This window comes from Kitasatospora sp. NPDC004614, from assembly GCF_042873675.1.
GTDB lineage: Bacteria > Actinomycetota > Actinomycetes > Streptomycetales > Streptomycetaceae > Kitasatospora.
On the sequence record NZ_JBIALR010000011.1, the window covers coordinates 60,377 to 175,719 of the forward strand.

At 74.0% G+C, this 115,343-nt stretch carries 74 protein-coding genes and 1 pseudogene (1 of these 75 cut by a window edge); 24 read left to right on the forward strand and 51 right to left on the reverse strand.

Features of this window, described 5'->3' with window-relative positions; all coding sequences use genetic code 11:
• Positions 1-84: 84 nt before the first annotated feature.
• The 10 genes from ACFYST_RS22620 to hemA all read right to left on the reverse strand — a co-directional run bounded on the left by ACFYST_RS22620 (position 85) and on the right by hemA (position 62,663).
• On the reverse strand, positions 85-1,185 hold the full coding sequence (locus ACFYST_RS22620; protein ID WP_387641615.1) for an HAD-IIIC family phosphatase: 1,101 nt from the start codon (positions 1,183-1,185) through the stop codon (positions 85-87).
• A 35-nt stretch (positions 1,186-1,220) separates the two neighbouring features.
• Positions 1,221-2,336, reverse strand: coding sequence for an acyl-CoA dehydrogenase family protein (locus ACFYST_RS22625; protein WP_387864892.1), 1,116 nt, complete (start codon positions 2,334-2,336; stop codon positions 1,221-1,223).
• The gene (locus ACFYST_RS22630) at positions 2,329-2,610 is read right to left on the reverse strand and encodes an acyl carrier protein (protein WP_387641610.1); all 282 of its coding nucleotides are present in this window, start codon (positions 2,608-2,610) and stop codon (positions 2,329-2,331) included. The genes ACFYST_RS22625 and ACFYST_RS22630 overlap by 8 nt, the downstream gene beginning before the upstream one ends.
• 61 nt (positions 2,611-2,671) lie before the next feature.
• Positions 2,672-3,541, reverse strand: coding sequence for a 3-hydroxyacyl-CoA dehydrogenase family protein (locus ACFYST_RS22635; protein WP_387864894.1), 870 nt, complete (start codon positions 3,539-3,541; stop codon positions 2,672-2,674).
• Between the two features lie 17 nt (positions 3,542-3,558).
• Positions 3,559-9,828 carry a type I polyketide synthase gene (locus ACFYST_RS22640; RefSeq protein WP_387864896.1) on the reverse strand — a complete coding sequence of 2,090 codons (6,270 nt, stop codon included), beginning with the start codon at positions 9,826-9,828 and terminating at the stop codon, positions 3,559-3,561.
• A gap of 31 nt (positions 9,829-9,859) precedes the next feature.
• Entirely contained in the window at positions 9,860-20,059 is a 10,200-nt protein-coding gene (locus ACFYST_RS22645) for a type I polyketide synthase (RefSeq protein ID WP_387865127.1), read from the reverse strand.
• Between the two features lie 109 nt (positions 20,060-20,168).
• On the reverse strand, positions 20,169-31,937 hold the full coding sequence (locus ACFYST_RS22650) for an SDR family NAD(P)-dependent oxidoreductase (protein WP_387865128.1): 11,769 nt from the start codon (positions 31,935-31,937) through the stop codon (positions 20,169-20,171).
• Between the two features lie 40 nt (positions 31,938-31,977).
• Positions 31,978-46,920 (reverse strand): type I polyketide synthase, encoded by a 14,943-nt coding sequence (locus ACFYST_RS22655; RefSeq protein ID WP_387864899.1) that lies wholly within the window; start codon positions 46,918-46,920, stop codon positions 31,978-31,980.
• A 16-nt stretch (positions 46,921-46,936) separates the two neighbouring features.
• Positions 46,937-61,183: a type I polyketide synthase gene (locus ACFYST_RS22660; protein WP_387864902.1), complete on the reverse strand. Its 14,247-nt coding sequence runs from the start codon at positions 61,181-61,183 to the stop codon at positions 46,937-46,939.
• 268 nt (positions 61,184-61,451) lie between these two features.
• Positions 61,452-62,663 (reverse strand): 5-aminolevulinate synthase, encoded by a 1,212-nt coding sequence (gene hemA, locus ACFYST_RS22665; RefSeq protein ID WP_387864904.1) that lies wholly within the window; start codon positions 62,661-62,663, stop codon positions 61,452-61,454.
• 211 nt (positions 62,664-62,874) lie between these two features.
• Here hemA and ACFYST_RS22670 point away from each other — a divergent pair, with 211 nt between their 5' ends.
• Positions 62,875-64,419 (forward strand): AMP-binding protein, encoded by a 1,545-nt coding sequence (locus tag ACFYST_RS22670; protein ID WP_387864906.1) that lies wholly within the window; start codon positions 62,875-62,877, stop codon positions 64,417-64,419.
• A gap of 7 nt (positions 64,420-64,426) precedes the next feature.
• Positions 64,427-66,004 (forward strand): long-chain fatty acid--CoA ligase, encoded by a 1,578-nt coding sequence (locus ACFYST_RS22675; RefSeq protein ID WP_387864907.1) that lies wholly within the window; start codon positions 64,427-64,429, stop codon positions 66,002-66,004.
• A gap of 16 nt (positions 66,005-66,020) precedes the next feature.
• On the opposite strand, the gene ACFYST_RS22680 is transcribed toward ACFYST_RS22675, so the two are convergent.
• The 11 genes from ACFYST_RS22680 to ACFYST_RS22730 form a co-directional block, all read right to left on the reverse strand.
• Entirely contained in the window at positions 66,021-66,500 is a 480-nt protein-coding gene (locus tag ACFYST_RS22680; protein ID WP_387864909.1) for an MOSC domain-containing protein, read from the reverse strand.
• Positions 66,501-66,746: an acyl carrier protein gene (locus tag ACFYST_RS22685; RefSeq protein WP_387641581.1), complete on the reverse strand. Its 246-nt coding sequence runs from the start codon at positions 66,744-66,746 to the stop codon at positions 66,501-66,503. It lies immediately after the preceding gene.
• Positions 66,739-67,782, reverse strand: a complete 1,044-nt coding sequence (locus tag ACFYST_RS22690) for an NAD(P)H-dependent flavin oxidoreductase (protein WP_387864912.1) — start codon at positions 67,780-67,782, stop codon at positions 66,739-66,741. Before ACFYST_RS22690 ends, ACFYST_RS22685 begins: the two co-directional genes overlap by 8 nt.
• On the reverse strand, positions 67,779-68,657 hold the full coding sequence (locus ACFYST_RS22695; protein WP_387864914.1) for a hypothetical protein: 879 nt from the start codon (positions 68,655-68,657) through the stop codon (positions 67,779-67,781). Before ACFYST_RS22695 ends, ACFYST_RS22690 begins: the two co-directional genes overlap by 4 nt.
• Before the next feature lie 54 nt (positions 68,658-68,711).
• The gene (locus tag ACFYST_RS22700; RefSeq protein ID WP_387864916.1) at positions 68,712-69,575 is read right to left on the reverse strand and encodes a diiron oxygenase; all 864 of its coding nucleotides are present in this window, start codon (positions 69,573-69,575) and stop codon (positions 68,712-68,714) included.
• Positions 69,572-70,510, reverse strand: coding sequence for an inositol monophosphatase family protein (locus ACFYST_RS22705; RefSeq protein ID WP_387864919.1), 939 nt, complete (start codon positions 70,508-70,510; stop codon positions 69,572-69,574). Before ACFYST_RS22705 ends, ACFYST_RS22700 begins: the two co-directional genes overlap by 4 nt.
• Entirely contained in the window at positions 70,510-71,778 is a 1,269-nt protein-coding gene (locus ACFYST_RS22710) for an aspartate aminotransferase family protein (protein ID WP_387864921.1), read from the reverse strand. Before ACFYST_RS22710 ends, ACFYST_RS22705 begins: the two co-directional genes overlap by 1 nt.
• 26 nt (positions 71,779-71,804) lie before the next feature.
• Positions 71,805-72,329, reverse strand: a complete 525-nt coding sequence (locus ACFYST_RS22715) for a dioxygenase (RefSeq protein WP_387641565.1) — start codon at positions 72,327-72,329, stop codon at positions 71,805-71,807.
• Positions 72,330-72,486: 157 nt separating this feature from the next.
• A complete protein-coding gene (locus tag ACFYST_RS22720) occupies positions 72,487-73,500 on the reverse strand; it encodes a phosphotransferase family protein (RefSeq protein WP_387864924.1) in 1,014 nt (337 codons plus the stop codon).
• 80 nt (positions 73,501-73,580) lie between these two features.
• Complete coding sequence (locus tag ACFYST_RS22725; protein WP_387864926.1) at positions 73,581-74,498, reverse strand: ROK family protein; 918 nt, start codon at positions 74,496-74,498, stop codon at positions 73,581-73,583.
• Positions 74,495-75,523 (reverse strand): zinc-binding dehydrogenase, encoded by a 1,029-nt coding sequence (locus ACFYST_RS22730; protein WP_387864929.1) that lies wholly within the window; start codon positions 75,521-75,523, stop codon positions 74,495-74,497. The genes ACFYST_RS22725 and ACFYST_RS22730 overlap by 4 nt, the downstream gene beginning before the upstream one ends.
• Before the next feature lie 819 nt (positions 75,524-76,342).
• On the opposite strand from ACFYST_RS22730, the gene ACFYST_RS22735 reads away from it, so the two are divergent.
• Positions 76,343-77,098 (forward strand): alpha/beta fold hydrolase, encoded by a 756-nt coding sequence (locus tag ACFYST_RS22735; RefSeq protein ID WP_387864932.1) that lies wholly within the window; start codon positions 76,343-76,345, stop codon positions 77,096-77,098.
• Between the two features lie 92 nt (positions 77,099-77,190).
• On the opposite strand, the gene ACFYST_RS22740 is transcribed toward ACFYST_RS22735, so the two are convergent.
• From ACFYST_RS22740 to ACFYST_RS22750, 3 genes are all read right to left on the reverse strand, one after another.
• Positions 77,191-78,828, reverse strand: coding sequence for an alkaline phosphatase D family protein (locus ACFYST_RS22740; protein WP_387864935.1), 1,638 nt, complete (start codon positions 78,826-78,828; stop codon positions 77,191-77,193).
• 136 nt (positions 78,829-78,964) lie between these two features.
• Positions 78,965-79,456, reverse strand: coding sequence for a YfbM family protein (locus ACFYST_RS22745; RefSeq protein ID WP_387864937.1), 492 nt, complete (start codon positions 79,454-79,456; stop codon positions 78,965-78,967).
• 52 nt (positions 79,457-79,508) lie between these two features.
• A complete protein-coding gene (locus ACFYST_RS22750; RefSeq protein WP_387864939.1) occupies positions 79,509-80,471 on the reverse strand; it encodes an ArsR/SmtB family transcription factor in 963 nt (320 codons plus the stop codon).
• Positions 80,472-80,709: 238 nt separating this feature from the next.
• Here ACFYST_RS22750 and ACFYST_RS22755 point away from each other — a divergent pair, with 238 nt between their 5' ends.
• Entirely contained in the window at positions 80,710-81,072 is a 363-nt protein-coding gene (locus ACFYST_RS22755) for a hypothetical protein (RefSeq protein WP_387864941.1), read from the forward strand.
• A 103-nt stretch (positions 81,073-81,175) separates the two neighbouring features.
• Here ACFYST_RS22755 and ACFYST_RS22760 read toward each other — a convergent pair whose 3' ends face one another.
• The 3 genes from ACFYST_RS22760 to ACFYST_RS22770 form a co-directional block, all read right to left on the reverse strand.
• Positions 81,176-81,628, reverse strand: coding sequence for a DUF2199 domain-containing protein (locus tag ACFYST_RS22760; protein WP_387864944.1), 453 nt, complete (start codon positions 81,626-81,628; stop codon positions 81,176-81,178).
• A gap of 114 nt (positions 81,629-81,742) precedes the next feature.
• Positions 81,743-82,174, reverse strand: coding sequence for a DUF6228 family protein (locus ACFYST_RS22765; protein WP_387864947.1), 432 nt, complete (start codon positions 82,172-82,174; stop codon positions 81,743-81,745).
• Between the two features lie 128 nt (positions 82,175-82,302).
• Positions 82,303-83,166 carry a S1 family peptidase gene (locus ACFYST_RS22770; protein ID WP_387864948.1) on the reverse strand — a complete coding sequence of 288 codons (864 nt, stop codon included), beginning with the start codon at positions 83,164-83,166 and terminating at the stop codon, positions 82,303-82,305.
• Positions 83,167-83,416: 250 nt separating this feature from the next.
• Between ACFYST_RS22770 and ACFYST_RS22775 the strand changes: the two genes are divergently transcribed.
• Positions 83,417-83,935 carry an NUDIX domain-containing protein gene (locus ACFYST_RS22775; protein ID WP_387641537.1) on the forward strand — a complete coding sequence of 173 codons (519 nt, stop codon included), beginning with the start codon at positions 83,417-83,419 and terminating at the stop codon, positions 83,933-83,935.
• A 111-nt stretch (positions 83,936-84,046) separates the two neighbouring features.
• Positions 84,047-84,844: a GNAT family N-acetyltransferase gene (locus tag ACFYST_RS22780; RefSeq protein ID WP_387864950.1), complete on the forward strand. Its 798-nt coding sequence runs from the start codon at positions 84,047-84,049 to the stop codon at positions 84,842-84,844.
• A gap of 7 nt (positions 84,845-84,851) precedes the next feature.
• Here ACFYST_RS22780 and ACFYST_RS22785 read toward each other — a convergent pair whose 3' ends face one another.
• Positions 84,852-85,628: a class I SAM-dependent methyltransferase gene (locus tag ACFYST_RS22785; protein WP_387864952.1), complete on the reverse strand. Its 777-nt coding sequence runs from the start codon at positions 85,626-85,628 to the stop codon at positions 84,852-84,854.
• A complete protein-coding gene (locus tag ACFYST_RS22790; protein WP_387865130.1) occupies positions 85,625-85,990 on the reverse strand; it encodes a S26 family signal peptidase in 366 nt (121 codons plus the stop codon). Before ACFYST_RS22790 ends, ACFYST_RS22785 begins: the two co-directional genes overlap by 4 nt.
• A gap of 160 nt (positions 85,991-86,150) precedes the next feature.
• Between ACFYST_RS22790 and ACFYST_RS22795 the strand changes: the two genes are divergently transcribed.
• Together ACFYST_RS22795 and ACFYST_RS22800 are read left to right on the forward strand one after the other, a co-directional pair.
• Positions 86,151-86,750, forward strand: a complete 600-nt coding sequence (locus tag ACFYST_RS22795; RefSeq protein ID WP_387864955.1) for a hypothetical protein — start codon at positions 86,151-86,153, stop codon at positions 86,748-86,750.
• A gap of 28 nt (positions 86,751-86,778) precedes the next feature.
• Positions 86,779-87,057 (forward strand): hypothetical protein, encoded by a 279-nt coding sequence (locus tag ACFYST_RS22800; RefSeq protein WP_387641526.1) that lies wholly within the window; start codon positions 86,779-86,781, stop codon positions 87,055-87,057.
• A 38-nt stretch (positions 87,058-87,095) separates the two neighbouring features.
• Here ACFYST_RS22800 and ACFYST_RS22805 read toward each other — a convergent pair whose 3' ends face one another.
• Complete coding sequence (locus ACFYST_RS22805; protein ID WP_387865131.1) at positions 87,096-87,836, reverse strand: alpha/beta hydrolase; 741 nt, start codon at positions 87,834-87,836, stop codon at positions 87,096-87,098.
• 153 nt (positions 87,837-87,989) lie between these two features.
• On the opposite strand from ACFYST_RS22805, the gene ACFYST_RS22810 reads away from it, so the two are divergent.
• Positions 87,990-88,706, forward strand: a complete 717-nt coding sequence (locus ACFYST_RS22810) for a GNAT family N-acetyltransferase (RefSeq protein ID WP_387864957.1) — start codon at positions 87,990-87,992, stop codon at positions 88,704-88,706.
• Positions 88,707-88,710: 4 nt separating this feature from the next.
• Here ACFYST_RS22810 and ACFYST_RS22815 read toward each other — a convergent pair whose 3' ends face one another.
• Entirely contained in the window at positions 88,711-89,340 is a 630-nt protein-coding gene (locus tag ACFYST_RS22815) for an NAD(P)-dependent oxidoreductase (RefSeq protein WP_387864959.1), read from the reverse strand.
• 102 nt (positions 89,341-89,442) lie between these two features.
• Between ACFYST_RS22815 and ACFYST_RS22820 the strand changes: the two genes are divergently transcribed.
• Positions 89,443-89,814, forward strand: a complete 372-nt coding sequence (locus ACFYST_RS22820) for a winged helix-turn-helix transcriptional regulator (protein WP_387641519.1) — start codon at positions 89,443-89,445, stop codon at positions 89,812-89,814.
• Here the strand turns inward: ACFYST_RS22820 and ACFYST_RS22825 are convergent.
• Both ACFYST_RS22825 and ACFYST_RS22830 read right to left on the reverse strand, forming a co-directional pair.
• Positions 89,811-90,641 (reverse strand): class I SAM-dependent methyltransferase, encoded by an 831-nt coding sequence (locus tag ACFYST_RS22825; RefSeq protein WP_387864962.1) that lies wholly within the window; start codon positions 90,639-90,641, stop codon positions 89,811-89,813. The genes ACFYST_RS22820 and ACFYST_RS22825 overlap by 4 nt on opposite strands.
• A 267-nt stretch (positions 90,642-90,908) precedes the next feature.
• Positions 90,909-91,406: an FBP domain-containing protein gene (locus ACFYST_RS22830; protein WP_387641513.1), complete on the reverse strand. Its 498-nt coding sequence runs from the start codon at positions 91,404-91,406 to the stop codon at positions 90,909-90,911.
• A gap of 87 nt (positions 91,407-91,493) precedes the next feature.
• Here ACFYST_RS22830 and ACFYST_RS22835 point away from each other — a divergent pair, with 87 nt between their 5' ends.
• Complete coding sequence (locus ACFYST_RS22835; RefSeq protein WP_387864963.1) at positions 91,494-92,063, forward strand: TetR/AcrR family transcriptional regulator; 570 nt, start codon at positions 91,494-91,496, stop codon at positions 92,061-92,063.
• Between the two features lie 418 nt (positions 92,064-92,481).
• Here ACFYST_RS22835 and msrA read toward each other — a convergent pair whose 3' ends face one another.
• A complete protein-coding gene (gene msrA / locus ACFYST_RS22840; RefSeq protein WP_387864965.1) occupies positions 92,482-92,985 on the reverse strand; it encodes a peptide-methionine (S)-S-oxide reductase MsrA in 504 nt (167 codons plus the stop codon).
• A gap of 131 nt (positions 92,986-93,116) precedes the next feature.
• Entirely contained in the window at positions 93,117-93,695 is a 579-nt protein-coding gene (locus ACFYST_RS22845) for a YbaK/EbsC family protein (RefSeq protein WP_387864968.1), read from the reverse strand.
• Between the two features lie 148 nt (positions 93,696-93,843).
• Between ACFYST_RS22845 and ACFYST_RS22850 the strand changes: the two genes are divergently transcribed.
• Positions 93,844-95,124, forward strand: coding sequence for a YhgE/Pip domain-containing protein (locus tag ACFYST_RS22850; RefSeq protein ID WP_387864971.1), 1,281 nt, complete (start codon positions 93,844-93,846; stop codon positions 95,122-95,124).
• 89 nt (positions 95,125-95,213) lie between these two features.
• On the opposite strand, the gene ACFYST_RS22855 is transcribed toward ACFYST_RS22850, so the two are convergent.
• The gene (locus ACFYST_RS22855) at positions 95,214-95,789 is read right to left on the reverse strand and encodes a maleylpyruvate isomerase N-terminal domain-containing protein (RefSeq protein ID WP_387864973.1); all 576 of its coding nucleotides are present in this window, start codon (positions 95,787-95,789) and stop codon (positions 95,214-95,216) included.
• A 41-nt stretch (positions 95,790-95,830) separates the two neighbouring features.
• Complete coding sequence (locus ACFYST_RS22860; RefSeq protein WP_387864976.1) at positions 95,831-96,205, reverse strand: VOC family protein; 375 nt, start codon at positions 96,203-96,205, stop codon at positions 95,831-95,833.
• 285 nt (positions 96,206-96,490) lie between these two features.
• Here ACFYST_RS22860 and ACFYST_RS22865 point away from each other — a divergent pair, with 285 nt between their 5' ends.
• Entirely contained in the window at positions 96,491-97,216 is a 726-nt protein-coding gene (locus tag ACFYST_RS22865; RefSeq protein WP_387864978.1) for a class I SAM-dependent methyltransferase, read from the forward strand.
• 7 nt (positions 97,217-97,223) lie between these two features.
• Here ACFYST_RS22865 and ACFYST_RS22870 read toward each other — a convergent pair whose 3' ends face one another.
• From ACFYST_RS22870 to ACFYST_RS22895, 6 genes are all read right to left on the reverse strand, one after another.
• A complete protein-coding gene (locus tag ACFYST_RS22870) occupies positions 97,224-97,634 on the reverse strand; it encodes an Imm7 family immunity protein (protein ID WP_387864981.1) in 411 nt (136 codons plus the stop codon).
• Positions 97,635-97,644: 10 nt separating this feature from the next.
• Positions 97,645-98,052 carry a DUF6193 family natural product biosynthesis protein gene (locus ACFYST_RS22875; protein WP_387864982.1) on the reverse strand — a complete coding sequence of 136 codons (408 nt, stop codon included), beginning with the start codon at positions 98,050-98,052 and terminating at the stop codon, positions 97,645-97,647.
• Positions 98,053-98,076: 24 nt separating this feature from the next.
• Positions 98,077-98,847 carry a MerR family transcriptional regulator gene (locus tag ACFYST_RS22880; protein ID WP_387864984.1) on the reverse strand — a complete coding sequence of 257 codons (771 nt, stop codon included), beginning with the start codon at positions 98,845-98,847 and terminating at the stop codon, positions 98,077-98,079.
• 98 nt (positions 98,848-98,945) lie between these two features.
• Entirely contained in the window at positions 98,946-99,770 is an 825-nt protein-coding gene (locus ACFYST_RS22885) for an alpha/beta fold hydrolase (RefSeq protein ID WP_387864987.1), read from the reverse strand.
• Between the two features lie 49 nt (positions 99,771-99,819).
• On the reverse strand, positions 99,820-100,758 hold the full coding sequence (locus tag ACFYST_RS22890) for a sigma-70 family RNA polymerase sigma factor (RefSeq protein ID WP_387864990.1): 939 nt from the start codon (positions 100,756-100,758) through the stop codon (positions 99,820-99,822).
• A gap of 10 nt (positions 100,759-100,768) precedes the next feature.
• Positions 100,769-101,983: an NAD(P)/FAD-dependent oxidoreductase gene (locus tag ACFYST_RS22895; RefSeq protein WP_387864992.1), complete on the reverse strand. Its 1,215-nt coding sequence runs from the start codon at positions 101,981-101,983 to the stop codon at positions 100,769-100,771.
• A gap of 108 nt (positions 101,984-102,091) precedes the next feature.
• On the opposite strand from ACFYST_RS22895, the gene ACFYST_RS22900 reads away from it, so the two are divergent.
• Complete coding sequence (locus tag ACFYST_RS22900; RefSeq protein ID WP_387864994.1) at positions 102,092-102,538, forward strand: aldo/keto reductase; 447 nt, start codon at positions 102,092-102,094, stop codon at positions 102,536-102,538.
• Between the two features lie 13 nt (positions 102,539-102,551).
• On the opposite strand, the gene ACFYST_RS22905 is transcribed toward ACFYST_RS22900, so the two are convergent.
• Positions 102,552-103,160: a TetR/AcrR family transcriptional regulator gene (locus ACFYST_RS22905; protein ID WP_387864996.1), complete on the reverse strand. Its 609-nt coding sequence runs from the start codon at positions 103,158-103,160 to the stop codon at positions 102,552-102,554.
• A 91-nt stretch (positions 103,161-103,251) separates the two neighbouring features.
• Here ACFYST_RS22905 and ACFYST_RS22910 point away from each other — a divergent pair, with 91 nt between their 5' ends.
• Positions 103,252-103,635: a DUF4345 domain-containing protein gene (locus tag ACFYST_RS22910; RefSeq protein ID WP_387864999.1), complete on the forward strand. Its 384-nt coding sequence runs from the start codon at positions 103,252-103,254 to the stop codon at positions 103,633-103,635.
• A gap of 8 nt (positions 103,636-103,643) precedes the next feature.
• On the opposite strand, the gene ACFYST_RS22915 is transcribed toward ACFYST_RS22910, so the two are convergent.
• From ACFYST_RS22915 to ACFYST_RS22925, 3 genes are all read right to left on the reverse strand, one after another.
• Positions 103,644-103,787 carry a hypothetical protein gene (locus ACFYST_RS22915; protein ID WP_387865000.1) on the reverse strand — a complete coding sequence of 48 codons (144 nt, stop codon included), beginning with the start codon at positions 103,785-103,787 and terminating at the stop codon, positions 103,644-103,646.
• Between the two features lie 42 nt (positions 103,788-103,829).
• Positions 103,830-104,372, reverse strand: a complete 543-nt coding sequence (locus ACFYST_RS22920; RefSeq protein WP_387865002.1) for a HEAT repeat domain-containing protein — start codon at positions 104,370-104,372, stop codon at positions 103,830-103,832.
• A gap of 112 nt (positions 104,373-104,484) precedes the next feature.
• Positions 104,485-104,835 carry a 5-carboxymethyl-2-hydroxymuconate Delta-isomerase gene (locus tag ACFYST_RS22925; protein WP_387865005.1) on the reverse strand — a complete coding sequence of 117 codons (351 nt, stop codon included), beginning with the start codon at positions 104,833-104,835 and terminating at the stop codon, positions 104,485-104,487.
• A gap of 484 nt (positions 104,836-105,319) precedes the next feature.
• Between ACFYST_RS22925 and ACFYST_RS22930 the strand changes: the two genes are divergently transcribed.
• A complete protein-coding gene (locus ACFYST_RS22930) occupies positions 105,320-106,138 on the forward strand; it encodes an MBL fold metallo-hydrolase (protein WP_387865008.1) in 819 nt (272 codons plus the stop codon).
• A gap of 31 nt (positions 106,139-106,169) precedes the next feature.
• Here ACFYST_RS22930 and ACFYST_RS22935 read toward each other — a convergent pair whose 3' ends face one another.
• Positions 106,170-106,544, reverse strand: coding sequence for a nuclear transport factor 2 family protein (locus ACFYST_RS22935; protein ID WP_387641460.1), 375 nt, complete (start codon positions 106,542-106,544; stop codon positions 106,170-106,172).
• A gap of 310 nt (positions 106,545-106,854) precedes the next feature.
• On the opposite strand from ACFYST_RS22935, the gene ACFYST_RS22940 reads away from it, so the two are divergent.
• Positions 106,855-107,349 carry a cupin domain-containing protein gene (locus ACFYST_RS22940; RefSeq protein WP_387865011.1) on the forward strand — a complete coding sequence of 165 codons (495 nt, stop codon included), beginning with the start codon at positions 106,855-106,857 and terminating at the stop codon, positions 107,347-107,349.
• Between the two features lie 59 nt (positions 107,350-107,408).
• Positions 107,409-107,610, forward strand: a pseudogene (locus ACFYST_RS22945) (DoxX family protein); the annotation flags it as partial.
• Between the two features lie 140 nt (positions 107,611-107,750).
• Here the strand turns inward: ACFYST_RS22945 and ACFYST_RS22950 are convergent.
• Together ACFYST_RS22950 and ACFYST_RS22955 are read right to left on the reverse strand one after the other, a co-directional pair.
• Positions 107,751-108,209, reverse strand: coding sequence for an HAD family hydrolase (locus ACFYST_RS22950; RefSeq protein WP_387865013.1), 459 nt, complete (start codon positions 108,207-108,209; stop codon positions 107,751-107,753).
• A gap of 57 nt (positions 108,210-108,266) precedes the next feature.
• Positions 108,267-109,247, reverse strand: a complete 981-nt coding sequence (locus tag ACFYST_RS22955) for an NAD-dependent epimerase/dehydratase family protein (protein WP_387865015.1) — start codon at positions 109,245-109,247, stop codon at positions 108,267-108,269.
• A 329-nt stretch (positions 109,248-109,576) separates the two neighbouring features.
• Here ACFYST_RS22955 and ACFYST_RS22960 point away from each other — a divergent pair, with 329 nt between their 5' ends.
• From ACFYST_RS22960 to ACFYST_RS22980, 5 genes are all read left to right on the forward strand, one after another.
• Positions 109,577-110,314: a hypothetical protein gene (locus ACFYST_RS22960; protein ID WP_387865017.1), complete on the forward strand. Its 738-nt coding sequence runs from the start codon at positions 109,577-109,579 to the stop codon at positions 110,312-110,314.
• An 800-nt stretch (positions 110,315-111,114) separates the two neighbouring features.
• A complete protein-coding gene (locus ACFYST_RS22965; RefSeq protein WP_387641445.1) occupies positions 111,115-111,246 on the forward strand; it encodes a hypothetical protein in 132 nt (43 codons plus the stop codon).
• 53 nt (positions 111,247-111,299) lie between these two features.
• Positions 111,300-112,097, forward strand: coding sequence for a hypothetical protein (locus ACFYST_RS22970; RefSeq protein WP_387865019.1), 798 nt, complete (start codon positions 111,300-111,302; stop codon positions 112,095-112,097).
• Between the two features lie 928 nt (positions 112,098-113,025).
• Entirely contained in the window at positions 113,026-113,538 is a 513-nt protein-coding gene (locus ACFYST_RS22975) for a tetratricopeptide repeat protein (RefSeq protein WP_387865021.1), read from the forward strand.
• A gap of 420 nt (positions 113,539-113,958) precedes the next feature.
• The gene (locus ACFYST_RS22980) at positions 113,959-114,225 is read left to right on the forward strand and encodes a hypothetical protein (protein WP_387865023.1); all 267 of its coding nucleotides are present in this window, start codon (positions 113,959-113,961) and stop codon (positions 114,223-114,225) included.
• Between the two features lie 33 nt (positions 114,226-114,258).
• Here the strand turns inward: ACFYST_RS22980 and ACFYST_RS22985 are convergent, their stop codons facing one another.
• On the reverse strand, positions 114,259-114,687 hold the full coding sequence (locus ACFYST_RS22985) for a DUF6086 family protein (RefSeq protein WP_387865026.1): 429 nt from the start codon (positions 114,685-114,687) through the stop codon (positions 114,259-114,261).
• Positions 114,688-115,326: 639 nt separating this feature from the next.
• On the opposite strand from ACFYST_RS22985, the gene ACFYST_RS22990 reads away from it, so the two are divergent.
• Positions 115,327-115,343: the 5' portion of a hypothetical protein gene (locus ACFYST_RS22990; protein WP_387865028.1), read on the forward strand. 1,030 nt of this gene lie beyond the right edge of the window; only the first 17 of its 1,047 coding nucleotides appear in the window; its start codon is at positions 115,327-115,329; the stop codon falls past the right edge of the window.

A 115,343-nucleotide genomic window follows, 5' to 3' on the forward strand; every position in this document is an offset into this window, starting at 1 on the left:
CCCGGCGGAACCCCCCTCCCCCCCCCCGGACACCCGCCGGGGGGGGGGGCCGGGCGCCCGGGGGCGCCCGGCACCCCGCGGCCGTCACGGTGTTCCCGGGCCCCCTTCCGGCGTGGTCAGGTCGGGTGCGTCCACGCTGATGACGGTGGACACCACGCGCGGGCCGGGGACCAGGTGCAGGCGCTGGAGTCCGGTGTCCTCCGGGGCCGGTGCGAGGACGTCGGCGCACGGGCACGGGGCTTCGTCCAGGCCCTCGAAGCCCGCGAACCGGTAGGCGATCTCCATCATCCGGTTGCGTTCGGTCGCCCGGAAGTCCGCGACCAGGTGGACCCCGGCCCGGGCGGCGGCGTCGGCCAGCCAGTTCAGCAGGGTCGCGCCGGCGCCGTAGGCGACGACCCGGCAGGAGGTGGCGAGCAGCTTGAGGTGCCACAGGCCCGGGTGCCGCTCCAGCAGCAGGACGCCGACCGCGCCGTGCGGGCCGAACCGGTCGGTGAGGGTGACCACCAGGACCTCGTGCCGGGGGTCGGTGATCAGGCCGCGCAGCACCGCGTCCGGGTAGTGGACCCCGGTCGCGTTCATCTGGCTGGTGCGCAGGGTGAGTTCCTCGACCCGGGACAGTTCCTCGCCGGTGGCCCGGCCGATGCGCATCCGCAGGTCCAGGGAGCGCAGGAACTCCTCGTCGGGGCCGGGGGCGGCCGCCCGCTCGGCCTCGCGGCGGAAGCCCGCCTGGTACATCTGGCGCCGCCGCCGGGAGTCGACGGTGCTGGTCGCGGGGGTGAACTCGGCGAGTTCGGGGAGGTCGAGGACCTGCTCGGCCGGGTAGCAGCGGACGTCGGGCAGGTGGAAGGCCACTTCGGCGCGTTCGGCGGGCCGGTCGTCGACGAAGGCGATGGTCGTGTGCGCGAAGTTCAGCCGGTCGGCGATCCGGCGCACCGACTCGGACTTGGCGCCCCACCCGATCTCCGGCAGGACGAAGTACTCGGCCAGGCCGAACGCCTCCAGCCGGGCCCAGGCGTGCTCGTGGTCGTTGCGGCTGGCGACGGACTGCAGGATGCCGCGGGAGTCGAGCTCGATCACCACCTTGCGCACCTCGTCCGGCAGGTGCACCTCGCCGTCCTCCAGCAGGGTGCCCTGCCAGAGGGTGCCGTCCAGGTCCCAGACCAGGCACTTGACGGTCTCAGCCATGTCGTCCTTCCTCGTCTCCTCGGCCGCGGGACCGCTCACAGTGCCCCCGTAGCGGAGAGGGCGTGCTGCGCCAGCATCAGCCGGCACAGCTCGTTGCTGCCCTCGATGATCTCCATCATCTTGGCGTCCCGGTACGCCCGGGCCACCGTGTGCCCGTCCCGGGAGCCGGCCGAGGCCAGTACCTGGACAGCCGTCGCCGCGGCCTGAGCGGCCTGGGTCGCGCTGACGTGCTTGGCCAGCACGGTCGCCACCACCTGGTCCGGCGACCCTTCGTCCCAGCAGCGGCTGGCGTGCTCGCAGACCCGGGTGGCCACCTGCTCGGCCGTGTAGAGGTCGGCGAGGTGTCCGGCGACGAGCTGGTGCTCCGCGAGCGGTTTGCCGAACTGCTCCCGTCCGGCGGCGTGCGAGGTGGCCGCCTCCAGACAGGCCCGCAGGATGCCCACGCACCCCCAGGCGACGGACATCCGCCCGTAGGCCAGCGCCGTCGTCACCAGCAGGGCCGGCGGCAGTCCGTGACCGCCCAGGACGCTGTCGGCGGGCAGCCGCACCCCGTCGAGGTGCACGTCGGCGTGTCCGGCCGCGCGGCAGCCGAGCGGGTCGGCGATCCGCTCGATCCGGACGCCGGGCGCGTCGGCGGGCACCACGACGGCCACCGCGCCGTCCTCGTAGCGGCCGACGATGACCAGCAGGTCGGCGTAGTGGGCGGCGGTCACCCATTTCTTGTGTCCGTCGACGACGACCGTGTCGCCGTCGCGGCGGACGGTCGTCGTCATCGCCGAGAGGTCGCTGCCGGCGCCGGGCTCGCTGAAGCCGACCGCCGCCAGCTCGCCGCCGGTCAGCCGGGGGAGGTAAACGGCCGACTGCTCGGCGGTGCCCAGGCGCTGGATGGTCCACGCCGCCATGCCCTGGGAGGTCATCACGCTGCGCAGCGAGCTGCACAGGCCGCCCACGTGGGCGGTGTACGCGCCGCTGTGCGTGCTGCTGAGCCCCCAGCCGCCGTACTGCGACGGGACTTCGGCGCACAGCCGGCCCTCGGCACCCAGCTCGCGGAGCAGGTCCCGCGGGATGAGGCCGGTCCGGTCCCACTCCCCCGCCAGGTCGCCGACCCGCAGGGTGACGGCGGTCATGGCGCCGCTCAGGTCCTCACCCATGCTGGCCCCCGACGGCGGGCTCCTGGAGCCGGGCCACCAGCTCGGCCATCCGCCGCACGGTGCGGAAGTTGTCCAGCCGCAGGTCCGCGCCGCGGACGGCTATGGCGTAGGTCTTCTCCAGGTGCACCACCACCTGCATGGCGAAGAGGGACGACAGCCCACCGGCGTCGAACAGGTCGGTGTCGGCGTCCCAGGCGGTTCCGGTGCGTCCTTCCAGGAACTCCAGCAGTTCCTTCTCCAGGGCGTGGATGTCGGGCGTGTTCGTCGTGCTCATGGCCGTCTCCTTTTCGGGGTGGTCCGGGGTGATCCGGGGTGATCAGGTGCGGTCGGGGTGATCAGGTGTAGTCGTAGAAGCCGCGCCCGGACTTGCGGCCCAGCCGGCCCTCGCGGACCAGCCGGAGCAGCAGTTCGGTGGGGCGGCAGCCGTCGTCGCCGGTGCGTTCGTGGAGCACGGTGAGGGAGTCGACGAGGTTGTCGATGCCGATCAGGTCCGCGGTGCGCAGCGGGCCGGTGGGGTGTCCCAGGCAGCCCTGCATCAGGGCGTCGACGTCCTCGGCGGTCGCCGTGCCCTCCTGCACGACCCGGGCCGCGTCGTTGATCATCGGGTGCAGGATGCGGCTGGTCACGAAGCCGGGCGCGTCCCGGACGACCACCGCCTTCCGCCGCAGTGCCGTGAGCAGGGCCGCCACGGCGGCCATCGCGGAGTCCCCGGTCCTGGCGCCGCGGACCACTTCGGCGGTTCCGATCAGGTAGGGCGGGTTCATGAAGTGGGTGCCGACCAGTTCCTCCGGCCGCTCCAGGGCCCCGGCCAGTTCGTCGACGGGGATGGAGGAGGTGTTGGTGATCAGCAGGGTTCCGGGCCGGACCAGTCCGGAGACCTCGGACAGAACGGCGGCCTTGATCGCGGCGTTCTCGGTGACCGCCTCGATGACGGCGGTGGCTCCGGCGGCGGCCTTGAGCGAGGTGCCGGTGGCCAGGGTGCCGAGGGGCGTCCCGGCGGGCAGTGCGCCCATCAGCTCGGCCAGCCGGAGTTCGCCGCCGATCAGGTCCGCGGCCCGGTCGAGCCGTTCCCGGTCGACGTCGACCAGGTGGACCGGCAGGCCGTGCCCGAGGGCGAGGACGGTGATTCCGACGCCCATCACCCCGGCTCCCAGCACCGTGAGGGCGTGCCGCGGGGGGGAATCGTCATAGGGGGCGGTGGTCAACGGGTTCTCCTTCGTTCTCACTGGCCGTCGGGGGTACGGAAGGTGTCGGGGGTGCGCAGGGTCGCGTCGAGCCAGTCGGCGACGGCGTCGCCGGTGGTCGCGACGTGCTGCTCCATGAGCGAGAAGTGGTCTCCGGGAACGTCGACGACGGCGTCGGCGCCTTCCCAGGACGCGCGCCACTCACCGGCGTCGGCGGACGGGCTGCCGAGCGGGGTGGAGGCGCGGACCAGCAGCAGCGGGGCGCGGACCGCCGGGGGCTTCCAGTCGTCGAGCAGCCGGAAGTAGCCGCCCATCGCGGTCAGCCGGGTCCCGTCCATCGGGGCGGCCCGCTCCTCGCGGGCGAACATGCCGCCCAGCAGGACGTCGTTGAACTGCGTGATGCCCCGGTTGTCGGAGAGGTAGGTGTCCAGCAGCACCACGGCCGCCGGGCCCGCGCCGCGCCGCTCCAGCTCGGTGGCCACTCCGTGGGCGAGCGTGCCGCCGGAGGAGGAGCCGGCCAGGACGAGCGTCCGTCCGGGCAGTTCCCGGAGCAGGGTCGTCGCCTGGAAGTCCAGCAGGGCCGACATGTCGGCGGGCAGTTCCTCCTCGGGGGTGAACCCGGGGGCGTCCAGGGCGGCGACGGCGTAGCGGTCCCGGAAGCGGGAGGCGAAGCGGGCGTACTGGTGGGCGCCGCCGAGGGCGACGATGGAGCCGAAGCAGACGAGTACGGGGGCGTCGGCGCGCTCGTTCAAGTGCAGCAGCCGCGGGCCGGCGCCGGCGGCCGCGAGGTCGCTGCCGCTGTGGAAGGCCGGGCGCAGGGCGGAGGCGTTCTTGAGCAGCGCGATGCCCTCGTCGACCCGGCCGAGTGCGCAGGCCCGGCGGAACAGCACGCTCGCCGGGTCGGTGTCGGTGTCAACGGCATCGACCACGGGTGCCGCTTCGGGCCGGGGGGTGTCTTCCGTCCGGGCCTCGGCGGCGAGGCGTGCCGCGAGCGCGGCGGGGGTTCCGCTGTCGAAGACGGCGGAGGGCCGCAACCGCACTCCGGTGGCGGCGGCCAGCCGGTTGCGGAGTTCGACCGCGGTCAGCGAGTCGAAGCCGACGGAGAGGAAGGGCGCCGTCGCGGACAGTGCCCCCGAGTCGGTGTGGCCGAGGACTTCGGCGGCCTCGGTGAGGACGAGTTCACGCAGGATCAGCTCGCGTTCGCGCGCGTCGGCGGCGGTGTCGAGCCGGTGCCGCAGCGCCGCGGTGGCGCTCGGCGCCGCCTTCGCCCCGGTCGTCGCGGCCGGGCCGCGCCGGACCAGGGAGCGCAGCATCGGGTGGACCGGGCCGTCGCCGCTCACGGTGAGGTCGAGGTGGGCCAGGACGACGGGGCTCCCGTCTCCCGGCGGGGCGGCGTCCGCGGCGCACACGGTGTCCAGCAGGGCCATGGCCTCCTCGTCGGAGAGGCCGCGGGCGCCGCGCCGGTCGATCCGCCGCCGGTCGGGGCCGGCGAGTTCCGCCGTCATCCCGCTCACCCGCTCCCAGGGCCCCCAGGCCAGGGACAGGCCGGGGAGCCCGAGCCGTCGGCGTTCCGCGACGAGCGCGTCGAGTGCGGCGTTGGCGGCCGAGTAGGACGCCTGGCCGGGGCTGCCCAGCACGCTGGCAGCGGAGGAGAAGACGACGAACGCGGCGAGGTCCGCTCCGCGCGTCAGCTGGTCGAGGTGGCGGGCGGCATCGAACTTGGGCCGCAGGACGGCGGCCATCCGCTCCGCCGTCAGCCCGTCCAGCAGGCCGTCGTCGAGCACTCCGGCGGTGTGCACGACGGCGCACAGCGGACGGCTCTCGGGGATGGCGGCCAGGGCGGCGGCCAGGGCCCGGCGGTCGGACACGTCGCAGGCGAGGGCGGTCACCTCGGCTCCGGCCCCGGCCAGCTCCGCCGCCAGCTCCGGCAGGCCGGGGGCGTCGGCGCCGCGGCGGCTCAGCACGAGGAGGTGGCGTACCCCGTGCGCGGCGACCAGGTGCCGCGCCAGGACGGCCGCGAGGGCGCCACCGCCGCTCAGCAGCACCGTCCCCTCGGACGGCCCGAACGCGCCGGCCGACCGGATCGCGGGGGCGGGGACGGAGGCGGGGGCGGAGGCCGTGGGCCGTACCAGTCGCGGGGCGTACAAGACGCCGCCGCGCAGCGCCGCCTGCGGTTCGCCCGTGGCGAGGAGGTCGGCGAGCGCGTTGCCGAGACCGTCCTGGTCCGGCCCTTCGGTGTCCAGCAGCACGAACCGGTCGGGGTGTTCGAGCTGAGCGGCCCTGAGCATGCCCCAGACGGCCGCCGCGCCGGGGTCCGCCGGCCGCGCGCCGAGCGGGCCGGTCGCTCCCCGGGTGAGCACCACCAGGGGCGTCCGGGCGGTGCTGTCGTCGGCCAGGTGGGCCTGCACGCGGTCCAGCACCCCGGCCGCGACCGCGTGCACCGCCGCGGGGTCCGCGTCCAAGGCGGGGGCGTCGACGGACGGCGGGCAGGTCAGCAGCACCGCGTCGGGTGTCGCGGACCGGGGTTCGACGGGGAAGGCGTCCGGCAGCAGCCGCTCGTCCCGCGGGCCGAGGAGGCCCCAGCGGGTGACCGGGCGCGGACCGGGCCCGGCGGTGACCGGCGTCCAGCCGACGTGGAAGACGGAGCCGGAGGACGCCCGCAGCGCGGCGGTGGACGCCGTCCGCAGGGTGAGCGAGCCGACCGTCGCCACGGTGCGCCCCGAGGGATCGGTGATCCGCGCGGTGACGGCGTCGGGGCCGTCGGGGCGCAGCCGGACACGCAGGACCGGCGCGTCGGAGGCTTCGATCGCGACGCGCTGCCAGGAGAACGGCAGGGGGACGCCGTCGGCGGGCTCCGCGGTCGCGGCGCCTTCGCGCAGACCGGTCGTTTGGAGGGCCGCGTCCAGGAGCGCCGGGTGCACGCCGAAGCCGTCCGCCCCGGTGCCGGGGAGGCCGTCGGGCCGGGCCACTTCGGCGTGGATCGCGTCCGCGGTGCGCCAGGCGGCGCGCAGGCCCCGGAACGCCGGGCCGTAGGCGACGCCACGGGCCTCGAGCAGCCCGTACAGCTCCTCCACGTCCAGCGGGACCGCGCCGGGCGGGGGCCACGCGCCGGCCGGTCCGACCATGTCGTCCGGATCGGCCGAGGAGTCCCGGGGACCGACCGTGCCGGTCGCGTGCCGGGTCCAGGGCCGGTCGGCGGCGCCGGGGGCGGCCTCGGGCCGGGAGTGGAACTCCACCGGGCGCCGGCCCGTGCCGTCTTCGGCACCCACTCGTACGCGCAGTTGTACGGCGTGGTCGTCGGGCAGCAGCAGCGGGGCGGCGAGGGTCAGTTCCTCCACGAGGGCGCAGCCGTGGTGGCGGCCCGCGTACGCGGCCAGCTCCACGAGGGCCGCGCCGGGCAGGATGACGGCTCCGGCCACGGCGTGGTCGACGAGCCAGGGGTGGGTGGCCGGAGAGAGCCGGCCGGTGAAGAGGGTGCCCGCGTCGTCGGGCAGTTCGATCGCGGCGCCGAGCAGCGGGTGGTCCGCGGCGGATTGGCCGGTGGCCGCCTGGTCCCGGTCGGCCGGCAGGGCGTCGAGCCAGTAGCGGCGGCGCTGGAAGGCGTAGGTGGGCAGGTCCACCCGCTGGGCGCCGGTTCCCGCGAACAGCCGTTCCCAGTCGACGCGCAGGCCCCGGACGTGTGCCCCGGCGAGGGCGAGCTGGAGCCGGCGGAGCCCTCCGGCTCCGCGCCGCAGGGTGTCGAGCACCACCGTCTCCGGGGCGCCCTCGTCGGCGGCCGTGTCCTCGATCCCGTACATCAGGGCCGGCTGGGGGCTGGACTCGATGAAGACGCGGTGGCCGGCCGCGAGGAGCGCGCGGGTGGCCTGCTCGAACTCGACGGTCTGCCGGAGGTTGCGGTACCAGTACTCGGCGTCCAGGGCCTTGGTGTCCAGCAGGCCGCCGGTCACGCTGGAGTAGTACGGCACCGCGCCGGACAGCGGCACGATGCCGTCCAGGTCGGCGAGCAGGCGCTCGCGGATCTCCTCCACGTGTGCGGAGTGCGACGCGTAGTCGGCTTCGATCCGAGTCGCCCACACCCCTTCTTCCAGGAGCTCCTCCACCAGCGCGGTGACCGCGTCCGCGTCGCCCGACACCGCTGTCGACGACGGGCCGTTGACCGCGGCCACCGACAGCCGGCCCGCGATGCGCTCGCGCACCACGTCCACCGGCAGGGGCACCGAGGCCATACCGCCCCGGCCCGCCAGCGTCCCCACCGCGCGGGAACGCAGCGCGACCACCCGCGCCCCGTCCTCCAGACTCAGACCACCCGCCACCACGGCGGCCGCGATCTCACCCTGCGAGTGGCCGACCACGGCGTCCGGAACGACGCCGAACGCGCGCCACACCTCCGCGAGCGACACCATCACCGCCCACAGCACCGGCTGCACCACATCCACCCGCGCCAGCAGGGACTCCGAACCCAGCGCCTCCGCCAACGACCAGTCCACGTAAGGCGCCAGAGCCCGCTCGCACTCGGCCATCCGCCCGGCGAACACCTCCGACTCGCCCAGCAGCTCGACAGCCATTCCGACCCACTGCGAACCCTGGCCCGGGAACACCAGCGCCGAACGGCCGGGGAGCGGCCCGCCGCCGACCGGCACGGCCGCCGAGCCCTTGCCCCGCGACAGGGCGGCGAGACCGGCCAGCAGCTCGTCCCGGTCCGCCCCCACCACCACCGCACGCTCCGCGAACCGCGAGCGGCCCGCCAGCAGCGAACGGCCCACGTCCAGCACGCTCAGGCCCGGTTCCGCCGTCACCCGTTCGTGCAGCGCCGTCGCCTGGGCGCGCAGCGCCTCCGGGGTGCGCGCCGACAGGATCCAGGGGACGGCGGCAGGCTGGTCAACCGGCTTGTCGGTGGCGGCCGTTGCGTCGTCCGGTTCGGCCGGGGCCTGTTCGAGGATGACGTGCGCGTTGGTCCCGCTGGCGCCGAAGGAGGACACCCCGGCCCGGCGCGGCCGTCCCGTCTCCGGCCAGGGGGTGGCCTCGGTGAGCAGGGAGACGGCTCCCTCGGTCCAGTCGATGCGGGGCGAGGGGCGGTCGACGTGCAGGGTGCGCGGCATCACGCCGTGCCGGATCGCGAGCACCGACTTGATCACCCCGCCGACGCCCGCGGCGGCCTGGGTGTGGGACAGGTTGGACTTCAGCGATCCCAGCCGCAGCGGCCGCCCGGCGGGCCGGTCCTGCCCGTAGGTGGCCATCAGCGCCTGGGCCTCGATGGGGTCGCCGAGGACGGTGCCGGTGCCGTGCGCCTCCACCATGTCCACCTCGGACGGGGCGAGTCCGGCGTGGGCGAGCGCCCCGTTGATGACGCGCTGCTGCGCGGGCCCGTTCGGGGCGGTCAGCCCGTTGCTGGCGCCGTCCTGGTTGACGGCCGAGCCGCGGATGACGGCCAGCACCGGGTGCCCGTTGCGGCGGGCGTCCGAGAGCCGTTCCAGCAGGAGCAGGCCCAGGCCCTCCCCGAACCCGGCGCCGTCCGCCGCGGACGAGAAGGACTTGCTGCGCCCGTCGGGTGCCAGGCCGCGCTGGCGGCTGAATCCGACGTACAGGCCGGGGGTGGACATCACGGTCACCCCGCCGGCCAGGGCGAGGGTGGTGTCGCCGGAGCGCAGTCCCTGGCAGGCGAGGTGCACGGCGACCAGGGAGGACGAGCAGGCGGTGTCCAGAGTGACCGCCGGGCCTTCCAGGCCCAGCGTGTAGGCGATCCGGCCCGAGGCGACGCTGGGGATGGTGCCGGTGCCGAGGAAGCCCTCCACTTCGTCGGGCACCCGGCCGAGGCGGGACCCGTACTCGCTGTAGATCACTCCGGTGTAGACGCCGGTGCGGCTGCCGCGCAGGGTCGCCGGGTCGATGCCCGCGCGCTCGATCGCCTCCCAGGACGCTTCCAGCAGCAGCCGCTGCTGCGGGTCCATGGCGAGGGCCTCGCGCGGGGAGATGCCGAAGAAGCCGGCGTCGAAGCCGGTCGCGTCGTGCAGGAAGCCGCCTTCGCGGACGTAGAAGGTGCCCGGGGCGTCGGGGTCGGCGTCGAAGCCGCCCTCGACGTCCCAGCCCCGGTCGGCGGGGAACGGCGAGACCGCGTCGCGCTCCTTGACCAGCAGGTCCCACAGGTCTTCCGGGGTGCGCACGCCACCGGGGTAGCGGCAGCTCATCGCCACGATGGCGATGGGCTCGGCGGAGTCGTCGCGGAGCCGCCGGTTCTCCTGCCGCAGGCGCTGGTTGTCCAGCAGCGAGGCGCGCAGGGCGGCGACCACCTGGTCCGTGTCGGTGGGCATGGGGTTGGGCTTCTCCTTCTGCGGCTGTCGGTCAGTCACGTTCGCCGCCCAGGGCCATCCGGACGAGGTCGTCGACGGCCATGCCACTGATGTCGTCGGCGGCGGGAGCCGGCGTCTCCGGTGCGTCCGGTCGGTCGGCGAGGTCCAGCAGCGCGTCGAGCAGGCCCGCCCGGCGCAGGGCGGCGGGTGGGATCGCGGCGAGCAGGGAGCTGATCTCGTTGTCCGCGCGGTCCGTCCGGCCCGGCGTCCCGGTGGCCTTCCCGGTGGCGCCCGGCCCGTCGGGGACCAGGCGCCCGGCGAGATAGGCGGCGACGGCGGCCGGGGTGGGGTGGTCGAAGACCAGGGTCGCGGGCAGCCGGCGGCCGGTGGCGGCGCCGAGCCGGTTGCGGAGTTCGACGGAGGTGAGCGAGTCGAAGCCGAGGTCCTTGAACGCCTGGTCCGGGTCGACGGCCCCCGCTCCGCCGTGGCCGAGGACGTCGGCGGCCCGGCTCCGCACCAGGTCGAGCAGGGTGGCGAGGCGCTCCTCCGGGGTGAGGTCGGTCAGCCGGCGGCGCAGCGAGTCCGCTTCGGCGGCGTCCGCCCCGGAGGCGGGGCGGCGTGCGGCCCCGGGGACCAGCGCGGAGAGCAGGGCGGGGACGGGCCCGGTCCGGGCCGCCGTCCGGAGCCGGCCGAGATCGATCTTGACCGGGACGAGCAGCGGTTCGTCCAGGGCGAGCGCCGCGTCGAACAGGGCCAGGCCCTCTTCGCTGCCGATGGCCGCGGTGCCGCCCCGGGACATCCGCCGCAGGTCGGTGGCGCTGAGCGTGCCGGTCATGGTGCTGCGCTGCGCCCACAGGCCCCAGGCGAGCGACTGGGCGGGCAGGTGCAGGGCACGCCGGTGCTGGGCGAGCGCGTCGAGGAAGGCGTTGGCGGCCGCGTAGTTGCCCTGCCCCGCGTTGCCGACCGTGGCGGACGCGGAGGAGAAGAGGACGAAGGCCGACAGCGGCAGCTCACGGGTGAGGGCGTGCAGGTTGAGGGCCGCGTCGACCTTGGGCCGCAGGACGTGGCGCATCCGGTCGGGGGTCAGCGACTCGACCGTCCCGTCGTCCAGGACGCCGGCCGCGTGGACGACCGCACTCAGCGGACGGTCGGCGGGGATGCCGGCAAGCAGGGCGGCGAGCGCGTCCCGGTCGGCGACGTCACAGGCCTCCACGTCCACCCGGGCGCCGTGTCCGCGCAGTTCGGCGGCGAGGTCGGCCAGGCCCGGGGCGTCCGCGCCGCGCCTGCCGACGAGCAGCAGGTTCCGTACGCCGTGCGCGGTCACGAGGTGCTGGGCCACCAGGCCGCCGAGCGCGCCGCCGGCCCCGGTGACGAGGACGGTTCCGCCGGCCGCGCCGATACCGGACGGTGCGTCCGGGTCCGTGGCTACGGCGGCCCTGGTGAGGCGGGCGGCGAGGAGCCGTCCGGCGCGGATCGCCAGCTGGGGTTCCGTTCCGGCCAGTGCCTGGGGCAGCAGGCCGGTCACGGCGGCCGGGTCGTCGGTGTCGATCAGCAGGAAGCGGTCCGGGTGCTCGGACTGGGCGGAGCGGACGAGGCCGCGGACCGCAGCGGCGGTGAGGTCGGTGACCTCCTCACCGGCCTCCGTGGAGACCGCGCCCCGGGTGACGAGCACCAGGCGCGAGTCGGCGAAGCGGTCGTCGGCGAGCCAGTCCTGGACGAGCCGCAGGGCGTCGTCCAGCGCGGTGTGCACGGAGGCGGCGTCGGGCGGGGACTGCAGGCGCGGGGCGTGGTCGCACCAGGCCAGCACCGCGGCGGGCGACGGCGCTCCCCCGTCCAGCGCGGCACCGAGCGCGGCCAGGTCCGGATGGCTGTCCGGGAAGAGTTCCCGGCCACCGAGGACGGCCCAGCCTCCGAGGAGGTCGGCGGGTGCGGTGGCGGGCGCCGCCGACCACTGCAGCCGGTAGAGGGACTCCGGGCCGCCGCCGGGGCGGAGGGCGTCCAGGTCGATCGGGCGGACGGCGAGCGCCTCGACCGACACGACCGGGAGGGCGTGCGGGTCGGTCGCGTCGATCGACACCGATCCGTCCGGCCGGAAGCCGAGCCGCACCCTGAGCGCGGTGGCTCCGGAGGCGTGCAGCCTGACCCCGCTCCAGGAGAACGGCAGTCCGGCGGAGGGCCGGTCCGGGCCCGGCCCGGTCTCCGGCTGGGCGCTCAGGAACAGCCCCTGGAGGGCGGCGTCCAGGAGCGCGGGGTGCACGCCGAACGCGGAGGCGGACCGGTCCCGGTCCCCGGGCAGACGCACCTCGGTGAAGATCTCGTCGCCCCGGCTCCAGGCGGTGGTGAGCCCGCGGAAGGCGGGTCCGTAGCCGTAACCGGAGGCGTCGAACCGCTCGTACAGGTCATCGACGGGGACCGGGACGGCGCCGGGCGGCGGCCAAGCACCGGCGTCGGTCGGTACGGGTGCGGGCGACGGTTCGCGGGTCGTGGCGTCGGCGGTGAGCCGGCCGGTCGCGTGCGCGGTCCAGTGCGGGGTTGCCGCGTCCTCCCGGCAGGAGAACAGGTCCAGCGAACGGCTGCCGTCCGCGTCTGCGGCGCCGACCCGTACTTGCACGCGGACGGCGGTGTCGGCGGATATCAACAGCGGCTGCTGGAGCGTCAGTTCCTCCACCGCGCGGCATCCGGCCTCGTCCGCGGCACGTACGGCGAGTTCCGCGAAGGCCGCGCCGGGCAGCAGGACCGCACCGGCCACGGCGTGGTCGGCGAGCCAAGGGTGGGTGCGCAGCGAGATCCGGCCGCTGAGCAGCAGCTCACCCGTGTCGGCCAGCTCGATGGCCGCCCCGAGAATGGGGTGGTCGGCCGGGTCGAGCCCCGCCGAACCCACATCGGCCGCCGTGGCGGGCGCCGGCTCGGGCCAGTAGCGGGTGCGCTGGAAGGCGTACGTCGGCAGTTCGACGCGCCGCGCCCCCGGGAACGCCCCCGACCAGTCCACCCCCAGCCCGCGCTCCCACGCACGGCCCACCGCGCGCAGCACCTGCGCCGGGCCGCCCTCCCCGCGACGCAACGTCCCCAGCACCACGGCATCCGCACCTGCGGCCTCCACCGACTCCCCCACCGCCACGCCCAGCACCGCGTGCGGACTGGACTCGACGAAGAACCGGAAACCCTCCCCCAGCAGCACCTCGGTGGCCTTGCCGAACTCGACGGTCTCCCGCAGGTTCCGGTACCAGTACTCGGCGTCCAGCAACTTCGTGTCCAACCAGCCACCCGTCACCGTCGAGAAGAACGGCACCGCACCCGAGGCAGGAGCGATCCCCTCCAGATCGGCCAGCAGACGCTCGCGGACCTCCTCCACATGCGCGGAGTGCGACGCGTAATCGACCTCGATCAACCGCGCCCGCACCCCCTCCCCCACCAGCTCCTCCACCAGCGCCGCGACCGCGTCAGCATCGCCCGACACCACCGTCGACGACGGACCGTTCACCGCCGCCACCGACAACCGGCCCGGAGCGATGCGCTCCCGCACCACGTCCACCGGCAGCGGCAGCGACGCCATCCCGCCCCGGCCCGCCAGCGCGCGGATCGCCAGGGAACGCAGCGCGACCACCCGCGCCCCGTCCTCCAGACTCAGACCACCCGCCACACACGCCGCGGCGATCTCGCCCTGCGAGTGGCCCACCACCGCGTCCGGAACGACACCGAACGCACGCCACACCTCCGCCAGCGACACCATCACCGCCCACAGCACCGGCTGCACCACATCCACCCGCGCCAGCAAAGCTTCCGAGCCCAGCGCCTCCGCCAACGACCAGTCGACATACGGCGCCAGCGCCCGCTCACACTCCGCCATCCGCCCGGCGAACACCTCCGACCCGGCCAGCAGCTCCACCGCCATCCCGACCCACTGCGAACCCTGACCCGGGAACACCAACGCCACCCGACCGTCGACCGGGCGACCGCCGTCCCACGCTCCCGAGTCGTCGTCGGCCATCCGGCCCAGCAGGGTGTGGAGCTGGTCCCGGTCCCCGACCAGTGCCTTCCGGTACTCGAAGGCGGTGCGCCCGTACAGGGCGAAGCCGATGTCGCGCGGGTCGGAGCCGGGGCTGCCGTCCAGGTGGCGGCGCAGCCGGTCGGCCTGGGCGCGCAGTGCCTGCGGGCTCTTCGCCGACAGCAGCCAGGGCACCGCCGAGGCGGGGGTGCGCTCGGCCGGCGGCGGGCCGTCGTCGTCCAGCGGGGCGTGTTCGAGGATGGTGTGGACGTTGGTGCCGCTCAGGCCGAAGGAGGACACTCCGGCCCGGAAGGGGCGGCCGTGGAGAGGCCAGGGCTGCTGCTCGGTCGCGAGGGCCAGCGCTCCGCGCGTCCAGTCGACGTGGCCGGAGGGCCTGCCGACGTGCAGGGTGCGGGGCACCTGCCCGTGCTGCATGGACAGCACCGTCTTGATGACCCCCGACACACCCGATGCCGCCTGGGCGTGGCCGAGGTTGGACTTGAGGGAGCCGACCAGCAGGGGCCGGTCGGCGGGCCGGTCCTGGCCGTAGGTGGCCAGCAGGGCCTGGGCTTCGATGGGGTCGCCGAGGGTGGTGCCGGTGCCGTGCGCCTCCACCACGTCCACGTCGGACGCGGTCAGCCCGGCGTCCGCCAGCGCCGCCCGGATCACCCGCTGCTGCGAGGGGCCGTTGGGGGCGGAGAGTCCGTTGCTGGCACCGTCCTGGTTGATGGCGGAGCCGCGTACCACCGCCAGTACCGGGTGTCCGTTGCGGCGGGCGTCCGACAGCCGCTCCAGCAGCAGGACGCCGACCCCTTCGCCCATGCCCATGCCGTCCGCGTCGTCCGAGAAGGCCTTGCAGCGGCCGTCCTCGGCGAGTCCCCGCTGACGGGAGAAGCTGATCAGGGCACCGGGGGTGGCCATCACGGCGACGCCGCCGACCAGGGCGAGCGAGCAGTCGCCGCCGCGCAGCGCACGGCCGGCGTAGTGCATGGCGACCAGGGAGGAGGAGCAGGCCGTGTCGACGGTCACCGCGGGGCCTTCGAGGCCCAGGGTGTAGGCGACCCGGCCGGAGACCACGCTGGGCGCGCTGCCGGTGAGCAGATGGCCGTCTCCTTCCTCGGACTGGGCGACGACGGCCGCGTAGTCGGCGTAGTTGACGCCGGTGAACACTCCGGTGCGGCTGCCGCGCAGGGTGGCCGGGTCGATGGCGGCGCGTTCGATCGCCTCCCAGGTGGTCTCCAGCAGCAGCCGCTGCTGCGGGTCCATGGCGAGGGCCTCGCGCGGCGAGATACCGAAGAACTCGGCGTCGAAGTCGGCGGCGTCGTGCAGGAAGCCGCCGCGCCGGGTGGTCGAGGTGCCGGGGCGGTCGGGGTCGGGGTCGTAGAGGGCCTCGAGGTCCCAGCCGCGGTCGGTGGGGAAGTCCGAGACGGCGTCGCCGCCGTCGGCGAGCAGGCGCCACAGGTCTTCGGGGGTGCCGATGCCGCCAGGGAAGCGGCAGGCCATGGACACGATCGCGATCGGCTCGTCGTCGGGCGCGGCCGGGTGCGCGGCGGTGTCCGCGGGGGCCGGGCCGGCGGTCTGCTGGCCGAGCAGTTCGGCGCGGATCTCCCGGGCGAGCGCGGTGGACGACGGGTGGTCGAAGATCAGGGTGGACGGCAGCCGCAGTCCGGTGGCGGTGTTGAGCCGGTTGCGGAGTTCGACCGCGGTGAGCGAGGCGAAGCCCATGTCCTGGAAGGCCGTGCCGGGCCGGATGGCGTCCACCCCGGCATGGCCGAGGACGGCCGCCGCGTGGGTGCGGACCAGGTCGAGCAGCAGGCGGTGCTGCTCGGATTCGCCGAGGTCGGCGAGCCGTTCGCGCAGCTGTGCGGCGGCGGGTGCCACCGTGTCGCCGGTCGCGGTCTCCAGGGCGCGGCGGGCTTCGGGGACGCCGGTCAGCAGCGGGCTGCGGCGGGTGGAGGTGAAGACGGCGGCGAACCGCTCCCAGTCGACGTCGGCGACGGCGAGTACGGTCTCGTCGTCGTCCAGGGCCTGGCGCAGGGCGTGCAGCGCGAGGTCGGGGGCGATCCGGGGCAGACCGTGCGCCTCCAGTTTGAACAGGTCGGCGTCCTCTCCGGCGACGCGGTCCAGGTGGGGGTTCTCGGCCTGCCAGATGCCCCAGTCGACGCTGGTGGCGGTGAGGCCGCGGGCCCGGCGGTGCTGGGCCAGGGCGTCGAGGTAGGCGTTGGCCGCGGCGTAGGCGCCGTGGTCGCCGCTGCCCCAGACTCCGGCGATCGAGGAGAACAGGACGAAGGCGTCGAGTTCGCGGTCGAGCAGGGCGTCGAGGTGTTCGGCACCGGCGGCCTTGGCGGCGACGATCTGTTCGAACGCGGACATCGGCGTGCCGTCCAGGGGGGCGAGCGCGACGAAGGCGGCCGCGTGGACGACCGCGGTGACGGGGTCGCCCGCCGTCTCCAGGCCGGTGAGCAGTTCCGCCACGGCCTGACGGTCCGCCAGGTCGCAGACGGGCAGGGTCAGTCGTACGCCGAGGGCGGCCAGTTCCGCGGCGAGTTCGGCCGCGCCGGGTACCTGGGGGCCGCGGCGGCCGGGGAGGACGAGGTGGGTGGCGCCGCTGCGGGCCAGCCAGCGGGCGAGGTGCGGGCCGACTGCTCCGGTGCCGCCGGTCAGCAGGACGGTGCCGCGGGGCTTCCAGTGCTCCGTGCGGCCCTCGCTGCGGGGGGCGCGCCGGAGACGGCGGGCCAGCAGGCCGGTGGGGCGCAGCGCGAGCTGGTCCTCGCGACCGGCGCCGTCCGCACCGGGGGCCGTCAGTACGGCGGCGAGCCGGGTCCGGGCGCGGGCGTCGAGGTCCGGCGGCAGGTCGATGAGTCCGCCCCAGCGGGCGGACAGTTCGAGCGCGGCCACCAGTCCGGTGCCCCAGACCAGTGCCTGGCGAGGGTGGGTGACCGGGTCGTCCGGGCCCGTGGACACGGCCCCGGTGGTGGCGCACCAGAGGGGTGCCGTGAGGGCGAGGTCGCCGAGGGCCTGCACCAGGGCGACGGTGAGTGCCGTCCCGGTGGGCAGGGCCGGGTGGTCGGGGTGGGGCTGGTCGGCGGCGGCCAGCAGCGACAGCACGCCGGTCGGGACGCGGTCGCCGAGGGCGGTGGTGAGCGTGTCCGCGAGGTCCGTGCGGCGGACGGCGTCGGCGGTGAGCTCGGCCGTGACGACGGTGGCGCCCGCTTCGGTGAGGGCGAGCAGCGCTCCGCGTACCCGGGCGTCGTCGCGGTGTCCGGCGGGCAGGACGACGAGCCAGGTGCCGGCTGCGGCGCGGCCGGCGGCGGGGCCTGTGGCCGGCGGGTCGGGCAGGGGCTGCCAGCCGATGCGGTAGCGCCAGGAGTCGATGACGCTCTCGTCGCGCCGCTGTTTGCGCCAGCCGCGCAGGGCCGGCAGGACGGGGGCGAGGGCGTCCTCGTCGACGGCGAGGTGGGCGGCGATCTCGGCCGGGGCCTCGTGGTCGACCATGTGCCAGAAGGCCGTGTCGTGCGGGTCGGCGGCCGGTCCGGCGTCGGGCAGCGCCTCCGGCTCCAGCCAGTAGCGCCGCAGCTGGAAGGGGTATCCGGGCAGGGCGGTCGGGCGGGCGCCGGTGCCGGCGTACACCGCGGACCAGTCGACGGCCGCGCCCGCCACCCACAGTTCGGCGGCCGAGCGCAGGGCCCGGCGCAGTCCGCCGTCGTCGCGGCGCAGGGTGCCGACGACCACGGGCTGCTCCGCGGCGCCGGTGGCCTCGACGGTGTCCTGGATGGCCATGGTCAGCACCGGGTGCGGCGACACCTCGACGAAGACCTCGTGGCCCTGCTCGACCAGGGAGCGGACGGCCGCGTCGAAGCGGACGGTCCCGCGGAGGTTGCGGTACCAGTAGTCGGCGTCCATGGCCGTGGTGTCGAGCCGGTCGCCGGTGACGGTGGAGAACAGCGGGATCCGGGCCGGGAGCGGGCGTACGCCGGCCAGTGCGGCCAGCACCTCGGACCTGATCCGTTCGACCTGGGCCGAGTGCGAGGCGTAGTCCACGGGCACGGACCGGGCCCGTACGCCCTGTGCGTCGCAGTGGGCGAGCAGTTCGGCCAGGGCCCCGGTCTCCCCCGAGACCACCACGGCGGCGGGCCCGTTGACGGCGGCCACCGACAGCTTCTCGGCCCAGGGGGCGATTTCGGCGCGGACCCGGTCCTCGGGCAGGGACACCGCGACCATGCCGCCGAGTCCGGCCAGCGCCCGGATGGCCCGGCTGCGCAGGGCGACGACCTTCGCCCCGTCCTCCAGGCTCAGCGCTCCCGCCACCACGGCGGCGGCGATCTCTCCCTGGCTGTGTCCGACGACGGCGTCGGGCCGGACGCCCCAGGACTCCCAGTGCGCGGCCAGTGCCACCATCACCGCCCACAGCACCGGCTGCACCACGTCCACCCGCTCCAGGGAGGGTGCGCCGGGGGCGCCCGCCAGGACGTCGGGGAGACACCACCCGACGTGGGTGGAGAGGGCGGCGTCGCAGGCGGCGAGGCGGTCCCGGAAGGCGGGGCTGGTGGCGAGCAGGTCCCGGGCCATGCCGTCCCACTGGGAGCCCTGGCCGGGGAACACCAGGGCGGTCCGGCCCTCGACGACCCGACCGGTGCCCGCGACGACGTCGGCGGACGCGGCCGGAGCCGGGCCGGACAGGGCGGCGAGGCCGTCGAGCAGTGCGTGCTGCCCGTCGCCGATCACCACGGCCCGGTGTTCGAAGGCGGACCGGGTGGTCGCCAGCGAGAACCCGATGTCGGCCGGCCGTGCGGGCGCGTCCGCGGCGAGCCGGGCACGCAGCCGGGCCGCCTGCTCCCCGAGCGCGGCCGCGGTACGGCCGGACAGCACCCAGGGCAGCACCGTCCCGGGCGCCGCTTCCGACGCGTCGGCCGGTTCCGGCTCCGGTGCCTGTTCGAGGACGACGTGCGCGTTGGTGCCGCTCATGCCGAACGAGGACACCCCGGCCCGGCGCGGCCGGTCGACGGCGGGCCAGTCGCGGGCCTCGGTGAGGAGTTCGACGGCGCCCGAGGACCAGTCGGCGTGCGGGGTGGGCGCGTCCACGTGCAGGGTGCGCGGCAGGACGCCGTGCCGCAGCGCGAGGACGGTCTTGATGACCCCGGCCACCCCGGCGGCGGCCTGGGTGTGCCCGATGTTCGACTTCAGCGACCCCAGCCACAGCGGACGCCCGGCGGGCCGGTCCTGACCGTACGTGGCCAGCAGCGCGTCGGCCTCGATCGGGTCGCCGAGAGTGGTGCCGGTGCCGTGCGCCTCCACCGCGTCCACGTCGGCGGCCGTCAGCCCCGCGTCCGCCAGCGCCGCCCGGATCACCCGCTGCTGCGAGGGGCCGTTCGGCGCCGTCAGGCCGTTGCTGGCGCCGTCCTGGTTGATCGCCGAACCGCGCAGCACGGCCAGCACCGTACGGCCGTTGCGGCGGGCGTCCGACAGTCGCTCCAGCAGCAGCATGCCCACGCCCTCGCCCCAGCCGGTGCCGTCCGCGGCCGCCGCGAACGGCTTGCAGCGGCCGTCGGGGGACATCGCGCCCTGCCGGCTGAACTCGACGAACACCGCCGGCAGCGCCATCACGCTGACGCCGCCGGCGAGGGCGAGCGAGCACTCGCCGGCCCGCAGCGCCCGCGCCGCGAGGTGCAGGGCCACCAGCGAGGACGAGCAGGCGGTGTCCACGGTGACGGCGGGGCCCTCGAGGCCGAGCGCGTAGGACACCCGCCCGGACATCACGCTCATCGAGTTCCCCGTCATCAGGAACCCCTGGACGGCTTCGGCGGCGGCGGAGCCCAGCGTCGCGTACCCCTGGTCGATGGCCGCGGCGTACACCCCGGTGCGGCTGCCCCGCAGGGTGAGCGGGTCGATGCCGGCCTGCTCGACGGCCTCCCAGGACGTCATCAGCAGCATCCGCTGCTGCGGGTCCATGGCGACCGCCTCACGGGGCGAGATGCCGAAGAACTCCGGGTCGAAGTCGGCCGCGCCGTCCAGGAACGCCCCCCGCCCGGGGACGGTGCCGCCGGACGGCCAGGCGCGCTCCCAGCCCCGGTCGCCGGGGACGGGCGCGCTGGTGTCGCGGCCCTCGGCGAGCAGCTCCCACAGCTCCTCCGGGGTGCGGACCCCGCCGGGGAAGCGGCAGCTCATCGCCACGATCGCGATCGGCTCGCTGGTGCGGGCCTCGGCCTCCCGGAGCCGCTGCCGGGTGTCGCGCAGGTCGATGGTCACCCGGTTGAGGTAGTCGCGCATCCTCTGGTCGCTCACTGGACACCGCTGCTTTCGTCTCGGGCTGCTCGGGTCTCGTCCCGAAGGACGCGGGGGATGCGGGGGAAGCTGGGCGCGCGGGCCGGTGCCCTGGTCATGCGGACCCCAGCTGCCGGTCGAGGTACTCGAACATCTCGTCGTCGCTGGCCGCCTCGATCAGGTCAGGAGCCAGATCGTCCAGGTCGTCCAGGTCGTCCGGGTCGCCCGCGGGGCGGGCGGCGGCCGGTGCCCCGCCGGGCAGCGGGCGGGACAGCACGTCCCGGATCCGGGCGGCGAGTTCCTCGCTGACGCCGTCCGGCGGCAGGGCGTCGAGCAGGGTCTCCAAGGCGTCGAGGCCGGCCCGGACCGCCGCGTCGCCGGTCGGACGGGCGGCGCCGGCCCGCTCGGCGAGGTGGCGGGCGAGTGCCTCCGGGGTGGGGTGGTCGAAGACGAGCGCGGCCGGCAGCCGCAGCCCGGTCGAGGACGCCAGCCGGTTGCGCAGTTCGACGCCGGTGAGGGAGTCGAAGCCGACGTCCTTGAACGGGCGGGCCGGGCGGATCAGGTTCGGCGAACTGTGGCCGAGCACCGCGGCGGCGGTGCCGCGCACCAGGTCGAGCAGGGTCCGGTGCAGCTCGGCCTCGGGCAGCTCGGCGAGCTGCGCCGCCATCGAGCGGGTCGGCGCCTGCGCCGGGGCGGCGCCGCTCCGGGCGGGGCGGACCAGGCCGCGGAGCACGGCGGGCAGCCGGTCGTCCGCCCGCAGCACGGACGGGGCGATCCTGGCCGCGAGCCGGTAGGCGTACGGGGAGTGCAGCGCCGCGTCGAACAGGGCGAGGCCCTCCGCCGAGGTCAGCGCGCCCGCCCCGGTACCCCGGCCCGAGGTGACCGCCGCGGTCATCTCGCTGCGTTCCTCCCACAGGCCCCAGCCGATGGACAGGCCGGGCAGCCCCTCGACCCGGCGTTCGGCGGCGAGGGCGTCGAGGACGGCGTTGGCGGCGGCGTAGTTCGCCTGCCCGGCCGCGCCGAACTGGGCGGCGCCCGAGGAGAAGAGCACGAAGTGCGTGAGGTCGAGGTCCTGGGTGAGTTCGTGCAGGGCCAGCGCCGCGTCCGCCTTGGGCCGCAGGACGCGGTCGAGCCGGTCCGGGGTCAGCCCGGCGATCGTGGCGTCGTCCAGGACGCCGGCCGCGTGGACGACGGCGGTCAGCGGATGCGCGGCGGGCACCGACCCGAGCAGGGCGGCGAGCGCGTCCCGGTCGGCGACGTCGCAGGCCGCGACGGTCACCGACGCGCCGAGCCCGGTCAACTCCCGCACCAGCTCCGGCATTCCGTCGGCGGACCCGCCCCGGCGGCCCGCCAGCAGCAGGTGCCGGGTGCCGTGCGCGACGACCAGGTGCCGGGCCAGCAGCCGTCCCAGGGTGCCGGTGGCCCCGGTGACCAGAACGGTCCCCTCGGGGTCCGGCGCAGCGGGCAGCAACAGGACGTTCTTGCCGACGCCCCGGGCCTGGCTGAGCGAGCGCAGCGCGGCCGGGGCCTGCCGGACGTCCCAGCCGGTGACGGGCAGGGGACGCAGCACCCCCCGCGCGAACAGGTCCAGGATCTCGGCGAGCATCTCGCCGATGCGCTGCGGACCGGCCTCCATCAGGTCGAACGCCCGGTAGCGCACCCCGGGGTGCTGCCGGGCGACCGCCTCGGGGTCGCGGACGTCGGTCTTGCCCATCTCCACGAACCGGCCGCCGTTCGGCAGCAGCCGCAGACCGGCGTCGACGAACTCCCGCGCCAGGCTGTCGAGCACGAGGTCGACGCCGCGCCCGCCGGTGGCCGTCAGGAAGGTCTCGGCGAAGTCGGTGGTGCGGGACGAGGCGATGTGCCCGTCGTCCAGTCCGCCGGCCCGCAGGGCGTCCCACTTGGCGGGGGAGGCCGTCGCGAACACCCGCGCACCGGCGTGCCGGGCGAGTTGCACCGCCGCCATGCCCACGCCGCCGGCCGCGGCATGGACCAGGACCGACTCCCCTCGCCGCAGTTTGCCGAGGTCGAACAGGCCGTAGTACGCGGTAAGGAACACCACCGGCACGGATGCGGCGCGGGCGAAGGACCAGCCCGCCGGTATCCGGGCGACGGTGCGGCGGTCGGCGACGGCGGTCGGGCCGAACGCGCCCCCGAAGATCCCCATCACCCGGTCCCCGGGCGCCAGGTCGTCCACGCCCGGGCCCACCTCGATGACGGTGCCGGCGCCCTCGCTGCCCAGGCCCTGGTGTTCGGGGTCGGGGTCCAGGCCGAGCGCGGCGATGACGTCGTGGAAGTTCAGCCCGGCGGCGCGCACCGCGATCCGCACCTCGCCCCGGCCCAGCGGGGCGAGGGCCGCGGGAGCGGGCTCCGCCACGATGTCCTCCGGCGAGCCCTGGCCGTCGCTGGTGAGCCGCCAGGCGGCGCCGTCCGGCAGGGACAGCGTGCCGTCCGGCCGTCCGCCGCGGACCAGCCGCGGCAGCAGCGGCGGGCCGGTCCGCAACGCCAGCTCGGGTTCCCCGGCGGCGAGCGCCCCGGGCAGGGCGTCCGCCGGCTCGACGGCCTTGGCCGCGTCGACGAGGACGAAGCGCCCGGGGTGTTCGGCCCGCGCGCTGCGCACCAGGCCCCACAGCGCGGCCTGGGCGGGATCGACGGGACGGTCGACCGGTCCGGTGCGGACCGCGTCCCTGGTGAGCAGGGCCAGCCTGGCCGCGGCGAACCGCTCGTCGGCCAGCCACTGCCGCACGAGCGCGAGGCCCTGGTGCGCGGTGGCGCGGACCCGGTCGGCGGGGTCGGGCAGCTCGGCGGTGGCGACGGCCGCCACGATCACCTCGGGGAGTGCGGCGCCCGCTTCGAGGGCGGCGCCCAGGGTGTCGAGGTCCGGCCAGGACACGGCGGCACCGGGGACGGCGCCGCCGAGGGCGGCCCAGGTCGGCACGGCGCCGTCGGCCGGGTCGGTCGCCGGGGTCCAGTCGAGGCGGTACAGCAGGTCGGCATGAGCACTCCCGGCGAGCGGCCCGCCCGCGGCCGGCGGCCGCAGCAGCAGGCCCTCGACGCCGATCACCTGGCGCCCGGACAGGTCGTGGGCGTGCAGGCTCACCGAGTCCGGCGCGTCGGCGGCGAGCCGCACGCGCAGCATGGTGGCCCCGGTGATCCCGCTGGTCACACCGGTCCAGCTGAAGGGCAGCCGGGCCCCGCCGTCCTGGTCGGGCAGCAACGCGGCGGTTTGCAGGGCCGCGTCCAGCAGCGCGGGGTGCAGCACGCATCCGGCGGCGTCGGCGTGCTGCTGCTCCGGCAGCACCACCTCGGCGAACACCTCGCCGCCGCGGAGCCAAGCGGCCCGGATGCCGCGGAAGGCGGGCCCGTAGTGGTAGCCGGCCTCGGCGAAGCGCTCGTAGAGGTCGCCGGTGTCCACGGGTTCGGCACCGGACGGCGGCCAGCTCAGCAGGCCGGCCGCGGTTCCGGCCGGGTCCCCGGGTGCCAGGGTGCCGGTGGCGTGCTCGGTCCAGGACGCGTCGGCGTCCCGTGCCGTCCGAGCGAACACGCTGAGCCTCCGCCGGCCGTCGCCGTCGGGCCCGGCGACCCGGAGCTGCAGATGGGTGGCCTCCTCGTCCGGGAGCACCAGAGCCGATCCGAGGGTGAGCTCCTCGACCACCGGGCAGCCCGCCTCCGCCCCTGCGCGCAGCGCGAGTTCGAGGAAGGCCGTACCGGGGAGGAGCACGACGCCCGACACGGCGTGGTCGGCGAGCCAGGGGTGGGTGCGCAGCGAGATCCGGCCGCTGAGCAGCAGCTCACCGGAGTCCGCGACCTGCACCGCCGCACCGAGCAGCGGGTGCCCGGTCGTGGCGAGACCGGCCGAGGCGACGTCCTGGCTCGTGGTCGGCACGTCGAGCCAGTAGCGGGTGCGCTGGAAGGCGTACGTCGGCAGTTCGACGCGGCGCGCTCCCGGGAACGCCCCCGACCAGTCCACCTCCAGCCCGCGCTCCCAGCCGCGTCCGACCGCGCGCAGCACCTGCGCCGGGCCGCCCTCCCCGCGACGCAAGGTCCCCAGCACCACGGCATCCGCGCCCGCGGCCTCGACCGACTCCCCCACCGCCACGCCCAGCACCGCGTGCGGACTGGACTCGACGAAGAACCGGAAACCCTCCCCCAGCAGCACCTCGGTGGCCTTGCCGAACTCGACGGTCTCCCGCAGGTTCCGGTACCAGTACTCGGCGTCCAGCGACTTCGTGTCCAACCAGCCGCCCGTCACCGTCGAGAAGAACGGCACCCCACCCGAAACCGGCGCGATCCCGTCCAGGTCGGCCAGCAGACGCTCGCGGACCTCCTCCACATGCGCGGAGTGCGACGCGTAATCGACCTCGATCAAACGCGCCCGCACCCCCTCCCCCACCAGCTCATCCACCAGCGCGCCAACCGCGTCAGCATCGCCCGAGACCACCGTCGACGACGGACCGTTCACCGCCGCCACCGACAACCGGCCCATCCGTTCGCGCACCACGTCCACCGGCAGCGGCAACGAAGCCATACCGCCACGCCCCGCCAGCGCGCGGATCGCCAGGGAACGCAGCGCGACCACCCGCGCGCCGTCCTCCAGGCTCAGACCACCAGCCACGCACGCAGCGGCGATCTCACCCTGCGAGTGGCCGACCACCGCGTCCGGAACGACGCCGAACGCACGCCAGACCTCCGCCAGCGACACCATTACGGCCCATAGCACCGGCTGCACCACATCGACCCGCGCCAGCAGAGCCTCCGAGCCCAGCGCCTCCGCCAACGACCAGTCGACGTACGGCGCCAGCGCCCGCTCACACTCCGCCATCCGCCCGGCGAACACCTCCGACCCGGCCAGCAGCTCCACCGCCATCCCGACCCACTGCGAACCCTGACCCGGGAACACCAACGCCACCCGACCGGAAACCAGCCCGCCGCCCGCCCCTGCGGCGCCCTGCGCCAGCGCGGTCAGGTGCTCGGCGAGGTTGTCCTCCGTGCCCACCAGCACCGCGCGGTGTCCCAGCGCGCTGCGGCCGGTGGCGAGGGAGAAGGCCACGTCCGCGGCGCGGACGCCCGACCCGTCTGCGATCCGGGCCGCCAGCGCTGCGGCCTGGGCGTGCAGCGCCTCGGGGGTGCGCGCCGAGAGGAGCAGGGGGACGGTCTCCGGTGTCCCGGGCTCGCCGACGAGCGTGTCAGCGGAAGCCGTCGGGTCGGCCGGGGCCTGTTCGAGGATGACGTGGGCGTTGGTACCACTGACGCCGAAGGAGGACACGCCCGCCCGGCGCGGGCGTCCCGTGTCGTCCCACTCCCGGGCCTCCGTCAGCAACCGTCCGGCACCCGCCGACCAGTCCACCTCGGGCGTCGGACCGTCCACGTGCAGGGTCTTGGGCATCACGCCGTGCCGCAGCGCCAGCACCGACTTGATGACGCCCGCGACACCGGCGGCTGCCGAGGCGTGGCCGATGTTGGACTTCAGCGAGCCGATCCACACCGGCCGGTCCGCCGGCCGCCCCTGCCCGTAGGTGGCCAGCAGCGCCTGCGCCTCGATCGGGTCGCCCAACCGCGTCCCCGTACCGTGCGCCTCCACCACGTCCACGTCCGAGGCCGTCAGCCCAGCGTCCGCCAGCGCCGCCCGGATCACCCGCTGCTGCGACGGACCGTTCGGCGCCGTCAGACCATTGCTCGCACCGTCCTGGTTCACCGCCGAACCGCGCACCACCGCCAGCACCGGATGCCCGAGACGCCGCGCGTCCGACAACCGCTCCAGCAGCAGCATGCCGGTGCCTTCGCCGAAGGCGGTCCCGTCGGCGGCCGCAGCGAAGGACTTGCAGCGGCCGTCGGGGGCGAGTCCGCCCTGCCGGCTGAACTCGACGAACAGTTCGGGGCTGCACATCACGTTGACGCCGCCGGCCAGGGCCAGCGAGCACTCACCGGAGCGCAGCGCCCGGACCGCGAGGTGCAGGGCCACCAGCGAGGACGAGCAGGCCGTGTCGATGGTGACCGCGGGGCCTTCCAGGCCGAAGTAGTAGGCCAGGCGTCCGGAGACGATGCTTCCCGAGTTTCCGGTGCCGAGGAATCCCTCGACGTCCTCGGGGATGTAGGGCAGCAGCCGGGCGGCGTAGTCCTGCTGCATCAGGCCGACGTACGTGCCGACGGCGGCGCCGCGCAGGGTGGACGGGTCGATGGCCGCGCGCTCGAAGAGCTCCCAGGTGGTCTCCAGCAGCAGCCGCTGCTGCGGGTCCATGGCGAGGGCCTCGCGCGGCGAGATGCCGAAGAACTCGGCGTCGAAGTCGGCGGCGTCGTGCAGGAAGCCGCCGTGCCGGGTGATGGAGGTGCCGACGCGGTCGGGGTCGGGGTCGTAGAGCGCGTCGGGGTTCCAGCCCCGGTCGGTGGGGAATTCGGAGATGCCGTCGCGGCCCTCGGCCAGCATCCGCCACAGCTCCTCGGGAGAGCTGACGCCGCCGGGGAGGCGGCAGGCCGCGGAGACGATCGCGATCAGGTCGTCGTCCGCGTCCCGGTCCCGGCCGGCGGGCACAGCGGGTACGGCGGGCGTGGCGGCCGGGGCCGTGTCGGTGAGTCCGGCGCGCAGGAAGGCCGCGAGCGCGGCCGGGGTGGGGTGGTCGAACACCAGGCTGGCGGGGAGCCGCAGGCCGGTGGCGGCGTTCAGGCGGTTGCGCAGTTGCACCGAGGCGAGCGAGTCGAATCCCAGTTCACGGAACGCTCGTCCGGCGTCGAGGGTGTCCGGGGTGGCGTGGCCGAGGACGGCCGCCGCGTGGGTGCGGACGAGTTCGACGAGCAGCCGGGTCCGTCCGGTGCCGTCGAGGGCCGCGAGGCGCAGGCGCAGGGCGTTGTCGTCGGCCTCCGCCGCGGTGGCCGCGGCGGCCTTGCGCGGCGGTGTGCGCACCAGGCCGCGCAGCAGCGGCGGCAGGGTGCCGTCCGCCGCCGCGGAGCGCAGAGCAGCGGCGTCGAGGCGCATCGGGACCAGGGCGGCCCGGTCCACGGTGAGGGCGGTGTCGAAGAGTGCGAGTCCCCGCTCGGTGGAGAGCGGCGGCATCCCGGACCGGGCGAGGCGTCGTACCTCGTCCTCGCCCAGGTGTCCGGTGAGGGCGCTGGGCTGCTCCCACAGGGTCCAGGCCAGGGACTGGCCGGCCAGCCCCGCCGCCCGGCGCCGGACGGCCAGGGCGTCGAGGAAGGCGTTGGCGGCGGCGTAGTTGGCCTGTCCGGGGCCGCCGAAGGTGCCCGCGGCCGAGGAGAAGAGCACGAAGTGCGCGAGGTCGAGGTCGCGGGTCAGTTCGTGCAGGTGGAGGGCGGCGTCGACCTTGGGGCGCAGCACGGCGTCCACCCGCTCGGGGGTGAGTGCGGTGACGACGCCGTCGTCGAGGGCGCCGGCGGTGTGGACCACGGCGGTCAGCGGGTGTGCGGGCGGCAGGTCCGCGAGGACGGCGGCCAGGGCGGCCCGGTCGGCGGCGTCGCAGGCGACGATGGCGGCCTCGGCGCCCAGCGCGGCGAGTTCGGCCCGCAGTTCCTGGGCCCCGGCGGCGGCCGGGCCGCTGCGGGAGAGCAGCAGCAGGTGCCGGACGCCGTGCCCGGTGACCAGGCGGCGGGCGACGTGGGAGCCGAGCAGGCCGGTGCCGCCGGTGACGAGGACCGTGCCGTCCGGGTCGAAGGCCCGGTGCGGCCCGGCCGCACCGTCCGAGGGGACCCGGGCCAGTCGGGGGACGCGGACCTCGTCGCCGCGGACCGCGGCCTGCGGTTCTTCCGAGGCGAGGGCGGCGGCGACGGCCGCGGCGGTGCCGTGTTCGTCGTGGGCGTCGAGGTCGAGCAGGGCGAAGCGCCCGGGGTGTTCGGAGCCGGCCGAGCGGACCAGGCCCCAGAGCGCGCTGTGCGCGGGGTTGCGGACGTCCTCGCCCTCGCGGGCGGCGACCGCGCCGCGGGTGGCGAACACCAGGCGCGAGTCGGCGAAGCGGTCGTCGGCGAGCCAGGTCCGGACGTCGGCGAGGGCCTGGTGGACGGCCGCGCGGACCGCCGCGGCCGGGTCGGCCGCGGGCTCGGGCTCGGGCTCGGCGCGGACGAGCAGGACCGTTTCGGGCACCGGGGCTCCGGCGTCGACGGCGGCCAGCAGCGTGGCCAGGTCCGCGGTGCGGTGGACGGGTGCGCCGCTGCCGCGCGGGGGTGCGGTGACCCACTCCGTCGCGTAGAGGTCCTGGTGGTGGCGGCCGCGGGGGGCGGGGTCGGCGCCGAGGGCGGCGGTGCCGGCGGGTCGCAGGACCAGCGCGTCCACGGTCGCCACGGGGGCGCCGGTCGCGTCGGCGACGGCGAGCGCCACCGCGTCGGGTCCGGCGGGGGTGAGCCGGACCCGGATCGCCCCGGCGCCGGTGGCGTGCAGGGTCACGCCGTTCCAGGAGAACGGCAGCCGGCCCTCGGGGTGGGCGTCCGCGCCGGGGGTGCCGGGGACGCCGGTGGCGTGCAGGGCCGCGTCCAGCAGCGCCGGGTGCAGGCCGAAGCGGGCGGCGTCGGGGGCGGTCCCAACCGGCCCGGCGGGCACGACGGCTTCGGCGAACAGTTCGTCGCCGCGCCGCCAGGCCGCGCGCAGGCCCTGGAAGGCGGGGCCGTAGGCGAATCCGCCCGCCGCGAAGCGGTCGTACAGCCCGTCGAGGGCGAGGGGTTCGGCGCCGGGCGGCGGCCAGGGCATCGGCCCGGCGGCGTCGTCCGCCCCGTCCTCGGCCAGGAGGCCTTCGGCGTGCTTGGTCCACTCCTCGTCGAGGTCGCCGTCGGCGGGTGCGTCCGGCCGGGAGTGCAGGCTGAGCGGGCGGTGGCCCCGGGTGTCGGGGGCGCCGACGGTGAGGCGCAGCACGGTGCCGCCGTGTTCGGGCAGCACCAGGGGGGCCTGCAGGGTGAGTTCCTCGACCCGGGGGCAGCCGACGCGGGCTCCGGCCTGGAGCGCGAGTTCCAGGAAGGCGGTGCCCGGGAGCAGGGCCCGGCCGCCGACGGCGTGGTCGGCGAGCCACGGGTGGGTGCGGGCCGACAGGCGGCCGGTGAGGAGCAGGCCGTCGCTGTCGGCGAGGACCACGACGGCGCCCAGCAGCGGGTGGTCCGCGGGGGTCAGTCCGGCGGAGCCGACGTCGGCGGCGGGTGCGGCGCCGTCCTCGAGCCAGTACGGGTCGCGCTGGAAGGCGTAGGTGGGCAGTTCGACCCGGCCGGGGCGGCGGCCGGCGAAGACGGCGTCCCAGTCCGGGGAGACTCCGCGCAGGTGGAGTTCGGCCAGCGACTCGGTGAACCGGCGCGGGCCGCCGTCATCGCGGCGCAGGGTGCCCACGGCGGTGGCGTCGGCGCCCGCGTCCTCGGCGGTCTCCAGGACGCCGACGGTGAGGACGGGGTGCGGGCTGCTCTCCAGGAGGACCTGGTAGCCGTCGGCGAGCAGGGCGCGGGTCGCCTGCTCGAACAGGACGGTCCCGCGGAGGTTGCGGTACCAGTAGTCGGCGTCCAGGACGGTGGTGTCCTCGAGCAGGCCGCCGGTGAGGGTGGAGTAGAAGGGGACGGCGGCGGGGCGGGGGGTCAGTCCGTCGAGCCGGGCGAGCAGTTCGGTGCGGAGGTCCTCGACGTGGACGCTGTGCGAGGCGTAGTCGACGGGGATGCGCCGGCTGCGGACGCCCAGGGCCGCCGTCCGGTCGAGGAACGCGTCGAGCGCGTCGGTGTCGCCGGAGACCACGGTGGATTCGGGTCCGTTGACGGCGGCGACGGAGAGCCGGCCGTCCCAGGGGGCGAGGTGTCCGGCGACCTGTGCGGCGGGCAGGGCCACCGAGGCCATGCCACCGCGGCCGGACAGCGCGCGGATCGCCCGGCTGCGCAGGGCGACGACCTTCGCCCCGTCCTCCAGGCTCAGCGCTCCCGCCACCACGGCCGCCGCGATCTCGCCCTGGGAGTGGCCGATGACGGCGCCGGGGGTGATGCCGTGGGAGCGCCACAGTTCGGCCAGCGAGACCATGACGGCCCACAGCGCCGGCTGCACCACGTCGACGCGCTCGGCCGGCGGGGTGCCGGGGGCGCCGCGCAGGACGGCTTCCAGCGACCAGTCGACGAAGGGGGCCAGGGCGCGTTCGCAGTCCGCGATGCGGGCGGCGAAGGCGGGGGCGGAGTCGAGCAGTTCGACGGCCATGCCGGCCCACTGGGATCCCTGTCCGGGGAACACCAGGGCGACTTCGCCGCCGGTTCCGGCGGTGCCGAGGACCAGGCCGGGGGCGTCGAGGCCGGCTGCCAGGGCGTCGAGGCCGGCCCGGAACTCGTCGGGTCGGGTGCCGATCAGGACCGCCCGGTGCTCGTGCGCGGCGCGGGTCGTCGCGAGGGCGTGGCCGACCTCGGCCGGGCCGGGTCCGGGGTGGGCGTCGAGGTGGTCGCGGAGTCGTGCGGCCTGGGCGCGCAGCGCTTGGGCGGTGCGTCCGGAGAGCACCCAGGGGAGGACGGCGGGGGCGGCGGGGGCGGCGGGTTCGGCGGCCTGTTCCAGGACGGGCTCGTCCGCCTGTTCCAGGACGACGTGTCCGTTGGTGCCGCTGACGCCGAAGGAGGAGACCGCGGCCCGGCGCGGCCGTCCGGTCTCGGGCCAGGGGGTGTTCGCGGTGACCAGGCGTACCGCGCCCGCGGTCCAGTCGATCTGCGGGGACGGGTCCTGCGCGTGCAGGGTGGGCGGGACGGTGCCGTGCCGCATGGCGAGGACGGTCTTGATGACGCCGCCGACGCCGGCCGCCGCCTGGGTGTGCCCGATGTTCGACTTCAGCGAGCCGAGCAGCAGCGGTTGCCCGTCCGCGCGGTCCTGCCCGTACGTGGCCAGCAGGGCCTGGGCCTCGATCGGGTCGCCCAGCGGGGTGCCGGTGCCGTGCGCCTCGACCACGTCCACGTCGGCGGGGGTGAGTCCGGCGTTGGCGAGGGCGTGCCGGATGACGCGCTGCTGGGCGGGGCCGTTGGGGGCGGTGAGCCGGCTGCTGGCGCCGTCCTGGTTGACGGCGGTGCCGCGGATCAGGGCGAGCACCGGGTGGCCGCCCCGCCGGGCGTCGGAGAGACGCTCGAGCAGGAGCATGCCGACGCCCTCGCCCCAGCCGGTGCCGTCGGCGGCGGCGGAGAAGGACTTGCAGCGGCCGTCGCGGGCCAGGCCGCCCTGGCGGCTCATCTCGACGAACGGGACGGGTGTCGACATGACCATCGCGCCGCCGGCCAGGGCCAGGGTGCAGTCGCCGGCCCGCAGGGCCTGGGCGGCGAGGTGGATGGCGACCAGCGAGGAGGAGCAGGCGGTGTCGATGCTGACCGCCGGGCCCTCCAGGCCGAAGGTGTAGGCGACGCGGCCCGAGGCCACGCTGTCGGAGCTGCCGTTGCCGATGTAGCCGGCCACGTCGTCGGGGACGTGGCGCAGCCGTACCGCGTAGTCCTGGTACATCACTCCGGCGAAGACGCCGGTCCTGCTGCCCCGCAGGGTCGCGGGGTCGATGCCGGCCCGTTCGAACGCCTCCCAGGTGGTCTCCAGGAGGAGCCGCTGCTGCGGGTCCATGGCGAGCGCTTCACGTGGGGAGATCCCGAAGAAGCCGGGGTCGAAGTGCCCGACCTCGTCGAGGAAGCCGCCCAGGGAGGTGTGGCTGGTGCCTTCACGCAGCTGTTCCGGGTCGTCGAGGTGGTCGAGGTCCCAGCCCCGGTCGGCGGGGAAGCCGGTGATGGCGTCGGTGCCGTCGGTGACCAGGCGCCACAGGTCCTCGGGGGACCGTACGCCGCCGGGGTAGCGGCAGCTCATCGCGACGACCGCGATCGGTTCGCGGCTCGCTTCCTCGGCCTCGGTCAGGCGTCGGCGGGTGTGGTGCAGGTCCGCCGTCACGCGCTTGAGGTAGTCCCTCAGCTTGTCGTCGTTCACCATCGGGGGCCGCCGTCCTGGTTCGGGTGTCGGGTCGGTGTCATGACAGGCCGAGTTCGTTGTCGATGAGGTCGAAGAGTTCGTCGTCGCTGGCGCCGTCCATCCGGTCCTCGATGGAGGCGGTGGCCGTGCCGTCGCCGTCGGCCGGGGTGGCGGCCGGGTCGAGGCGGCGCAGGAACTCCCGGAGCCGGTCGGCGAGCCGTTCGCGGTCGGCCGGGTCGTCGGGGACGCCGTCGAGGGCGTCCGCCAGGCGGTCCAGTTCGGCCAGGCCGGGGAGTGGGCCGGGTCCGGCGTCGGGGAGCAGTTCGGCGGCGAGGAGTGCGGCGATCGCGGCCGGGGTGGGGTGGTCGAAGAGCAGCGTGGCCGGCAGGGGGTGGCCGGTGGCGGCGCGCAGCCGGTTGCGCAGTTCCACGGCGGTCAGCGAGTCGAAGCCGACCTCCAGCAGGCCGCGTCCGGGCTCGACCGCGGCCGGGCCGCTGTGGCCGAGCACCAGGGCGGCGTGCGAGCGGACCAGGTCGAGCAGGACCCGGCCGCGCTGGGTCTCGTTGAGGGAGCCGAGGCGCTGCTTCAGGGCCTCGGGCCCGTCGGGGCCGGTGCCGGCCGCGGGGCCCGCGGTGCCGCGCCGGGCGGCGGGGCGCACCAGGCCGCGCAGCAGGGCGGGGACGCCGCCGGTGCCGGCCTGGGCGCGGACGGCCGCGGTGTCGAGCCGCAGCGGGAGGACGACCGGCTCGTCGAGGGTGCCGGCCGTGTCGAAGAGCGCCAGTCCCTGGGCCGGGTCGAAGGCGACGATCCCGCCCCGGGCGATCCGTCGCAGGTCGGCCTCGGTGAGTCCGCCGGTCATCCCGGTGCTGTTGGCCCACAGGCCCCAGGCGAGGGAGCGGCCGGGCAGCCCGTCGGCGCGGCGCCGGTGGGCCAGGGCGTCGAGGAAGGCGTTGGCGGCGGCGTAGTTGCCCTGGCCCATGCCGCCGAAGATGCCGGCGATGGACGAGAACAGGACGAACTCGGTCAGCTCCAGGCCGGCGGTGAGTTCGTGCAGGTTGATCGCCGCGTCCACCTTGGGGCGCAGGACGACGTCCAGTTGCTCGGGCGTCATGGTGGCGACGACCCCGTCGGCCAGGACGCCCGCGGCGTGCACCACCCCGGTCAGCGGGTGCGCGGGGGGCAGGCCGGCCAGCAGGGCCGCGAGGGCTTCGCGGTCGGCGGCGTCGCAGGCGGCGATCTCGGCGTGCGCGCCGAGGGCGGCGAGTTCGGCAAGGAGTTCCGCCGCGCCGTCGGCGGCGGGGCCGCTGCGGCTGGTCAGCAGCAGGTGCCGGACGCCGTGTTCGGCAACCAGGTGGCGGGCGACGTGGGCGCCGATGGCGCCGGTGCCGCCGGTGATCAGGACGGTTCCTTCGCCGTCCCAGCCGGGGGTGCGCCCGGTGGCGGCCAGCGGTACCCGGGCCAGCCGGGCCACGTGGACGGCTCCGGCCCGGATCGCGAGCTGGGGTTCCCCGGACGCGAGGGCTTCGGCGAGCAGGGCGGGCGGGGTCTCCGGGTCGTCCAGGTCCAGCAGGACGAAGCGGTCGGGGTTCTCGGTCTGCGCCGAGCGGACCAGGCCCCAGAGCGCGGCCAGGGCCGGGTCGGGGACGTCGTCGCCGGTCACCGCGACGGCGCCCGAGGTGACCAGGACCAGCTTGGCGCCGGCCAGCCGCTCCTCGGCCAGCCAGTCACGCAGCAGCGCGAGGACCGTGCGGAGGCCGTCATGGACCGCGTCGCGGAGGGCGCCGGCCGGGGCGGGCGGGCAGGCCGCCAGGACCAGCCGGGGCGCCGGGGTGCCCGCGTCGAGCAGTGCGGACAGCGCGGCGAGGTCGGCGACCGGGCGGCCGGGGAGCGTGGGCGTCCCGGTGCCGAGCACGGTCCAGGACTCCGGGTCGAGGGCGGTGCCCGCGGCGCGCTCGGGCAGGGCCTGCCACTCGGGGCGGAACAGTTCCTCGTGGTGTCCGGCGCGGGTGGCCTTGAAGCGGTCGGGCGAGACGGGCCGCAGGACGAGGGAGCGGGCCGAGAGCACCGGCCAGCCGGTGGCGTCGGTCGCCCATACGGCGACGGCGTCGCGGCCGGTCGGGGTCAGCCGCAGCCGGAGTTCGGCGGCCCCGGAGGCGTGCAGGCGCACCCCGTTCCAGGAGAACGGCAGCCAGCCCTGCGCGGGCCCCTCCAGGACGTCGAACACCAGTGAGTGCAGGGCGGCGTCCAGCAGGGCCGGGTGCAGGCCGAACGCGGCGGCGTCCGGCCGCTGCTCCTCCGGCAGGCTCGCGAGGGCGTACACCTCGTCGCCGAGCCGCCAGGCCGCGCGCAGGCCCTGGAACGCGGGGCCGTAGGCGAACCCGCCGCCCGCGAAGCGGTCGTACAGGCCCTCCGTGTCGAGGGGGACGGCTCCGGCCGGCGGCCAGGCCTCGGGGTCCGCCGGGTCGGCCGGGTCCGCGGCTCCGGCGGCGCTGAGCAGGCCGCTCGCGTGCCGGGTCCAGGGGGCGTCGGGGCCGTCGTCGGCGGCCCGGGCGTGGACGCTCAGCGGGCGGGTGCCGGCGGCGTCCGGGCTGCCGACGGTGAGCTGGAGTGCGACGGCTCCGCCCGGCGGGAGCACCAGCGGTGCCTCCAGGGTCAGTTCCTCGACCTGGTCGCAGCCGACCTGGTCGCCCGCGCGGACCGCGAGTTCCAGGAACGCGGTGGCGGGGAACAGCACGCCCTCGTAGACGCCGTGGTCGGCCAGCCAGGGGTGGCTGCGGACCGAGAACCTGGCGGTGAAGAGGAAGCCGTCGGAGTCGGCGAGCTCCGTTCCGGCGCCGAGCAGCGGGTGGTCGACCGCCTGCAGTCCGGCGGCGGGCAGTCCGGCCGCGGCCGGGCCGGCCTGCAGCCAGTAGCTGCCGCGCTGGAAGGCGTAGGTCGGCAGGTCGACGGCGGAGCCGGCCGGGCCGCCGGACTGGACGGCGTGGACGGCGTCCCAGTCCACGGGGACGCCCGTGACGTGCAGCCGGGCCAGGGCGGCCGTCGCCGCGGGCGCTTCGGGCCGGTCCTTGCGCAGCAGGGGCACCAGCACCGGGCTGCCGGTGGCGCCGGTCAGGCAGTCCTGGCCCATCGCGGTGAGCGCGCCGTCGGGTCCGAGTTCGAGGAACGCGGTGACGCCGTCGCGTTCCAGGTGGCGCACGCCGTCCTGGAAGCGGACGGTGCCGCGCACGTGCTGTGCCCAGTAGTCCGGCGAGCCGAGCTGCTCGGCGGTGGCCGGCTCGCCCGTCAGGTCGGAGATCACCGGGATGGCGGCCTCCCCCGGGACGATCCGGGCGACGACCTCGCGGAACTCGGCGAGCATCGGCTCCATGAGGGGCGAGTGGAAGGCGTGGGAGACCCGCAGCCGCCGGGTCTTGCGGCCGCGCGCGGCGAGCTGGGCGGCGATCTCGTCCACCACCGCCGCGTCGCCGGAGACCACGGTCGAGGCCGGGCCGTTGACCGCGGCAAGGCCGACCTGGCCCTCGCGGCCGGCGAGCAGCGGCAGCACCTCCTCCTCCGCGGCGGCGAGGGCGACCATCGCGCCGCCCGCCGGGAGGGCCTGCATCAGCCGTCCCCGCGCGACCACCAGCGCCGCGGCGTCGGGCAGCGTGAACACCCCGGCGACGTGGGCGGCGGCCAGCTCTCCCACGGAGTGGCCGAGCAGCCGGTCGGGGCGCACACCCCAGTGCTCGACGAGCCGGAACAGGGCGACGCCGAGGGCGAACAGGGCGGGCTGGGCGTACTCGGTGCGGTCCAGCAGGCCGTGGCCGGGGTCGCCGGGGGCCGCGTCGATCACCTCCCGCAGCGGGCGGTCGAGCAGCGGGTCGATTTCCGCGCAGACCGCGTCGAAGGCGTCGGCGAAGACCGGGAACCGCGCGTACAGTCCGGCGCCCATGCCGGTGCGCTGGCTGCCCTGGCCGGGGAACAGGAAGGCGGTCTTCGCGGCCGGGCCGGTGACCCCGCGCACCAGGTCCGCGGACGGCTCGCCGGCGGCGAGGGCGGCGAGCGCCTGGAGCAGGGCCTGCCGGTCCGTGCCGGTGAGGGCCGCCCGGTGTTCGAAGGCGCTGCGGTGCAGCGCCAGGGAGCGGCCCAGGTCCGCGACGGCGAGGTCCGGGTCCTGCTCGACGTGCCGGAGCAGCCGGGCCGCCTGCTCGCGCAACGCGTCCGCGCTGCGGCCGGAGAGCAGCCAGGGCAGGGCGGGGGCGGCAGCCACGTCAGCGGTGGACGCCGGGGCCGGTTCGGTGGGCTGTTCGAGGATGGTGTGGGCGTTGGTGCCGCTGACCCCGAACGAGGACACCGCGGCCCGCCGGGGGCGGCCGGTCTCCGGCCACGGGGTGTCGTCGGTGAGCAGCCGGACCGCGCCGGCCGACCAGTCGACGTGCGGGGTCGGCTCGTCGACGTGCAGGGTGCGCGGCAGTGTCCCGTGCCGCATGGCCTGCACCATCTTGATGATGCCGGCGACTCCGGCGGCGGCCTGGCTGTGCCCGATGTTCGACTTCAGCGACCCGAGCCACAGCGGCTCCCGCTCGCCGCGTTCCCGGCCGTACGTGGCCAGCAGCGCCTGCGCCTCGATCGGGTCGCCGAGCTTGGTTCCGGTGCCGTGCGCCTCCACCGCGTCGACCTCGGCGGCGGTCAGTCCGGCGTCGGCGAGGGCCGCCCGGATGACCCGCTGCTGGGAGGGCCCGTTGGGGGCGGTCAGGCCGTTGCTGGCGCCGTCCTGGTTGACGGCGGAGCCGCGGACGATGGCGAGCACGGGGTGGCCGTTGCGCCGGGCGTCCGAGAGGCGTTCCAGGACGAGCAGTCCGGCGCCCTCGGCCCAGGAGGTGCCGTCGGCGGCGGCGGCGAACGGCTTGCAGCGGCCGTCCTCGGCGAGCACCCGCTGCCGGCTGAACTCCACGAACGCGCCCGGGGTCGACATCACGGTCACGCCGCCGGCCAGCGCCAGCGAGCATTCGCCGGCCCGCAGCGACCGGGCCGCGAGGTGGACCGCGACCAGCGAGGAGGAGCACGCCGTGTCGACGGTCACCGCGGGCCCTTCGAGGCCGAGGCTGTAGGAGATCCGCCCGGACGCCACGCTGCCCGCGCTGCCGATGCCGAGGTAGCCCTCGAACTCCTCGGAGGGCTCGGTGACGCGCGACCCGTAGTCGTGGTGGCTGCAGCCGACGAAGACGCCGCTCGCGCTGCCCTTGAGGGAGAGCGGGTCGATGCCGGCCCGCTCGAACGCCTCCCAGGAGAGTTCGAGCAGCAGCCGCTGCTGGGGATCGATGGTCAGCGCCTCGCGCGGGGAAATCCCGAAGAAGGCCGGGTCGAAGCGGTCCGCGTCGTGCAGGAAGCCGCCCTCCCGCGCGTAGGTGCTGCCGACCCGGTCCGGGTCCGGGTCGTAGAGGCCGTCCAGGTCCCAGCCCCGTCCGGTGGGGAAGCCGGTGATCGCGTCCCCTCCGGACGCGACGAGCTCCCACAGCTCCTCGGGGGTGCTGACCCCGCCGGGGTAGCGGCAGCTCATGCCGACCACGGCGATCGCCTCGTCCTCGGGCACCGCGGCGGCCGCGGGCGGCTGCCCGGCGGCGTCGGGCGCCTCGGTGGCGGGCGCCCCCGGCAGTTCGGCGCGCAGGTGTCCGGCCAGGGTGGTGGCCGTGGGGTAGTCGAAGGCCAGGGTCACCGACAGGCGCAGGCCGGTGGCCGCGGCGAGCCGGTTGCGCAGTTCGACGGCGGTCAGCGAGTCGAAGCCGATGTCCTTGAACGCCTGGTCGGGTCCGACCGCCTCGGGCCCGGGGTGGCCGAGCACGGCGGCGACCTCGCGGCGGACCAGGTCCAGCAGGGCCCGGTCGCGTTCCGCCGGGAGCAGGGCGGCCAGCCGCAGGGCCGGCGCCTCGGCGCCGTCGGCCGTGCCCCGGGCCCCGGCCGCGGCGGCGAGCGCGTCCCGAACCTCGGGCAGGTCCCCGAGGGCGGCGCTGGGCCGGAGCGCGGTGAACGCCCGGGTGAAGCGGTCCCACGCGAAGTCGGCGACGAGGACGGCCGTGTCGTCGTGGTCGAGGGCCTGGCGCAGCGCGGTGGTGGCGGTGGCGGGGTCCATGGCGGGCAGGCCGTCGCGGATCAGCCGTTCGGCGACCGCTCCGGAGGCGAGGCTCTCGCCGCCCCACAGGCCCCAGGCCACCGAGGTGCCGGGCAGTCCGAGGTCGCGGCGCTGCCGGGCCAGGGCGTCGAGGTAGGCGTTGGCGGCGGCGTAGCTGCCCTGGCCGGTGCCGCCGAGGGTGCCGGCCAGCGAGGAGAACAGCACGAAGGCGGTCAGGTCTTGTCCGCGGGTGAGCGCGTCGAGGTTGCGTGCGCCGTCGAGCTTGGGGCGCAGGACGCCGGCGGCGCGTTCGGGGGTGATCGAGTCGATGACCCCGTCGTCGAGGACGCCCGCGGTGTGCAGGACGGCGCGCAGCGGGCGCTCGGCCGGAATGCCGGCGAGGAGTTCCGCCAGTGCGTCGTGGTCGGCGACGTCGCAGGCCACGGCGGTGGCGTCGGCGCCGAGTCCGCGCAGTTCGGCGAGCAGGGCGTCGGCTCCCGGGGCCTGGGCGCCGCGCCGGCTGGTGAGCAGCAGGTGCGCGGTGCCGGTGCGGGCGAGCCAGCGGGCGATCTGCGCGCCGAGGCCGCCGGTGCCGCCGGTGATCAGGACCGTGCCCTCGGGTGTCCAGTCGCGTGCGGGGGCGGTGTCGCCGAGTCCGGCGTGGACGACCCTGCGGGCGTAGAGGCCGGTGGCGCGCACCGCCAGCTGGTCCTCGCCGTCGGGGTTGGTCAGGGCTTCGGCGAGCCGGGTCGCGGCCCGGTCGTCGAGCCGTCGCGGCAGGTCGATCAGGCCGGCCCAGCGCTGCGGGTATTCGACACCGGCGACCCCGCCGAGGCCCCAGGCGAGGGCCTGGAGGGTGCTGTCGATCCGGTCGGAGCGGCCGACCGAGACCGCGCCCCGGGTGGCGCTCCAGAGCGGGGCGTCGGTGCCGAGGTCGCCGAGGGCCTGGAGGAGCGCGACGGTCAGGGTGAGGCCGAGGGGGAGCGCCGATCCGTCGCCGTGCGGTTCCTCGTCCAGGGCGAGCAGCGACAGGATTCCGGCGGGCGGCCCGTCGGCGCGGTCGTGGGCGTCGCGGAGCAGTGCGGCGAACCGGGTCCGGTCGGTCGCGTCGGGGCCCGCCTCGACCAGGACGGGGGTGGCGCCGTGTCCGCGCAGGGCGTCCGCGGCGAACGCGACGGCCGGGTCGGCGGCGGCGCCGGCCGGGGCGACGAGGAGCCAGCTGCCGGTGAGCCGGGGCGGCTCGGGTGCGGGCAGGGGCTTCCAGGTGACCCGGTAGCGCCAGCTGTCGGCGGTCCGGTCGTCGGCCCGGCCGCGCGCCCACTCGGCGAGGGTGGGCACCAGGGAGGCGAGGGAGGCCCGCAGTTCCCCGTCCTCGACCCGCAGGGTGGTGGCGAGGGCGTCCAGGTCGCCGTGGTCGACGGCCGCCCAGAAGCCGGAGTCGGCCGGGCCGGTGCCGGTCGCGGCGACAGTGCCGGTCGTGGCGTCGGCGGGACGGCCGGGGATGGCCTCCAGCCAGTAGCGCTGCTGCTGGAAGGCGTAGGTGGGCAGGAGCCGCCTGCGCGCGCCAGTTCCGGCGAACACCGCGTCCCAGTCCACCGGCAGTCCGCGGACCTGGACCTCGGCGAGCGCGGCGAGGAAGCGGCCGGGGCCGCCCTCGGTGCGGCGCAGGGTGCCGACGACGGCGCCGTCGCCGACCCCGGCGGCCTCGACGGCCTCCTGGATCCAGACGGTCAGCGCCGGGTGGGTGCTGCACTCGACGAAGGTGTGGTGCCCGTCCGCGACAAGCGCGTCGAGCGCCCGGCCGAACTCCACCGGCCGGCGCAGGTTCTCGTACCAGTACGCGGCGTCCAGGCCGAGGGTGTCCACGGGGCCGCCGCTGACCGTCGAGTAGAACGGGACGGCGGAGGTCCGCGGCGCGGTGCCGTCGAGGAGGGCGAGCAGTTCCTCGCGGAGCTCCTCCACCTGGGGCGAGTGTCCGGCGAAGTCCACGCCGGGGACCGGCCAGGCCAGGACGCCCGCCTCGGCGTACTGCTCACGGAGGCGTTCCAGGGCCGCCGGGTCGCCGGAGACCGTCACCGACGTCGGCCCGTTGACCGCAGCGACGTCGAGTGCCCCGTCGTGGGCGGACAGTGCCTCGCGCACGGCTTCGACCGGCTGCGGCACGAACAGCATGCCGCCGCGTCCGGTCAGGGCCAGCAGGGCCCGGCTGCGCAGGGCGACGATCCGGGCCCCGTCCTCCAGGCTCAGACCGCCCGCCACGCAGGCGGCGGCGATCTCGCCCTGGGAGTGGCCGACCACGGCGTCGGGGACGATCCCGTGCGCCCGCCACAGCTCGGCCAGCGACACCATCACCGCCCACAGCACCGGCTGCACCACGTCCACCCGGTCCAGCGGGGGCGCGTCCGGCTCGTCGCGCAGGACGGCGAGCAGCGACCAGTCCAGGTACGGGGCGAGGGCGCGTTCGCAGGCCGCGACGCGGTCGGCGAAGGCCGGGGCGTGGTCGAGCAGTTCCCGGGCCATGCCGGCCCACTGGGATCCCTGGCCGGGGAAGACGAAGACGGTCCTGGCCGACCGGGCGACGGTGCCCCGGACCAGGCCGGGTGCGCGCTCTCCCGCGGCCAGCGCGGCCAGGCCGCCCAGCAGGGTCTCCCGGTCTCCGCCGACGACGGCCGCGCGGTGCTCGAAGGCGGTCCTGGTGGTGGCCAGGGAGTAGCCGACGTCGGCGGACGGCAGCTCCGGCCGCCCCGTCAGGTACGCGTGCAGCCGCTCCGCCTGGTCCTTCACCGCCTCGGCGGTCCGCCCGGACAGGACCCACGGGACAGCGGACGACGAGGGCACGGGCTCGGCGGACGCGGGCTCGGCGGGCGGCTGTTCGATGACGACGTGGGCGTTGGTGCCGCTCAGGCCGAACGAGGACACTCCGGCGCGGCGCGGCCGGCCGGTCTCCGGCCAGGGGGTGGCCTCGGTCAGCAGGGCGACGGCGCCCGCCGTCCAGTCGACGTTCGGGGTCGGCGCGTCGATGTGCAGGGTGCGCGGCAGTTCGCCGTGCCCCATGGCCAGCACCATCTTGATGATGCCGCCGACGCCGGCGGCGGCCTGGGTGTGCCCGATGTTCGACTTCAGCGACCCGAGCCACACCGGCCGGTCGGCCGGCCGGTCCTGGCCGTAGGTGGCGAGCAGCGCGTCGGCCTCGATCGGGTCGCCCAGCCGGGTGCCGGTGCCGTGCGCCTCGACGGCGTCCACGTCGGCGGCCGTCAGCCGGGCGTTCGCCAGCGCGTCGCGGATCACCCGCTGCTGGGCCAGGCCACTGGGTGCGGTCAGGCCGTTGCTCGCGCCGTCCTGGTTGATCGCGGAGCCGCGCAGCACCGCGAGGACCGGGTGGCCGTTGCGGCGGGCGTCGGAGAGGCGTTCCAGGAGCAGCAGGCCCACGCCCTCGGCCATGCCGAAGCCGTCCGCCGAGGCGGCGAAGGACTTGCAGCGCCCGTCCTCGGCGAGGCCGCGCTGCCGGCTGAAGCCGGTGAACGACAGCGGCGTGCCCATCACCGTGGCGCCGCCCGCCAGGGCCAGCGCGCACTCGCCCGAGCGCAGCGACTGCGCGGCGAGGTGGACCGCCACCAGTGACGAGGAGCAGGCCGTGTCCACGGTCACGGCGGGCCCTTGGAGGCCGAGTTGGTAGGCGACCCGCCCGGACAGGACGCTGGTGGAGATGCCCGCGATGAACAGGCCCTCGAGTTCCTCGGGGATGTCGCGCAGGTTGCCGCCGTAGCCCTGGTAGGAGGCGCCGGCGAAGACGCCGGTCGGGGTGCCGCGCAGGGTGGACGGGTCGATGCCGGCGCGCTCGATCGCCTCCCAGGAGGCTTCGAGCAGCAGGCGCTGCTGCGGGTCCATGGCGAGGGCCTCGCGCGGGGAGATCCCGAAGAACCCGGGGTCGAAGCGGTCCGCGTCCCTGACGAATCCGCCTGCGGCGGCGTAGCTCCGGCCGGGCCGGTCGGGGTCCGCGTCGTATAGCGCGTCGAGGTCCCAGCCCCGGTCGGACGGCAGCCCGGAGACGGCGTCGCGTCCGTCCGCGACCAGGCGCCACAGGTCCTCAGGGGTGCGGACGCCGCCGGGGTAGCGGCAGCTCATGGCGACGATCACGATGGGGTCGTCGTCGGCGGCGGGTGCCGCCGTCGGGGGCTGCCGGACGGTGTCGGGCTCCCCGGCGGCGCCCAGCAGTCCGGTCTCCAGGCGTCCGGCGAGGGCGGTCGCCGACGAGTAGTCGAAGACGACGGTGACCGGGAGCCGCAGGCCGGTGGCGGCGTTCAGCCGGTTGCGCATGTCCACGGCGGTCAGGGAGTCGAAGCCCAGCTCGCGGAAGGCGCGGCCGGGGGCGATCGCGTCCGGCGAGCCGTGGCCGAGGACGGCGGCCGCGTGGGTCCGGACCAGGTCGACCAGCACCCGGGTCCGCTCGGCCGCCGGGAGCGGCGCCAGCCGGTCGCGCAGCGCCGAGGGGGCCGCCCCGGCGCCGGCCTCGCCGGTCTCGGGTTCGGCGGCCAGCGCGGCGCGCACCTCGGGGAGTTCCCCGATCAGCGGGCTGGGGCGGGCCGAGGTGAAGACCGTCGCGAAGCGGTCCCAGTCGATGTCGGCGACCACGACCACCGTCTCGTCGTGGTCCAGGACCTGCTGGAGCCCGGTGATCGCGACCGCGGGCGGCATGAAGAGCACGCCGTGGCCGCGCAGGGTCTCCTCCGCCAGTTCGGCCGCCATCCCGCCGGCCCCGTCCTCGGGGCTCCAGATCCCCCACACCACGGAGGTCGCGGCGAGGCCGCGGCTCCGGCGGTCCTCGGCGAGGCCGTCGAGGTAGGCGTTGGCGGCGGCGTAGGCGCCGTGGACGGCGCTGCCCCACACCCCGGAGATGGAGGAGAACAGCACGAACGCGTCGAGGGTGTCCCGGTCGAAGAGCAGGTCCAGGTTCCGGGCCCCGCCGACCTTGGCGTGCAGGGTGTCGGCGAACTCGTCCGCGTCGGTGTCGGGCAGTGGCACCAGCAGCCCGGCCCCTGCGGCGTGGAAGACGGTGCTCAGCCGGTGGCCGTCCTGTTCGAGGCCGTCCTTCAGGGTGCGCAGGGCGTCCAGGTCGGCGACGTCGCACGAGGCCAGGGTGACCCGGGTGCCGAGCGCGGCCAGTTCCTCGGCGAGCTCCGGCGCACCCGGCGCGTCCGCGCCGCGCCGGCTGACCAGCACCAGGTGCCCGGCTCCCCGCCGGGCCAGCCAGCGCGCGATCTGCGCGCCGATCCCGCCGGTGCCGCCGGTGATCAGCACGGTGCCCCCGGGCCGCCAGCTCCGCCGCGGCGCGGCGTCGCCCAGGGCGGACCGGACCAGCCGCCGGCCGTGGCAGCCGTTGGCCCGGACGGCCACCTGGTCCTCGCCCCCGGCCCGGCCTGCCAGTACCCGGCACAGCCGCTGGGCGGTGTCCGGGTCCAGGGCCTCCGGGAGGTCGACCAGACCGCCCCAGCGCTGCGGGAACTCCAGCGCGGCGACCCGGCCCAGGCCCCACAGCAGGTTCTGCGCGGCGCTGACCCCGCTCCCGGTGTCCGTGCCCCCGACCGACACCGCGCCCCGGGTCGCCCACCACAGGGGCGCACCGATCCCGGCGTCGCCGAGGGCCTGCACCAGGGCCAGGTTGAGCGCGGTGCCCAGCGGGACGGCGGGGTGCGCCGGGTGCGGGCGCTCGTCGAGGCCCAGCAGCGACAGCACTCCCGCCACCGGTCCCGGCAGCGTGTCGAGGGCCTCGCGTATCCGGTCGGCCAGCACGGCGCGGTCGGCCGCCGCCTCGGTGATCCGTACGTGGACCACCGAGGCCCCGGCCTGCTCCATGGCGTGGACGGTCGCCTCCGACCGGTGCGCCCCGTCCTCGGACTGGCCGTCCGAGGACAGCACCAGCCAGCTGCCGTCCAGTGCGACCGCCGGGCCCTCGGGCAGGGCCCGCCAGGTCACCCGGTAGCGCCAGGAGTCGACCACCGAACGTTCGGTGCGCTCGGTGCGCCAGGTGGCGAGCGCGGGCAGCACCACGTTCAGCGGGTCCTCGGCCGCCACCCCGAGGGCAGTGGTGAACCGGTCCAGGTCACCACCGCCGAGGGCCTCCCAGAAGTCGTCGCCCGCCGCGGACGGACCGCCCGCCGCGGTGGCGGTGTCCTCCAGCCAGTACGGGCGGCGCTGGAAGGCGTAGGTGGGCAGTTCCACCCGGCCGGGACGGTGTCCGGCGAACACCCGCTCCCAGTCCGGCAGCAGGCCGCCCACGTGGGCCTCTCCCAGGGACGTCAGGAAGCGGTCGAGGCCGCTCTCGCCGCGCCGCAGCGTGCCCACGACCACGGCGGGGCCCTGCGCGGAGCCGGCGGTGTCGGCCGCGTCGGCGGTCTGCTGGACACCGAAGGTGAGCACGGGGTGCGGGCTGGACTCGACGAAGAACCGGAAGCCCTCCCCCAGCAGCACCTCGGTGGCCTTGCCGAACTCGACGGTCTCCCGCAGGTTCCGGTACCAGTACTCGGCGTCCAGCAACTTCGTGTCCAACCAACTGCCCGTCACCGTCGAGAAGAACGGCACCTCGCCCGAGGCAGGAGCGATCCCCTCCAGATCGGCCAGCAGACGCTCGCGGACCTCCTCCACATGCACGGAGTGCGACGCGTAATCGACCTCGATCAGACGCGCCCGCACCCCCTCCCCCACCAGGGTCTCGACCAATTCCGCGACCGCGTCCGCGTCACCCGACACCACCGTCGACGACGGACCGTTGACCGCCGCCACCGACAACCGGCCCATCCGTTCGCGCACCACGTCCGCCGGCAGCGGCACCGACGCCATACCGCCACGCCCCGCCAGCGCGCGGATCGCCAGGGAACGCAACGCGACCACCCGCGCCCCGTCCTCCAGACTCAGACCACCAGCCACCACCGCGGCCGCGATCTCACCCTGCGAGTGGCCCACCACCGCGTCCGGAACCACGCCGAACGCACGCCACACCTCAGCCAGCGACACCATCACGGCCCACAGCACCGGCTGCACCACATCCACCCGCGCCAGCAGCGCCTCCGAACCCAGCGCCTCCGCCAACGACCAGTCGACATAGGGCGCCAGAGCCCGCTCACACTCCGCCATCCGCCCGGCGAACACCTCCGACTCGCCCAGCAGCTCCACCGCCATCCCGACCCACTGCGAACCCTGACCCGGGAACACCAGCACCGAACGGCCGGAGGACACACCGTCGCCCCGCACCAGGCCCGGCACCGAGCGGTCCTCCACCAGCGCCTTCACGCCGTCGAGCAGCTGATCCGGGTCGGTGCCCACCACGACGGCCCGCCGTTCGAAGGCGGTGCGCGTGAGGGCGAGGGCGCGGCCGGTTTCGGCGGCCCGCAGGGGTCCGGGGGTGGCGCCCAGGTGGGCCAGCAGCCGGGCCGCCTGGGCGCGCAGCGCCTCGTCGGTGCGGCCCGACAGCACCCAGGGCAGCGGGTGCGGGTCGCCGTCGGCCACGGTTTCGGCCGCCGGTTCGGCTTCCTCCGCCGGGGCCTGTTCGAGGATCAGGTGGACGTTGGTGCCGCTGACGCCGAAGGCGGACACGCCGGCCCGGCGCGGGCGTTCCGTGTCGTCCCAGGCGCGGGCCTCGGAGAGGACTTCCACGGCGCCCGACGACCAGTCGACTATGGGGGTCGGCCGGTCCGCGTGCAGCGTCCTGGGCAGTTCGCCGTGCCCGATCGCCAGCACCATCTTGATGACGCCGCCCACGCCGGCCGCGGCCGAGGTGTGGCCGAGGTTGGACTTCAACGAGCCCAGCCGGAGCGGCCGTTCGGCGGGCCGCCCCTGGCCGTAGGTGGCCAGTAGGGCCTGCGCCTCGATCGGGTCGCCCAAGCGCGTCCCCGTACCGTGCGCCTCCACCACGTCCACCTCGGACGCCGTCAGCCCCGCGTCCGCCAGCGCCGCCCGGATCACCCGCTGCTGCGACGGGCCGCTGGGCGCCGTCAGGCCGTTGCTCGCGCCGTCCTGGTTCGCCGCCGAACCGCGCACCACGGCCAGCACCGGGTGCCCGTTGCGGCGGGCGTCCGACAGCCGCTCCAGCAGCAGAATGCCCGCTCCCTCGGACCAGCCGGTGCCGTCCGCGTCCGCCGAGAACGCCTTGCAGCGGCCGTCGGCCGACAGTGCGCGCTGGCGGCTGAACGCCACGAACGGGTCGGGGGTCGCCATCACCGACACACCGCCGGCCAGGGCGAGCGTGCAGTCGCCCGCCCGCAGGGCGCGGATCGCCAGGTGCAGGGCGACCAGCGAGGAGGAGCAGGCCGTGTCCACGGTCACCGCGGGGCCTTCCAGGCCCAGGGTGTAGGCGATCCGGCCGGAGACCACGCTGCTCGCGGTTCCGGTGTCCAGCAGGCCCTGGACCTCGGGGAGGTGGCGCGAGCCCGCGCCGTAGCCGTTGCCGATCGCCCCGAGGAAGACGCCGGTGCCGGTGCGCCGCAGCGCGCGGGGGTCGATCGCGGCCCGCTCGACCGCCTCCCAGGCGGTCTCCAGGGCCAGCCGCTGCTGCGGGTCCATCGACAGGGCCTCGCGCGGCGAGATGCCGAAGAACTCGGCGTCGAACTCGGCGGCGTCATGCAGGAAGCCGCCGTTGCGGGTGTAGGAGGTGCCGGGCCGCTCGGGGTCCGGGTCGTAGAGGCCCTCCAGGTCCCAGCCGCGGTTGACCGGCCAGGCGGAGATCGCGTCGGCGCCCCGGGCGACCAGGTCCCACAGCAGTTCGGGCGTGTCGGCGCCGCCGGGGTAGCGGCAGGCCATGGAGACGATGGCGATCGGTTCGTGGCGGGCCTGCTCGGCCTCGCGCAGCTGCCTCCGGGCGTCACCGAGGTCGGCGGTGGCGCGCCTGAGGTAGTCGAGCAGCTTCTTGTCGTCGGACATCAGTGCCAGCTCTCTCTCAGACGTTCCCGAAGTCGTTGTCGATCAGGGCGAACAGCTCGTCCGCTGTCGCCGTTTCGGTCACCGTGGCGGTGTCGTCCACCGCCCCGGGAGGTACTGCCCCGCCGCCCGGTGCCCTGCCGCCCGGTGCGCCGGCGCGCCTGCGCCAGCCGCGCAGCAGTTCGTCCAGCCGTTCGCCGACCCCGTCGCTGTCGGCCGTTCCGGGCGGGGCGGCCGTGAGGAGCGCGGCCAGCCGGTCGAGCTCGGCCAGCAGCGGCGAGGGCGGTTCGGGCGCGGCGGACAGCTCCGCGTCCAGGTAGGCGGCGAGCGCCTCGGGCGTCGGGTGGTCGAAGACGGCCGTCGGCGGGACGGCCAGCCCGGTGGCCTCGCACAGCGCGTTCCGGAACCGCACCGCGAGCATCGAGTCGAAGCCGACCTCGGCGAAGGTGCGTTCCGGGCGCACCGGGCCGGTTCCGGGATGGCCGAGGACCGCGGCCGAGTGCCGGACGACCAGGTCGAGCACCGCCTGCCGGCGGGCCCGCCGGTCCAGCGGGGCCAGCCGGGCGGCCAGCCGTTCGGCGGGGGTCCCGTCGTCGTCGCCCGCGGCCTCCGGTGCCTCCTCGGCCGGCACCGCCGTGGTGGCGGCGGCCGTCCGGCCCGGGGTGGCCAGCCAGTACCGGTCGCGCTGGAACGGGTACGTCGGCAGCAGGACGGGTGCCGGGCCGGGGGTCCCGGTCCAGGGCGACCAGTCCACCGGACCGCCGCCGGCCGCCCACGCCTCGGTCAGCGAGGCCAGCAGCCGGTCCCGGCCGCCGTCGCCGCGCCGCAGCGTGCCGACCGCCGACACCTCCCGCCCGGCCTCCGCGGCCACCGCCTCGATCCCGGCGAGCAGCACCGGGTGCGGGCTGACCTCGACGAGCAGGGTGTGGCCGGCGTCCAGCAGGGTGCGGGTCGCTCCGGCGAAGTCGACCGGTTCGCGCAGGTTGCGGTACCAGTAGGCGGCGTCGAGCGATTCTCCGGCGACGGGTTCGCCGGTCACCGTCGAGTAGAGCGGGACGGCCGAGGCGCGGGGGCGGATCCCGGCGAGGGCTTCGCGCAGTTCGTCCTCGATCTCGGCGACCTGGGCGGAGTGGGCCGCGTAGTCCACCGGGATCGCCTTGGCCCGGACGCCTTCCCGCTCGCAGGCCGCGAGCAGGGCGGCCAGTTCCTGGGGCTCCCCGGCGACGACCACGGCTTCGGGGCCGTTCACGGCGGCCACGCACGCGCGTCCGCCGGCGGGCAGCAGGCCCGTGGTCCGCTCGGCGGAGGCGGCGACCGACACCATGCCGCCGCGTCCCGCCAGCCTCAGCAGCGCCCGGCTGCGCAGCGCCACCACGAGGGCCGCGTCGTCGAGCGACAGCGCTCCGGCGACGCAGGCGGCGGCGATCTCGCCCTGGCTGTGCCCGACGACGGCGTCCGGGGTGACCCCGGTGTCGCGCCAGTGCGCGGCCAGCGCGACCATCACGGCGAAGAGCACCGGCTGGACGACGTCCACGCGCTCGAGCGTCGGCGCGCCGGGCGCGCCGCGCAGCACCTCGGTCAGGGACCAGTCGGTGTGCGGGGCGAGCGCCCGTTCGCAGTCGGCGATGGCGGCGGCGAACGGCGCGGAGGTGTCGAGCGCCGCCGCGGCCATGCCGGCCCACTGCGAGCCCTGGCCGGGGAAGACGAAGACCGTGCGGCCGCCGCGCGCCCGGTCCTGCACGGCGTCGGGGGCGGGTTCGCCCGCCGCGAGGGCGTCCAGCCAGCCGAGCAGCGCGGCGCGGTCGCGGCCGGTGGCGGCCGCCCGGAAGGGCAGGGCGGGGCGGGTGGTGGCGAGCGCCCGGGCGGTCGCGGCGGCGCCCGCGTCGGGGTCGGCCCGCAGGTGCTCGCCCAGTCGGCGCGCCTGGCGGCGCAGGGCCGCGGGGGTCATGGCGGAGAGCAGCCAGGGAACGGTGGTCCCGGGCTCCTCGGCCGGCGGGCGGTGGTCGGCGGCGGGTGCTTCCTCCAGGATGGCGTGGGCGTTGGTGCCGCTCATGCCGAACGCGGAGACGCCGGCCCGGCGCGGCCGGCCCCCGTCCGGGGCGTCCCAGGGGCGGGCGTCCGCGAGCAGCCGGACCGCGCCGGCCGACCAGTCCACCCGGCTGGACGCCTCATGGGCGTGCAGGGTGCCGGGGAGCACGCCGTTGCGCAGGGCGAGCACCGTCTTGATGACGCCGGCGACTCCGGCGGCGGCCTGGGTGTGCCCGATGTTGGACTTCAGCGAACCCAGCCACAGCGGGCGGTCGGCGGGCCGGTCCTGGCCGTAGGTGGCCAGCAGGGCCTGCGCCTCGATGGGGTCGCCGAGCACGGTGCCGGTGCCGTGTGCCTCGACCAGGTCGATCTCGGCGCCGGACAGTCCGGCCGTGGCCAGCGCGGCCCGGATCACCCGCTGCTGCGCGGGGCCGCTCGGGGCGGTGAGGCCGTTGCTGGCACCGTCCTGGTTCACCGCGGTGCTCCGTACCAGCGCGAGAACCGGGTGCCCGAGGCGGCGCGCGTCGGAGAGGCGTTCCACGAGCAGGACGCCCACCCCTTCGCCCCACCCCGTGCCGTTCGCCCCTTCGGCGAAGGAGCGGCAGCGGCCGTCGGGCGACAGGCCCTGCTGGCGGCTGAACTCGACGAAGACGTCCGGGCTCGCCATCACCGCGGCGCCGCCGACCAGGGCGAACGAACAGTCGCCGGCGCGCAGTGCCTGGCCGGCCAGGTGCAGTGCCACCAACGAGGACGAGCAGGCCGTCTCCACGGTCACGGCGGGGCCGCCGAGGCCAAGGGTGTAGGCGATCCGGCCGGAGGCGACGCTGGTGACCGTGCCGCTGAGCAGGTGCCCCTCGACCTGGTCGGACGGGTCCTGCGGGCCGGTGCCGTAGCCCTGGGAGGCGACGCCGACGTAGACGCCGCCCTCGCTGCCGCGTACCGACGCGGGGTCGAGTCCGGCCCGCTCCAGGACCTCCCAGCTGGTTTCGAGCAGCAGCCGCTGCTGCGGGTCCATGGCCAGGGCCTCGCGCGGCGAGATGCCGAAGAACTCCGCGTCGAACTCGGCCGCCCCGTCCAGGAATCCGCCGCCGGTGGTGTAGAAGGTGCCCGGGTGCAGGGGGTCCGGGTCGTAGAGGTCCTCCAGCGGCCAGCCGCGGTCGGCGGGCAGCTCGGCGACCGCGTCCACTCCGTCGGCCACCAGCCGCCACAGCTCCTCGGGCGAGCGGACGCCGCCCGGGAACCGGCAGGCCATCGAGACGATCGCCAGCGGTTCGTCGGCCGCCGCGGGATCCGCCGCGGTCGCGCTGGTCGTGCCGGTCGTGTCGTCGGCGCCCGGTTCCGTGCCGCTCAGCCCGGCGAACAGGTGCTCGGCGAGGGCGGCCGCCGTCGGGTGGTCGAAGACGGAGGTGAGCGCGAGCGGCAGGGCGGTGGCCGCGACCAGCCGGTTGCGGAGTTCGACGGCGGTGAGCGAGTCGAAGCCCGCCTCGCGGAACGGGCGGTCGGCGGCGAGGCCGACGGCCGACTCGTGGCCCAGCACGGCGGCCGCTTCGCTCCGGACCAGCTCGGTCAGCAGTTTGCGGCCCTCGGGCCCGGACAGCCGGTGCAGCCGGTGCGACCACGAAGGGTCGCCGCCCGTACCGGGTGCGGACCCGACAGAAGTGTCCGCGGGGCCGCCGTCCGCCGTCCGGTACTCCGCGGCGGCGGGCAGGCCGCGCAGCAGCGCGCTCTCCCGGACCGAACCGAAGGTGGGCGCGAAGCGGCTCCAGTCCAGCTCGGCGACGACCTCTTCGCCCTCGTCCAGGGCCAGCGCCAGGCCGAGCGCGGACAGCGCCGCCGCGGGGTCCATCGGCACCAGCCCGTGTCGGCGCAGGCCGTCGCCGACGGCGCCCTCGGCCATGCCCGCGCCGGCCCAGGGGCCCCAGGCCACCGAGGTCGCCGGCAGGCCCCGGCCGCGCCGCGCCGCGGCGAGGCCGTCCAGGTAGGCGTTGGCCGCCGCGTACGCGCCCTGGCCGCCGCTGCCCCAGGTGCCCGAGATCGAGGAGAACAGCACGAAGGCGTCCAGTTGGCGGCCTTCGAACAGGGCGTCGAGGTGGGCCGCGCCGCGCGTCTTGGCCGCCGTCAGCAGGGCCAGTTCCTCCGGCGTGCAGTCCATCAGCGCGGTGTCCGAGGTGAGTCCCGCGGTGTGCACCACGGCCCGTACGGTGTCGCCCTCGGCGTGCAGCCGCTCCAGGGCCTGTTCCAGCGCGGTGCGGTCGGCGACGTCGCAGGCCAGCACGGTGCTCCGGGCGCCGAGCGCCGCCAGGGCGTCGACCAGCGCGTCGGCTCCCGGGGCCTCGGGGCCCCGCCGGCCGAGCAGGACCAGGTGGTCCGCGCCGCGCTCCGCGAGCCAGCGCGCCACCTGGGCGCCGAGGCCGCCGGTGCCGCCAGTGACCAGGACCGTGCCGCGCGGCGTCCACGGTGCGGGTGCGGGTGTCGCGGGCTCCGGCGCGGGGACGAGCCGGCGGCCCAGCGGTGCCGGCACGCGCACGGCCACCTGGTCCTCGCCGTCCAGTCCGGCCAGCACCGCGCACAGCCCGTCCAGCGCGGGCCCGTCCAGCAGCTCCGGCAGGTCGACCAGGCCGCCCCAGCGCAGCGGGTGCTCGAGGGCCGCCACCCGGCCCAGGCCCCACACCTGGGCCTGCTCGGGGCGGACCTCCTCCGTGCCGTGGGCCGCCACCGCGCCGCGGGTGGCGCACCACAGGGGTGCGTCGATGCCGCTCTCGCCCAGGGCCTGGATCAGCAGCAGGGTCCCGGTCAGGCAGGCGTCGAGCGTCCGCAGGCCGGGGTGCGGCCCCTCGGCCAGGGCGAGCAGCGACAGGACGCCCTCCAGGGAGCCGAACTCCGGGAGCAGCGAGGCCAGTTCGGCGCGTTCGACGGCGGCCCCGACCCGGATCACGACCACGTCGGCGCCGTGTCCGGCGAGGGCCTGTTCGCAGGCGAGCGCGGTGTCCTCGGCGCCGGGTCCGTCCGGGACGACGAGCAGCCAGCGGCCGGAGAGGCGGGGCTCCGCGGGCGCGGTGAGCGGCTCCCATCCGATGCGGTAGCGGTGCGGGCCGGCGGGGGCCGCGGTCCCCCGGCGGCCGCGCCAGGCGGCGGGGGCCGGGTCCGGCGCGGCCACCGGCCAGAAGCGCCGGTGCTGGAAGGCGTAGGTGGGCAGGTCGACCCGCCGCACGTCGGTGCCGCTCCAGCCCGCCGACCAGTCCACCGCCACGCCGCGCAGGTGCAGCGAGGCGAGTGCGGTGCGGACCGCGTCCGACTCGCCGCGGTCACCGCGCAGCAGCGGCACCGCCCCGGGGCCGCCGGGGGCGGGAGCGGAGCCGCCGGGGGCGGAGTCGGAGCCGGCTTCGGGGAGGCAGGCGTGGAGCATGCCGGACAGCACGCCGCCCGGTCCGAGTTCGAGGTACGTGGTCGCGCCCGCGGCCCGCAGTTGGCGGGCCCCTTCCAGGAAGCGCACGGTGCCCCGGGCGTGCCGCACCCAGTGGTCGGGGGAGCGGAGTTCCGCGGCCGTGGCGGTGCGCCCGGTCAGGTTGGAGACGATCTCGATGCCGGGCGCGTGGTAGGTCAGCGACTCGGCCACGTCCCGGAACGCGTCGAGCATGCCGTTCATCCGGGCGGAGTGGAAGGCGTGGCTCACGCTCAGGCGCCGGGTGCGCCGGCCGCGGTCGCGGAACGTCCCGGCCAGGCGGCGTACCGCGTCCTCGTCACCGGACAGGACCACGGAGGCGGGCCCGTTGACGGCGGCGATGTCCACCGCGTCCCGGTCCTCGGCCGACAGGGCCTGGCGCACTTCCTCCTCGCCGGCCTCGACCGCCACCATCGCCCCGCCCTCGGGCAGTTCGTCCATCAGCCGGCCCCGGGCCGTCACCAGCGCGCAGGCGTCGGGCAGGTCCAGCACGCCCGCCGCGTGGGCGGCGGCGAGTTCGCCGATGGAGTGCCCCATCAGCAGGTCGGGCCGCACGCCCCAGTGCCGTACCAGCCGGAACAGCGCCGTCTCCAGGGCGAACAGCGCGGGCTGGGTGTACCGGGTGCGGTCGAGCAGTTCCGCGTCGGGGGTTCCGGGTTCGGCGAACAGGAGGTCGCGCAGGTTCAGGTCGAGGTGCGGGTCGAGGCCGGTCAGCACCTCGTCGAGGGCGTCGGCGAACACCGGGTCCTCGCCGTAGAGCTCCGCGCCGGCTCCGGCCCGCTGGCTGCCCTGTCCCGGGAACAGGAAGGCGGTCCGGCCGGGGCGCACGCCGCCGCCGGTGAGCAGTCGGCCCGCCGTCGTGCCGCGCGCGAGCGCGGTGAGCGAGCGCCGGACGGACGCCCGGTCCCGTCCCAGGACGGCGGCCCGGTGTTCGAGCGGGGCCCGCCCGGTGGCCAGCGAGTAGGCGACGTCGACCAGTTCGACGTCCGGGTCGGCGTCGAGCCGGCCCACCAGCCGGCCGGCCTGGGCCCGCAGGGCCTCCGGTGTCCTGGCCGAGAGCAGCAGCGGCACGGGCGGGCCGGTGCGGCGGGCGGTGGGGGTGGCGGTGTCCGCGGCGAGGGCCATCGTGGCGGCGGCGGGGGTGGCGGCCGGGGTGTCCGTGGTGGGGGCGGCCGGGGTGTCGGTCCGGTCCAGGGCGGGCACGGCCGCGATGGCGGGCGCCTGCTCGATGATCAGGTGCGCGTTGGTGCCGCTGATGCCGAACGAGGACACGCCCGCCCGGCGCGGGTTCCCGGTCTCCGGCCACGGGGTGTGCGCGGTGAGCAGGCGGATGCCGCCGTCGGACCAGTCGACGTGCGGGTTCGGCGTCCCGGCGTGCAGGGTTCCGGGCAGTTCTCCGTGGCGGATGGCCAGCACCATCTTCATCACCCCGGCCACCCCGGCGGCTGCCTGGGTGTGCCCGATGTTCGACTTCACCGAGCCGAGCCACAGCGGGCGGTCCGCCGGGCGCTCCGGTCCGTGGACGGCCTGGAGCGCCTGCGCCTCGATCGGGTCGCCGAGCCTGGTGCCGGTGCCGTGGGCCTCGATCGCGTCGATCTGCTCGGCGCGCAGCGCGGCGTCGGCCAGGGCGGCGCGGATGACCTGCTGCTGGGACGGGCCGTTGGGGGCGGTGAGCCCGTTGCTGGCGCCGTCCTGGTTCACGGCGGTACCGCTGATCAGCGCGAGGACGGGGTGGCCGTGGCGCAGGGCGTCGCTGTGGCGCTCGAGCAGCAGCACGCCGGCGCCCTCGCCCCAGCCCGTGCCGTCCGCGTCCGCCGAGAACGCCTTGCACCGTCCGTCGGCGGCGAGCCCGCGCTGACGGCTGAACTCCACGAACAGCCGCGGGGTGCTCATCACCGACACCCCGCCCGCGAGGGCCTGCTCGCAGTCGCCGCGCCGCAGTGCCTGCACGGCCAGGTGCAGCGCCACCAGTGACGAGGAGCACGCGGTGTCGACGGTGAGTGCGGGCCCCTGGAGGCCGAGGACGTAGGACAGCCGGCCCGACAGCACGCTGGCCGTGTTCCCGGTCAGCAGGTGGCCCTCGGACACTCCCTCGGCGCCCTCCAGCAGCGCGGAGTAGTCCTGTCCGTTGGTGCCGATGTAGACGCCGACCTGCCGGTCCTTCAGCGCGGTCGGATCCTGCCCGGCGCCCTCGACCGCCTCCCAGGCGGTCTCCAGGAGCAGCCGCTGCTGCGGGTCCATGGCCAGGGCCTCGCGCGGCGAGATGCCGAAGAACTCGGCGTCGAACTCGGCCGCGTCGTGCAGGAAGCCGCCCTGCCTGGTGTACGTGGTGCCGGGGTGGTCGGGGTCCGGGTCGTACAGCCCCTCGGTGTCCCAGCCCCGGTTCGACGGCCAGTCGCCGACGGCGTCGGTGCCCTGGGCGAGCAGGTGCCAGAAGTCCTCGGGCCGGGCGACCCCGCCGGGGAAGCGGCAGCCCATGCCGACGATCGCGATCGGCTCGTTGCCGACGGGGTCGGCGGTGTCGCTCGCCTCGTCCGGCAGACCCGGGTCGAGGGCCTGGTCCAGGTCCAGTTCCGCGAGCAGCCGGTCGGCCAGTGCCGACGGGGTGGGGTGGTCGAAGAGGACGGTGGCCGGCAGGGCCAGCCCGGTGACGGCGGCGAGCCGGTTGCGCAGCTCCACCGCCATCAGGGAGTCGAAGCCGAGCGCGGAGAACGCCTTTCCGGGCTGGACCGTGTCGACGCCGGGGTGGCGCAGGACCGTCGCCGCTTGGGTGCGGACCAGTTCGGTGAGGGCTCCGACCCGGTCCTCGTGGCGCGGCAGTGCGGCGATCCGCTGCCGCAGGGTGTCGGCGGCGCCGTCGCCCTCCCGGGCCGCCGACGGTGCGGCGGTGTCCTGGGTGGGCCGCGCGGCAGCCGGGTCCGGTATCCCGTCGAGCAGGGCGGTGGACCGCAGGCCGATGGCCGCGGTGAAGCGCTTCCAGTCGACGTCGGCGACCAGGACCAGCGCGTCGTCCGCCTCCAGTGCCCGGCCGATCGCGGTGACGGCCGTTTCGGGCTCCATCACCGGCATGCCGAAGTCACGCAGCCGGCCGGCGACCTCGTGCGCCAGCATGCCCGGTCCGGCCCAAGCGCCCCAGGCCACGGACGTGCCGGGCAGCCCGGCGGCCCGGCGGGCGGCGACGAGTGCGTCGACGGCCGCGTTGGCGGCCGCGTAGTTCCCCTGCCCGGCGTTGCCCACGACGCCCATCACCGACGAGAACACCACGAAGGCCGACAGGTCGAGGCCCGCGGTGGCCTCGTGCAGGTTCCGGGCGGCGGTCAGCTTGGCGCGCAGCACCACGGCGAGCCGCGCGGGGTCCAGCGCGTCGAGCACACCGTCGTCGAGGACGCCCGCCGCGTGGATGACGGCGGACAGCGGGTACCGCGCGGGGATGTCGGCGACCAGCGCCGCCAGGGCGGCCGGGTCGGCGACGTCGCACGCCGCGAAGGCCACTTCGGTGCCCAGCGCCGTCAGTTCCGCCCGCAGCGCGTCCGTGCCGGGGGCGTCGGCGCCGCGCCGGCTGACCAGCAGCAGCCGCTCCGCGCCCTGGCCCGCGAGCCAGCGCGCCGTGTGCGAGCCGACGCCGCCGGTGCCGCCCGTGACGAGGACCGTGCCCCGCCACCGGGCGTCCGGGCCGCCCGCACGGGCCTTCGGCGGCACGGACGGCGCGGGCCGGAGGCGGCGTCCGTGGACCCCGGTGGAGCGCACCGCCACCTGTTCCTCGTCGGCCGCGGCTCCCGCGAGCACCGCGCACAGGCGGCGGGCGGCCCGTGCGTCCAGCACCTCGGGCAGGTCGACCAGACCGCCCCGGCGGTGCGGGTGCTCCAGGGCCAGCGTCCGGCCCAGGGCGGCGGAGGCGGCCTGACCGACGTGTCCGGGCCGCTCCGCGCCGCCCAGGACAGCCAGTCCCTTGGTCAGTATCCAGAGCCTGGCCTGGATGCCCGCGTCCTCGAGTGCCTGGGCCAGCGCGAGGGTCAGCGCCGGACCACCGGGCAGGTCGGGGTGTTCGGGGTGGGGGCGTTCCTCCCAGGACAGCAGGGACAGCACGCCGGCGATCGGCTGCTCCCCGGCGGTCTCCGTGAGCAGGGCGGCCAGCTGTTCGCGGGTCGCGCCCGGATCGGCGACGACGCACGGGAGGAGGTCGGCCCCGGCCTCGCGGAGGGCGTCCAGGACGGCCGCCGCGTCGCCGTCCTCGGGACGCAGGGCGAGCCAGCGACCGGGGAGGCCGTCCGCCGGCGTGACCGGCAGGGGTGCCCAGGCGACGTGGTAGCGCCAGGATTCCGCCTTCCGCTCACGGCTCCTGGCGGAGCGCCAGGTCGCCAGCGCGGGCAGGACTTCGTCCAGGGCGGCGCGGCCGACCCCGAGGATTTCGGCGAGCCGGGCGGGGTCCTGCAGTTCCAGGTCGTCCCAGCGGTCCTCGGCGGGGGCGGCCGGGACGGCGGCGGGGGCCGTCAGCCAGTAGCGGGTGCGCTGGAAGGCGTACGTCGGCAGTTCGACGCGGCGCGCTCCCGGGAACGCCCCCGACCAGTCCACCCCCAGCCCGCGCTCCCAGCCGCGTCCGACCGCGCGCAGCACCTGCGCCGGGCCGCCCTCCCCGCGACGCAAGGTCCCCAGCACCACGGCGTCCGCACCCGCCGCCTCGACCGACTCCCCCACCGCGACGGACAGCACCGGGTGCGGGCTGGACTCGACGAAGAAGCGGTGCCCGGCCGCCAGGAGCGCGCGGGTCGCCTGCTCGAACTCGACGGTCTCCCGCAGGTTGCGGTACCAGTACTCGGCGTCCAGGGCCTTCGTGTCCAGCGGGCCGCCCGTGACGCTCGAGTAGAACGGCACCGCAGCGGACAGCGGCACGATGCCGTCCAGATCGGCGAGCAGCTGCTCGCGGACCTCCTCCACGTGCGCGGAGTGCGACGCGTAATCGACCTCGATCAAACGCGCCCGCACCCCCTCCCCCACGAGTTCTTCCACCAGCGCCGCGACCGCGTCCGCGTCACCCGACACCACCGTCGACGACGGGCCGTTCACCGCCGCCACCGAAAGCCGGTCCGCGATGCGCTCCCGCACCACGTCCACCGGCAGCGGCAGCGAGGCCATGCCGCCACGCCCCGCCAACGCACGGATCGCACGGGAGCGCAGCGCGACCACCCGCGCCCCGTCCTCCAGACTCAGACCGCCCGCCACGCACGCAGCGGCAACCTCGCCCTGCGAGTGGCCGACCACCGCGTCCGGAACGACGCCGAACGAGCGCCACACCTCGGCCAGCGACACCATCACGGCCCACAGCACCGGCTGCACCACATCGACCCGCGCCAGCAGGGCCTCCGAGCCGAGCGCCTCCGCCAACGACCAGTCGACGTACGGCGCCAGCGCCCGCTCGCACTCCGCCATCCGTTCCGCGAACACGGCCGATTCGGCCAGCAGTTCCGCGGCCATCCCGACCCACTGCGAGCCCTGGCCCGGGAACACCAGCGCCACCCGACCGGAAACCAGCCCGCCGCCGGACACCGCGGCACCCTGCGCCAGCGCCTTCACGCCGTCGAGCAGTTCGCTCCGGTCCCCGCCCACCACCACCGCACGGTGCTCGAAGGACGCGCGCCCCACCGCCAGCGAACAGCCCACGTCCGCCACGTCGAGCCCGGGCTCCGCCGCCACCCGCGCCGCCAGCGCCTCCGCCTGCGCGCGCAGTGCCTCGGCGCCGCGCGCCGACACCGGCCACACCACCGGCCCGGGACGCGGGGCGTCCTCCACCGCCTCGGCCGGCACGGACTCCAGGATCACGTGGGCGTTGGTCCCGCTGATGCCGAAGGAGGACACGCCCGCCCGGCGCGGGCGGCCCGTGTCGTCCCAGGCACGGGCCTCCGTCAGCAGCCGGCCGGCGCCCGCCGACCAGTCCACCTCGGGCGTCGGACCGTCCACGTGCAGCGTCCTGGGCATCACGCCGTGCCGCAGCGCCAGCACCGACTTGATGACGCCCGCGACACCGGCCGCGGCTTGGGCGTGGCCGATGTTCGACTTCAGCGACCCGATCCACACCGGCCGGTCCGCCGGCCGCCCCTGCCCGTAGGTGGCCAGCAGCGCCTGCGCCTCGATCGGGTCGCCCAACCGCGTCCCCGTGCCGTGCGCCTCCACCACGTCCACGTCCGAGGCCATCAGCCCCGCGTCCGCCAGCGCCGCCCGGATCACCCGCTGCTGCGACGGACCGTTCGGCGCCGTCAGGCCGTTGCTCGCACCGTCCTGGTTCACCGCCGAACCGCGCACCACCGCCAGCACCGGATGCCCGAGACGCCGCGCGTCCGACAACCGCTCCAGCAGCAGCATGCCCACGCCCTCGGCCAGGCCGAAGCCGTCGGCGGCCGCCGCGAACGCCTTGCAGCGGCCGTCGGGGGCCAGGCCGCCCTGCCGGCTGAACTCGACGAGCATGCCGACCGTGGACATCACGGTCGCGCCGCCGGCCAGCGCCAGCGAGCACTCGCCGGAGCGCAGCGCCCGGACCGCGAGGTGCAGGGCCACCAGCGAGGACGAGCATGCCGTGTCCACGGTGACGGCCGCCCCCTCGAGGCCGAGGGTGTAGGCCAGGCGGCCCGACGCGACGCTTCCGGTGTTGCCGGTCAGCAGGTGGCCGCCCTCGTCGGCGCCCTGTTCGAGGGAGGGGCCGTAGTCCATGGTCATCGCCCCGACGTAGACGCCCGTCGGGGTCCGCCGCAGGGTGGACGGGTCGATCCCGGCCCGCTCCAGCGCCTCCCAGGTGGTCTCCAGCAGCAGCCGCTGCTGCGGGTCCATGGCGAGGGCCTCGCGCGGCGAGATGCCGAAGAACTCGGCGTCGAAGTCGGCCGCGCCGGCGAGCGAACCCGCCTCCCGCTGGTAGTACCGGCCCGGTGTGCCCGGTGCGGGGTCGTACCGTCCGGCGGTGTCCCAGCCGCGGTCGTCGGGCAGCGCGGAGACGGCGTCGGCGCCCGCCGACACCAGCTCCCAGAGGTCGTCGGGGCTGCCGACGCCGCCGGGGTAGCGGCAGCCCATGCCGACGATCACCACGGGGTCGTCGTCCGCGGGCCGCCGCACCGGCTCGACCGCGTCCGTGCGCAGGTCGGGCCGGTCGCCGCCGATCCGGGCGCTGAGGTACGCGACCAGGGCCGCCGGGGTCGGGCAGTCGAAGACGGCCGTCGCCGGGATGCGCAGCGCGGTCGCCGCGCTCAGCCGGTTGCGCAGCTCCACGGCGGTGACGGAGTCGAATCCCAGGTCGAGGAAGGCCACGTCGGCGGGGACCGGTTCGGACCGCCCGGTCACCGCGGCGATCTCCTCGTCCACCAGCCGGGCCAGCGCGGCGCGCCGTTCCGGGGCGTCCATGCCGGCCAGCTCCGCGTGCAGCGCGCCGCCGGCGTCCCGGCCGCCGCCCGTGCCGCCCGCACCGTCCGGGTCCGCCGGGCCGGGCTCCGCGAGCGCCGCCAGGACGTCTGCCGGCAGCTCCCGTACCCCTGCGGACGGCGCCTCCGGTTCCCGTTCCGGGGTGACACCGTGCACGTACAGGTCGCCGAGCGAGGTCAGGAACCGGCCCGGACCGCCCTGGTCCCGGCGCAGCGTTCCGAGGACGGCGGCCCGCGCGCCGTGTTCCTCCGCGCAGTCCGTGAGGGCGGAGGTCAGCACGGTGTGCGGGCTGACCTCCAGCAGGACGCCGTACCCGTCCCGGAGCAGGGCGCCGGCCGCCTGGTGGAACCGGACAGGGTTGCGCAGATTGCGGCACCAGTAGTCGGCGTCCAGGACCGGGGCGTCCAGTCGTCCGCCGGTCAGTCCGGAGTAGTAGGGCAGCTGCGGTGTGCGGGGCCGGATCGGTGCGAGGTCGGCGTGCATCCGGGGGACGATCGCGTCGATGTGGGGGGAGTGGGCGGCCAGGCCGACCGCGATCCGCCGTGCGTGCACCCCCTCCGAGGCCAGGTCGGCGAGGAGTTCGGCCGCGGCGTCGCGGTCGCCGGAGACGATCACGGACCGCGGACCGTTGTGCGCGGCGACGACGAGGCGGCCGTCCCAGCGGCGCAGCCGCGGCTCGACCGCGTCGGCCGGGGCCATGACGGAGACCATGTCGCCCTGCCCGGCCAGGGTCGCCTGGGCCTGGCTCCACAGGGCGACCACCCGTGCGGAGTCGTCCAGGGACAGCGCGCCGCTGACCGCGGCGGCGGTGACCTCGCCGACGCTGTGCCCGAGCACGGCGGCCGGTTCCACGCCGTGGGAGCGCCACAGCTCGGCGAGCGACACCGTCACGGCGAACAGCAGGGGCTGCACCACGTCGGCCCGGTCCGCGGCGGGGGCGCCCGGCGCGTCCGGGTCGCGGAGCACGTCGATCGGCGCCCAGTCGGTGAACGGCTCCAGGGCCTGCGCGCACGCGTCCATCCGGTCGCGGAACACCGCGGAGGTGTCCAGCAGGTCCACGGCCATCCGGGGCCACTGCGCGCCCTGTCCGGGAAACACGAAGGCGACCCGGCGGCCCGCCGCGGCGGTGCCCTCGACCAGGCCGGGCATGCTCCTGCCGTCGGCGAGCGCGTCCAGCCGCCGCAGGAACCCGTCCCGGCCGTCGGCCACCAGTGCCGCCCGCCGGCTCCCCTCGGAGGCGGTGCGCGCGAGGGCGAGCGCGATGTCCTGGGGGCTCCAGTCGTCACGACCGGCCAGGTACCCGTGCAGGCCGCGCGCGCCGGCCGCCAGCGACTCCCTGCCGCTGCCGGCCAGTGTCCACAGCAGCGGTGCTTCCGTACCGTCGGGGTGCGCCATCGTGTCTTCGGACTCCTTCACGGCGAGCGGGACCACCGGTCGCCGAACCGTGGCGGGCGCCCGCTCTCGCGGGTCGCGCGCCGACCGGGACGCCTTCGTCAGGCCCGGCGCGTACCCCCACCGGACCTGCGACGTCGATCTTGCCCACTGCCGCATAGCAGCCCGATAGCGCGGGCCGCGACACGACGCGGGTACGGGGAGCGGGCGGGGCGCGGAGCGGCGGGAGGGCCGCGCGCGTACCCCGTGGAGCGGGTCGGCCGGACAGGCCCTAAGTACGCGGCACCCCAAGCTCGCGCCAGATCCCGTCCAGTGCCGCGACGAACGCCTCGACCTGCGCGGGCTGGTGGACGGCGCCGGGCGCGCTCCGGAGGATTTCCTGTCCCGCGCGCACGCTGGGCGCGTTGATCGCCTGCACGTAGATGCCGTGGCGCTCCAGCAGCAGGGCGGAGATCCGCCGGGCGAGCGCGTCGTCCCCGACGAAGATCGAGACGATGTGGGAGCCGTCGGAGACGAAGGGGATGCCGTGCTCCGTGAGCAGCCGGTGCGTCAGCCGCGCGTTCGCGTGGAGCCGGTCGCGCTCCTCGTCGGAAGTGCGCAGGTGCCGGACCGCGGCGAGCGCGCCCGCCACGACCGCCGGCGGCAGGGCGGTGGTGAAGATGAAGGAGCGGGACAGGCCGCGCACCGCGTCGACCAGTTCGGCGGGACCGGCGATGTACCCGCCGGTGGTGCCGAATCCCTTGGCGAGCGTTCCCATGATGACGGTGAACTCGTCCGCGATGCCCAGGCTCGCGGCGATACCGGCGCCCTGCGGCCCGTACATTCCGACCGCGTGGACCTCGTCGAGGAAGGTCATCGCGCCGTATTTCCGGGCGATCCGGGCGATCTCGGCGAGCGGGGCGACGTCGCCCGCCATCGAGTAGACCGATTCCATGACGATCATCTTCGGCCGGTCGGGATCGGCGGCGGATATCAGCTCTTCCAGGTGCGCCGTGTCGTTGTGCCGGAAAATGTGCTTCTCGGCGCCGCTGTGGCGGAGTCCGTCGATGATCGAGGCGTGGTTCATCTCGTCGGAGAAGACGACGCAGTCCCCCAGCCGGCCGGCGAGGACCGTGAGGGCTCCGTCATTGGCGGTGTACCCGGAGGTGAAGAGAAGGGCGTCCTCTTTTCCGTGCAGATCCGCCAGTTCGTTCTCCAGCAGCACGTGGCAGTGGTTGGTCCCGCCGATGTTCCGGGAGCCGCCCGAGCCCGCGCCGTACTCGTCGAGGGCTTCGCGGGTCGCCGCCAGGACCAGCGGGTGCTGGCCCATTCCCAGGTAGTCGTTGCTGCACCACACGCTGATCTCGGAGGTGACCCCGTCCCGCAGGCTCTTGGCCGCCGGGAATTTCCCGGCGAGCCGGCCGATCTCCAGGAACTCCCGTTTCGCCTTCGGCGATCCACCTTCCTTCATGCGCCGCGAGAAGAGCTCCAGGTATTGGTTCATGACGACCCTTTTCTCCGAAGACTACGCCGATGCGGGGCCCGGACCGGTAGAGGGAATTGTCTCAGGGCGAAATATCACTTCGATGGCGCGGGGTGCGACAATTGAGAACCCACCGCGCATCCGCTTTTCCGATTCACGCCCCCTGGTGGACCCGCTTTGCTCGTTGTAGGCTGTGCGGAAATTCCTCGAAACGGCACCACTGGAGTTTCCCATGCCGTCGGACGAAACATATGTCAGCCAGATCCTTGAGGTAATCTCCGCGGAACCGGAGAAAGTGGTCCTGTCCTGGCGCGACCGGACGCTGACCGCGGCGGAGCTGACCGCCCTGGTCCGGTCGGCCGCGCAGGCCCTGCACCGGCAGACCGGTGGGAACGGCGCCGGCGCCGTGGTCGCCGTCCTGACCGTCACCAACACCGCCCCGACCCTGGTCCTGCGGTACGCCGCGAACCTGGTCGGGGCCACGGTGGTCCACCTGCACACCACCAACGCGGTCGACCCGGCGGACCACCTGGCCGCCGGCGCCAAGCTCAAGATCCTCCGGGACACCGGCGCGACGCACCTGGCCGTCGACGAGGAGAACCTGGCGCCCGCCCGCGAACTGCGCGAGCGGCTGGGCACGCCGCTCACCCTGGTCGCCCTCGGCGACCTCGGCCCCGACGTCCTGGACCTGACGGCCGGGGACCCGGACGCGCTGGACCCGGCCGGCATCGAGATCGCCCCCGACCGGCCCGCGGTGGTGACGTACACGAGCGGGACGACCGGCGAGCCGAAGGGCATCGCCTTCGACTTCCGGGCCCGCAACGGCTTCATCTCCGCCGGGCTCCAGATGCGCTGGCGGTCCGTCTACCTGGCCTGCCTCCCGCTCAGCCACTCCAGCGGCGCCACGGCCGACGACTCGCTCGCGTCCGGCGGCTCGGTGGTCCTGCGGGACGGCTTCGAGCCGGGCGACGTGCTGCGCTCCGTCGCGCGGCACGGGATCACCCGGATGCTGCTCTCCCCTCCGCAGCTGTACCTGCTGATGGACCATCCGGAGCTGGGCTCGACCGACCTGTCCAGTCTCCAGATGGTCACCTACCTGGGCTCCCCCGCGTCCCCCGAGCGACTGGCCGAGGCGGTCAAGGTCTTCGGCGACGTGCTGCTCCAGGTGTACGCGACCAGCGAGGCGGGTTTCGTCAGCATGCTCTCGCCCGCCGAGCACCTCGACCCCCGGCTGCGGGCCACGGTCGGCCGCCCGATGCCCGACTGGGTCCGGATCACCGATCCGGACGACCACCACGACCTGCCGCCCGGCGAGATCGGCGAGGTCTGCGTCCGGTCGCCCTTCACGATGAGCGCGTACGTGGCCGAGCCCGAGCTCACCGCCCGGACCGTACGGGACGGCTGGGTGCACACCGGCGACCTCGGATTCGTCGACGGTGACGGCTACCTGCACCTGCGCGGCCGGATCGGCGAGGTGATCAAGACCAACGGCATCAAGATCCATCCGGTGACGGTGGAGAACGCCCTGCTGGCCCACCCCGACGTGGTGCAGGCCGCCGTCTTCTGCGTCCGGGACCGGGACCGGATCGAGTACCTGCACGCCGCCGTGGTGCTGCGCGACGCGGGCACGGCCGGCCCCGACGAGCTGGCCGAGCACGTCCGGGCCACCGTCTCGCCCAAGCACGTCCCCGCGCGGATCCGCGTCCGCTCCGAGCTGCCCCTCACCGGTGTCGGCAAACCGGACAAGGCGCGGCTGGCCGCGGAAGCGAGCGGGTGAGACCCCCGTGACCCTCTCCGTGGCGGCCATCCTCGCCGAGTCCGCGCTGCGCCGGCCGGAGCACCCGGCGATCGTGTCCGGCGCCCGGAAGATCACCTACCGCGAGCTGTGGGACGGGGCGCGCAGGTACGCGGCGGTGCTGCGCGCGCGGGGCATCGGCCCCGACGACAAGGTGGCGCTGCTGCTGCCCAGCACCCCGCACTTCCCGCTGGCCTACTTCGGCGTGCTCGCGCTCGGCGCGGTCGCGGTCCCGGTCCACGCCCTGCTCCGGGCGGACGAGATCGCGTACGTCCTGCGGGACTCCGGGGCGGCAGCGCTGATCTGCGCCGCCCCGCTGCTGGCCGAGGGCGGCAAGGCGGCGGAGACGGCCGGCACGCCCCTGCTCACCGTCATGGAGCGGGAGGGTGCCCCCGATCGGCAGCTGGATGTGCTCGCGGCGCGCAGCGCCCCGATCGACCGCCAGGTGCCGCGCGACCCCGGGGACATCGCGCTGGTCCTCTACACCTCCGGCACCACCGGCAGGCCCAAGGGCGCCCTGCTCACGCACCTCAACGTGGTGATGAACGTCGACACGACCATGCTGTCGCCGTTCGACTTCACCCCGGACGACGTCCTGCTCGGCTGCCTGCCGCTGTTCCACACCTTCGGCCAGATCTGCGGCATGAACACCTGCTTCCGGGCGGGGGCGACCATGGTCCTGATGCCGCGGTTCGACGGACCGGGCGCGCTGGAGCTCATGGTGCGGGAGGGCTGCACCGTGTTCATGGGCGTCCCGACGATGTACACGGCGCTCCTCGACGCGGCCCGCGCCGACTCGCGCAGGCCGGCGCTCGACCGCGCGTTCTCCGGCGGCGCCGCGCTGCCGGTGGCGGTCCTGGACGCGTTCCGCGAGGCGTTCGGCTGCCCGGTCCTCGAAGGGTACGGGCTGACCGAGACGTCCCCGGTGGTGGCCTACAACCAGAAGGCGTGGCCGCTCAGGCCCGGCACGGTGGGCCGGCCGATCTGGGGCGTCGAGGTCGAGATCGCCCGGGCGGAGGTCGCGGACAGGATCGAGCTGCTGCCCGCCGGCGAGACCGGGGAGATCGTCATCCGGGGGCACAACGTGATGGCCGGCTACCTGAACCGGCCGGAGGCGACCGCCGAGGCCGTCGTGGACGGCTGGTTCCGCTCGGGCGACCTCGGCGTCAAGGACGACGAGGGCTACCTGTCCATCGTCGACCGCAAGAAGGACGTGGTGCTGCGCGGCGGCTACAACGTCTACCCGCGCGAGGTCGAGGACGTCCTGGCCCGCCACCCGGCGATCGCCCAGGCGGCCGTCGTCGGGCTCCCCCACCCCGTCCACGGCGAGGAGGTCTGCGCGGTGGTGCGGGCCCACCCCGCCAGCACGCCGGGCCCCGCCCTCGGCGCCGAGATCGTCGCCTGGAGCAGGGAGCGGATGGCGCCGTACAAGTACCCGCGCCGGGTGGAGTTCGTGGACGCCTTCCCCCTCGGCCCCAGCGGCAAGGTGCTCAAACGCGAGCTGGTCGCCCGGTTGAGCACCGCGAACCCGGACCGGCCACCGGCCGGCCCGCCGCGCCCGCACTGAGCCCGGGGCCGTCGGTTCACGGATCTGCCGGGCGGATCGGGTCGCCGGTGCGCAGGGTGCCGCCTTCGAGGATCCGGGCGCGCAGGCCGCCGCGGTGGAGGAGGCCGCGCAGGACGCCGGGCCTGGTGAGTTGTTCGAGCCGGGCGCAGGGCTCGCTGAGGGCGATGCCGAGCAGGCGTACCTGGTCTCCGACGGTGAATTCCCGGCCGACCAGCTCGGTCAGCGGGACGCCGCGGCACACCACGTTCCGGCGCGCCTCGGAGAGGGTGAGGTGGATGCCGTGTTCACGTTCCAACGCGGTCAGGGCGTCGATGTCGATCAGGGAGATCTCGCAGACGCGGGAGGCCCGCCTGGGTGGTGTGTCGCCGGGATGGTCCTGGAAGTAGCGGTCGCCTTCCAGGCCGCGGCCGGTGACGGCGACGGCTTCCCGCACCTCGACGAGGGGTGCGCCGTGGGTCGGTGCGAGGTGGAGCGAGACCGCCGTGCCCTGCCACATTCAGCGGCCCCCTTCTCCCGCCAGGAAGTTCTCCTCGATGGCGTGCAGCGTGCGGAACTGGTCGGCGCTCAGCTCCGCGACGTCCAGTTCACGGCCGACGAGGTCCTCCAGGAACAGGATGAACTCCATGAAGGCGAGGGAGTCCACGATCCGGTTCTCGATCAGGTCGAGGTCGGCGGGGATCTCGCCGAGCGCCGGGTTGCGGGCGCGCAGCCAGTCGACCACCGGCTTGAGGGAGTCATTCACCCTGGCACTCTCCTTCGTGGCGGGCCGGGTCGGAGCGGGTGTGGCGCAGCGCGCGGCGGTACTCGGTGCGGATGCGCTCCACCAGGACCGTGACGGGTTCGGTGGCGGTGATCCGTTCGCAGGAGTCGCCGCAGTACATCGCCATGTCCTCGATCCGGCCCTCGGTGCGGATGGACGGTACGGCGGCGCTGTACCGGGGGACGGGCAGCCGCCGGCCGTCGGGTGCGGCGGTGGTGGCAACGAACCGGGCGGCCAGTCGGGGGCCAGGCACGGTCAGCGCGTTGCGCAGGACCCGGTGGGGTCGGTTCGCCCAGCCGATGTCGAAGACCGTCGTCACTACGGTGTCCGAGGCTCCGGCCGTGACGATCCGGCGTTTGAACAGCGGGTGCGCCTCGGATTCCCGGGCCGCGGCGAAGACGGTGCCGGCCATCGCCCCGTCGGCGCCCTCGGAGACGGCCCGGGCGAGGTCGGCTCCGGTGGCGATTCCGCCCGCGACGGCGAGGACGGCGTCGGGGTGGTCGCGGCGGGCGGCGCGCAGCAGTGGCAGGGCGGGCAGGGTGCCGAGGAGGTGCCCGCCTGCCTCGACGCCTTGGAGCACGACGACGTCGGCGCCCAGTTCGAGGGCCCGGCCGGCGGCGTGCGCGGTGCCGACCTGGACCACCACCGGCAGCCCGGACCGGACGGCCGCCGTCAGCAGGTCCGGTGCGGGCAGCCCGTAGAACGTCACGAACGCCCGCTCCGGCAGGACGCCGACCGCCGCGTCGAGTTGGGTCCGGCACTTCTCCGGGGCCAGTACCTCGGGCACCAGGTTGATCCCGAACGGCCGCTCCCCCGTCCGGGCGGCGGTGTCGGTGATCAGCCGGCGGATCCGCTCGGGGGGTTCCTTGTACAGGCCGAGGACGCCGCCGGCGCCCGCCCGGGAGACGGCGCCGCACAGCTCGGGCCCGGCGATGCCGCCCATGCCGGCCTGGAGCAGCGGCAGGGTCACCCCGAGGCGCTGCTCCAGCCGGGTCCGGCGCAGCGCCGGCCCGGTCACCGGGGAGCCCCGGCTTCGGCGACCGCGTCCCGGGCGGCGGCGAGGTCCCCGTCGAAGCGCAGGTCCAGGACGTGCAGCCAGCGTTCCAGTCCGAAGGCGACGCATCCGGTGAAGGCGGGCATGCCGTCGTGCCGGATCGCGCAGCGGTCCCCGAAGAAGTTGCGGTGGTTGTTGAGCGAGGCCACCGCGGTGCCGTCCGCGGCGAGGAACTCCTCCTTGACCGGTGCGAGGACCTGCAGCACGGCGCGTGGGCTGTCGCGCCGGAAGAAGGGGTCACTGGCCGGGGCGCGGCGCAGTTCGACGCCGAGGCGGTCGGCGAAGGCGGCCACCTCCGTCCGGTACTGGTCCAGGTGCGCGCGGACGGCGTCCTGGCTGCCCAGGCAGACGACTTCGCGCATGGTGAACCCCCAGAGCCGGCGCAGGCCGTCGTGGTGGTCCTCGTTGCGGTAGCAGTGGGCGACGGTGGTCACGAGGGAGGCGTCCCGGTCGAGCGAGCTGTCGGAGAGGTGCAGGAACGCTCCGTAGCAGGCGGCCGAGGGCAGCAGGTGGGTGGCGTCGGCGAGGTCGTGGGCAGGGACTGGGTCGGCCCCGACCTTGGCGCTGTCCTGGTCGAGCCGGTCGGGCCGGATCCGGCTGACCGTGCTGCCGAGGTGCGGGAAGTTCTGGAAGTAGTCCAGTTTCCGGAGTTCGGCGGCGGGCAGCAGGGGCGGCAGCGTCATCGGCTCGGCGCCGCGGGCGGTCGCCCAGCCCGTGAAGACGTCGTCGAGCGCGCACAGCAGAGCGGTGGCGGGGCCGGCGAGCGTCGCGAGGCCGTCCCGGACGGACCAGGCAGTGCGGGTGCCGGGCGGGGCCGCGGCACGGTGGGTGTGGGACATCGTCCTCCTCCGGACGGCGGTCGAAGATCAGGGTGTGGTCGGCGCGGAGCCGGTTCACGCCTCCGGGACGCCGATCCGCCGGAGGAAGTCCCTGGACTTGCGCAGCACCCGCTGGTGCTCGGTCCGGCGCGCCGGGTGGTCCAGCAGGCGCTTGCGGAGGGCGAGTCCGTCCGGAATCCCGGCGTCCCGGTAGACGGCCGGGTTGTAGAGGGAGCCGATGCTCGTGGACAGGTAGCCCTCGAGGTACTGGCCGATGGCCCGGCGGTCGTCCTCGCCCAGTCCGGCTTCCAGCAGCCGCTCCCAGAGCAGTTGGACCAGCCGGGCCCCGAAGGCGATGTGCCGGCTCTCGTCCTGGTGGTGGATCCGGTTCAGCTGCCGGATGGTCGGGTGCAGCCGCTCGTCCACGGCGAGCCGCACGTTGTAGTGGTCGACGATCTGCTCGAACAGCAGGATCCGGGCGAAGACCAGGAAGTTCTCCCGTGCCGGGTCGTCGGCGGGCACGGCCAGCTTCAGCCGCTTCTCCGGGTAGATCCGTCCGCCGTACCTGAGGCAGAACGTCGCGAAGAACCACATGTGTTCGTTCTCCTCACCGATGAAGTGGTGGAAGAACTCGGACGGGATCTCGAATCCGGGTGTGTGGATCCGCCGCATCACCTCGATGAGCAGTTCCCTGATGCCGTGGACGTTCAGGCTGTAGAAGTTGACGCTCTCCCCGCGGCCGAGTGCCCGCAGCTGGTCCGGGGTGAGCCGTTCGGCGTACTCGGTGCCGTGGACGGACAGCAGCTCGGGCGAGAACCAGGGCTCGTCCTCGGGGAGTTCGGCCGGCCAGTCGAAGGTGGTGTACGGGTTGTAGTAGTCGCTGCTGGCCCGGGCCGAGAGCCGCTCCAGCAGCTGCCGGAATTCGGTGTCGTCCGTCATGCCCGCTCCCCGGGGGTGCGCCAGGCGATGCCGTCCAGCAGTTTGCGGTGGAGTTCGGGGGTGGACGCCGCGATGCAGGACCGCTGGTTGGTGACGTCCAGTTCGGTGAGCGCGGTGTCGCCGAGCGGCTGCCCGTAGGCGTCGGTGATGACGAGGCCGGCCTGTTCGGCCAGCAGCACCGCGGCGGCGATGTCGTACGGGAACAGGTGCAGCACCCGCCCGTTGCCCACCCGCTGGAAGTCGCCCAGCAGCGCGGGGTCGTCGCGCAGCAGCCGGTTGCCGATGTCGACGTACGCGTCGAGCTGACCGGTGATCAGGCGCGAGATGGAGTAGGTGGCGCTGTTGAAGACGAACACGCCGCCGGTGTTGGCCGAGAGGTCGATGAGGTGCCCGTAGGCCTCGGTCATCAGCTGGGCGGGGTGGCCGTTGAACTCCAGGGACCAGAACATCCGGGAGAGGTCGGTGGTCCGGGTCGGCGCGGGCACGGGGTGGTCGTACCCGTGCGCCACCACCCCTGGGGTGCCGCGCTCGGCGTACAGGTGGGCGCCGGTCTTCCACTCCATCAGCAGGGCGTGTTCGACGTCCGCGATCCGGGGGCGGTCGCCGAGCCGGGCGACCGCGATGGACACGGTGGCGGACTCCAGGCCGGCGACGGCCGGCCGGGTGCCGTCGATGGGGTCGACCACCAGGAGGTGCTCGGGGTCGCGGCCGTGGGTGCGCAGGCCGCGGTCCTCGGAGAACACGGCGACCGGCAGGTCGTGGTCGACGACGTACTTCCAGACGGCCCGTTCGGCGACGTCGTCGATGCCGAACTGGGCGTCGCCGCCCGGCGAGTGGCCGCGGACGCCGCGGTTCTCGGACCGGGCCCAGCCGGCGGTGATCTCCTCGCGGACGAGCCGGGCGAGACCGAGCAGGTAGTCCAGCATGCCGGCCATCAGCTCGCCTCCGCGGCGAAGAGGGTCTCCAGCCGGTCGCAGAGCAGGTCCGCCTCCTCGGTGGTGATGATCAGCGGCGGCCGGATCTTCAGGACGTTCCCGCGCCCGTAGCGGGAGGTGCGCAGGATCAGGCCGTGGTCCATGCCGCGGTGAGCGAGGTGCAGGGTCAGCGGGGCGTCCGGCCGGCCGTCCCGGTCGACCATCTCCAGGCCGATCATCAGCCCGAGCCCGCGGACGTCGCCGATCCGGGGGTAGCGGGACGCCAGGTCGCGCAGCCGCTCCATCAGGTGGGCGCCGACGGCCCGGACGTGTGCCAGGAACTCCGGGCGGGAGACGAGTTCCAGGGTCTTGTCCGCGGCTGCGGCGGCCAGCACGTTGCCGCCGTAGGTGAACGAGTGGTATTCGCCGTCCAGGCCCGCGAGTTCCTCGGTGGTGAGGATCGCGGCGACCTGCGCACCGGAACCACCGAGGCCCTTGGCGGTGGTGATAATGTCCGGCCGCACGCCGAAGTGGTCGGCGGCGAACATGTGGCCGGTGCGGCCGATGCCGGTCTGCACCTCGTCGAAGACCAGCACGATGCCGCGTTCGTCGCAGATACGGCGGAGCGCGGCAAGGTAGCCGTCCGGCGGCACGATGTTTCCGCCCGAGCCGGACACCGGCTCCACGACGATGCAGGCCACACTGCCCGACGAGGCGTGGTCGATGAAGTCGTTGATCCGCTCCGCGCACAGCAGGCCGCAGCTGTCGGGGCTCTGCCGGTAGAAGCAGCGCAGGCAGTACGGGTCCGGGACGTGCGTGATGCCGGCGACCAGCGTCGGGAACGGCGCCCGGCGGAAGGCCTCCCCGGACATCGCCGTGGTCAGCACGGTCTGCCCGTGATGGCTGCGGAAGAGCGTGATCACGTCCCGGCGTCCGGTGCGCAGCTGGGCCATCTTCACCGCGCCCTCGTTGGCGGTCGCACCGCCCGAGACCTTCAGGTGGACCCGGGTGAGGTTCGGCGGCGACACCGCGACCAGCCGGCGCACCAGCCGGTCCACCGGCTCGGTCTGGAACGTCGAGGTGGCGTGGACCAGCAGGTCGGCCTGTTCACGCATGGCCTTGACGATCTCCGGGTGCCCGTAGCCGAGGCTGAGGTTGAACGTCCCCGAGGCGCAGTCGATGTACGCCCTGCCGTCGGCGTCGTAGAGGTGGATCCCCTCACCATGCCGCATCTTGTACTCGCTGACCTGGTAGTAGATCAGGTCCTCGATTTTCTGTGCGTCTTCCACAGTTCCTCCCGAGGTCTGGGAATCGATCAGGAGGGCAGAATGAAGGTGAAACTCGCCAGCCACCCCTCCGGGGTTTCCTGCACGTCCATCAAGCATTCGGGGCGGAAATACTTGTCCAGCCGGTTCCGGCGCTCGCCGGGGAAGTACAGCATGGTCGTCAGGACGCCGCCGCCGGGCGGCTGCACCTTCACGTGCAGGTGCCGCGTCCGGCCCGGGTACTCGGCCGGCAGAACGGTCTCCAGCCGCCAGTTCCCCTCGTCGTCGGCGAACTGGTGCCCACGGAGGGTGAACCCCTCCTCGTCGTACACGCCCTCGTCGCCGACCTGCCAGAAGTCCAGCAGGGCGCCCCCGATCGGCTTGCCGTCCGGGTCCACGACCCGGCCCGACAGCACCATGGGCGTCCCGGTCGGGACGTCGGACCGGAAGCTCGTCTTGAGCGGCGTGGCCGGCTTGTAGTACGGGCCCTCGGTCTGTGCCGGGGTCGGCGGTATGCCGTTGCACTTGACGTCGGGAGTGATGATCAGGACATCGTTCTCAGGATTCTCTGCCACTTTTTCCTGCCTTCCATCGGGCCGGTTTTCCACCGACCGCCGAAGAAGCCGACCGAAAAGCCCGGCGGGAAGTCCGCCGAAATTCGGCACCACGAATTCCTGTCGTTCAGACTGTCTTCCGGGGATGGCCGTGTCAATAATTCGGACGGGCCGGGAATCAGCGCGGAACGGAGCGGGGAGGGACATTCCCCGCGGCCGCGCGGCGCAGCATGACGGCGCGGACCCGGGCGAACACCCGGTGGTCCGGCGGATCGGTCAGGATGTCGGCCAGGGCGAACAGGTCCAGGGCCTCGCCGGTGCGGCGCCAGCCGTCGGGCAGGAGCCCGCCGCCGTCCCGGTACCCGTCCAGGAACGCCCGGGAGTAGTCCGGCGGGTAGTCGTCCTCGAAACGCAGCATGTTGCCGACGTCCGTCAGCGGCGGGCCGCTGAAGGCGAGTTCCCAGTCGAGGACGGCGGCGACCTCCCACCGTCCGTCGCGGCCCGCTCCGACCAGCATGTTCTTGGGGTTGAAATCGTTGTGGACGAGCCGGTGGTCGGCGGCGGCAGCGGCGCAGAGCGGTGCCGCCCGTTCGGCCAGCAGTCGCAGCGTCCGGGCGTCCGACGCGCTGAGCCGGGGCGCCGCTGGGGGGCGTCGCTCCGCGGCCGCCAGGCAGTGTTCCACGAAGTCCCGCAGGTCACTCCGACCGTCCGGCGGCTGCGGAACGAGCGACGCCTCCTCGAAGCGGCCGGGCCCGGACAGTTCCCATGCGGAGACCCGGGCCAGGACCGTGCCGACCGCCCGGCCCAGATCTGCGGCGGCCGGTCCGGAGACGTCCGCCAGCGCCTCGGTCAGCGGAACACCCCGGATGTAGCGGTAGAGCAGGGACGGACACCCCGTGGCCGCGCCGTCCGGGTCGGCAGCCACCAGCTCGGGCAGGGGAAGCCGCCCGTGCAGTCGCCGCAGCAGCGCGGCCTCGACCTCACACGTGTTGCGCGGGACCCCGCTGTCCCCGCCGGGCCGGAAGCGGCGCAGGACGTAGCGCTCGTCCGCCTCGGTCACCAGCAGGATCAGCTCGTTGTTGCAGCCGCCGAGGAGCCGGCCGGCGCGTTGGACGCGCTCCCCGGGCAGGGCCTCGTCGTGCAGCCAGGCGCGCGTGCCGGCGTCGAGCTCGATGGGGCCGGTCGTCGTCACTCGTTCATCCTTCCTGTCCTCCGCCTGCTGTCGGACGCGCCACACCGCGGCGTCCGGTGCCCGGACGCCGTGCGCCGCGGTCAGTGGAGGTCGTGCCGCGCCTCGGCCCGGAACGCCAGGACGAGGCCGCCGGCCGGGCCGGCCATCGCACCGAGCTCCGCCGGAACGACGAAGTCGTCGGCGCTCTGTTCGGGCAGCCCCGGATACCCGCCGAGCTGTTTGAGCAGTTCCGCCCGCACCGCGGGAAGCAGCCCGGGGAGCACCGACATGCCGCCGCCGATCACGATCCGCTCGGGAGCGGTGCAGTAGACGATGCTGCGCAGTCCCTCGGCCAGGTAGCCGGCTTCGAGCTCGACCGCCCGGTGCAGCTCGTCCCCGGTCAGCTGCTCCGCGGGCCGCCCCCACCGGTCCGCGACGGCGGTGCCTCCGGCCATGCCTTCCAGGCAGTCGCCGTGGAAGGGGCAGTTGCCCGGGAAGTCGTCGCCCGGCCGCCGGCTCACCGCCACGTGCCCCATCTCGGTGTGGACCAGGCCCCTGACGGTCCGTCCGCCGATGATCGCGCCGCCGCCGATGCCGGTCCCGACGGTGAGGTACAGGTAGGTGTCGAGCCCTCGCGCGGCACCCCACCGCCCCTCGCCGAGGGCGGCGCCGTTGACGTCCGTGTCGATGCCGATCGGTACGTTCAACTCCCGTGCCAACGGGCCGAGTACGTCGATGTCGGCCCAGCCCGGTTTCGGCGTGTCGGTGGTGAACCCGTACTTCGGGAGGTTCGGGCGCAGCTCCAGCGGGCCGAACGAGGCGACGCCGATGGCGGCCAGCGGTCCGTACTGCCGCGTCGCCCGGCCGAAGAAGTCGACGACGCGTGCCAGGGTCTCACCGGGCGCTCCGGTGGGAAACCTGGCCCGGTCCACCACGTCGTCGGGTGAAGTGCCCACCAGGCAGACCACTTTGGTGCCGCCGGACTCGACCGAGCCGTACAGCGCGTGACGCGGGCTCATCCGGCGACCTCCGGCCAGCCGTCCGGGCCCACCGGGCCGGCGTCGGACCGGATGACGACCTTCATCGCACCGTAACCGGCGCCGTGGCCGGTCCCGTCGGCGCCGCTGTCGCTGCCCGCGGAGAGCAGCGCGAAGGCGTCCTGGTAGCGGTCGAGCGGGAACTCGTGGGTGACCAGCGTCTCCAGCGGCAGGTCGCCGATCAGGTCGACCGCGATCGGGAAGGTGTCCGCCCGGTAGTCGCCGGCCCCGATCAGGCTGACGCCGTGGTTGGTCAGGTACAGCGGGCTGATCCGGGGCCGGTAGCCGTCGTCGAAGCCCATGGCGACGACCCGGCCGCCGTCGGCCACCAGTTGCAGCGCGTGCTCGACGGCGACCCCGGTGGTGTCGAACACGACGTCGGGCCGGCGTCCGTCCCCGGCCTTGGCCACCGCTTCGAGCGGGTTCGGCCCGCCGGTGTCGACGGTCCGGTCGACCAGCGATCCGGCGACGGCCAGCCGGTACGGGTCGGACTCCGCGATCACCACCCGGCGCGCACGGCGCGCGGCGACCAGCGCGGTGAGGAGGCCGATCGGTCCCGCCCCCAGCACGGCCACGGTGTCGCCGTAGCCCACGTCCGCGGCGAGCACGTTGTTCAGGACGCAGGCCAGCGGCTCCACCAGCACGGCGCGCCGGAACGCCAGGACGCCCGGCAGCCGCTCGGTGAAACGTTCCGGCAGCACCACGTGGTCGGCGTACGTGCCGTCGCGGTCGACACCGACCTCGGTGCCCCGCTTGTTCCGGCAGTGGTTGGTCGCGCCCCGCCGGCAGGGCGGGCAACTGCCGCAGTACAGCGTCGGATTGACCACGACCCGGTCGCCGGGACGGACCGACGTCACATCCGCTCCGACCGCCTCCACCACGCCGACCGACTCGTGCCCGAGGACCACGCCGGGCCGGGCCGGGAATCGGCCCAGCAGGATCTTGCGGTCCGTCCCGCAGATACCCGTCCCCACGACCCTCACCACGACGTCGTCACGTCCGGACACCTCCGGACGCGGATGGTCCCGCAACTCGACGGGATGCGGACCGGAATCGGAATGGAAACCGGAACCGAGAAATACCAGAGCTCGCACGGCGTCTCCTTGGGGGCCGGTGGGCCTACCGCTGCCAGGTGCCTGTCACCGATCTGGCTTGCAAGGGGTTCACTGTAGCCTGCACCCTCCTCCCCCGAACCGTCCGTATTTCAGTCATCGTCGGACACCCCCGACCCATAAGGGGGCGTACGCCCGGCGTGATTTCCGGATCGCGCGCCGAACGGAAATCGGCCCGCCCGGCCCGGACGAAAGAGACCGCGCAGCACAGCACCCCGTTCCACCGCCGCCCCGCGCCGGCCAACGCCCGCACGCTGGACCGGAGCCCGCCCCGTCCCGCAGCCGACACCGGGCGGGAGCGGCAGCCACTGGTGGTGCCACTGGGATCTCGGCGAGGCACAGTGGTGGCGAGAAATCCACTCCGGATCGGCCCGGCCGGAATCCGAGAAATATTTCCCCAGCGCCTGCTGCTGTCGGCGGTGGAATTGTGAATTGCGGTGTCCGCGAGTTCACTGAAGGGAAAGGGCAACAATGGTGGTGTCCGCGTGAAGCCAGCTCGCTCCAAAGGGTATTTTGCCGCCGTCATATGACGGCAGTCCAGCTCGCCGGCCGGACACGGGCTCCGCGTCCTCCGCCCATGCGGCCCGCCGCCACGGCGCCCAACGCTGTGCGGCATCCGGTGGCGCTCCGGGGTTCCGGTTCATCGGGCGGCGGCCGCCCGTTCCGGTTGAACTGCCTGTTCAGGCGGGCGGATCGTGGGGAACGACCGAGGGCATGACGATTCCGCACCGCTTGACCGGCACCGGCGACCACCACGTCCTGGTCCTCCACGACTGGTTCGGCACCAGCGCCGGCTGGGGCCCGTTCCTCGACTACCTCGACGGCGACGCCTTCAGCTACGCCTTCCTCGACTACCGCGGCTACGGCCAGCGCAAGGACGTTCCCGGCACGTACACGCTCGCCGAGATCGCCGCCGACGCGCTCGCCCTGGCCGACGAACTCGGCTGGGACCGTTTCTCCCTGGTCGGCCACTCGATGGGCGGGAAGGCGGCCCAGCAGGTACTCGCCGAGGCGCCGCTGCGGGTGCGCAAGCTGGTCGGCCTGGCGCCGGTGCCGGCCGGGGCGTACCCGCTGGACGAGGCGGGCGAGGCGCTGTTCTACGGCGCCGCCGAGGACCGGGAGAAGCGCCTCGCCATCCTCGACCTGGTCACCGGCCAACGGGCCGGCCGGGTCTGGCTGGACCGCATGGTCGACCAGTCCCTCCGCCTGTCCGCCCCCGAGGCCTTCGGCGGCTACGTCCGCGACTGGGCGACGGCCGACCTGGAGCACCGGATCAGCGGCAACCCGGTGCCGGTCAAGGTGATCGTCGGCGAGCACGACCTCGCCCTCACCGCCGACGTGATGCGCGGCACCTTCCTCACCCACTACCCCAACGCCGAACTCGAAGAGCTGGGCGGCAGCGGCCACTACCCGATGTACGAGACCCCGGTGGCCCTCGCGGCGTCCCTGGAGGGCTTCCTCCACGACTGACAGTGAAGATGTGTGATGGCTTCGCCGTCGGGTCTGACCGGCGGCCTGCGACGGCCCGGATCCTCACGAACCGTCGCAGGCCACCGCCCGCGTCAGGCCGGCCGGATGCCCGGGTTGCCGGCCTCGGTGACGAAGGAGGCGGCGGTGAGCAGGGTGCCGTCGGGGCGGGTGATGTGGGTGACGGCCCGGTAGTCGGCGCGGGCGTGCTGGCGGTCGAGGGTGACCACGGTGTAGCCGCGCCGGCCGTCGTAGAACTTCATGTGCGGGTTGGCGGCGGTCAGGGTGGCCCAGTTGGCGGGGTGGGCCTCGCCGTCGCCGTCGCTGCTGATCGAGGTGCCGACGAACTCGACGCCCACGGTGCGGGAGTTCGGGTCGTCGAAGTCGCGCTTGACGTCGAGCGCGTAGGCGACGTGCACGTCGCCGGTGAGCAGCACCAGGTTCTTGACGCCGGCCTGGTCGACGGCGGTCAGGAAGCGCTCGCGGGCGGCGGGGTAGCCGTCCCAGGCGTCCATGGACAGCTTGGAGCTGGCGGCGGTGGTGTTCTTGCGGCGGGAGAACACCACCTGCTGCGGGACGACGTTCCACAGCGCCTTGGAGCGGCGCAGCCCGTCCGCGAACCAGCGTTCCTGGGTGGCGCCCATCAGGGTGCGCTTCGGGTCCTGGGATTCGGGGGTGGGGTACTGCCAGCCGTCGCCGTTGGCCTGGTCGTCGCGGTACTGGCGGGTGTCGAGGATGTCGAACTGCGCCAACTGCCCGTACTGGAAGCGGCGGTAGAGGGTCAGGTCGGTGCCGTTGGGCTTGGGCATCCGCAGCGGCTGGTTCTCCCAGTAGGCGCGGTAGGCGGCCGCGCGGCGGGCGACGAACGGCGCCGGGTCCTGGTTCTTCTCGGGGATGCCGCTGGCGTAGTTGTTCTCCACCTCGTGGTCGTCCCAGGTGACGTACCAGGGGTGGGCGGCGTGCGCGGCCTGCAGGTCGGGGTCGGTCTTGTAGAGCGAGTACCGCAGCCGGTAGTCCTCGAGCGTGGTGGTCTCGTGGTTGAGGGCGGCCGGCAGGACGCGGTCGGTGTACTTGCGGTCGCCGCCGACGGAGTCGATGCCGTACTCGTAGATGTAGTCGCCGACGTGGAAGACGGCGTCCAGGTCCTCCTGGGCGAGGTGGCGGTAGGCGGTGAAGTAGCCGTCCTCGTATGCCTGGCAGGAGACCAGCCCGAGCTTGGTGCTGTCGAGCTTGCGGCCGTGCGAGGGCGCGGTGCGGGTGCGGCCGACGGGGCTGGTCCACTGCCCGACGGTGAACCGGTACCAGTACTCGCGGGCCGCCTCCAGGCCGGTCGCGTCCACGTGCACCGACCAGTTGAACTCGGCGTGCGCCTTCGCGCTGCCGCGCCGCTCGACACGGCGGAACCGCTCGTCCCGGGCGATCTCCCAGCCGACCTTGATGCTCCCCGCCCGCGGCAGCCCCACCCCGGGCTCCAGCGGACGCGGCGCGAGCCGGGTCCACAGCACCACCGCGTCCGGCAGCGGGTCACCGGAGGCCACGCCGAGGGTGAACGGGTTCTCGGTGAGGGTGCGCGGCGCGAGTTCGTTCTCCTCGGCGTGCGCGCCGGGCAGGTTGACGCCGAACGCGAGCGCGGCGGCGGCCGAGGTGACGGTCAGGAACCGCCGCCGGTCGAGCCGTCCGGCGGCGGCGAGCAACTGCTGGTCGGGCGTGGGACGGTCGGAAGTGCTGGACATCGGACGGGCGCCTTTCGCCGAATGGGTCGGTGTGCGAAGGGAATTCGACCCGTCCTGGTGGTCTGCCCGTAGTCATCGCCCTGGCAAACGAATGATCATTTGATGGCAAAGTCGTGAAGAGCCGCGACAGGCACGCTCACTGATCGACCGTGAACACCACCGCCCGGCCCTCCTTCGCGGCCCGCCGGTAGAACTCCCGCACGCCCGGCAGGAAGCACACCGTGTACTCCAGGTCCTCCTCGCCGCGCGCGCCCTCGTAGTCCTCGAACTCCAGCTCCGCGTACCGCCCCCGCAACCACTCCTCGTCGACCTCCTCCAACGCGGCCGCCACCGCCCGCACCTGCGCCGGATCCACGTAGCAGGCCACGTAGTCGTCGTCCTCCAGCAGCAGCCGCCCGCCCAGAACGACGTGGGACAGCGGGAACTCCCCGTTCTCGAACTCCAGCCGACCGTCCGTCAGACACCGGTGCAGCGCGTCCCACGCCTTGTCCAACTCGCACACCCGCGGCCCGTCCCAGGCCTCCTCCACCTCCCCGACCAGCGCCATGACCTCTTCGTCGCCCTCACACGCCAACAGCCGCGTCCGCTCGCTCTCGGTCAGCGCGAACAGCACTCCCAGAGACCCCATCCCGGTGCCCCCTTTCCGTCCCCGGAAAGTGAAGCGGACCGCACTGACACGCTCAGCTCCGACCACTCTCCCGCAGGCGCTCGACGAGCTGCCGGCCCGCCGAGGTCAGTGCGTGCCGAACGCACCGGCCTTCCCTGACCGTTGAGATCAGCCCGGCCTCGCGGAGAACGGCGGCCTGACGGCTTGCAGCGGAGGGCGACAGGTGGAGGGCGTCCGCGAGCTGGCCGGTCGACAGCGGGGACTCCAGGACGGCCAGCACCGCGCACCGACCGGGGCCGAGAAACCGGCCCAGCAGGTGCGAGCCGGCCGGGGCCGACCGGGGCGAGGCCGTGATCCAGGACACCCCCGGAGACAGCGGGTAGGCGAGCACGGGGGGAAGGCGCGGATCGGCGATCGCCATGGTGCGCGTCGCAAAGAACGACGGAAGGAGGGTCATGGGGCGGCCGTCGATGTGAAAGTCCGCATCCACCGGGCACGGGACCCGAAGAACCCCACCGCTCCACTCAAGGCCGTCCGGGCGGTAACTGGTCATCAGCCCTTCGGCCCCGCGGTCCAGTGCGGCCCGCGCCCGCACCGCCCGGTCGGCGGCGACAGCGGCGGTGATCTGCGAGGCAAACGGGGCGACGGCGACGGCGTGATAGCGGCGGACGAGCCCGCCCAGCCGCCGGACGTCCGGACGGTCGCCCTCGGCAAGTCTCCCGGCCCACACCGGAAGCTGCCGGGCCTGCCGCGCGAACAGCGTCATCTCCTCGCGCAGCGTGGCCCGCACGGCAGACATCAGCCGGTCCGGGCCCGCCTCCGGATCCGTCACCTCCTGGCCGCCGACGAAGCCCGGGGCGCTGCCACCGGCGGGGTTCAGCAACGTCAACTCCCGCAACGCCCCGGACAACCCAGCCCGCTCGACATGTCGCCGAACCACCCGCTGCCACGGCCGGAACGCGGCCGGGGGATCACTGGCGCCGAGCACCAGCAGGCTGCACGCGACGTCCCACAGCGGATGGGAGACCGGAGCCACCCGAATCCGTAACGCGTCCTCCCCCGAAAAATGGAAGCTCAACATTCCGCTCTCCCCCGCCCGAATTCAAGTCCGGCATCGACGCCAATGCATTGATCGACTTTGCCTGCGGCACCTTTGCAGTATTCCGCAATGGCCGCCGAAGCGGCGGGCAGTTCGGCAATGTGGACCTGGGCTGCTCGTGGACGATCGCACGGCAAAGCCCATGGAACGGTCAAATCCGATTCAAGGGGGAGACATGAAACTGAAGCGAACCGCCACCGCGACGGCCAGCTGCCTGCTGGCGTTCGGCGGCGTACTGACGGTCGGCATCGGGCCTGCGAGCGCAGCCGCCGTCTGTGGGCCGAATAAGCCCGTCACGATCCCGGGCGGGAAGTCCTCGTACTCCGTGGGCTGCGGCGCCACCGTCACGCACGTCTCGGGCTGGCTGGAAGACACCTCCGCCGACGGCAAGTGCGTGCAGATCAAGATCTGGTGGCCGGGCAACCAGGTGTACACCTACACCCCGAAGGCGTGCCCCTCCGGAACTCGGGTCTACTTCGATCACAACGGAATTTCGAACCCCACGCCGCCGACCGTTCTCACCTACACCATCGGCTGACAATAGCCACAACAGTTTCGGGGGATGGAATCCGGAAATCCGGATTCCATCCCCCGTCCACTCTCCGGCCCCAGACCCACCGCGCCCCGCACGCCGACTCGCGTCAGACCTCGGGGTGCAGCACCGCCTCGGCGAGCTCCCGAACCCGCTCCATCGTGATGCCCGTGCGCTGTTCGACCGCCAACGGGTGGTCGGTCGGCTCCAGTTCGATGATGGGGCGCCGGCCGACGGGGCGGGTGTGGAGCATCGCCTTCAGGTTGATCGTCGACGGCGTGTATGGGAACAGCTCGGTGGACAGCCAGCCGAAGTACGCCGGTTCCGACTCACGGCCCGGGGTCTCCCACAGCTCGCTCGCCCGCACGAAATTCTTTTCGCTGAGCGAGACCCACACGCCCCACGAGAACACCTCGTCCCCGCCGATGACGGGCAGCTCGATCAGCCCGCGCACGAAGAACGCCTCGCCGCCGATCACGCACTGGTCGGACGTCAGCTCGCAGTCCGGCGCCTGCTCCATGCCCGGCTCCCAGTAGTCGGGCGCGGGGCTGGAGAAGTTCATCGGAAGCTCTGCGTGACGCTCGCCGCAGCAGGTGCAGGTAGATCCAGGATCGGCCGACATGGCAGCAGACACTACCGGACCGTTTCCCGAGGTCGGCGGGCCTCCCCCAGGCACTCACCCCCCGTCGACGAACGCCCGCACATCCGCCGCCAGCGCGGCCAGTTGCTCCCCGCCCTCCACCCACGTCGTCACGGACGCCTCCCACCCGCGCTGCGCCGTGCGCCACGGCCGCACCGTCCAGGTCAACCCGACGTACCCGCCGGAGCGGAACACCGCGCGGACCGTCAAGTCCCGGTCGTACGTGGCCCAGACCCGCTCGCCGTCCCACCCGCGGAACTCCTCCGCCAGCCCCGCCAGGAACCCCGCGAGCCCGTCCGCCGCCCCCACCCAGCCGACCGCTTCCTCCACCCTCGCGGCCAGCCCGGGCGCCGACACCTCCGCGAACCGCACCGCCCCCGCCTCCGGCCCCGTCCGCTCGACCAACCGCACCCCGACGCCCGCCGAATCCGCGCACCGCACCGCCACCACGCCCTGCACCTCGCCCACTCCTCGCTCACCCGACCGTCCGCCGACGAACGACAATACGCCGGGCCCCACGGTGGCCGGTTCGCCGTCCCGGCACGGCGAACCGCCGGTGCGCAATCGCGCGCCGGCGTCCCGAACTGCGAACTCGCCTACTGGGCATCCTCGTTCGACCCGTTGCCGCCGGAGTTCTGACCGTAGCCGTTCGCGTCCTTCATGGTCTGCTTGATCCACCCCGCGTAGGCGGGTGCGCTGCTGTAGAGGCCCGGCCCGCCCGAGCACGGCACGCCGCGGGCGCCCGGGCCGGAGGTGACGCCGACCAGCTCCCACCGGCCGTTGCGGGCCTTCTGGAGCTGCGGGCCTCCGGAGTCGCCCATGCACGCCATGGCCTTGGCCTTCAGGCTGATCGTGCAGAGCCTGGTCGGGTCCGCGTAGCCGGGGTCGCATTCGGAGACGGCGCCCAGCCGGGTGTTCAGTTGCAGGAGGTCCTCGGAGAAGGCGAACTGGCCGTCCACGGTGCTGCCGAAGCCGAGCAGCCGGGTCGGGGTGCCGGGCTGCCCCGCCTCCTTCGCGATCTTGATGGGCTGCTGGGTAACCGGCCGGTCGAGGCGGATCAGCGCGACGTCGTCCTTGTTGGGGCCGAGGTTCTCACCGTTCACGTAGCCGGGGTGCACGAACGTCCGGTCGATGTTCCGGACCGTTCCCCCGGACTTCCGCTGGTCGGTACCCACCCGCACGGTGCCGTCCAGTTCGATGCCCTCGCCCGTCACGCAGTGGGCCGCCGTCAGGACCCACTGCTGGTCGATCAGCGAACCGCCGCAGCTGCCGTCGAGCAGACCGGCGTCCGGCGCCGCCATCGGGATCACCGCCATGAAGGGGTAGCTCTCGCTGGCCGCGTCACCGTTGACGATGGCCCCGGCGCTTCCCGCCATGACGGTGGTACAGGCGACTGCGGCGATGGCTCCGGCGGCGGCCACGCGGGCCGCGGCGCGGCGGGACGGCTTCAGGTTGAACACGGAGGATTCCTTCCGTTCGGGGAATTCGTATGCGTTCAGCCTGCCTTTCCAAGATCCAGTAGCCCATGGCGACAGCAGGTGGAAGCATCCTGGGGCCACCGACCCCACAGATGGTGGGGTTATCCCCCTCCCGCAGGGGCGCCCAGAGCAACCCTGGCCGCCCGCCCCGCTCATCTGGCGGCCGAACTCAACCAGCGGGAAGCACAGTTGCCCGGGCCCCGATGTCCGACCCGGACCATAGAGTGCGCCGATGCCCATCGCAGAGATCCGACGCCGCTCCCTCGCCGCCGCGGCCGCCGACGCCGCATCGGCCGCCGTCGAGTTCGACGATGCCCGCCGCTGGTTCGCCACCGCGCTGGGCACCGGGCGGGTCGAACCGCTGGGCGCCGAGGTCTGGGTCTTCGACCCGGCGCTGACCCGCGTGCTGCTGGTGCGCAACCGCCACCGGGGCTGGGTGCCGCCGGGCGGCAAGGTCGAGGACGACGAGACTCCGCGCGAGGCCGCCGCCCGCGAACTGCGCGAGGAGACCGGCCTCGTCGCACAGTTGCTGCCGCAGCCGGCGGCCGCCACCGTCCGCTCGTACCACCCGGACCTGCCGCCGACCCTCGGCCTGTCCTATGTCGCACTGGCCGACCCCGCCACCCCGCTCAGCCCCGAGGACGGGCAGCCGACAGCGTGGCTGCCGCTCGACCGCCCGTGGGCGAGCTGCTTCCCCGAGGACCGCCCCCGCATGCGCGACCACACCGGGCGCCTCGCACCCGGCCGCTGATCACCGAAGCCCCCGGCCTGCTCCGACCCCGGGCACCAGCCGCGTCACCGCCACGTCATGATCAGGTAACAGCCGCCGGGCTCTCCGATCCTGCCCCCTACGCTCCCCCGCATGAGCCTGACAGTTTCTGATGTCGCCGCCGCCGGTGCGGCCTGGGTGTGGATGCCGGACGACGCCGAGGTCGTCGAGGACCCGGAGTTCACCTTCCTCCGCCTGCCCGACTACTGCCCGTTCGACCTCTCGGTGGTCTCCTTCACGCCGACTCGCCCGCTGGACCAGGTCGTTGACGCCCTGATGGCGCGGGCCCGCGCTTTCGGGCCGCCGGTGCTGGACTGGCAGGTGCTGCTCGGCGCCCCGGAGGGGCTGGAGGCCGAACTGTCCGCGCGCGGCGGGAAGGTGAAGATCGAGCTGGAGATCCTGGCCGCCGATCTGAGTGACGGTGCGCCCGAACTCCGGCCCCCGACGGTGGACGTCGAGCTGCGCTGGGCCACCGACGTGACGACGGCCCTCGACGGGCTGACGATCGAGGCCGCCGGGTTTCGCGGCGAACTCCCGCCCGCCGAACGGATCGAGGCGGTCGCGGCGAAGAACGCGGAGACCGTCCCGGCCGGCCACGGCGGCCTGCTCGTCGCCTATGTGGACGGCGAGCCCGTCGGCACCGGCGGCGTCTCGGTGGTGGACGGCGTCGCCCGGCTCACCGGCGGCGTGACGGCCGAGCCGTGGCGGGGTCGCGGGGTGTACCGCGCCGTGCTGGGCGCCCGGCTGAACTACGGTGCGGCGCACGGCGCGACGATGGCACTGGTCAAGGCCAACCCGGCCACGTCCGGCCCGATCCTGCGCAAGTCCGGCTTCACCAGCTTCGGCCCGGAACCGGTGTACGCCATCCCTCTCCACGAGGACCGGCCCTGACCGCGGTTCACAGCCGACGGGCCCGCAGCACCCCCGTCAGCATCGGCAGGACGAACTCGCCGTCCGCCGTCTCCGGCCGACCCGCCAGGTAGTCCCGGGCCCGGGCCAGCCGCGCCTCCCGTTCGTGCTCCGGCATGACCAGCAGGCCCGCCTTGGTGGCGAGCGTCGCCACCAGCGAATCGGCGGTCCGGCGCTGGCCGTGCGGGAATTCGGCCTGCTCGGCGGCCCCGAACCGGGCGGGCCCGCCGGCCGGGGGCAGGTGCATCCGGGCCGTCCCGGTGCGCCAGCTCGCGGGGACGTCGCGCGGCCCGATCGCCGCGCTCCCGCCGGCCTCGGCGAGCCCGGCGACCCAGGCGACTCCGTCGTCGAACAGGTTCCACAGGCCGGCCAGCACTCCGCCGGGGGCGAGCACCCTGGCGATCTCGGGGCCGGCCGCGTCCATGTCGAACCAGTGCATCGCGTTGCCGGACAGCACGGCGTCAACGGACCCGTCCGGCAACGGAATCGACTCCGCACACCCCGTCAGCGCCCGCACCTCCGGCAGTTCCCGGCGCAGCTGGGACAGCATCGCGGGGTCGGGTTCGACGGCGACGACCTCGGCGCCCGCCGCGAGCAGGCACCCGGTGAGCTTGCCCGTCCCGGCCCCGAGGTCCAGCACCCGCCGCCCGGGCGCCGGTTCGAGCGCCCACCGGACGGCGGCCGGCGCGTAGTCCGGACGGTGCGCGGCGTACGCTCCGGCTGCGGCGCCGAACGACGAGCGGTGCCGCAGGTGTTCGTCCTTCACGCGGAATCACCCGACCCGACCGGCATCGTCCGGCTCGACGCACCGGGCCGCGCCACGCCGTCGACCGAGACGCAGATGCCGAAGACCCGGTCGTGGCCCGTCCAGCCGTTCACGCGGCCCCGGTTGTTGCTGATCTGCACGCGCCGCCGGGCCGGACCGAGGGCGGACACCAGGTGGAGGTACACGGTGCCGGCGACCCGGGCGAGCACGATGTCGCCGACCTTCAGCAGTGTCGGGTCCACCGGTGCGACGAGCACCGACTGCCGACTGCGAATCAGCGGCACCATCGACGAACCGCTCGGCCGGAACTCAACGGTGGCCCCGTCGGCGACTCTTGCCGCCACGCCGTCCAATGCTCCCATTCGACGATCATGGCGGCTCCTTCCCGGGAGTTCCAGCGAATTTCGGGCCTCGAACCTGAGCACGGATACTCTGTCGGACGATCCATCGCACACCGAAGGATCGCCTGCCTGGGGGACGGGCCGCCCGGGGCCCGCCACAGTCTTTTTTGGAGTACTCGCCGTGAAGCGTCCTGTCCTGGTCCTCGCCGCCGTCGTGTTCGCCACCGCCGGGGCCCTGACCGGCTGCGGCAGCAAGCACGTGACCGACTCCGGTCAGGCGGCCCCGGCCCCGCAGACCTCGGCCAGCGCCAACCAGGCCCAGCAGGAGGCGCAGGAGCGCTGGCAGCAGCAACTCGCCGAAGTGGACCGGAAGTTCCCCGACGTGGCGAAGCTCTGCGCGGACAAGGCCACCACGGCGCCCACTCCGCCGCCCGCCACCTCCGGGACCGACCCGGAGAACTCCAAGTACGCCGAGAACCACGCCTACTTGCAGATGGCCACCCTGACGGACAACCAGCGCTGCCGCGGCGAGGCCCACGCGGCCCGTATCACGGCCGCCGTCAAGTCCGCCCCCATCGACGTGAGCCAGGCCCGCACCCTGATGACCGGCCTCGGCTACCCCGACGCCAACTTCACCCCCTACGGCGACGGCATCCACTTCACCCTCTCCGTCCCCGGCCCGGGCGGCTGCCTCACCGGCAACCTCTCCTCGGCCGCCCGCATCGAGGTCCACGGCGCCTACCTCGAAGGCGGCTGCGAACGCCCCCGCGGCGGCCACTGACCGATCCGGAAGGTGGCGGCGTCTCACCGTGACAACTCACATCGAGGAAGGCGAAGTTGTGACTCGGGGGGACGAAGTCGTCAGGGCCCTGCTGGCGGCGATCGCGGCCTTGGACGACCTCGTCACGGTGGGCCATGACTCGCATATTGCGCTGAACGCCCTGGAAGAGATCGCCCACGAACTGGGCAGCATGGAGCCGGAGGAGCGCCGGCGGTTCATCGAGGGGCTGGACCGCGTTGCCGCACAGGAACCTGATCGAGCGGCTTGGATCGGGGGCATTCCCGACGCACTGGGGCTCGATCGCTGAACCCTTCGCTGCACTGCCGCCGCCTTCAGCGCGTCACCTCACAACCAACGGCCGGAGTTGCGCGCAGCGATGCCCGCCGCGCGCGCCAGCACCTCCGCGGTCCGCGTCCCCGCCCGCACGGCGTGGTCGGCGGTGCTGGGCAGGCAGCGGGCGTGTTCGGGGACGAACTCGGTCATGATGACGCCGGCGTGGTCGGTCACGTCCTCGTGGAGCAGCACCGGCCGGCCCCGTTCCGTGAGAGCCGTGAACAACTCGCGTGACCGCTCGACGTCCACCACCGCGTCGGCGGTGCCGTGCACCAGCCACACCGGTACCGGCGCCCCCTGGTCGCCGCCCACGCGCAGGTCGTCGAGCGGGACGGTACCGGTGGTCGGTGCCGCCGATCCGTACGCGCCGGCGATTCCCACCACGGCTTGCGGCCGCCAGTCGCCGAAGGCTCCGGGGTTCACGGCGACACCCACGGCGGCCTTGCCGCCCAGCGACCAGCCGGCGAGCGCGATCCGCTCGGGATCCCCGCCGAACTCGGCCACGTGCTGCCGCGCGAAGGCGGCCGACTCCCTCAGGTGCGTTCGCCCGCCGTCCGGGGCGTCGGGACGCCAGTCCGGCACCAGGACGACGACGCCCCGCTCCGCCGCGGCGCGGGCGACGGGCGCGAGGACGTCCCGTTCGTCGGGGCCCCGGCCGTGCCAGAGCAGCACCGCGGGCATCGGCTCCGGCGCGTCCGCGGGCCGGTGGACGTCCATGAGCTTGCCACTGGCCCCGTACCTGACGACAACCATGATGGTCACCGCGACACCCCCGACTCGTCGGACCACGAAAGACGTCACGCTACCAACCCCGGTCGACCGACCTGACGTCACCTCAACTCGCTGCCCCGGCCCCTCCCGGAAATCGAGGTGCCGGGCGCGCGGCAGGCCGGGCAGGATGCGGTGATGACGAACTCTTCGCTACCGCAATCCGCTTGGCGTCTCTGGGAAGGTCTGGCCGGGGCAGCCTTCCCGCCACCCGGCGGGGTGACCGTCGCCGTCGCGCCGCGCTCCGGCCTGTGCCCGCCCGGGTGGGTCGGGCTGATCGCACTCGGGGGTGCGGTGCTGGCGACGGCGCCGGACGAGCGGCGGGCGCGGCTGGTGCGGGCGGCGCTGCGGAAGGACCCGACGGCGGTGGCCGGGGATGCCGAGCGGCTGCGCGAACTCCTCCCGATCGGTGAGTTACTTGGCCCGGCCACGCTCGCCTACCTCGCCCCGGATGGGCTCCGACCCCAACCACCCACCACCCTCTCGACAGTCCAACTCCCGCCCACCGACTCCCGGTTGCGCGACCTGGAGCGCCGGGCCGGAGAGCAGGACGCCGACGAGGCCGGACTCGAAGACCTCACCTCCCCCGTCTTCACCGTGCTCGCCGACGACCGGGCGATCGCCGCCTGCGGCTACCGCGCCTGGCCGTTCGAAACGGCCCATCTCGGCGTGCTCACCGACCCGGCCCACCGCGGCCGCGGCCTCGCCGGTCACACCGCCGCCGCCTCCGCCCGGCACGCCCTCGCCGCCGGCCTCCTCCCCCAGTGGCGCGCCCGCGTCCCGGCCTCCCGCCGGGTCGCCGCCCGGCTCGGCTTCCGCGAACTCGGCACCCAGGTGTCCGCCGAGGTGCGCTGAGCGTTCAGACCCCGGCGATGCCGAGGTGGGTGCGGTGGTGGCGAGGGGTGTCGATCTCGTCGAGCAGGGCGCGGGCGAAGTCGGCGTGGGTGACGCGGGCGGCGAAGTCGCCGGTCGTGACGGTGTAGTGGCCGGTGGGTGCGGCGGTGTGGTCGAAGTCGCCGGCGGGGCTGACGATCAGCCAGTCCAGCACGGTATCGGCGGCGCGGTACACGGCGCTGCCGGCGGCGTGGGCGCGCGAGAACGGGCGGTACTCCTGCGGAAAGCCGGGGGCGTCCATCAGCGGTGTGCCGGGGGCGAGTTCGAGGGTGGCGGCCAGGCCGAGGGTGATCAGCCGTTCGACGCCTGCCCGTTCCAGTCCGTCGACCAGGGCGTGCGCGGCGGCGGCGAAGAACGCGTCCGGCCGGGCACCGGCGTCGTACGCGGCCATGACGGCGGCGTCGTGCCCGGCCGCCAGGTCGGCGACGACACCGGCATCGGTGACGTCACCGGTCACCACATGGAGGCCCGCCAGGTCCGGGTGGGCGTCGGGGTTCCGCACCACGGCGGTGACGTGGCGCCCTCGGCGGACGGCGTCCGCGACGGCCGCACGTCCGACGCGTCCGCCCGCACCGAAGATGATGATCCTGCGCATGAGTTGCTCCCTCGACCTGTCGCACTGCCAGTAGTGCCTCCGGACGGTAGCCACCCCCCTGGTTTCCGCCCGGATACCGGGGCGCGGCGCTACGGTGGGCCAATGCGCGAGCCCCTGGACCCGGAGATGTTCGATCCAGTGTGCCCGTCCGAGCTGGTGCCGATCCGGGTGGGCGGCGACAAGTGGGCGGGCATGATCGTCCAGTGCCTGGCGGACGGGCCCCGCCGCTTCTCCGAACTCCGGGTCCCGCTGCGCACCATCACGCCCAAGGTGCTCACCGCGTCGCTCCGGTCGCTGGAACGCGACGGCTTCGTCCTCCGCACCGTCCACCCCGGCCCCGCCCGCCGCGTCGACTACGAGCTGACGCCGCTCGGCCGCAGCCTCCTCGACCTGCTGGCCACCGCCCGCACCTGGGCCGAAACCCACCTGGACGAACTGCTGGACGCCCGCGAAGCGGCCGACCGCACTGCCTAACGCCGCGCAGCCACCAGCACCGCCGCATGCGGCAGCTCCAACCCGCCGTCCTCGCCCACGAATTCGGCCGCCAGCCGATCGAACTCGCGCCGCACCCCGGCCCGCACCTCCGGCGACTGGCGGCGCAACAGCTCCCCCAGGAACGCGACCCCGTCGGCCGGGCCGCCCCACCACGTCTCCACGGCCGTCCGGTGGTTCCACGCCACCACCCGGCCGTCCACCCCGCCGAAACCGGCTGCGGCAAGCAACGCGAGGAAGCCGTCGACCTCGGTGACGGCCCGCAGGGCGGCAGGTGGCGGGGGCAGGTCGGTGGGGCGGACGGCCCCGGCGGCTTCGAAGGCGCGGCCGAGCAGGGACTGTCCGGGCGGTGCGGGGGCGGCCCAGGTGGTGAGGGCGAGTCGTCCGCCGGGGCGCAGCACGCGGCGCAGTTCGGCGAGCGCCTCGGCGGGTCGTCCGACATGGTTGAGCACGAAGTTGCCGACCACCGCGTCGAACGTGCCGTCCGCGAACGGGAGTTCGGGCAGCGTGGCGGTGTGCAGCTCGGCCTCGGGCGCGGCGCGCCTCGCTTCGGCCAGCATGCTCGGTTCGGCGTCCACGGCGGTGACGCGGGCACCGCGCGCACAGGCCGCCGCGGCGGCGGTGCCCGTCCCGGTACCGACGTCCAGCACCGTGCTGCCGGGCCCGACGCCGGCGGCGTCGAGCAGTGCGGGCACGGGGTGGGCGCACAGCCGGGCGACGCTCGCGGCGTAGGCGGTGGCCCGGCCCGCCCAGATCCGGCGCTCCAGCGCGTCGAACGCGTCCACGTCCGCCTCGGCGATCCCGCTCATTCCTGCCCCCTCCGGCATGTCAACTCGCTTCTGTCCTGTCTCAGCGAAGCGAAGGTTGAACAGTCTCACCAAAGGTTAAGCACACCGCCGGGAGGTCCGAGCACCCAGGCCCTGTTGGCTACCGGTCAACTGGTCCATCGCCGGGGAGCATTGGTGACCGCCGCTGCAAACTTCGGCCTTCCCGGCGGGCCCTGGTCTGCCTACGCAAGCTGGCGGTCACCAGGGTTCAGCGAGAACGCGCAGCCTTCGTTGAGGCGGGGACACCTGTCAACTCGCTTCCGCGCCCTCCACCTTGGCGAGGAAGCCTGCCAGATTGTCCCGTACGCGATCGATCCGCTGTTCCACCGTCAGCGATTCGTGGATCCGGGTGCCGGTTTCGCGCAGGCCGCGGACGTACAGCGAGCAGGCGAGGTCACTGCACATGTACGCGCCGACGGAGTTGCCCTGGCGGCCGGCGGGGCCGGCGAGCGGGGCGACGAGGAGGGAGACGCCGCCGGTGTGGGTGGTGACGCAGAGGGAGCAGATGCTGCGCCGGGGCTGCCAACTGGCGGCGGCGGAGCTGCGCAGGACGACGGCTCGGGGGCGGTCGTCGTGGACGGTGACCAGGTAGGCGCGGTCGGGGGCCTGCGGGTCGCGCCAGCCGAGGAAGTCGAGGTCGGACCAGGGCAGGTCGGCCAGGTCGCGGGGCAGGTTGAGGCGTTTCGCCTCGCCCTTGGAGCAGTTCAGGAACGCGGCGCGGATCTCGGGGTCGGTCAGCTCTCTCACGAAACGCCACGCTAATTTGCCTAAGTCGTTTAGGCAAATGGATAATCGCTGGAGAAGGAACGATCGAGCAGCAGGAGGCGGGTCCAGTTGGCGCGTGCAGGTCTGTCGGCGGAGGTCCTGACCAGGACGGGTGCGGAGCTGGCCGACGAGGTGGGCTTCGAGCAGGTCACGGTGACGGAGCTGGCGCGGCGCTTCGACGTGAAGGTGGCCAGCCTGTACTCGCATGTGAAGAGCTCGCAGGACCTGAAGGTGCGGATCGCCCTGCTGGCGCTCACCGAACTCGCCGACCGGGCCGCCGACGCGGTCGCCGGACGGGCGGGCCGCGACGCGCTGGCCGCGTTCGCCGAGGCGTACCGCGGCTACGCCGTCGAGCACCCGGGGCGCTACCAGGCCACCCGCCTGCGGCTGGACCCGGAGACGGCGGCAAGCAGCGCGGCGCCCCGCCACGCCCAGCTGACCAGGGCGATCCTGCGCGGCTACCACCTGCCTGAGCCGGACCAGACCCACGCGGTCCGCCTGCTCGGCGGCGCGTTCCACGGCTACATCGAACTCGAGGCCGCCGGCGGCTTCGCCCACACACCGGTCGACCCGCAGGCGTCCTGGGACTGGATCGTCGACTCCCTGGACACCCTGCTGCGCGCCCGCGCCGAACACTGACCCGGCCCGGAACCACTCGCCCCGAAACCACCCGCCCCGAAACCGGCTGCGCGCCCGCGCCAAGCACTGACCCCACCCGGCTCGACCTGGCTCGACCCGAAAACACGCGACCGCCGACCGGGCATACCCGATCGGCGGCCAACCCCCGACTACGCGTCAGGCGCCGTCACGCACCGGCAGCTCTCACCCCGGCCGCAGCTGACACCACCCCGAACCACCGGCCGTCGACCGACCACGACCAACCGCACCCGGCCGACGATCACCCCCACACCACCCGCCGACCCGCCGTCAGACGTCACGCACCGGAAGCTTCCACCCCGGCCGCAGCTGACACCACCCCGAACCACCGGCCGTCGACCGACACACGATCAACCGCACCCGGCCGACGATCATCCCCACACCGCCCGCCGACCCGCCGTCAGGCGTCACGCACCGGCAGCTTCCACCCCGGCCGCGGGAAGTGGCAGGTGTAGCCGTTGGGGTAGTGCTGGAGGTAGTCCTGGTGCTCCGGCTCGGCCTCCCAGAAGTCGCCCACCGGCGTCACCTCGGTGACCACCTTTCCGGGCCAGAGGCCGCTCGCGTCGACGTCGGCGATGGTGTCGAGCGCGGTGGCGCGCTGCTGCTCGTCGCCGTAGAAGATCGCGGAGCGGTAGCTGCTGCCGATGTCGTTGCCCTGCCGGTCCACGGTGCTCGGGTCGTGGATCTGGAAGAAGTACTCGAGCAGCGTGCGGTAGCTGATCCGCGCCGGGTCGTAGACGATCTCCAGCGCCTCGGCGTGGCCGGGGTGGTTGCGGTAGGTGGCGTGCGCGTTCTCGCCGCCGGTGTAGCCGGTGCGGGTCGACTGGACGCCGGGGAGGTTGCGGATCAGCTCCTGCATTCCCCAGAAGCAGCCGCCGGCCAGGACAGCCCGGTCCGTGGTCATCTCGTTCTCACTCCTCGCGTGGGACGTCCGCACCCCTGGTGCGGTGCGTGGCCCGTCCGCCGGGACGCTGCCCGGCGGGACCATCCCCTCCAACCTCAGCCGCCCGCCCGGTGTTCCCGCTGCCGAAAGGTTCAGCCGGCCAGCCCGTCCAACACCTGCGCGCCGGGCAGCGCGGCCAGTGCCGCGCCGGGCAGGATCAGCTTGCCGCGGCGCCGTCCGCTGCCGATCAGCACCCACGGGGTGGCGGCGACGGCGGCGTCGATCAGCAGTGGCCAGTGCGCGGGCAGGCCGACGGGGGTGATGCCGCCGTACTCCATGCCGCTCTCGCCGACGGCGGTGTCCATGGGCGCGAACGAGGCCTTCCGGGCGCCGAGGTGACCGCGCACCGCCTTGTTGACGTCGAGTCGGGTGGTGGCCAGCACGAGCCCGGCGGACAGCGTGGTCTCGCCGCCGCGCTTGGCGGCGACCACCACGCAGTTCGCGGACGCCTCGGCGGGGACGTCGTACGCGGCGCAGAACACGGCGGTGTCGGCGAGTTCCGGGTCGGTGTCCACGTACCGCACGGCGCCGGCGAGTTCGGCGTCCCAGTGCTTCAGCGCGGCCGCCACCGGCCCGGCCAGTTCGGCGACGGCGTCCAGCGCCCGCCGCACGTCCGGAAAGTTCCCGAACGGCGCCGTCACCTGCTCGTCCAGGGAGTCCTGTTCGTCCATGGACCAACCCTAGCGAACGCCACCGCGCAACCCGGGCTGGCCCATTGGGGTGAGCCCGGCCGGTGTCGCGGCCATTCGGACGGCGCCCGGACCCTATCGTCATGGGGGTTTCGGGGGACCGCAGCTGGCGTCGACAGGGTGGAGTGGCATGGCGACCGAGGTTCCCCCGCAACAACCCGCCCGGCAGGCCCGCGCGTGGCAGGTGCTGCGCCGGTGGCGGATGTGGCTGGTCCCCGGCGTCCTGAGCGCGCTGGTCGCGCTGGTGCTGTCGCTGCTGTACATGGGCGGCATCCTGACCCCGACGGACCATCTGCACCGGATGCCGATCGCGCTGGTGGACGCGGACGCCGGACCGCCGTTGCCGGGCCAATCCGCGCCGCTGGGAGCGGAGTTGACGGACGCGGTGGCGGCGGGGACGCCGCCGGGGCAGGTGCAGTGGCAGCGGGTGTCGCGCGAGCGGGCGCAGGAGCTGCTGGCCTCGGGGCAGGTGTACGGGGCGCTGGTGGTGCCGGAGGACTTCTCCCGCACCGTGGCCGCGCTGACGACGAACCAGGCCTCGGCACGTCCGGTGCTGTTCGCACTGACCAATCCGGGCACCGGTTCGCTGGCGTCCTCGCTGGCGAGCCAGATCACCCAGCAGTCGGCGCACCGCTCCTCGCAGGCGCTCGGCAAGCAGCTGACGGCGGCCGTGCCGAACGCCTCGGCGACGGCGCGGCTGCTGCTGGCCGACCCGGTGGACGTCCGGGTGCAGCCGGGGCATCCGATCGGACGGCACAGCGGGCTCGGCCTGAGCGCCTTCTACTACACGCTGCTGCTGGTGCTGGCGGGGTTCCTGAGCGCCAACCTGGTGCACAACGGGGTGGACACGTCGCTCGGTTACGCAGACAGCGAGATCGGGCCGTGGCACTGGCGCCGGCCGACGGTGCCGATCAACCGGACCCAGACGCTGGTGGTGAAGATGGAGATGACCGCGGGGCTGTCCGTCGTCACCACCACGATGATCATGCTGGCGACGATCGGCATCCTCGGCATGGACGCCCCGCACCTGCCGCTGCTGTGGGTGTTCTCGTTCGCCGCCTGCGTCACGGTGGGCCTGGGCGTGCAGGCGATCAACGCGGCGTTCGGCACGCTCGGCCAGCTGGTCGCGATGTTCGTCTTCATCGCGCTCGCCCTGCCGTCCTCGGGCGCGACGATCCCGCTCGAGGCCACGCCGTCCTTCTACCACTTCCTCGGCGCGTTCGAACCGATGCGCCAGGTCGCGGGCGGGGTGCGGGCGATCCTGTACTTCGACGCGCAGGCCGACGCCGGGCTGACCCGGGCCTGGGTGATGATCGCGGTGGGCTTCGTGGTGGCGCTGGTCTTCGGCTTCGCGATGACCTTCTACTACGACCGCAAGGGCCTGCACCGGATGGTCCCGACGCCGTCCTGACCACCGCGCTCAGGACGCACCGGCTGCACGACTCGCGCCGTCCTGACCACCGCTCAGGACGACGGCACCGCTCAGGACGACGCCACCGCTCAGGACGACAGCGCCGCTCGCCACCCCCACGACTCACGCCGCGCCAGGCCCGGCAGTTCGCCGCGTCCGGTGCACCAGAGCAGCACCCGCACCGGGTCGCCGGCCGGCGCGTCGGGGAACAGCCGGGCCAGCACGGCGGCGCAGAGCGCCGGCGGCGGGGTGCGGTCGAGGCCGAGGCCGAGGCCGGTGGCGATGTCGTGGGTGTGCAGCAGGATTTCGGCGACGCCCATCGCGGCGAAGCCGGCCCGATCGGCCGGCCCCCAGTGCCAGGCCCGCAGGTCGGGCCCGGCGGCGGCCAGCGCGAGAGCCAGCAACTCGCCGCAGGCCAGCGCGATCTGCAAGGTGGTGGCGGGGTCGGTGCCCGGCCGGACCGTCAGGTCGAACGGCAGGTACCGGTCGTCGGGACGGGCCGCCAGCTGCCCGGCGTAGGCGAGCAGATCGTGGCCGATGTGCGCCAGCGTCTCCTGGCACGACCACTCCAGCCCGCCGGCCGGAACGCCCCAGTCGGCGTCCAGGTGCGGGGCGAGGGTGAGTTGCAGCTCCGCGAGGGCCGCGCGCAGATCCTGATCGTCCATCAGGTCATCCTCGCACCCGCACCGTGGAACGCCTACGGCGCCTACAGGTAGGGGCGGGTGATCAGCTCCAGGCCGTGACCGGCCGGGTCGAGCAGGTAGACGCCGCGCCCGCCGTGCTCGGTGTTGGTCTCGCCGAGGCGCTGCATCTGCGGGTCGGCCCAGTGCGGGATGTCGCGCTCGCGCAGCAGCGCGTAGGCGCGGTCGAAGTGCTCGTCGTCGAGCAGGAACGCGTAGTGGTGCATCTGGATCTCCACCGGCGGCTCGGCGAACTGGAGCAGCACACCGTCGGCGATCGTCAGGTTGCTGAACGGCCCCCAGGACGGGGCCTCTTCGGCTTCCAGCAGCTCGCGGTAGAAGAGCGCGGAGACCGCGCGATCCACGGCCGGGATGATGGTGTGGTTGAAAGCAGCAGGCATGGTGGTAGGTGAACCTCTTTTTTCCGGTGTCGGGGGGTTGGCGCAGGCATGGCCGGCCTGCTCGGTCTGGGCGGTTACGTGCTCCCAGGACCGGGCGGTCCCCTGACCGGTGGGCACCCCGAAGGCACCCGGGGCGGCCTCAGCCGCCCACCGGTTCACCAATCCGTGCGTGGCCCATGGCCGTTCCGGTGTTCACCCGAGCACCGTACGCAACATCCCGTCCCGGCGACAACCGGTTTCCACCGCCTCCCGAATCGGCAGGTGCCCGGGCGTACTCTCGCCCGCATGGCTGACGAGTGCTTCACCGACCCCCAACTGGCCGCGCTCTACGACGCGCTGGACCCGGACCGCTCCGACCTGCTCCCCTATCTCGCCCTGGCCGACGAGCTCGGCGCCCGCAGCGTCCTCGATCTCGGCTGCGGCACCGGCGTGTTCGCCCTGCTGCTGGCCGAGCGCGGCATCGAGGTGACGGGCGTGGACCCGGCGGCGGCCTCCGTCGAGGTGGCCCGGGCCAAGCCGGGCGGCGACGGCGTCCGCTGGATCTGCGGCGACGCGACGACGCTGCCGCCGCTGCGGGTCGCCCTGGTCACCATGACGGCCAACGTCGCCCAGGCGATCACCGACCCCGCCGACTGGCTCGCGACCCTGCGCGGCGCCCACGCGGCACTCCGCCCCGGCGGCCACCTCGTCTTCGAGACCCGCGACCCGTCCCGCCGCGCCTGGGAGGGCTGGACCCGGGAGGCCACCCACCAGCTCGACGACCTGCCGGAGGTCGGCCAGGTGGAGTCCTGGATCGACCTGCTGGACGTCAACGGGCCGCTGGTGACGTTCCGTTCGCACTACGTCTTCGCCTCGGACGGCCGGCACCTCACCTCCGACTCCACCCTGCGCTTCCGCGAACGCGCCGAGGTGACGGCCGACCTGCAAGCGGCGGGCTTCGGCCTCCACGAGGTCCGCGACGCACCCGACCGCCCGGGCCGCGAGTTCGTCTTCCTGGCCCGCCGCCCCTGACCTCGCGTCAGGAGACCCAGGGGTCCTCCAGCACCGGGATGCACGGCGACAGGCGGGTGTCCTCGTGCACGCTCACCTGCCCCCGCACCATCCGGTGCACCACGAACCCGTCGGCGTGCGCCCGGTCCTCCTCGTCGTGGACGTACAGCAGACCGTACGAGCCGGGCGCGCGGACGCCGACCTCCCGGTAGAAGGCCAGGATCGCCGGGTACGTGTGGTTGCTGAAACCGCCCAGGTGCAGGAACGGTTGGCCGTTGATCCACCGCACGTCGACCAGCCCGTGCCCGCCGAACTCCCGGGCCCGCTCCTCGATGGCCGCCACCAGCCGCCACAGGCGCGCCTGTTCCGCCGCGAAGTCCTCGTCGTCCTCCGCGTCGGCGCGTTCCCGGATGGTCACCCAGCCGTGGTACTCGAACATGCCCGGCAGCCTACCCGGCGCCCATCGGCCGCAGCGCCGAGCCGTGAATCACGGGCCCGATGTCGGACGGGAGTTCGCGCACGGCGCACGCGACCGCCTCCGCCGCGGTGGTGAAGCGTCCGAGGTCGGGCGCGAGAATCCCGGTGCCCACCCCGAAATCACCGTCGCCGTTCGCCGACACGACGGGGCCGACCGCCGCCATCAGGGGCCCGGTGGTGGTGGAGAAGCGCAGTCCCCAGTGGCTGGTGAAGGGATACAGGGCCCGCAGCACCGGCTCCGTGTAGGCGGCCTCGATCAACTGCCGGTACGAATCGGCCCAGGAGTACTCCATCGCGGCCGCCTCCGCGCGCTTGAACTGCCATTGGGACTCCACCACCTGGTCAACGGTGGCGTCGGCGGGGTTCGGTGAGTCGTTCACGTCCCTCATCGTCCCAGATCGCCGTCAGGGCAGTTCGGTGCCGGCCGCGCGCAGCTTCTGCTGGATCAGCGCGGTAAGCCGGCGCCACCCCGGCCGGTCGTCCTCGCCGTGGTGGGTGAGCAGGTCGTGGCGGGTGACGGCGTCGTCCTGGTGCTGAAGGCCGGTCAGGGTGGGCAGCAGGGACGGGTCGGCGAGGAAGTGCTGGGCCATCTCCTCGGCGAGGTCCTCGATCCGGGGGTCGTCGGCCGCCCAACTCCCGGCGCTCCAGGTGAGTTTGATCAGGGCGACGTGCCGGGGGTCGTCCAGGCCGTGCTCGATCTGCGCAAGGTAGTCCTCGAAACCCTCCGGCATCAGTGCCCGGACCAGGATCAGGCCCTCCCGCGCGATGGCCATGTCCTCGGCGGAGAAACCGAATCCAGGCATCCGGTCGAGAATGGCGCAGGCCCGGTCGGGCAGCAGCACCCGGTCGCCCGTGGCGAGGCGGCGCAGCGTGGCGCGGCGGGCGGTCAGCTCCTCGATCCGCCGGGTGAGGTTCTCCTCGACCTGGTCGAGCGCGGTCGCGAATTCCTCACCCTCGGCGTCCAGGATCGGCCCGATCTCGGCCAGTGGCACGCCCGCCCCGGCCAGGGTGCGGACCTGGACCAGGCGCAGCAGTTCGGCGGTGCCGTAGCGCCGGTAGCCGGAGCTGTCGCGGCGGGGTTCGGCGACGAGACCGGTGCGGTGGTAGACCCGGACGGCCTTCACCGTGATGCCGGCGAACGCGGCGGCCTGGCCGATGGTGATCCCGTCCGTCATCCCGCCTGCCGATCCGCCTACCGATCCGCCTGTCACTCCGCCTGCCAATCCGCCTGTCACTCCGCCTGCCGATCCGCCTGTCATCCCGTCAGAAAACCTCACTGCAAGCTGTCCTGTCCAACCTCCCGAACCGCGGTGGCGATGGCCCGGAAGTCCTTGCGCACGATGGTGGTGTGCTTGCTCGGGACGGTGGCGCTGACCTGCACGTGCGGGTTGCGGGCGAGGATCGGGTCGAGGGTGGCGCGCATCGCGGCGAGCCCTTCCGCGGTGCCGCCGAGGCTGGCGCCGGTGGCGACCAGGAAACGCATGGGGAAGGTCACTTGGTCGAACACCGGGTCACTGTCGGCGACGATCTCGTTCAGTTCGATGTTGATCTCGGCGTGCTGTTCGGCGGACATTCGCGCGGCCATCCCCAGCGGCCGGACCAGCGGCATGATCCAGCCGAACTTCCGGAACATGGTGCGGATCTGCTCGCGGCCGGCCTCCCGGCCGCCCTCGACGGTGGCAAGGTAGTCCCAGGGGTAGCCGCCGTCGACCATCACCACGCCGGCGGTCCGGTCCGGGTTGCGGGTGCTCCAGTGCAGGGCGAGCGCGGCGCCGTAGGACCAGCCGACCAGCAGCGGCCGCTGCACCCCGGTGGCGTCCAGGACGGCGTCGATGTCGCGCAGGCAGGCGGCGAACGAGTAGTCGGCCGACTGCTTCGAGCGGCCGCGGGCCCGTTCGTCGAAGGTGATGTGACGGTGGCCGTCGCCGAGTTCGGCGATGACGTGCCGCCAGTTCCGCTGCGTGGCGTAGGAGCCGTTGAGGTAGAGCACGGGCTGCCCGGGGCCGCCGGTGTCGGTGACGGCGAGCGCCGTGTCCTCCACCGGGACCAGCCCGGACCAGGCAGCGTTGCGAGTCTTCGTGTTCGCGTTCTTCGTCATGCCCTCCAGCGTGGGGCTTGACCTTGGGTCAAGGTCAAGCCGCTTCCGCTCACCACTCGGCGACGACCGGCTCCCCGGGTTCGTGCCGCTGCCAGGCGGTGTCGAGACGCGCCAGCCGGTCCGGGGCGGCGACGCCGCACAGGCCGGCGACCTTGCCGTCGCGCAGTTCCAGTACCACGGCGCCCTTGACCCGGCCGTCGACCACGGCGACGACCGCCGGGGCACCGTTGACCTGCGCGATGTGCAGCGCGGAGATGCCGCCCGCCAGCCGTCGTTTGGCGGGGGTGGACCGGAAGCCGGCCCGCACGCCGGCGGCGATCTGTTCGCGGCTGGTGAGCCGCAGCAGCCGCTTGGCCCGGCCCGCTCCGTCCGAGACCGCGGTGGCGTCGGCGGTGAGCATCGCCACCAACTGGTCGACCCGCCCGGAGGTGGCGGCGATCAGGAACTCCTCGGCCACCCGCTTCGCGGACGCCGGGTCCGTCTCGGGGCCGCCGCGCCGCTCGGCGGCCACCCGCCGGCGCGCCCGGTGGACGTGCTGCTGGCTCGCGGACTCGCTGATGTCGAGGATCCCGGCGATCTCGGCGTGCGGGTAGGCGAAGGCCTCGCGCAGCACGTACGCGGCGCGTTCGACGGGCGCGAGGCGCTGCATCACGGTCAGCACGGCCAGCGACACCGACTCGCGCTGCTCGAAGGTGTCGGCGGGGCCGAGCATCGGGTCGCCCTGGAGCAGCGGTTCGGGGAGCAGGTCGCCGGCGGCCCGCTCGTACCGGGCGTGGGCCGAACGGAGTTGGTCGAGGCAGAGGTTGGTGACGACTTTGGTCAGCCATGCCTCGGGCACCTCGATCCGGTCGCGGTCGGCGGCCTGCCAGCGCAGGAAGGCGTCCTGCACGGCGTCCTCCGCGTCGCCGGCCGAACCGAGCAGACGGTACGCGAGCGAGGCCAGCCGGCTCCGGCTGGCCTCGAAGCGGTCGATGGCGGCGCTGTCCATGCACAACAACTTAGGCGGCGCTCCGCGTGCGGGTCTGCTGGGGGCCCTGTGCGGGGCGCTTCACCGGAACTGCCGTCAGGTGGCGCCTGCGCTTGGGCATGCCGTAGGTCGGGTGCGCGATGGTCCACGCGGAGGCCCTGAGCACACTCGTCTTGAACCGCACGGCGGTCCGGCCGCCCAGGTACCAGGACTTGGAGCGTTCGGCGCCGTCCACCATCTGCACGAGCGCGTCCCGCTGCCCGAGGCTGATGTGGTTGCCGAAGTACTTCAGCGCGGAGACCGGATCCTCCCGGCCCGTCAGGCGGGCGATGATGGCGGCGGTGGCCTGGGTGGCGGTGAGGCCGGCCGAGGCACAGGACATCGGCAGCGGACGACCGTTGACGCCGATCGCGTGGGCGCTGTCCCCGGCGACGTAGACGTCCGGGTGCGAGACGGAGCGCATGCTTTGGTCGACCAGGATCCGGCCGTCCGCGGCGAGCTCCAGGCCGCTGGCGGCCGTCAGCGGGTTCACGGCGAACCCGGCGGCCCAGACCGTCACTTCGGCGGGCACGGCGCGGCCGTCGGCGGCGAGCGCCCGGCCCGGCTCGACGGCTTCGATGCCGGTGTGCTCGTGGACGGTGATGCCGAGCCGGGCGAAGGACGCCCGCAGGTAGCGGCGGGCCTTCGGGGAGAGCCAGGCGCCGAGTTCGCCCCGGGCGGCGAGCGCGACCGCCAGGTCGGGGCGGGCCTCGGCGATCTCGGCGGCGGTCTCGATGCCGGTCAGCCCCTCCCCTACCACCAGCACGGTGCCTCCCGCGCCCAGCTCGGCCAGCCGGTCGCGCAGCCGCAGCGCCGAGGGCAGGCCGGTGACGTCGAACGCATGCTCCGCCACGCCGGGGACGTCGTGCCGGTCCACCGCGCTGCCGAGCGCGAACAGCAGCGTGTCGTAGGCGAGTTCGGCGTCGCCGTCCGCGTCGCTGACGGCGACGGCCCGGCGCTCGGGGTCGAGCCCGGTGACGCGGGCCACCCGCACCCGCACCCCGGTGCCCGCGAACATGTCGGCGAGCGGGCGGAATTCGACCTTGTGCCCGCTGGCGAGCTGGTGCAGCCGCATCCGCTCGACGAAGTCGGGGGCGGCATTGACGACGGTGATCTCGATGTCCTCGGCGTTCAGCCGGCGGGCCAGGTTCCCGGCGGCGAAGGCTCCGGCGTAGCCGGCGCCGAGGACGACGATGCGGTGCCTCATGAGGGTGCTCCTGTCTGGTTCGCGTGCCCTCTGAACGGGACGGCGCACCGATTGCTGACAGCGCCCGGATGTGAGCTGGGTCACCGCGAACTCCGCTACCCCCGGCCGGTGTTGGTAACGGCCCAACTGGCCGGCAACGTCAGCGCCACCCACAGCCGGACCGTCCCCGCCGTCAACCAGCGCGAGGTCCACCCGTTCCTGCAGCAGAGCGCCGCGAAGGAACTCCAGGACCGGCACGGCACCGTCCTCCAGGCCTGGGGCCCGCTCGCCCAGGGCAACCCGGACCTGTACGCGCACCCCGTCCTGCGGCGCATCGCCGCCACCCATGGCAGGTCCGTCCCGCAGATCGCCCTGCGCCGGCTGCTCCAGCGCGGCATCCCGCTGGTCGCCAAGAGCACCGACCCCGGGCGGCTGCGCCGGAACATCGCCGTGTTCGACTTCGAGCTGTCCCCCGACGAGCTCGCCGCCATCACCCAACTCGACTGCCACCAGCCAGGGTTGGGATTCACCCACCAGGACCCTCGGATGCTCGAACTCCTCCTGAAGTACGCGTGACCCTGTTGGGCGCTCAGTGCGGCCAGTCCGGGGCGGGATCCTCGTCGAGCAGCGGCCTGATCGCGCCCAGGACGGCGCCGATGCAGATGTCGCGCAGCTCGGCGCGGGTGCAGTGCGGCTCGATCAGCCAGTCCACGCACAGGACTTGGACGAACACCAGCCAGCTCTTCAGCACGCCCGACACGGCCTCCCTGGTCCGGTCGCCGGCGGGCGGGAGCACACTCAGCAGGCGCTCGCGCAGCGCGTCGAGCTCGTCGGCGATGATCGTCTGGACCAGCCGGTCACCGGCCAGCACCCGGTTCGCCGCGAGCACGGTGTTGCGGTTCTCCGCGAAGTACTCGATGTGCGCATCCAGGCCCTCGGCGAGCTGCTCGACCAGGGAGTCGGCGGGGTCGAACCGGGTCTTGGCGAGCAACTGCTCGGCGACCTGCCGGTAGAGGGCCGCGAACAGGTCGCGCTTGCTCGGGAAGTGCCGGTAGAGCAGCGCCCGGGACACCCCCGCACGCTCGGCGACGTCCTCCATCAGCACCTCGTCGTACGTGTGCGCAGCGAAGAACTGGGCAGCGACAGCGAGGAGTTGGGCGCGGCGGTCGGCGGGGCTGAGGCGCTGGCGAGGAGGCACCCGGCCATCCTACTTGACACGTGTCTACTAGCGGCGCGTAGCCTGCTGCTCCTGGTTGACGCGTGTCTACTAACAGGGGGTCGGCGCTGTCATGACCAAGGACAAGGCACTGCACGCACTCATGCTCGTCATGGGCTACGGCTGCGTGGCGATCGGGCTCTTCCACGTCCTGCTCGGCAACTCCGCGATCCCCGGCGAGAGTTCGGCCGGCCCGACCATCGACAGCCTCGGCCGGTTCTTCGGCGCGATCTTCGCCGGCTACGGCGTCGCCTGGCTCCAGGCCGCCCGCCAGTCACCGATCCGCACCACCGCCGTCCGCTGGCTGGCCGGCATCCTGTTCCTCGGCGGCCTCGGACGAATCCTCTCGCTCGCCGTACACGGCTGGCCGCACTGGTTCCAGGTCGCCCTGGGCATCGTCGAACTGGCCCTGCCGCCGCTGTTCCTCTGGCTGGCCCGCACCGACTCCGAGCAGTAGGCGCACGATCAACTGCCAGCCGAGGAGCAGCAGTCCGACCGGTGGAGAACGCGAGCCAGGGCAGACTCGGTGGTGTCCCACTCCTCCCGCCGGTCCCCGGAGTTGAGCACCAGCGGTTCGTCCGCCACCTCGGCGATCCAGTCCAACAGCATGCGCGCAGCCTGCCGCCCCTCACCGGGGCACCGCCCGCCCCGTCACCTGGACGCCCGCGGACCCGTCCGCTCGTAAACGGCCCCGCCCGGGATGTACCAGCCCGCCTTCTTCCGCACAGCCGGACTCGGGTCCTGCCGGTGCGACACCTGCAGAGCGGCAACAGCCCGGGCATCGGCACGGGCGAACTTGCCGACCAACTCGGCGGCCCGCGACCGCACCTGCGGGTCGGGGTCGGAAGCCAGGTGCCGCAACGCGGGTTCGAGCACCCGGTCCGCACCCGGCGCGCACGTGTCGTCCTTGCACCGGTCGCACGCGAGGGCATGGAACGCGGCGATCCTGACCCGGGCGTCCGGATCGTCGGCCATCGTGATCAGCTGCCCCATCGACTCCGTGTCGACCAGGTGGTCCAGCAACCGGCAGCAGCCCTCCCGGACAGCCGCACTCTCATGGGACAGGCCGGCCCTGATGGCACCCACCGCATCCCCCTTGCGCCGCAACAGTTCCCAGTAGGCCGCCACGGCACGCTGCGGGTCGCCCAAGTACGCGACGAGGGCTTCGTTGTCGGTCCTCACGAATCCGAGCATGACCTCAGTGTCGAACCGTCCAACAACCCCGACAACCGAATTTCCCCCACCCCCACCCCCACCCCCCACCGCCGAAGGCCGAGGCGCCCCCTTCCACCCCGGCCCGCCGACCTCAGTGCCCGGCGTGATGCACGAACACGTAGGTCTCCCGGTCCAGTTCACTCACCTCGACACAGAACGCGGCCGGCACCCGAACATGCGACCGCAGCAAATCCGTCACCCGCGCCGACAGTTCACTACGCGCCGCGACACTGCGCCCGCCCAGAATCTTGATCTCCACCAGCACCACCGCCTCCCCCGACGCCCCGTCCCCGACCAGATGCGAAACCGCCGGCCGCACCAGCGTCTTGCAGTCACCCGTCGCCGTGTCGATCACCTCAGGAATCAGCTGATGAACCTCCTTCGCAAACGCCGTGGCGTCGAACTCGAGCCCCGGCGAGTGATCGATCAGGATCTGCGGCATGACAAACACCCTCCCGGACGCACAACGCCCCGGGACCCTCCCGGCACGACGGCGTCCATGGTCAGCTGACTCTACTGACCCGCCAACCCACCCGACCCGACGCAGCCGCCCCTCCCCCCGCGCGCCGATGTCGGACCCCGCTGACATGCTCCGGCGTCATGCACACTCAGCGCTTCTGGAACTTGATCGAGGATGCCCGCAGCCAGGTCCCCAATCCCGCCGACGGAGACGCAGTCGCCACGATGGCCGTCGCCATGCTCCCCACCCGCTCCCCACCCGACCGCGCGCCCAAGGCCTGCTCCCAGACGCCACCGACACCGGCCGCGCTCCACCTCCTCGGCCTCCGCGCTGCGGTTCGGCCCCGCATCCGCCTGCTCGACCACCGTAGGTACCTCGCCGCGCGACCGCCTAATGTTCTCCCGAAGGAGACGACCCCTTCCATCGAACACGGAACCCGATCCACCCCCAACCCGACGGAGGCTCCATGCACTTGACCTCAAGTGGCAGGCACCACGCCACGTTCGACTTCGGCAACCTGCAGGTGGTCTCGCTGCGGGACGGGTACATCGACATGCCGCCGACCCGCCTCCGCGACGAGGACGGGCGCACGCTCGACGTGCTGCCGGCCGCCGTCCCGCTGGTCGGCGAGAACCTGCGGCTGTCGGTCAACGCCTTCTTCGTCACCGACGGCACTCGGTCGGTCCTCATCGACACCGGCGCGTCCAACGTCTGGCACGACCCCACCATGGGCTTGATCTACGACGCGCTCGACGAGGCGGGGGTCGAGCGCGCGCGGATCACCGATGTGGCCATCACCCACCGGCACGAGGACCACGTCAGCGGCCTGATCACGCCGGACGGTTCGGAGGCGTTCACCGGACTCGAACGCGTCTGGATCGGCGCGGGCGACACCTCGGTCTTCACGGGGCGCCTCGCGCCGATCCGCGACCGGGTCGTCCCCGTCACGGAGAAGGTCGCGATCAACGACTGGACCACCGCGATCCCGACACCGGGCCACACCCCCGGCCACACCGTCTACGAGGTGAGGAGCAGCGCCGGCCACCTCCTCGTCTGGGGCGACACCGTCCACGTCCCCACGCTCCAGTTCGACCAGCCGAACGTGTCCTGGGAGTTCGACGGCAACCAGCCCCAGGCCCGCACCTCACGCGCGGCCCTCCTCGAACAACTCACCCGCCCCCACCACTTCGTGGCCGGCGCCCACCTCGACTCCCCCGGCATCGCCCGCGTCACCCCCGCCGGCGACGGCTACGCCCTGGAATACCTCGCCCCACCGATCGGCTGACCGATCCCGGCCTCGGGCCACTCCGTGAGGGTCAGCGTACGTCGCCGGGGCTTTCGAGGACCAGGGTGGTCTCGTTGACACGACGAAAGCGGCCGTCCGCGGCGAACTCGCCGAAGAGGTGGACCTCCATGAGGAGGGTGGAGCCGTCCTTCATCGAGATCGTGGCGGTGTGACGGTCGGCGTACTGGTCGCCGTCGAAGAGCTCCTGGTGCACCTCGATCACCCCGGAGGCCACGCTCGCACGGAGGTGGGCGATGTGGGCGAGAAAGGCTTCCCGGTCAAGGGAGTTGCCGTCGGTGCGCTGGACGTAGTCGGGGGTGATGTGACGCTCGGCGGCCTCGTTCAGGTCGAGGTCCGGGGAGAAGACGAGGTCGTTGAGGGCGGCACGGATGTCGGTACGAGGCATGGATGCGCTCCCTGTGTCGGACGACGGCGGTGGCCGCGTGCGTGACGAAGGACTACCGGACGGCAGACCCGCAGGCACGACCAGGGCCGAAATGACCCCCGCCGCCACCACAACTTCCCTTATATCAAAGGAGTTTCATACACCGCGACGGTACGCCGACGGCCCGGCACCGAAAGGACGCCCACCCCTCGGCGCCACCGACTTCGCCGCGCGAGCTCCGCAGTCCCACACAGCAGCGATACCCACAAGGCATCAGCCCCGCAGAACAGGTCTTGGACACCGACCCACCCCCAGCGGTGCACTCGTCCACATGACCAGGCAGACGAAGACCGACGACCCGCAGACCGCCCACACCGTCTCGGTGGTGAGCCCCGGCGACGGCGAGACGATCGTTCTGGGCACCACCCGCATGCGCATCCTGGAGGACGGCAGCCACACCGGCCACCGCCTCGCAATCGCCGAGTCCGTCCTCGCCCCGCACACCCAGGGACCGCCGCAGCACCGCCACGCCCTGCACGACGAGGGCTTCTACATCCTGGCCGGCACCGTACGGTTCACCGTCGGGAACACGGACTACGACGCCACCCCGGGCACCCTCGTGATGGTCCCGCCCGGCACCCCGCACACCTTCGCCAACCCGACCGACCAACCCGCCGTCCTGCTCAGCACCTTCACCCCCGACCTGTACGTGCAGTACTTCCGGGACCTCCAGCAAGTCCTCACCGACGGCCGCCCGTTGACGCCACAGGCCAACATCGACGCAATGAGCCACTACGCGACCGAGCCCGCCACCGACCACGCCTGAACCCCCGGCCCGGCCTCTTCCGGCACGCGACACAACCGACGGGTCCCGCGTGAACCGGCGGCCCAATCGGCCTGATCCTCCCCCCAACTCGCCGACATCGCCCCCTCCCTGGCCCCGGCCGCGGCCGCGGCCACCGGCTTCGTCCTCCTCCAAACCGGCGCAGTCACCGTCCACTTGACCACCGGAGACCGCCGAATCGCACTCAACGCCGGACTCACCATTGCTGCGGCCCTGACCATCTGGCCGGCCATCAGGACCTGATCGAACACAGCCCACGACCAGCTGACGCGACGTCGGATCCGAACTGCGGCGTCCACCGGACCGACCACAACACCGTGCCGGCGAACATCCGCCCCCCCCTGGCACCGCCCGGACCGACAGGGCGCTCCGGGGCAGCGCCCTCAGGCAGTGATCAGGGCCGGGTCGCCGGCAGCGGCGACGACGTGGGACAGCGTCGAGAAGAACGGTCCCGGCCAGCTGTCCTCACGGGCGTGCGCGTCGTTGATCGCCCAGTCGCCGGCCCGCAGCATGACCGCGGTCATTCCTTGCGCAGTTGCGCCACTCAGTTCATCGCCGCCGCCGTCACCGACATAGAGGCAATCGCTGGTCGGCGTATCCAGTTCCCTCGCGACCTGGCGGAACAACTCCGAATCCGGCTTCCTGCGCCCTTCCTGGCAGGACAGGACGACCGCGTCGACCAGCGGGGCAAGCAGCAACGTCGGCCAGGTTTCGGCGAGTTCGATCGTGCAGTCACTCAGGACCCCGATCCGAAGGCCGTCGCGGCGAAGCCGCTCCAAGGTCTCGAGCGCGTCATCGCGGAAGAGGCCGGCGCCCCGGCCACCATCCGCAGCTTCGCTCACCCGAGACCACCCGTTCTCAGCGCGGGATCACACCGAGCCGGACCACACCGAGCCGACTCACGTCAGCTCGTCCAGCAGCCGCTGCTCCTCCGCAGCGGTGAGCCCCTCCTCGTCTACGGCCGGTCCACCGCGGGCGGTGTCCCAGGCGAGTGTGTCGGCAACGGTCTCGGCGAGCGGACGGTACATCAGGCCGGCGGCAAGGGCGCGGGAGATGTCCACCCGGTTGATCGCCACGCACTCGGGGGCGCCGATCCACATCGGGACGCCCATCCATGGGTTGACGCCAGCTTTCAGCAGCTTCTCGCTGCTGACCCAGACCGGCTCCGCACCGGGGTTCACCAGTGCCCGGCAGACGGCGAAGAACTCGCCGAACGGCAGGGTGCGACCGGTGACGTTGTAGATGCCGCCGCGCTGTGCTGCGATGCACCCCAGGATCCACGCCGCGACATCGCGGACATCGATGAACTGGGCCGCGTCGGCCGGGTCGCCCGGCAGCAGCACCGTGCCGCCGCGCTGGAAGCGCCGCGGCCAGTAGGGGAAGCGGTCGGTCGGGTCGTGCGGCCCGACGATCATGCCGGGGCGGACGATGCTGGCACGCTCGCCGTACGCGCCCAGCACGATCCGCTCGCAGGCGGCTTTGCGTGCGCCGTAGAGCTGGTGTGGCGGCAGGTCCTCGCCGAGGACGAGCAGATTTCCGTCCTCGTTCTGCACGGTCGCCTGGTCGGCAAGGACCGACAGGGAGGAGACGAAGACGTACCGGTCCACGCGCTCACCCAGGGCGGTGACCGAGCGGCGGACCACCTCGGGCTCGTAGCCTGCGACATCGACCACGGCATCCCAGCGGCGGTCACCGAGCGCGGACAGGTCGGTGGTGCGGTCGCCAATGATGGTCTCGACCTCGGGGAAGAGCTCGGGCGCGGTCCGGCCGCGGTTGAACAGCGTCACCTGGTGCCCCTCGGCCAGTGCGGCCTCGACAAGGGTGCGACCCACGAAACGCGTGCCACCCAGCACGAGCAGGCTCAGCGGGCGGGGGGTCATGCTCTGCATTGTTGACGAACTCCGGAGTTGTGAAGCGGTCCGGGCCGCTGGCGGCAGAAGCCGGCTCAGTCGGCGACCCGGTCAGGGACGTGACGGAACTCGCTCCCGGCAGCCATAAACCTCACCCTCTCGGTGACGCGTCGACATGGCACTGCTCTGGCGCAGGCGAACCTAGCAGTAGACGATCACGGCCGTCGACAGCATTACGGCACCGCGGACCGGTCCAGGGGCAGCCGAGATCACGATCTGAAGCCGGAGTACTGACTGCCCCGACCCGGTATCTTTCGGACCTGCAAACCCACACCCTGTCCTGGGAAATGAAGTGCAGCATGCACATCCTGGATGACCTCACGGGTCTCACCTCGCGTGCAAAGAACCTGCTCGACCGAACCGGCCGACGCGACGATCCGCAGGAACCCCGACTCTCCACCGAGTTCCTGCAAATCCGTGACCACTCCGGCCAGTTGACCCCCGCGCCCATGATGCTGGTCATCCGCCGGGAGGGATTCGAGCAGAGGTACGGCGGACTCCGCTACCAAGTCCGAAGCCGCTGCACCATCGAGGGCGAACGCCACGAGACGCTCCGCGACTGGCACTACGACCTGGGCCAAGGCATGTGGGCCGGCCCTGCCAACGGCTGGTACTTCGACTGGTTCGGGGAGTACGTGTCCTCCCCGGTCCGCTACCTGGTGCACACGGACGGCCGGGTCGGAGTAACCGACCGAGGCGGAACGTTCCTCGAAGTCGCCCCGTCCATCCCGGCACTCATCGAATCCCACGCCCTCACCGACACGCTCGCGACCTGGGACCGCGTCGCCACCACCGTCGACAGCTTCGCACTCGCCCAGCATCTCGACGGCCTCACCGACATCCCCGAAGCATCAGGCCGCACCGTCCGATGGCGACTGTCCGACAACGTCGCAGTCAAGGAGTTCCGGATCTGGAGCAGCGACGCACCGCGCCGCTGGTGTGCCTTCCTCTGGAGCCGAGGCGAATCCGGCCGCCGCCAGGTCGAAGCGGCCACCGCCCGAGCAGCGACCACACAGCAGGCTCCGGCAGCTACTTGACCCACCGCTCGAACCATCCCCGGCGTTCCACCGCCATACCAACGAACGAACTGACCCACCGGACGCGAGCATCGAACTCGGCACAGGATCCAGGCCGGTCCCGACTCGACGCTGCTCGACCTCGCACATCATCGGAGGCCGCCACCACCTGCCGAACGCCCACCCGCAGCAAGGCACCTCTCCCCCAGGCGAACAACTGCCCGACCGTCCCTGCCTCGACAACCCGAGGAAACGCCCTCGTCCGAGCCTCCGCCGTCATGGCGCCGGGCCGTCCTGTCAGCAACTGCTGCAACGCTGTCCCCATGGCACTCCCCGGCTCCCGAACGAAGACGACAGATGTCTGGCTGCTACCGGAGGACGAGGCCCTGGTCGGGCAGCGGATCGGGGAGCTCCTGCCGGGTGCTGGATGGCTTTGCAGCCAACCGGGCCCACTGGGCCTGCACCAAGTACATGTGCACTCGACGGTCCAGGAGGCTCTGTGCTGCGGCGGGGTTCAGGCCTTTCTGGCCCTGCCAGGAGGGGCTGCCGCCCCCGCGGCTGTCCAGGACTTGACCGGCCACGCACACGGTCCTGGGCTGCCGCGCGCTGCGGTGGTTCAACTGCTGTGCTCACGGCGCAGGCCGAGTCACCGCGGCGAGGCGTTCGAGGCCGGTCGCCTCGCCGTGCGCTGGTTCGAACCTGAGGTTGGGCCCGAGATGCACCAACTCCTGACCGAACAGACGCGCACCGTCTGGCAGGCTCTGCGGTCAGGCACCCGGCCGGCCGTGGTCGCGACCGCGGACGGCCGAAGGATCTCCGGCATGCGCATCGGCCACGCAGCCCACGCGCTCGCAGCCGGCACGGGCATCCAGCTCACCCGCGGAGGGTCCCAGCGTCTGCACCTGGTCACCGTGCCCTCCGGCCCCGGCCAGCCGTCAACCGCGAACAGCTAGCGGGTCAGCCCGCAGCAACGGCCCTGTCCGGCCTGCGTGAAAGACTGCGACGCATGTCTCTCACCGACCTCACCTTCGACCAGTGGCGGTCGTTCGACCTCTCGACCGCCCGCCAAATCGCGCAGCAGGCAGCTGATCTGGCCGGCGGCCGCGTGATTGCCGTCGAAACCGGCGAACATCTCGGCTCCCGAATGCACCGCGTCCTGATCGACCGGAACGCACAGGAATTCGCCCTGATACCCGGCGGCCCAATAACGCTCGGATTCGACCTCGACACCTGGCAACCGACGCCCGAACAGGCCGCCGACTACCAGGAGAGCCTGGACCAGGGCTTCGGCAACGACCCCGACCTCCGGGCCCACCTTGCCCGACTGCTCAGCCCGCGCCGGCGCGTCAACCTGGCGACGGTACTCATGGCCGTCGAGGACGAGAACCTGACCGAGCCACCCACCGACATGCCCGCCGTCCTCGCGGCCCGCGGCCTACGAATGCCGAACTCCGACGAGTGGGAACACGCCTGCGGAGCCGGCGCCAACACCCTGTTCCGCTGGGGCAACGACTGCCCCCTCGACCGCATCCCCTACGACGATCACACCGGCCCCCAGCACCAACCGAACGCCCTGGGCCTCCGCATTGCCCACGACACGTACCGCACCGAACTGACCAGCGACCTCACCGCAGTACACGGCGGCGACGGCGGCGAGTCGGCCTGCGGCGGCTACGGCCACCTCCTCGGATGGCTCCCGCTGGCCACGGCCAACCGCAACCCCTTCTACGCCGAGTTCGTGTACGGGCCCGACGGCGAAGACATGTACGAGGACTTCTCCACCCGACCGGTATTCGAACTCTGACCCGCCACCACCCACCACGGCACTCACGACCCTCGCACCAGCCGTGACCACGCACGGTCAGACCAGGCCGGCACCGATGCGGACCTCAAGTGGCCGTCCGGGACCCGACCCCAGACCCCGAACCCACCCGAGAACGCGGTCATCATGGCGTTCGCAGGCAAGTTGGGCGATCGCCGGGATCAGGCTCCGACGAACCCCCGCATCGTCGTCCCTCGCCAGCCTGGACCGTCCAGCCCACCGGGCACACCGTGCTGCGCTCAACCATCAACGGCTCCTCGGCAACCCTGAGTAGGCCTTCCCCCGATCCGTCCGCCATGTGCTGACACCAACCGGTCTCGGCAGCCGAACCAAGGGTTCGGGCACGAAGCTCGGGCCGCCCGGTCGCCGCAATCCGAAGCAGGAACGGCGCCAATGCTCCCACCGCGATCGTTCCGCCCTGCTGGTGAAGACTCGTCCAGAGCCGCCACAAGGCCCCACCGGCAGCTTCGGCGTCCCCGAACACAAGCGTGGCGAGCAGGCCGGGGATCTCCTCGCACGGGCCATCGAAGTGCCGGAACCGCCGCCAGGGAACCTCGTCGTACCTGAGCCCATCCCTGGCCTCCCCCGGGCTCGCGCCCACGGCCGTCCGCGCGTCGCCGTCCGTGCCGCCCCACCGTTCCAGCCGGCCAGCCAACAGTCATCAGTCATCAGTCATCAGGCCGGCAGCGGCCCACTCCCCACGAGGCAGGCATCCGCATCTGCCGAGAAGCATGTGCCTCGCGCGCACATGCTGTGCGCACTGCGCCTGACCAGCGACGCAGTGGGAAGAAACCGTCAAATAAGGACGAAAGAACGGCAAATGCCGGGCCGATCCACAAGTAGGCGCCTGCGGGCGAGGCTCCGATAAGGTGAGTTGATCTCCGGACTCGTACGCGTGGGGGGCGTAGCAGTGACGACCGAGGTGACGCCCGAACTGGCCGAGGCGATCCAGCGTGGCTATGACCAACGCGACCGGGCGAACATGGCGCCGACGATCGCCTACTTCCAGGCGCTGCTTGCCGAACACCCGGACCACCCGGTCCTCGTGTACGAGGTGGGTGGCGCCTACGACACCGCGGGCGAGGAGGAGACCGCCCGCGGCTACTACGAGCGCGCGCTCGCCCTCGGCCTCGACGGCGACGTCCTGCGCCGGTGCCTGTGCCAGTACGCCAGCACCCTGAGGTGGCTGGGCAAGTTGGACGAGTCGCTGGCGGTGCTCGACCGCGCCCGCAGGGAGTTCCCCGAGTCCGACTCCGTCCGCGTCTTCCGCGCTCTGACCCTCAACGATGCCCAGCGACCGGACGAGGCGGTCGCCGAGTTGCTCACCGTCGTCACCGGGCATGCCGAGGTCACCGACCTCGGGCGGTGGGCGGTCGGGCTCCGCGGCCTCGCCCAGTGGCTCGCCGACGGCCGCCCCGAATAGGAAGCATCTGCCCTGTAAAAGGCCGGCGCAGGGGAACCGGCACGTGGTGACCTTGGCTGATGCGCGCATCCGCGACCAGCATGCACACCGCAGTGTTCGCCGTAGGACCGGCTCTCTGCCGCGATGAGCGACTGGGGCGAGGGCTCCTCTCGCACCCCAATCCTGGAAGCTCTGGGAGTAGATCATCCCGCTCGGCCACAAAGGCAGCTGCCACCAGCAAATCGGCGCCTCCCTACGCCAGAAGCGAACCTCGCCGCAGCCCGTGACCGCCCAGAGCCGCCGTCGTCCTGGACCGTCACCGGCTGGATTCTCCGGCGACCCACGGCACTGTCCGACGCAGAACAGCTCCAGTTCAAGACCGTCCTGGCCCACTGCCCGCAGCTCGACGCCCTGACCCGGCACGTCCGCTCCTTCGCCGTCATGCTCGCCGAGCACCAGGGCGAGCGTCTCCCGGAACGGCTCGACGCGGTCCGCCGGGACGACCTGCCCAACCGGCACACACTCGCTGCTGGAATCGACCGAGACCGGGACGCTGTCATCGCAGGCCTCACCCTTCCCTGGAACTCCAGCGTCATCGAAAGGCACGTCAACCGGATCAAGATGCTCAAGCCCCAGCGGTTCGGCCGAGCCGACTTCCATCTCCTCCGCAAGCGCGTCCTGCTCTACTCACAGGACATCGCGTTCTGATGGCATCCATGTACTTCGCCGGGCAGACCAGGCTCAGGCCGCCATGAATCGGCCCAGCTCGCGCGCCTTGCGCTGAAGGGCGGCCATCCAAGCCGCCTCAGCGGAACCCGAGGCGGCCGGCACCTGAACATCCTTGAGGCCGCCGTCCTCGGCGGAGCCTGCTGACTGCCAGTTCACCTCGATGCCTGCCCTTTCCGCCAAGACCAGCATCGTGACGACGAAACCCTCGGAGAGGGCAGCCATGACATCGTGAGTCGTTCTCCGGTGCCACGCGAGCAGGGCGTCGACGAACTCCTTGAACACGACGGGGTCGATCTGGCACTCGTCAGCCTGCATGGGCCCGATGCCGGACCGCAGCCCCAGTTCCGTCTGGTAGACGCTCACTTGACTCATGAACAGCCGGGAGGCCCCGTTGGACGGGTTCCACACGGTCTCGTCGCCTATGTCGTAGTACTGGCTCAATGCAGCCCCTCCTTGCTGGTCATACCGGCCAACGTCGCGAGCGCGTGACCTTACGGTGAGTCAGCCCTCCAGGAAAGTAAGCCAGAACCACTTCGCATGAACGAAGCCGCCATCAAGCCAACAAGACGCACTCGCGCAGAACTTCGAAGCCACCGTGCCGCAGCGCCCGCAGGTGCTGACCGACCGACTTGGCGCAGGTCCGGCACAGCAGTCCATCCACGCCGGTCCGGCAACCTCCCGGATCTCACCGCAGCCGGAGCAGGTTCCCTCGCAATCCGGCATCCGGGACCGGCAGTTCGTTCGGGTCCCAGCCCCGCCAGCGTCCCAACCTGCAACCGGCTACGCGCATCACGCCACATGTCAGATCGCACCGACCAACGCCGGCCCACGACAACACGGGTGACCCGCCGACCCCGCGTAACCTGCGTGCCGGCCAGCCCGGTCACCGGCAGGGGCCAACCGCATGAACCGCGCACCGCAGCAACCATGTCCGCCTCCACCACAACCACCCGGACTCCCAACCTCCCCTCACGCCGACCGGGCACCCCACCGATGAGCGATGAGCCCATGAGGCTTGCCGCAGAGAAGATCGAAAAACATGGCCCCCGCTATGTCGCCGGCGGCAGGCATACTGGCGCAATGTCCGACCATCGCCC

What these genes read in the sequence shown, in the direction of transcription:
- ACFYST_RS22620 (WP_387641615.1), bottom strand. Translation starts at nt 1,185, where the DNA reads ATGGCTGAGACCGTCAAGTGCCTGGTCTGGGACCTGGACGGCACCCTC.
- ACFYST_RS22625 (WP_387864892.1), bottom strand. Translation starts at nt 2,336, where the DNA reads ATGGGTGAGGACCTGAGCGGCGCCATGACCGCCGTCACCCTGCGGGTC.
- ACFYST_RS22630 (WP_387641610.1), bottom strand. Translation starts at nt 2,610, where the DNA reads ATGAGCACGACGAACACGCCCGACATCCACGCCCTGGAGAAGGAACTG.
- ACFYST_RS22640 (WP_387864896.1), bottom strand. Translation starts at nt 9,828, where the DNA reads ATGCCCACCGACACGGACCAGGTGGTCGCCGCCCTGCGCGCCTCGCTG.
- ACFYST_RS22645 (WP_387865127.1), bottom strand. Translation starts at nt 20,059, where the DNA reads ATGCGCGACTACCTCAACCGGGTGACCATCGACCTGCGCGACACCCGG.
- ACFYST_RS22655 (WP_387864899.1), bottom strand. Translation starts at nt 46,920, where the DNA reads ATGTCCGACGACAAGAAGCTGCTCGACTACCTCAGGCGCGCCACCGCC.
- ACFYST_RS22660 (WP_387864902.1), bottom strand. Translation starts at nt 61,183, where the DNA reads ATGGCGCACCCCGACGGTACGGAAGCACCGCTGCTGTGGACACTGGCC.
- hemA (WP_387864904.1), bottom strand. Translation starts at nt 62,663, where the DNA reads ATGAACCAATACCTGGAGCTCTTCTCGCGGCGCATGAAGGAAGGTGGA.
- ACFYST_RS22670 (WP_387864906.1), top strand. Translation starts at nt 62,875, where the DNA reads ATGCCGTCGGACGAAACATATGTCAGCCAGATCCTTGAGGTAATCTCC.
- ACFYST_RS22680 (WP_387864909.1), bottom strand. Translation starts at nt 66,500, where the DNA reads ATGTGGCAGGGCACGGCGGTCTCGCTCCACCTCGCACCGACCCACGGC.
- ACFYST_RS22695 (WP_387864914.1), bottom strand. Translation starts at nt 68,657, where the DNA reads ATGTCCCACACCCACCGTGCCGCGGCCCCGCCCGGCACCCGCACTGCC.
- ACFYST_RS22700 (WP_387864916.1), bottom strand. Translation starts at nt 69,575, where the DNA reads ATGACGGACGACACCGAATTCCGGCAGCTGCTGGAGCGGCTCTCGGCC.
- ACFYST_RS22705 (WP_387864919.1), bottom strand. Translation starts at nt 70,510, where the DNA reads ATGGCCGGCATGCTGGACTACCTGCTCGGTCTCGCCCGGCTCGTCCGC.
- ACFYST_RS22725 (WP_387864926.1), bottom strand. Translation starts at nt 74,498, where the DNA reads ATGAGCCCGCGTCACGCGCTGTACGGCTCGGTCGAGTCCGGCGGCACC.
- ACFYST_RS22735 (WP_387864932.1), top strand. Translation starts at nt 76,343, where the DNA reads ATGACGATTCCGCACCGCTTGACCGGCACCGGCGACCACCACGTCCTG.
- ACFYST_RS22740 (WP_387864935.1), bottom strand. Translation starts at nt 78,828, where the DNA reads ATGTCCAGCACTTCCGACCGTCCCACGCCCGACCAGCAGTTGCTCGCC.
- ACFYST_RS22745 (WP_387864937.1), bottom strand. Translation starts at nt 79,456, where the DNA reads ATGGGGTCTCTGGGAGTGCTGTTCGCGCTGACCGAGAGCGAGCGGACG.
- ACFYST_RS22755 (WP_387864941.1), top strand. Translation starts at nt 80,710, where the DNA reads ATGAAACTGAAGCGAACCGCCACCGCGACGGCCAGCTGCCTGCTGGCG.
- ACFYST_RS22760 (WP_387864944.1), bottom strand. Translation starts at nt 81,628, where the DNA reads ATGAACTTCTCCAGCCCCGCGCCCGACTACTGGGAGCCGGGCATGGAG.
- ACFYST_RS22775 (WP_387641537.1), top strand. Translation starts at nt 83,417, where the DNA reads ATGCCCATCGCAGAGATCCGACGCCGCTCCCTCGCCGCCGCGGCCGCC.
- ACFYST_RS22780 (WP_387864950.1), top strand. Translation starts at nt 84,047, where the DNA reads ATGAGCCTGACAGTTTCTGATGTCGCCGCCGCCGGTGCGGCCTGGGTG.
- ACFYST_RS22790 (WP_387865130.1), bottom strand. Translation starts at nt 85,990, where the DNA reads ATGGGAGCATTGGACGGCGTGGCGGCAAGAGTCGCCGACGGGGCCACC.
- ACFYST_RS22805 (WP_387865131.1), bottom strand. Translation starts at nt 87,836, where the DNA reads ATGGTTGTCGTCAGGTACGGGGCCAGTGGCAAGCTCATGGACGTCCAC.
- ACFYST_RS22810 (WP_387864957.1), top strand. Translation starts at nt 87,990, where the DNA reads ATGACGAACTCTTCGCTACCGCAATCCGCTTGGCGTCTCTGGGAAGGT.
- ACFYST_RS22815 (WP_387864959.1), bottom strand. Translation starts at nt 89,340, where the DNA reads ATGCGCAGGATCATCATCTTCGGTGCGGGCGGACGCGTCGGACGTGCG.
- ACFYST_RS22820 (WP_387641519.1), top strand. Translation starts at nt 89,443, where the DNA reads ATGCGCGAGCCCCTGGACCCGGAGATGTTCGATCCAGTGTGCCCGTCC.
- ACFYST_RS22825 (WP_387864962.1), bottom strand. Translation starts at nt 90,641, where the DNA reads ATGAGCGGGATCGCCGAGGCGGACGTGGACGCGTTCGACGCGCTGGAG.
- msrA (WP_387864965.1), bottom strand. Translation starts at nt 92,985, where the DNA reads ATGACCACGGACCGGGCTGTCCTGGCCGGCGGCTGCTTCTGGGGAATG.
- ACFYST_RS22845 (WP_387864968.1), bottom strand. Translation starts at nt 93,695, where the DNA reads ATGGACGAACAGGACTCCCTGGACGAGCAGGTGACGGCGCCGTTCGGG.
- ACFYST_RS22850 (WP_387864971.1), top strand. Translation starts at nt 93,844, where the DNA reads ATGGCGACCGAGGTTCCCCCGCAACAACCCGCCCGGCAGGCCCGCGCG.
- ACFYST_RS22855 (WP_387864973.1), bottom strand. Translation starts at nt 95,789, where the DNA reads ATGGACGATCAGGATCTGCGCGCGGCCCTCGCGGAGCTGCAACTCACC.
- ACFYST_RS22860 (WP_387864976.1), bottom strand. Translation starts at nt 96,205, where the DNA reads ATGCCTGCTGCTTTCAACCACACCATCATCCCGGCCGTGGATCGCGCG.
- ACFYST_RS22865 (WP_387864978.1), top strand. Translation starts at nt 96,491, where the DNA reads ATGGCTGACGAGTGCTTCACCGACCCCCAACTGGCCGCGCTCTACGAC.
- ACFYST_RS22870 (WP_387864981.1), bottom strand. Translation starts at nt 97,634, where the DNA reads ATGTTCGAGTACCACGGCTGGGTGACCATCCGGGAACGCGCCGACGCG.
- ACFYST_RS22880 (WP_387864984.1), bottom strand. Translation starts at nt 98,847, where the DNA reads ATGACGGACGGGATCACCATCGGCCAGGCCGCCGCGTTCGCCGGCATC.
- ACFYST_RS22885 (WP_387864987.1), bottom strand. Translation starts at nt 99,770, where the DNA reads ATGACGAAGAACGCGAACACGAAGACTCGCAACGCTGCCTGGTCCGGG.
- ACFYST_RS22890 (WP_387864990.1), bottom strand. Translation starts at nt 100,758, where the DNA reads ATGGACAGCGCCGCCATCGACCGCTTCGAGGCCAGCCGGAGCCGGCTG.
- ACFYST_RS22895 (WP_387864992.1), bottom strand. Translation starts at nt 101,983, where the DNA reads ATGAGGCACCGCATCGTCGTCCTCGGCGCCGGCTACGCCGGAGCCTTC.
- ACFYST_RS22910 (WP_387864999.1), top strand. Translation starts at nt 103,252, where the DNA reads ATGACCAAGGACAAGGCACTGCACGCACTCATGCTCGTCATGGGCTAC.
- ACFYST_RS22915 (WP_387865000.1), bottom strand. Translation starts at nt 103,787, where the DNA reads ATGCTGTTGGACTGGATCGCCGAGGTGGCGGACGAACCGCTGGTGCTC.
- ACFYST_RS22920 (WP_387865002.1), bottom strand. Translation starts at nt 104,372, where the DNA reads ATGCTCGGATTCGTGAGGACCGACAACGAAGCCCTCGTCGCGTACTTG.
- ACFYST_RS22925 (WP_387865005.1), bottom strand. Translation starts at nt 104,835, where the DNA reads ATGCCGCAGATCCTGATCGATCACTCGCCGGGGCTCGAGTTCGACGCC.
- ACFYST_RS22930 (WP_387865008.1), top strand. Translation starts at nt 105,320, where the DNA reads ATGCACTTGACCTCAAGTGGCAGGCACCACGCCACGTTCGACTTCGGC.
- ACFYST_RS22935 (WP_387641460.1), bottom strand. Translation starts at nt 106,544, where the DNA reads ATGCCTCGTACCGACATCCGTGCCGCCCTCAACGACCTCGTCTTCTCC.
- ACFYST_RS22940 (WP_387865011.1), top strand. Translation starts at nt 106,855, where the DNA reads ATGACCAGGCAGACGAAGACCGACGACCCGCAGACCGCCCACACCGTC.
- ACFYST_RS22955 (WP_387865015.1), bottom strand. Translation starts at nt 109,247, where the DNA reads ATGACCCCCCGCCCGCTGAGCCTGCTCGTGCTGGGTGGCACGCGTTTC.
- ACFYST_RS22960 (WP_387865017.1), top strand. Translation starts at nt 109,577, where the DNA reads ATGCACATCCTGGATGACCTCACGGGTCTCACCTCGCGTGCAAAGAAC.
- ACFYST_RS22965 (WP_387641445.1), top strand. Translation starts at nt 111,115, where the DNA reads ATGCGCATCGGCCACGCAGCCCACGCGCTCGCAGCCGGCACGGGCATC.
- ACFYST_RS22970 (WP_387865019.1), top strand. Translation starts at nt 111,300, where the DNA reads ATGTCTCTCACCGACCTCACCTTCGACCAGTGGCGGTCGTTCGACCTC.
- ACFYST_RS22980 (WP_387865023.1), top strand. Translation starts at nt 113,959, where the DNA reads ATGCTCGCCGAGCACCAGGGCGAGCGTCTCCCGGAACGGCTCGACGCG.